This window comes from Pseudomonas iridis, from assembly GCF_017980685.1.
Lineage (GTDB): Bacteria > Pseudomonadota > Gammaproteobacteria > Pseudomonadales > Pseudomonadaceae > Aquipseudomonas > Aquipseudomonas iridis.
This window is the reverse complement of sequence record NZ_JACXXO010000004.1, coordinates 229,142-341,996: the sequence shown is the minus strand read 5'-3', so window position 1 is coordinate 341,996 and position 112,855 is coordinate 229,142. Positions and strand designations below refer to the sequence as shown.

The 112,855-nt window shown below is 59.0% G+C and carries 83 protein-coding genes, 1 tRNA gene, 2 rRNA genes and 2 pseudogenes (1 of these 88 only partly in view); 57 read left to right on the top strand and 31 right to left on the bottom strand.

From position 1 onward, the window contains the following. Window positions 1-107, top strand: a 23S ribosomal RNA gene (locus IEQ42_RS10695); the annotation flags it as partial. Window positions 108-258: 151 nt separating this feature from the next. Next, a 5S ribosomal RNA gene (rrf, locus tag IEQ42_RS10690) occupies window positions 259-374 on the top strand. 280 nt (window positions 375-654) lie between these two features. Here rrf and IEQ42_RS10685 read toward each other — a convergent pair. From IEQ42_RS10685 to IEQ42_RS10665, 5 genes are all read right to left on the bottom strand, one after another. After that, entirely contained in the window at window positions 655-3,027 is a 2,373-nt protein-coding gene (locus tag IEQ42_RS10685; protein ID WP_210703475.1) for a TOTE conflict system archaeo-eukaryotic primase domain-containing protein, read from the bottom strand. Between the two features lie 189 nt (window positions 3,028-3,216). Beyond that, window positions 3,217-3,492: a hypothetical protein gene (locus tag IEQ42_RS10680; RefSeq protein ID WP_210703474.1), complete on the bottom strand. Its 276-nt coding sequence runs from the start codon at window positions 3,490-3,492 to the stop codon at window positions 3,217-3,219. After that, window positions 3,489-4,466 carry an integrase domain-containing protein gene (locus tag IEQ42_RS10675; RefSeq protein WP_210703473.1) on the bottom strand — a complete coding sequence of 326 codons (978 nt, stop codon included), beginning with the start codon at window positions 4,464-4,466 and terminating at the stop codon, window positions 3,489-3,491. The genes IEQ42_RS10680 and IEQ42_RS10675 overlap by 4 nt, the downstream gene beginning before the upstream one ends. 908 nt (window positions 4,467-5,374) lie before the next feature. After that, a complete protein-coding gene (locus tag IEQ42_RS10670; protein ID WP_210703472.1) occupies window positions 5,375-6,694 on the bottom strand; it encodes a tyrosine-type recombinase/integrase in 1,320 nt (439 codons plus the stop codon). 163 nt (window positions 6,695-6,857) lie between these two features. Then, window positions 6,858-6,942 (bottom strand) — tRNA-Leu (locus IEQ42_RS10665). Window positions 6,943-7,050: 108 nt separating this feature from the next. Between IEQ42_RS10665 and queA the strand changes: the two genes are divergently transcribed. The 6 genes from queA (at window position 7,051) to IEQ42_RS10635 (ending at window position 13,156) form a co-directional block, all read left to right on the top strand. Then, window positions 7,051-8,115 (top strand): tRNA preQ1(34) S-adenosylmethionine ribosyltransferase-isomerase QueA, encoded by a 1,065-nt coding sequence (gene queA / locus IEQ42_RS10660; RefSeq protein WP_042560939.1) that lies wholly within the window; start codon window positions 7,051-7,053, stop codon window positions 8,113-8,115. A gap of 14 nt (window positions 8,116-8,129) precedes the next feature. Beyond that, a complete protein-coding gene (gene tgt / locus IEQ42_RS10655) occupies window positions 8,130-9,245 on the top strand; it encodes a tRNA guanosine(34) transglycosylase Tgt (protein ID WP_210703484.1) in 1,116 nt (371 codons plus the stop codon). 43 nt (window positions 9,246-9,288) lie between these two features. Then, window positions 9,289-9,627 (top strand): preprotein translocase subunit YajC, encoded by a 339-nt coding sequence (gene yajC / locus IEQ42_RS10650; protein WP_007916913.1) that lies wholly within the window; start codon window positions 9,289-9,291, stop codon window positions 9,625-9,627. A 64-nt stretch (window positions 9,628-9,691) separates the two neighbouring features. Beyond that, the gene (gene secD, locus IEQ42_RS10645) at window positions 9,692-11,560 is read left to right on the top strand and encodes a protein translocase subunit SecD (RefSeq protein ID WP_210703471.1); all 1,869 of its coding nucleotides are present in this window, start codon (window positions 9,692-9,694) and stop codon (window positions 11,558-11,560) included. Window positions 11,561-11,569: 9 nt separating this feature from the next. Then, on the top strand, window positions 11,570-12,484 hold the full coding sequence (gene secF, locus IEQ42_RS10640) for a protein translocase subunit SecF (RefSeq protein WP_210703470.1): 915 nt from the start codon (window positions 11,570-11,572) through the stop codon (window positions 12,482-12,484). A 123-nt stretch (window positions 12,485-12,607) separates the two neighbouring features. Beyond that, on the top strand, window positions 12,608-13,156 hold the full coding sequence (locus IEQ42_RS10635) for a glycine zipper 2TM domain-containing protein (protein WP_150592708.1): 549 nt from the start codon (window positions 12,608-12,610) through the stop codon (window positions 13,154-13,156). Between the two features lie 249 nt (window positions 13,157-13,405). Here the strand turns inward: IEQ42_RS10635 and suhB are convergent, their stop codons facing one another. Continuing rightward, complete coding sequence (gene suhB, locus IEQ42_RS10630) at window positions 13,406-14,224, bottom strand: type III secretion system regulator SuhB (protein ID WP_008084666.1); 819 nt, start codon at window positions 14,222-14,224, stop codon at window positions 13,406-13,408. A 145-nt stretch (window positions 14,225-14,369) separates the two neighbouring features. Between suhB and trmJ the strand changes: the two genes are divergently transcribed. The 21 genes from trmJ to IEQ42_RS10525 all read left to right on the top strand — a co-directional run bounded on the left by trmJ (window position 14,370) and on the right by IEQ42_RS10525 (window position 33,208). After that, entirely contained in the window at window positions 14,370-15,140 is a 771-nt protein-coding gene (gene trmJ, locus IEQ42_RS10625) for a tRNA (cytosine(32)/uridine(32)-2'-O)-methyltransferase TrmJ (protein WP_008084663.1), read from the top strand. 3 nt (window positions 15,141-15,143) lie between these two features. Next, complete coding sequence (gene cysE / locus IEQ42_RS10620) at window positions 15,144-15,920, top strand: serine O-acetyltransferase (protein ID WP_025109222.1); 777 nt, start codon at window positions 15,144-15,146, stop codon at window positions 15,918-15,920. A 237-nt stretch (window positions 15,921-16,157) separates the two neighbouring features. Continuing rightward, window positions 16,158-16,649, top strand: a complete 492-nt coding sequence (iscR, locus tag IEQ42_RS10615; protein WP_042560933.1) for a Fe-S cluster assembly transcriptional regulator IscR — start codon at window positions 16,158-16,160, stop codon at window positions 16,647-16,649. A gap of 47 nt (window positions 16,650-16,696) precedes the next feature. Continuing rightward, complete coding sequence (locus tag IEQ42_RS10610; protein ID WP_047303011.1) at window positions 16,697-17,911, top strand: IscS subfamily cysteine desulfurase; 1,215 nt, start codon at window positions 16,697-16,699, stop codon at window positions 17,909-17,911. Window positions 17,912-18,011: 100 nt separating this feature from the next. Next, window positions 18,012-18,398, top strand: coding sequence for a Fe-S cluster assembly scaffold IscU (iscU, locus tag IEQ42_RS10605; protein WP_042560931.1), 387 nt, complete (start codon window positions 18,012-18,014; stop codon window positions 18,396-18,398). A gap of 34 nt (window positions 18,399-18,432) precedes the next feature. Continuing rightward, a complete protein-coding gene (iscA, locus tag IEQ42_RS10600; protein WP_003227904.1) occupies window positions 18,433-18,756 on the top strand; it encodes an iron-sulfur cluster assembly protein IscA in 324 nt (107 codons plus the stop codon). 8 nt (window positions 18,757-18,764) lie between these two features. Next, entirely contained in the window at window positions 18,765-19,286 is a 522-nt protein-coding gene (gene hscB, locus IEQ42_RS10595; RefSeq protein ID WP_042560930.1) for a co-chaperone HscB, read from the top strand. Window positions 19,287-19,337: 51 nt separating this feature from the next. Next, the gene (gene hscA / locus IEQ42_RS10590) at window positions 19,338-21,203 is read left to right on the top strand and encodes a Fe-S protein assembly chaperone HscA (protein WP_210703469.1); all 1,866 of its coding nucleotides are present in this window, start codon (window positions 19,338-19,340) and stop codon (window positions 21,201-21,203) included. Further along, a complete protein-coding gene (fdx, locus tag IEQ42_RS10585) occupies window positions 21,203-21,544 on the top strand; it encodes an ISC system 2Fe-2S type ferredoxin (RefSeq protein ID WP_042560928.1) in 342 nt (113 codons plus the stop codon). Before hscA ends, fdx begins: the two co-directional genes overlap by 1 nt. A 14-nt stretch (window positions 21,545-21,558) precedes the next feature. Then, window positions 21,559-21,759 carry a Fe-S cluster assembly protein IscX gene (iscX, locus tag IEQ42_RS10580; protein WP_042560927.1) on the top strand — a complete coding sequence of 67 codons (201 nt, stop codon included), beginning with the start codon at window positions 21,559-21,561 and terminating at the stop codon, window positions 21,757-21,759. An 88-nt stretch (window positions 21,760-21,847) separates the two neighbouring features. Further along, window positions 21,848-22,273 carry a nucleoside-diphosphate kinase gene (gene ndk / locus IEQ42_RS10575; protein ID WP_042560926.1) on the top strand — a complete coding sequence of 142 codons (426 nt, stop codon included), beginning with the start codon at window positions 21,848-21,850 and terminating at the stop codon, window positions 22,271-22,273. 28 nt (window positions 22,274-22,301) lie between these two features. Continuing rightward, window positions 22,302-23,450, top strand: coding sequence for a dual-specificity RNA methyltransferase RlmN (gene rlmN / locus IEQ42_RS10570; protein ID WP_150592714.1), 1,149 nt, complete (start codon window positions 22,302-22,304; stop codon window positions 23,448-23,450). Window positions 23,451-23,462: 12 nt separating this feature from the next. Beyond that, window positions 23,463-24,221: a type IV pilus biogenesis/stability protein PilW gene (pilW, locus tag IEQ42_RS10565; protein WP_210703468.1), complete on the top strand. Its 759-nt coding sequence runs from the start codon at window positions 23,463-23,465 to the stop codon at window positions 24,219-24,221. Further along, window positions 24,221-25,255, top strand: a complete 1,035-nt coding sequence (locus IEQ42_RS10560; RefSeq protein WP_210703467.1) for a RodZ domain-containing protein — start codon at window positions 24,221-24,223, stop codon at window positions 25,253-25,255. The genes pilW and IEQ42_RS10560 overlap by 1 nt, the downstream gene beginning before the upstream one ends. Window positions 25,256-25,258: 3 nt before the next feature. Further along, window positions 25,259-26,368, top strand: coding sequence for a flavodoxin-dependent (E)-4-hydroxy-3-methylbut-2-enyl-diphosphate synthase (gene ispG / locus IEQ42_RS10555; RefSeq protein ID WP_042560922.1), 1,110 nt, complete (start codon window positions 25,259-25,261; stop codon window positions 26,366-26,368). A gap of 33 nt (window positions 26,369-26,401) precedes the next feature. Then, complete coding sequence (gene hisS / locus IEQ42_RS10550) at window positions 26,402-27,691, top strand: histidine--tRNA ligase (RefSeq protein ID WP_210703466.1); 1,290 nt, start codon at window positions 26,402-26,404, stop codon at window positions 27,689-27,691. Window positions 27,692-27,732: 41 nt separating this feature from the next. Further along, window positions 27,733-28,374: a YfgM family protein gene (locus IEQ42_RS10545; protein WP_042560920.1), complete on the top strand. Its 642-nt coding sequence runs from the start codon at window positions 27,733-27,735 to the stop codon at window positions 28,372-28,374. Then, window positions 28,367-29,518: an outer membrane protein assembly factor BamB gene (bamB, locus tag IEQ42_RS10540; protein WP_210622604.1), complete on the top strand. Its 1,152-nt coding sequence runs from the start codon at window positions 28,367-28,369 to the stop codon at window positions 29,516-29,518. Before IEQ42_RS10545 ends, bamB begins: the two co-directional genes overlap by 8 nt. 138 nt (window positions 29,519-29,656) lie before the next feature. Further along, on the top strand, window positions 29,657-31,126 hold the full coding sequence (gene der / locus IEQ42_RS10535) for a ribosome biogenesis GTPase Der (RefSeq protein ID WP_150595767.1): 1,470 nt from the start codon (window positions 29,657-29,659) through the stop codon (window positions 31,124-31,126). A gap of 154 nt (window positions 31,127-31,280) precedes the next feature. Beyond that, the gene (locus IEQ42_RS10530; protein ID WP_210703465.1) at window positions 31,281-32,429 is read left to right on the top strand and encodes a pyridoxal phosphate-dependent aminotransferase; all 1,149 of its coding nucleotides are present in this window, start codon (window positions 31,281-31,283) and stop codon (window positions 32,427-32,429) included. After that, window positions 32,417-33,208, top strand: coding sequence for an amidohydrolase (locus IEQ42_RS10525; protein ID WP_042560916.1), 792 nt, complete (start codon window positions 32,417-32,419; stop codon window positions 33,206-33,208). Before IEQ42_RS10530 ends, IEQ42_RS10525 begins: the two co-directional genes overlap by 13 nt. Window positions 33,209-33,386: 178 nt before the next feature. On the opposite strand, the gene leuA is transcribed toward IEQ42_RS10525, so the two are convergent. The 4 genes and pseudogenes from leuA to IEQ42_RS27290 form a co-directional block, all read right to left on the bottom strand. After that, a complete protein-coding gene (gene leuA, locus IEQ42_RS10520) occupies window positions 33,387-35,066 on the bottom strand; it encodes a 2-isopropylmalate synthase (RefSeq protein ID WP_150601797.1) in 1,680 nt (559 codons plus the stop codon). Window positions 35,067-35,546: 480 nt separating this feature from the next. Next, complete coding sequence (locus IEQ42_RS10515) at window positions 35,547-36,368, bottom strand: M23 family metallopeptidase (protein WP_210703464.1); 822 nt, start codon at window positions 36,366-36,368, stop codon at window positions 35,547-35,549. A 3-nt stretch (window positions 36,369-36,371) separates the two neighbouring features. Then, on the bottom strand, window positions 36,372-37,751 hold the full coding sequence (gene xseA, locus IEQ42_RS10510) for an exodeoxyribonuclease VII large subunit (protein ID WP_042560913.1): 1,380 nt from the start codon (window positions 37,749-37,751) through the stop codon (window positions 36,372-36,374). 10 nt (window positions 37,752-37,761) lie between these two features. Further along, window positions 37,762-37,887: pseudogene (locus tag IEQ42_RS27290) on the bottom strand (LysR family transcriptional regulator); the annotation flags it as partial. Between the two features lie 62 nt (window positions 37,888-37,949). On the opposite strand from IEQ42_RS27290, the pseudogene IEQ42_RS10505 reads away from it, so the two are divergent. The 4 genes and pseudogenes from IEQ42_RS10505 to guaA form a co-directional block, all read left to right on the top strand. After that, window positions 37,950-38,150: pseudogene (locus IEQ42_RS10505) on the top strand (sulfite exporter TauE/SafE family protein); the annotation flags it as partial. Window positions 38,151-38,348: 198 nt separating this feature from the next. After that, the gene (locus IEQ42_RS10500; RefSeq protein ID WP_047302993.1) at window positions 38,349-38,897 is read left to right on the top strand and encodes a sugar ABC transporter ATPase; all 549 of its coding nucleotides are present in this window, start codon (window positions 38,349-38,351) and stop codon (window positions 38,895-38,897) included. 206 nt (window positions 38,898-39,103) lie between these two features. Then, complete coding sequence (gene guaB, locus IEQ42_RS10495) at window positions 39,104-40,573, top strand: IMP dehydrogenase (RefSeq protein WP_047302990.1); 1,470 nt, start codon at window positions 39,104-39,106, stop codon at window positions 40,571-40,573. 99 nt (window positions 40,574-40,672) lie between these two features. Beyond that, the gene (gene guaA / locus IEQ42_RS10490) at window positions 40,673-42,250 is read left to right on the top strand and encodes a glutamine-hydrolyzing GMP synthase (protein ID WP_210703463.1); all 1,578 of its coding nucleotides are present in this window, start codon (window positions 40,673-40,675) and stop codon (window positions 42,248-42,250) included. An 86-nt stretch (window positions 42,251-42,336) separates the two neighbouring features. Here guaA and IEQ42_RS10485 read toward each other — a convergent pair whose 3' ends face one another. From IEQ42_RS10485 to treR, 3 genes are all read right to left on the bottom strand, one after another. Next, complete coding sequence (locus IEQ42_RS10485; RefSeq protein ID WP_210703462.1) at window positions 42,337-45,462, bottom strand: membrane-targeted effector domain-containing toxin; 3,126 nt, start codon at window positions 45,460-45,462, stop codon at window positions 42,337-42,339. 149 nt (window positions 45,463-45,611) lie between these two features. Continuing rightward, window positions 45,612-48,707, bottom strand: coding sequence for a membrane-targeted effector domain-containing toxin (locus tag IEQ42_RS10480; RefSeq protein ID WP_210703461.1), 3,096 nt, complete (start codon window positions 48,705-48,707; stop codon window positions 45,612-45,614). A gap of 102 nt (window positions 48,708-48,809) precedes the next feature. After that, the gene (gene treR, locus IEQ42_RS10475) at window positions 48,810-49,514 is read right to left on the bottom strand and encodes a trehalose operon repressor (protein ID WP_042560906.1); all 705 of its coding nucleotides are present in this window, start codon (window positions 49,512-49,514) and stop codon (window positions 48,810-48,812) included. 236 nt (window positions 49,515-49,750) lie between these two features. On the opposite strand from treR, the gene treP reads away from it, so the two are divergent. The 7 genes from treP (at window position 49,751) to tadA (ending at window position 59,112) form a co-directional block, all read left to right on the top strand. Further along, on the top strand, window positions 49,751-51,193 hold the full coding sequence (gene treP / locus IEQ42_RS10470; RefSeq protein WP_042560905.1) for a PTS system trehalose-specific EIIBC component: 1,443 nt from the start codon (window positions 49,751-49,753) through the stop codon (window positions 51,191-51,193). Between the two features lie 57 nt (window positions 51,194-51,250). Continuing rightward, complete coding sequence (treC, locus tag IEQ42_RS10465; RefSeq protein WP_210703460.1) at window positions 51,251-52,897, top strand: alpha,alpha-phosphotrehalase; 1,647 nt, start codon at window positions 51,251-51,253, stop codon at window positions 52,895-52,897. Between the two features lie 105 nt (window positions 52,898-53,002). Next, complete coding sequence (locus IEQ42_RS10460; RefSeq protein ID WP_210703459.1) at window positions 53,003-54,226, top strand: maltoporin; 1,224 nt, start codon at window positions 53,003-53,005, stop codon at window positions 54,224-54,226. A 62-nt stretch (window positions 54,227-54,288) separates the two neighbouring features. Continuing rightward, on the top strand, window positions 54,289-56,826 hold the full coding sequence (gene ptsP, locus IEQ42_RS10455; RefSeq protein ID WP_210703458.1) for a phosphoenolpyruvate--protein phosphotransferase: 2,538 nt from the start codon (window positions 54,289-54,291) through the stop codon (window positions 56,824-56,826). A gap of 1 nt (window position 56,827) precedes the next feature. Beyond that, window positions 56,828-57,118 (top strand): PTS sugar transporter subunit IIB, encoded by a 291-nt coding sequence (locus IEQ42_RS10450; RefSeq protein WP_210703457.1) that lies wholly within the window; start codon window positions 56,828-56,830, stop codon window positions 57,116-57,118. Window positions 57,119-57,235: 117 nt separating this feature from the next. After that, window positions 57,236-58,612, top strand: a complete 1,377-nt coding sequence (locus IEQ42_RS10445) for a multicopper oxidase family protein (RefSeq protein ID WP_042560900.1) — start codon at window positions 57,236-57,238, stop codon at window positions 58,610-58,612. Further along, window positions 58,612-59,112, top strand: coding sequence for a tRNA adenosine(34) deaminase TadA (gene tadA, locus IEQ42_RS10440; protein WP_210703456.1), 501 nt, complete (start codon window positions 58,612-58,614; stop codon window positions 59,110-59,112). Before IEQ42_RS10445 ends, tadA begins: the two co-directional genes overlap by 1 nt. Window positions 59,113-59,277: 165 nt before the next feature. Here the strand turns inward: tadA and cmoB are convergent, their stop codons facing one another. The 5 genes from cmoB to lon all read right to left on the bottom strand — a co-directional run bounded on the left by cmoB (window position 59,278) and on the right by lon (window position 64,818). Beyond that, window positions 59,278-60,234 carry a tRNA 5-methoxyuridine(34)/uridine 5-oxyacetic acid(34) synthase CmoB gene (gene cmoB, locus IEQ42_RS10435; RefSeq protein ID WP_210703455.1) on the bottom strand — a complete coding sequence of 319 codons (957 nt, stop codon included), beginning with the start codon at window positions 60,232-60,234 and terminating at the stop codon, window positions 59,278-59,280. After that, complete coding sequence (gene cmoA, locus IEQ42_RS10430) at window positions 60,231-60,974, bottom strand: carboxy-S-adenosyl-L-methionine synthase CmoA (protein WP_150595751.1); 744 nt, start codon at window positions 60,972-60,974, stop codon at window positions 60,231-60,233. Before cmoA ends, cmoB begins: the two co-directional genes overlap by 4 nt. A gap of 163 nt (window positions 60,975-61,137) precedes the next feature. Next, window positions 61,138-61,782 carry a lysoplasmalogenase gene (locus IEQ42_RS10425; RefSeq protein WP_210703454.1) on the bottom strand — a complete coding sequence of 215 codons (645 nt, stop codon included), beginning with the start codon at window positions 61,780-61,782 and terminating at the stop codon, window positions 61,138-61,140. A gap of 2 nt (window positions 61,783-61,784) precedes the next feature. Beyond that, entirely contained in the window at window positions 61,785-62,177 is a 393-nt protein-coding gene (locus IEQ42_RS10420; RefSeq protein ID WP_047302952.1) for a protease inhibitor I42 family protein, read from the bottom strand. Between the two features lie 217 nt (window positions 62,178-62,394). Beyond that, entirely contained in the window at window positions 62,395-64,818 is a 2,424-nt protein-coding gene (lon, locus tag IEQ42_RS10415) for an endopeptidase La (RefSeq protein WP_228731971.1), read from the bottom strand. A gap of 277 nt (window positions 64,819-65,095) precedes the next feature. Between lon and IEQ42_RS10410 the strand changes: the two genes are divergently transcribed. Next, on the top strand, window positions 65,096-66,265 hold the full coding sequence (locus IEQ42_RS10410; protein WP_210703453.1) for an ATP-binding protein: 1,170 nt from the start codon (window positions 65,096-65,098) through the stop codon (window positions 66,263-66,265). 111 nt (window positions 66,266-66,376) lie between these two features. Continuing rightward, a complete protein-coding gene (locus tag IEQ42_RS10405; RefSeq protein ID WP_210703452.1) occupies window positions 66,377-66,802 on the top strand; it encodes a hypothetical protein in 426 nt (141 codons plus the stop codon). A 78-nt stretch (window positions 66,803-66,880) separates the two neighbouring features. Here the strand turns inward: IEQ42_RS10405 and IEQ42_RS10400 are convergent, their stop codons facing one another. The 3 genes from IEQ42_RS10400 to IEQ42_RS10390 form a co-directional block, all read right to left on the bottom strand. Next, window positions 66,881-67,246: a DUF6124 family protein gene (locus IEQ42_RS10400; RefSeq protein WP_210703451.1), complete on the bottom strand. Its 366-nt coding sequence runs from the start codon at window positions 67,244-67,246 to the stop codon at window positions 66,881-66,883. 527 nt (window positions 67,247-67,773) lie between these two features. Then, on the bottom strand, window positions 67,774-70,182 hold the full coding sequence (locus IEQ42_RS10395) for a glucose/quinate/shikimate family membrane-bound PQQ-dependent dehydrogenase (protein ID WP_150592745.1): 2,409 nt from the start codon (window positions 70,180-70,182) through the stop codon (window positions 67,774-67,776). A 213-nt stretch (window positions 70,183-70,395) separates the two neighbouring features. Next, window positions 70,396-71,757, bottom strand: a complete 1,362-nt coding sequence (locus IEQ42_RS10390; RefSeq protein ID WP_210703450.1) for a carbohydrate porin — start codon at window positions 71,755-71,757, stop codon at window positions 70,396-70,398. A gap of 300 nt (window positions 71,758-72,057) precedes the next feature. On the opposite strand from IEQ42_RS10390, the gene IEQ42_RS10385 reads away from it, so the two are divergent. Together IEQ42_RS10385 and IEQ42_RS10380 are read left to right on the top strand one after the other, a co-directional pair. After that, window positions 72,058-72,288 (top strand): VF530 family protein, encoded by a 231-nt coding sequence (locus IEQ42_RS10385; RefSeq protein ID WP_042560787.1) that lies wholly within the window; start codon window positions 72,058-72,060, stop codon window positions 72,286-72,288. A gap of 1 nt (window position 72,289) precedes the next feature. Continuing rightward, window positions 72,290-72,940 (top strand): Pr6Pr family membrane protein, encoded by a 651-nt coding sequence (locus tag IEQ42_RS10380; RefSeq protein ID WP_210703449.1) that lies wholly within the window; start codon window positions 72,290-72,292, stop codon window positions 72,938-72,940. An 87-nt stretch (window positions 72,941-73,027) separates the two neighbouring features. Here the strand turns inward: IEQ42_RS10380 and IEQ42_RS10375 are convergent, their stop codons facing one another. Further along, window positions 73,028-73,810: a siderophore-interacting protein gene (locus IEQ42_RS10375; protein ID WP_210703448.1), complete on the bottom strand. Its 783-nt coding sequence runs from the start codon at window positions 73,808-73,810 to the stop codon at window positions 73,028-73,030. After that, window positions 73,807-74,382 (bottom strand): PadR family transcriptional regulator, encoded by a 576-nt coding sequence (locus tag IEQ42_RS10370; protein ID WP_042560784.1) that lies wholly within the window; start codon window positions 74,380-74,382, stop codon window positions 73,807-73,809. The genes IEQ42_RS10375 and IEQ42_RS10370 overlap by 4 nt, the downstream gene beginning before the upstream one ends. Before the next feature lie 473 nt (window positions 74,383-74,855). On the opposite strand from IEQ42_RS10370, the gene IEQ42_RS10365 reads away from it, so the two are divergent. From IEQ42_RS10365 to IEQ42_RS10340, 6 genes are all read left to right on the top strand, one after another. Continuing rightward, a complete protein-coding gene (locus IEQ42_RS10365) occupies window positions 74,856-75,341 on the top strand; it encodes a CS1 type fimbrial major subunit (protein WP_210703447.1) in 486 nt (161 codons plus the stop codon). A gap of 107 nt (window positions 75,342-75,448) precedes the next feature. Further along, window positions 75,449-77,971, top strand: coding sequence for a TcfC E-set like domain-containing protein (locus IEQ42_RS10360; protein ID WP_210703446.1), 2,523 nt, complete (start codon window positions 75,449-75,451; stop codon window positions 77,969-77,971). A gap of 20 nt (window positions 77,972-77,991) precedes the next feature. Beyond that, on the top strand, window positions 77,992-79,233 hold the full coding sequence (locus tag IEQ42_RS10355) for a hypothetical protein (protein WP_228731970.1): 1,242 nt from the start codon (window positions 77,992-77,994) through the stop codon (window positions 79,231-79,233). Between the two features lie 51 nt (window positions 79,234-79,284). Then, the gene (locus IEQ42_RS10350) at window positions 79,285-80,025 is read left to right on the top strand and encodes a molecular chaperone (RefSeq protein ID WP_210703445.1); all 741 of its coding nucleotides are present in this window, start codon (window positions 79,285-79,287) and stop codon (window positions 80,023-80,025) included. 25 nt (window positions 80,026-80,050) lie between these two features. Next, window positions 80,051-80,539: a CS1 type fimbrial major subunit gene (locus IEQ42_RS10345; protein ID WP_210703444.1), complete on the top strand. Its 489-nt coding sequence runs from the start codon at window positions 80,051-80,053 to the stop codon at window positions 80,537-80,539. Window positions 80,540-80,652: 113 nt separating this feature from the next. After that, on the top strand, window positions 80,653-81,900 hold the full coding sequence (locus IEQ42_RS10340) for a hypothetical protein (protein WP_210703443.1): 1,248 nt from the start codon (window positions 80,653-80,655) through the stop codon (window positions 81,898-81,900). A gap of 91 nt (window positions 81,901-81,991) precedes the next feature. On the opposite strand, the gene IEQ42_RS10335 is transcribed toward IEQ42_RS10340, so the two are convergent. Beyond that, window positions 81,992-87,052 carry an NEL-type E3 ubiquitin ligase domain-containing protein gene (locus IEQ42_RS10335; RefSeq protein ID WP_210703442.1) on the bottom strand — a complete coding sequence of 1,687 codons (5,061 nt, stop codon included), beginning with the start codon at window positions 87,050-87,052 and terminating at the stop codon, window positions 81,992-81,994. Between the two features lie 163 nt (window positions 87,053-87,215). Then, a complete protein-coding gene (locus tag IEQ42_RS10330) occupies window positions 87,216-90,338 on the bottom strand; it encodes a transglycosylase domain-containing protein (protein ID WP_210703441.1) in 3,123 nt (1,040 codons plus the stop codon). 289 nt (window positions 90,339-90,627) lie between these two features. Between IEQ42_RS10330 and IEQ42_RS10325 the strand changes: the two genes are divergently transcribed. Together IEQ42_RS10325 and IEQ42_RS10320 are read left to right on the top strand one after the other, a co-directional pair. After that, window positions 90,628-93,810 (top strand): dermonecrotic toxin domain-containing protein, encoded by a 3,183-nt coding sequence (locus IEQ42_RS10325; protein WP_210703440.1) that lies wholly within the window; start codon window positions 90,628-90,630, stop codon window positions 93,808-93,810. A 336-nt stretch (window positions 93,811-94,146) separates the two neighbouring features. After that, a complete protein-coding gene (locus tag IEQ42_RS10320; protein ID WP_047302939.1) occupies window positions 94,147-95,568 on the top strand; it encodes an amino acid permease in 1,422 nt (473 codons plus the stop codon). Between the two features lie 112 nt (window positions 95,569-95,680). Here the strand turns inward: IEQ42_RS10320 and IEQ42_RS10315 are convergent, their stop codons facing one another. Continuing rightward, window positions 95,681-97,300, bottom strand: a complete 1,620-nt coding sequence (locus tag IEQ42_RS10315; protein ID WP_210703439.1) for an FMN-binding glutamate synthase family protein — start codon at window positions 97,298-97,300, stop codon at window positions 95,681-95,683. A 280-nt stretch (window positions 97,301-97,580) separates the two neighbouring features. On the opposite strand from IEQ42_RS10315, the gene IEQ42_RS10310 reads away from it, so the two are divergent. From IEQ42_RS10310 to IEQ42_RS10300, 3 genes are read left to right on the top strand one after another with little or no spacing between them, the layout of a single operon-like run. Next, window positions 97,581-98,015 carry an NUDIX hydrolase gene (locus IEQ42_RS10310; RefSeq protein WP_210703438.1) on the top strand — a complete coding sequence of 145 codons (435 nt, stop codon included), beginning with the start codon at window positions 97,581-97,583 and terminating at the stop codon, window positions 98,013-98,015. Window positions 98,016-98,039: 24 nt separating this feature from the next. Next, entirely contained in the window at window positions 98,040-98,678 is a 639-nt protein-coding gene (locus IEQ42_RS10305) for a LysE family translocator (protein ID WP_210703437.1), read from the top strand. 1 nt (window position 98,679) lies between these two features. Continuing rightward, window positions 98,680-99,186 (top strand): GNAT family N-acetyltransferase, encoded by a 507-nt coding sequence (locus IEQ42_RS10300; protein WP_210703436.1) that lies wholly within the window; start codon window positions 98,680-98,682, stop codon window positions 99,184-99,186. A 19-nt stretch (window positions 99,187-99,205) separates the two neighbouring features. Here IEQ42_RS10300 and metR read toward each other — a convergent pair whose 3' ends face one another. Next, on the bottom strand, window positions 99,206-100,123 hold the full coding sequence (metR, locus tag IEQ42_RS10295; protein WP_042560760.1) for a transcriptional regulator MetR: 918 nt from the start codon (window positions 100,121-100,123) through the stop codon (window positions 99,206-99,208). Between the two features lie 112 nt (window positions 100,124-100,235). Here metR and metE point away from each other — a divergent pair, with 112 nt between their 5' ends. Next, on the top strand, window positions 100,236-102,548 hold the full coding sequence (gene metE, locus IEQ42_RS10290; RefSeq protein ID WP_210703481.1) for a 5-methyltetrahydropteroyltriglutamate--homocysteine S-methyltransferase: 2,313 nt from the start codon (window positions 100,236-100,238) through the stop codon (window positions 102,546-102,548). Between the two features lie 57 nt (window positions 102,549-102,605). Here metE and IEQ42_RS10285 read toward each other — a convergent pair whose 3' ends face one another. Beyond that, the gene (locus IEQ42_RS10285) at window positions 102,606-108,185 is read right to left on the bottom strand and encodes a dermonecrotic toxin domain-containing protein (protein ID WP_210703435.1); all 5,580 of its coding nucleotides are present in this window, start codon (window positions 108,183-108,185) and stop codon (window positions 102,606-102,608) included. 240 nt (window positions 108,186-108,425) lie between these two features. Between IEQ42_RS10285 and IEQ42_RS10280 the strand changes: the two genes are divergently transcribed. Beyond that, on the top strand, window positions 108,426-109,460 hold the full coding sequence (locus tag IEQ42_RS10280; RefSeq protein WP_395593143.1) for an alpha/beta fold hydrolase: 1,035 nt from the start codon (window positions 108,426-108,428) through the stop codon (window positions 109,458-109,460). Between the two features lie 168 nt (window positions 109,461-109,628). Here IEQ42_RS10280 and IEQ42_RS10275 read toward each other — a convergent pair whose 3' ends face one another. The 3 genes in view from IEQ42_RS10275 to aauS are tightly spaced (at most 8 nt apart) and all read right to left on the bottom strand, a layout consistent with a single transcriptional unit that may run on beyond the window. Next, on the bottom strand, window positions 109,629-109,958 hold the full coding sequence (locus tag IEQ42_RS10275; protein WP_210703480.1) for a GlpM family protein: 330 nt from the start codon (window positions 109,956-109,958) through the stop codon (window positions 109,629-109,631). Window positions 109,959-109,966: 8 nt separating this feature from the next. Then, complete coding sequence (gene aauR, locus IEQ42_RS10270) at window positions 109,967-111,295, bottom strand: two-component response regulator AauR (protein WP_200612450.1); 1,329 nt, start codon at window positions 111,293-111,295, stop codon at window positions 109,967-109,969. Next, window positions 111,292-112,855 carry the 3' portion of a two-component sensor histidine kinase AauS gene (gene aauS / locus IEQ42_RS10265; protein ID WP_210703433.1) on the bottom strand. It continues 338 nt past the right edge of the window, so the window shows 1,564 of its 1,902 coding nt (coding positions 339-1,902); its start codon lies beyond the right edge, outside the window; it ends in the stop codon at window positions 111,292-111,294. The genes aauR and aauS overlap by 4 nt, the downstream gene beginning before the upstream one ends.

The following is a 112,855-nucleotide window of genomic DNA, read 5'->3' as shown; positions in this document are numbered from 1 at the left end:
TGAGTTCCCTGAAGGGCCGTCGAAGACTACGACGTTGATAGGTTGGGTGTGTAAGCGCTGTGAGGCGTTGAGCTAACCAATACTAATTGCCCGTGAGGCTTGACCATATAACACCCAAGCAATTTGCATGCTCCTAAATAAAGAGCAAAGCCAGATTGCGGTGTGTGAAGACGCAATGAACCGAAAGTTCGCACAACACACAAACTATCGCATACCCAATTTGCCGAAGCGTCGAAAGACGGTTCGGTACCCGAATTTCTTGACGACCATAGAGCATTGGAACCACCTGATCCCATCCCGAACTCAGAAGTGAAACGATGCATCGCCGATGGTAGTGTGGGGTTTCCCCATGTGAGAGTAGGTCATCGTCAAGATTAAATTCCGAAACCCCTATCTGCGCATACAGGTAGGGGTTTTGTTTGTCCTCGAAAAAGCATCCTGAGACTGGCATGGAGTTTGAGTTGCATCTGGTTTCGTGGACATTCCGAGCGAGGGCTGCTGTTGGATCAGTCATTGTCGATCTGGAGTTCATGCAAAAGAAATCCAAGTGAGTCCGGCGCAGCGCTATGGCTTTTCTCCGAGCGATGATCATCCGAGGGCATAGAGTCGTCGGTGCAGAAATTGCCACCAACACACTCTGAACTGTCAACCACGTTAGAGTAGGTCCATGGTGGCCATGGAGTCAGCTATACGGTAGCCCATCGCTTTGTAACCTGCCTGGCGCTTATCCCACATCCTCAGCAGTGCGACATTACCTCCGTCAATGAAGTCGATCACTCGCACATCGGCCTTATCGGCATGCGATCGATGCAACCGCCCCGCATATTGTTGAAGGATTCCCTTCCATGAGATGGGCATTGCCAGCACCAGTGTGTCCAACGGAGGGTGATCGAAGCCTTCACCTACTAGTTTTCCTGTTGCCAGCAGCACCCGTGGAGCATCAGGGGGTAGGGACTCAAGTTCATGTATACGGGAAGTGCGCTGTTTCTTAGGCACTCGCCCATGAAGCGTGAAAAGGTTATGCACGCGCTGCTTCAATTCTAATTCAAGGGCATCCACATGTTCTGTCCGCTCCGTTAGCACTAGAATTTTTCTACCCTCGTTGTACGCCAGTTCAATCTCCGAGACGATTCTGGCTGTCCGCTCAGAGTCGTCGGCTAGATGCCGAAAAACGTCCTGAATCCCAAAGTCGTCGGGGACCACTATTGGTTTGGACAGCATTCGAGGCAGGACAGTTAGGTCATGGGGTGCACTCGCTGGTCGAGCGGCAGAATGTCGGATCGGTCCGCACTGCATGAAAATAATGGGCTGCTGCCCATCTCTGCGCACTGGGGTTGCTGTGAGTCCCAGTACGTACCGCGCGGTCGCGCTCCTCAATAGTGCCTCGAATGACACTGCTGATAGGTGATGGCACTCATCAACGATGATCTGGCCGTAGTTTTTTACCTGATCGCTGATCTCGCCTTTTCGTGATAACGACTGCATTACGGCAATGTCGATGATGCCTGTAAGTTTCGCTTTTCCACCCCCAAGAGTACCAACGACACCATTCCCGACTCCCAAGAACGCCTGCAAGCGCTCTTGCCACTGCCTTAACAGTTCTGTCCGATGCACAAGCACCAACGTGTTAATGCCACGTGCGGCAATCAACGCAGCAGCACTCACCGTTTTACCGAAAGCTGTCGGTGCGCAGAGGATACCGGTGTCATGACTTAGCATTGCGCTGACAGCAGCTTCTTGGTCAGAGCGCAGGGTCCCGAGAAAGCTCAAGTCGATGGGGTCGCCCGCAAAGCGTTCGTCTTTGAGAATAGGGGTGACCCCGTTTTCCTCTAAAAGGTCCAGCGCTGCATCCAAACAGCCACGTGGTAACGCAATATGTTTGGGGAAGTTTTGGGCGCAGCCGATAATCCTTGGCTTGTTCCACACTGACATGCGCATGGCCTGAGCTTTATAGAACTCTGGGTTTTGAAAGGCAGCGAGCCGGACAAGCTGGTTTGCCAATGGCTGTGGCAATTCCGACTTTTCAAAGTAAATTAAGTTAGCCTGTGTGATGTTGACAGCAGCAGGCAACGGGCATGTCAATTTACGTGATCTCGATTCACGATCTTTCCAAGGTTCTGCATCACCTTCGTCATCGACATAGGCGACCCCGAGAGGGTCCCGATTACCCATCGCCTGGATAATAACGGGCTGGATATCTTCTGGACTCATGCGCTGAATCGATGCCAGGAAGGCCCATTGATCAGGATGAGGCTCAAGCGAGTCGTCTACAAAAACGCTTTTGTTTTGGGCTCTGGCCCGCTTTTGTAAAGGGAGCGCGATGAGATTTCCAAAGCCGCCTTTGGGCATGTAGTCCTGGTTTGGAAACAGTCGATCATAGGAGCTGAGCGCCAACTGCCGGGTGCGCTCGCAGGCATGACTGATGATTGCAGCACCGAGGCGGCGCGCATCGCAGGCAGGAACATTACGCTCAAAGAAAATCCAGCCATGAGCCCCTTGGCCTGAGCGCGATATTTCCAGCGCCACCGGGACGTTCAGCTCATGGCATGACTGCACAAAAGCTTTGGAATCATCACGCCATTCAGCCTCATCGAAGTCGACCGCCAAAAAATAACAAGTGTCATCAGAGAGTAGGGGGTAGATACCTACGACCACTTCGCCCGCCAGATGGCGATAGACCACCTCATCGGTCAGCGGAAGCAGTTGGCGGTTACCGCAGTCGCTACATTTAATTCGGGGCTTCTCACAAACGCCAGGCCTCCATTCGTTTGCGCAAGCGGGTGCGTATCCTGATTTACCTGCCTTGCTTTCCCAGCGGATGGGATAAACGTCCGTCCTACCACGAAACAAGCTTCGGAATAGGGCAAGCTTCCCTTCGGTATCGAGTTGCTGTGATTGTTCTGCTTGGACAATCGCTATCTTGACTGGCTCAGCAGGCGGACGCCAATCGATGCCATGAGCATCCAGCAAGGCAACCAATCTTGCATTCTCAACCCTTAGCTTCGCCACCAGATTAGTGTCTATCACCGCCTTCAGCCTCTACGTCTCAGGTAAGCCTGTAGCCTCGAGCTACAACCCTCAGTCCAGCAGTAAAACATAGAGGTTATCAAACAACAGAGGTTTGGTTCAGGAGCTCAGTAGGTTCGCCCTAATTCCAATCAAATCGTTGGCTGGCTGCCGGTGAGGGATACAGAGTGCGCAGTTGCTGGCATTCGGCTAGCGTGGAAAATTCCAGGATTTTCCTAGGCGTAGAGTGATCAGGCTTGTGGTCAGTAGGTAGTAGTAGCACGTCGATTTCGAATTTGAGTTCATGTGCTGGCTCAAAAACCAAACGAGATGTTTTCTTTGCCAGGTCCATGGATTATCTCGGTTCCAGCGTTCAGAAATGGCTGCTTGAATAGTCTTGGCCTGGCGGATGTGACGTTCTCGAGTGGCATGTGCTCCAGTCAGCACCCCAGCCAAGAAGATCTCCATATCGAATGGTTTATTCATACCCGACCACCGATGTACGCCGATACCACGTCGATTCGACCGTGTCCCAGCTCATAGCTGATTTGTATGCGTGCCTCACGATCAAGGCCTGGATCGAGGCGCCTGCACCTGCCACCGTTGATGGGCGCTAGGTGATGGGTGATCTGCTCATAGCGTTCGCACGCATAAGCCGCTCGTAGTTCGTGGAAGCCTTTGAGGTTGTGCGTATGGAGGATATCTCGGGCGGGGCGGACGATTTCCCGTTGGAAATCGAGGTAGCTCTCGTGCGGTGCCAGCAGGTTGCGGCTACCGTCGGGAGAGACCTGTTCGGCGTACCTGAGGGCTTCGCGAATATGGTCATCCACCGTGATCCAACGAGGCGCGGTTGCGCCGCCGCGGCCACCTTTGGTGCCGTCCTGGATGTTGATCTTGTCGCAGTGTTCGGCTTCACGCTTGAGTCGCGGTAGGTCGGCCAGAATCGCTTCTCGAAGACGCATGCCGGTGGCACGTGCTAATTGTGCGATGGCGGCGGCACGCGGATGCTGTTCGCGGAGTGCGTCGACGATGCGCATCACGTGTTCGTGATCTTGGCCTTGAGGGACTGCCGTGCGAGCGGTGCTGCGCTGCGTTCCCAGCGCCTTGCTCGGACTTGGCACTTTCACATATTGATCACCGCGAAGCGCGGCCATGGTCCGGTTGACGCTGGACAATCGGTTTTGCGCGGTAGCGATGGTGAGTTCACCTTGGTCAACTTGCAGGCGCAGATGCCCGGCGTAGTCCAGCAAGGTCTGCTGATCAATTTGTCGCGCGTCGTTAAAGCCCGGCCCATTCTCCGACCGACACCACCGTACAAATGCCTGCCACCGATCACTGTGCGCTTTGACCGTGCCGTAATGCCCACCGCCAAAGAGATCGCGTAACGCCTGCGGTCCGGCATAACTCAGTTGTCGGCCATAGCCAAAATTGCGTCCATCCCGTCTACCTACGAGTGCCATGATCTAACTCCTCTCGAAGCCAAAACCCTTGAAACTTTCCCCACGTCATCCCGCCATGGATGTTGAGTGTTATCAGGGATCAAGGCCCCTGCGACCTGTGAGGGTTGTCCACTAACGTGGGACTGGCGGCTCTTTACGACCGGGAGCTTGGGCATCTCATAATCTGGCCTCCTGAGCACTTCCGCAGAAGTGGGCGGGTGGAGGCTGCACTGGCTGACGAGACCAGCGCCGCGAGATCCTGAGTCGGGTGAAGGCAGTGAGGCGACGACCGGGGCATACCTGACTGTCAGTCAGATGCAGTCCATTCCGTGGGCTGCGGCACCATCATCGGCATCGCTGTTGCTGGTGACTTCGGTGTTTGTCACGCCGATTGTCACGAGGGGGAATGCCGCAAAGCCTTGTACGAGTTAGGCTGCAGCAGCGGTTGAAGCGCCCGTCTCTTTCCGGGAGAAAGAGACGGGCGCAGGTTGGCGCAAGGAGATGGCCAAGCGGATAGGTTGCTGCAGGGCAGCTATGAAAGGGGATGAGTTGCCGCAGTGGGCACACTGGTAAAAGTAGGCATCCATCACATCGCTGTGACCGTACGAGCCGCCAGACGCTAATCGCACTTTGGGAGAACCACCACGGTGTGGCCTAGCCTTAAAGGTTCTGGCTACCTGGGTTGCTGTCAACGACAGCACTTGCACGATCTTTTCTACGCTCGCCGATAGACAGGGTCAAGACTCGATTTTTCGAGAATTCTGCGGCTGTGAATGGCATAAGCCGTCTATGGAAATCCGTGGTTTCTAGAAGACGGTTACGCTGATTTTTAGATTTTTCAAGTGAGGCCCTTCCAAGCAGGGCGGCTTTGCAGCCCTGCTTGGAAGGGCCCGCGTGGAAGGCAAAGCTGTGGAGATTTTACTGGCGGGTTAGCGCTGAAATGCGCCACGCTGATCCTCCAAGGCACTGATGCCGCCACCGATCGCGTTGACCCCGAGAAGCTCCGAAGACTTACGCGACAGAAACTGATTAACCCGCGTATCAAACTGATCCTGCAGGCTCGCAGTAATCCCAACCCTGAGCGCATCGAGATAATCGGCATACCACTGCATCATGATCCGCCGTTGCGTCAGGTACAGCGCCTGGTTGTACTCCCCTGCAATGCCACCCTCGACATGCGCCAGTTGACTTTCAACATGATCCTTCAACCACCCATGTTCGCGCAGCAGCGTGCTCGCGGTGTGGCGAACGCCATGGCTCACCATCCGCCCTTTATAGCCAATCTTGGCAAACACAAGATTGATCGTGTTCTCGCTGATGACGGGGCGTTTCTCACCACTACCCGGAAACAGGTAGCGGCTGCGCCCAGTGCATTGGTGCAGCTTGATCAGCATCGCGATCAGTTGATGGGGCAGGGGGCTGACATAGTCTCGGCGCATCTTCATGCGTTCAGCCGGTATGGTCCACGTCCCTTCTTCAAAATCGATTTCATCCCAAGTCGCATACCGAACCATGCCCGGTCGGCTCGCCGTCAGTATTGCCATCCACGAAGCAATCCTCGACGGCAACCGGCTGGTGGTCTTACTCAGTGCTTGAAGAAATTCCGGCAGCTCGCTTTCACGCAAATGCGGATAGTGCTCAGGAGGAGGCGGCGCCAACGCGATGGCATGAAGTTCTGAAGCCGGATTGTGTTCGCACAACCCGCGCGCAATCGCCTGACTGAAAATCTGCTTGAGCCAGGTCCGAGCCTTGTCTGCCACATTGAACGCCCCGCGCTTTTCGATGCTGGCCTGCAGCTTCGCGCAGTCGGCGCGAGTGATGTGCTCCAGCTGCATCTCACCGAGTGCCGGTAGCAGATCCTTGTCGAGGTAGTCGCGAATCTTCTTTAGCGTCGCATGGCTGCGGCCGGAGTCGGCCTTGAACTGATACCAGTACTCCGTAGCTCGCCTAAAGGTGTTGAGCCCAGCCTCCCGTTGCTGCTGCTTGTCATCCCGCCGCTTGGCGCCAGGGTTGATGTCGTCCTTGAGCAGCTTCCGACATTCAGCCGCCCGTTCGCGAGCCTCCTGCAAGGAAATGCTCGGATAGACGCCAAGCGACACCCGCGCCGGCCGACCAAGGTACGTATAGCGGAAATGCCAGTACTTGCGCCCGTTCGGTTGAACCAAAAGGGCAAGACCCGAACTATCACCCAATGTGTATTGCTTGTCGGTAGGCTTGGAGGCTTTGACTTGCAAGGCGGTAAGGGGCATGGCTGTACACCTCCGGTTCTCGAACTGGAAACTGTACAGAAAATGTACCAAAAAGAGGCTGGCTTGCAAGGGACGGGGATGGAACCCCAGAGACCAAAAAGCCCGCAGTTAGCGGGCTCTAGGGGTGTTGCTTAGCCGTCGTTGGACGTCTATGTACATCAAATGGTGCCCCGAGGGAGACTCGAACTCCCACTCCTTTCGAAAACGGATTTTGAATCCGCCGCGTCTACCAATTCCGCCATCAGGGCTCAATGGCGGCGAAGTATAGAGATGAGATTACCGTTGGTCAATCACGTTTCATGGTCAATTTTCGATATTTCCGCTAGACTTTCGGCCCCTGCTAGACGAACCCCATCATGCGCGTTGCTGACTTTACCTTCGAACTCCCTGATTCGCTGATCGCCCGCCACCCTTTGGCCGAGCGTCGCGGTAGTCGCCTGTTGACCCTTGATGGGGTCAGCGGCGCCCTGGCACACCGTCAATTCACTGATTTGCTTGAGCATTTGCGCTCGGGCGATTTGATGGTGTTCAACAATACCCGGGTGATTCCGGCGCGGCTGTTCGGGCAGAAAGCGTCCGGAGGCAAGCTGGAAATCCTCATCGAACGGGTACTCGATACGCATCGCGTACTGGCGCATGTGCGCTCCAGCAAGTCGCCGAAGCCGGGTTCGAAGATTCTCATCGACGGCGGTGGCGAAGCCGAGATGCTCGCGCGTCACGACGCGTTGTTCGAGTTGGGCTTTGACGAAGAAGTGTTGCCGCTGCTTGATCGCGTCGGGCACATGCCGTTGCCTCCTTATATAGACCGCCCGGATGAAGGCTCGGATCGCGAGCGTTATCAGACGGTGTACGCCGAGCGCCTGGGCGCGGTGGCGGCGCCGACGGCGGGGCTGCATTTCGATCAGGCCTTGATGGAGGCGATTGCCGCCAAAGGCGTCGAGACCACATTCGTCACGCTGCACGTTGGCGCCGGTACGTTCCAGCCAGTGCGCGTCGAAAAGCTTGAAGATCACCACATGCACACCGAGTGGCTGGAAGTCGGCCAGGACGTAGTCGATGCAGTCGCCGCGTGCCGTGCGCGCGGTGGTCGAGTGATTGCCGTGGGCACCACCAGCGTGCGTTCGCTGGAGAGTGCGGCGCGCGATGGCGTGCTCAAACCGTTCAGTGGCGACACCGATATCTTTATCTTCCCGGGCCGGCCGTTCCATGTGGTCGATGCCCTGGTGACCAATTTCCATTTGCCTGAATCCACGCTGTTGATGCTGGTTTCGGCCTTCGCCGGTTACCCCGAAACCATGGCCGCCTATAAGGCTGCCGTCGATAACGGTTACCGCTTTTTCAGCTACGGTGATGCGATGTTCATCACCCGAAATCCCGCGCCGACTGCCCCTAGTGAATCGGACCCAGAGGAAACAGTATGAGTCGCACCTGTCGTATGTCGTTCGAGCTGCTTGCCACCGATGGCAAGGCCCGTCGTGGTCGTCTGACCTTCCCGCGTGGCACCGTCGAGACCCCGGCCTTCATGCCGGTCGGTACTTACGGCACGGTCAAGGGCATGTTGCCGCGTGACATCGTCGCCACCGGCGCGGAAATGATCCTGGGTAACACCTTTCACCTGTGGCTGCGTCCTGGCACTCAAGTGATCAAGGAACACGGCGACCTGCACGATTTCATGCAGTGGAAGGGCCCGATCCTGACCGATTCCGGCGGCTTCCAGGTGTTCAGCCTCGGCGCCATGCGCAAGATCAAGGAAGAGGGCGTGACCTTTGCCTCTCCGGTCGACGGCGCCAAAGTGTTCATGGGCCCGGAAGAGTCGATGCAGGTTCAGCGCGATCTCGGTTCCGATGTCGTGATGATTTTCGACGAATGCACGCCGTACCCGGCTGACGAAGACGTCGCCCGTGTGTCGATGGAGCTGTCGTTGCGCTGGGCTCAGCGTTCGAAGAATGCTCACGGCGAGAATACCGCTGCACTGTTCGGCATCGTCCAGGGCGGCATGCACCAGAATCTGCGCATGCGCTCGCTCGAAGGTCTCGACAAGATCGGCTTTGATGGCCTGGCCATTGGCGGTCTGTCGGTGGGCGAACCGAAGCACGAGATGATCAAGGTGCTCGATTATCTGCCGGGCATGATGCCGGCTGACAAACCTCGTTACCTTATGGGCGTTGGCAAACCGGAAGATCTGGTTGAGGGTGTGCGCCGCGGTGTGGACATGTTCGATTGCGTGATGCCAACCCGTAATGCCCGCAATGGGCATCTGTTCATTGATACAGGCGTGCTGAAGATCCGTAACGCGTTCCATCGCCATGATGAATCGCCACTGGATCCGACCTGCGATTGCTATACCTGCCAGAACTTCTCCCGCGCTTATCTGCATCATCTGGACAAGTGCGGCGAAATGCTGGGAAGCATGCTCAATACCATCCATAACTTGCGCCATTATCAGGTGCTGATGGCTGGTTTGCGCGAGGCTATTCAACAGGGTACATTGGCCGCCTTTGTCGATGCCTTCTACGCCAAACGCGGGCTCCCCGTTCCGCCTTTGGACTGAGTTTTCTGACCCCAAGATTCAACATTTGCAACTGGAGTGCTAAATGAGCTTTTTTATCTCTAACGCCATGGCTGACGCTGCTGCACCGGCTGCTGCAGGCCCAATGGGCGGCGGCTTCGAGTGGATTTTCCTGGTCGGCTTCCTGGTCATCTTCTACCTGATGATCTGGCGCCCACAGGCCAAGCGCGCCAAAGAGCAGAAGAACCTGCTGAGCAGCCTGCAGAAGGGCGACGAAGTGGTCACCACCGGCGGCATCGCCGGCAAGATCACCAAAGTGGCCGATGACTTCGTGGTTCTGGAAGTTTCCGACACCGTGGAAATGAAGTTCCAGAAAGGCGCCATCGCCGCCACGCTGCCAAAAGGCACGCTGAAAGCGATCTAAGGTTCCAACTTCTACTCAATCGACGGGGCGCGCAAGGCGCCCCGCGTTCATAACGGGCGGCGTGATGCTGAACAAATACCCTCTGTGGAAATACATTCTGATCCTGGCGGTGCTGGCGGTCGGTCTGATTTATTCCGCTCCCAATCTTTATCCTGATGACCCGGCCATTCAGGTCAGCGGCGCCAGCACGGCACTGCAGGTCAATCAGGCCGATCTGGATCGCGTAAGCACCGCGCTGAAAGAATCCGGGATCAACGTCAAGGCTGCCACGCTGGCGGCGAACGGCAAGGGCGGTCTGATCCGTCTGAGCAAGGCTGAAGATCAGCTGCCGGCCAAAGACGTTGTGCGCAAGGCATTGGGTGATGACTACGTCGTCGCGCTGAACCTGGCACAGACCACCCCGCAATGGCTGCGCAACCTGGGCGCGCACCCGATGAAGCTGGGTCTGGACTTGTCCGGTGGTGTGCACTTCCTGCTGGAAGTGGACATGGATAAAGCCCTCGATGCACGCCTGAAAGTCTACGAAGGCGACGTCAAGAGCCTGCTGCGTAAAGAGAAGCTGCGTTATCGCAGTCTGCCGCAGCTCAATGGTGCCATTCAGCTGGGCTTCAGCGATGAAGACTCCCGCGAACAGGCCCGTGCACTGATCCGCAAGAACTTCAACGATTTCGACATTGTTCCGGCCGACCTCAATGGTCAACCGGTGCTGCGTCTGGCGATGACCCCGGCCAAGCTGGCGGAAATCCGTGAATACTCCATCAAGCAGAACTTGACCACGGTACGTAACCGCGTCAACGAGCTGGGTGTTGCCGAACCGATCGTCCAGCGTCAGGGCGCCAACCGCATCGTGGTTGAGCTGCCGGGCGTGCAGGACACTGCCGAAGCCAAGCGTATTCTCGGCAAGACGGCCAACCTTGAGTTCCGTCTGGCTGCAGAGCCTGGCGCTTCGAAAGCTACTTCCGAAACTTTCGAGTTCCGTGAAGGCAATCGTCCTTCGGCGCAGATCGAGCGTGGCCTGATCATTACGGGTGACCAGGTAACCGACGCCAAGGCTGGTTTCGGCGAGCACGGCACGCCTGAAGTGAACATTCGTCTGGATGGTCACGGTGGCGAGCTGATGAGTCGTGCGACCCGCAGCAACGTCGGTCGCAGCATGGCTGTGATCTTCATTGAGCAGCGTCCGGTCACCACTTACACCAAGCAAATGGTGAATGGCGTCGAAAAAGACGTCGCGGTGCAGACGTTCAAGGAAGAGAAGAAGATTATCAGCCTGGCGACCATTCAGTCGCCGCTGGGTGCTCAGTTCCGTATCACTGGCCTGAACGGTCAGGGCGAGTCGTCCGAGCTGGCGCTGCTGCTGCGTGCCGGTGGTCTGGCCGCTCCAATGTACTTCGCTGAAGAGCGCACAATCGGCCCGAGCCTGGGTGCTGACAACATCACCAAGGGTATCGATGCGTCGTTGTGGGGCATGTTGTTCGTGTCGCTGTTCATCATCGCCATCTATCGCTTCTTCGGCATCATCGCCACTGTCGCTCTGTCGGTGAACATGGTGTTGCTGCTGGCGCTGATGTCGCTGCTGGGTGCGACGCTGACCCTGCCGGGTATCGCCGGTATCGTCTTGACCATGGGTATGGCGGTCGACGCCAACGTGCTGATCTTCTCGCGGATACGTGAAGAGATCGCCGCGGGCATGTCCGTGCAGCGTGCAATCAACGAAGGCTTCGGCCGGGCATTCACCGCGATTCTCGACGCCAACCTGACCACTCTGTTGGTCGGCGGGATTCTCTTTGCGATGGGCACAGGCCCGGTCAAAGGTTTCGCAGTGACCATGTCCCTCGGGATCTTTACCTCGATGTTCACGGCCATCATGGTGACCCGCGCAATGGTCAACCTGATCTTCGGCGGACGTGACTTCAAGAAGTTGTGGATTTAAGGGGCTGCCATGTTACGTACAATCAACTTCATGGGCGTTCGCAACTTCGCGTTCGGCGTCACAGTATTCCTCACCCTGCTGGCTATGTTCAGTGTCGTCACCAAGGGCATGAACTGGGGTCTGGACTTCACCGGCGGTACGCTCATCGAGCTGACCTACGAGCGTCCGGCCGATGTCACCAAGGTGCGAGAGCAACTGGTGAGTTCGGGTTACCACGAAGCCATCGTGCAGAGCTTCGGTGCGACGACCGATTTGCTGGTGCGGATGCCGGGTGAAGACCCGCAGCTGGGCCATCAGGTCGCGGAAGCGCTGCTGAAGGTTGGCGGTGACAACCCGGCGATGGTCAAGCGCGTCGAGTACGTCGGCCCGCAGGTCGGTGAAGAGCTGCGCGACCAGGGCGGCCTCGGCATGCTGCTGGCGCTCGGCGGCATCCTGATCTACCTGGCTTTCCGCTTTCAGTGGAAGTTCGCGGTCGGCGCTATCGTTTCGCTGATTCACGACGTGATCGTGACCATCGGTATCCTGTCGTTCTTTCAGATCACTTTCGATCTGACAGTACTGGCAGCGGTGCTGGCGATCATCGGTTACTCGCTGAACGACACCATTGTGGTATTCGACCGGGTTCGTGAGAACTTCCGTGTACTGCGCAAGGCAACGCTGATCGAGAACATCAACATCTCGACCACCCAGACCCTGCTGCGCACCATGGCGACGTCGATTTCGACCTTGCTGGCGATCGCTGCGCTGCTGTTCTTTGGTGGCGACAACCTGTTCGGCTTCTCGATTGCCCTGTTCATCGGTGTTCTGGCGGGTACTTACTCGTCGATCTACATCGCTAACGTGGTGCTGATCTGGCTGAACCTGACCACCGAAGACCTGATTCCACCGGCTAACACCGAGAAGGAAATCGACGACCGTCCATAAAGCGGCCATCGTTTTTCCAGCTGTCAGCCAAAAAAGGCGCGAGTTGAACTCGCGCCTTTTTTTATGCTCCAAGGCTGGGAGAAGCGCGGGCCCCGTCCCGCATGTGATGGTCAGGAGGTTCATGTGAACAAGTCGTTGCTGGTTGGTGCGGTATTGGGTGCTGTCGGTGTGACTGCCGGGGGTGCTGTTGCCACCTACAGCCTGGTTAAAAGCGGCCCTGAGTATGCGCAAGTATTAGCCGTTGAACCGGTCAAAACACAGATCAAGACGCCACGTGAAGTGTGCAAGGACGTAGCAGTGACCCGGCAGGCGCCGGTCAAGGATCAGCATCAGATTCTCGGTACCGCCATCGGTGCGGTAGCGGGTGGTTTGCTGGGTAACCAGATCGGCGGCGGCAACGGCAAGAAGATTGCCACTGTGGCCGGCGCGGTCGGTGGCGGTTATGCCGGTAACAAGGTTCAGGAAGGTATGCAGGGTCGTGACACCTACACCACGACACAGACACGCTGTAACACCGTAAACGACATCAGTGACAAGGTTGTCGGCTATGACGTGCGTTACTCGCTGGATGGCAAGGAAGGCAAAGTGCGCATGGATCGTGATCCGGGCAACCAGATTCCGGTCGATAAGGAAGGCAAACTGGTCCTGTCGCAGAATGAGCCGGCTCAGTAACGGCCTGGTCGTTTAAAAAGAAGCACCCTTCGGGGTGCTTTTTTTGTGCCCGTATTCTTGCCTGCCGACTGATCCGTCGGTGATCACCTGATACCCAATGTAGGAGCTGCCGAAGGCTGCGATCTTTTGATCCTGTTTTTAAAAACCAGAAGTAAAAGATCGCAGCCTTCGGCAGCTCCTACAGGGGAATGTTGAATTTCAGGCATAAAAAAAGCACCCCGAAGGGTGCTTTCTCGTTTCGCCGGAAGCTTAGCGCTTCAGCGAAGCCGGCAGGTGCGGCTGAATCGCCGTCAGCACTGCCTTGAAGCATTTGGTGTTGCCGGCAACGATGTGGCCTTTTTCAAGGAAATCGTGACCGCCGGTGAAATCGCTCACCAAGCCGCCAGCTTCTTGAATCAGCAGGGCGCCTGCAGCCATGTCCCACTCGGACAGGCCCGACTCCCAGAATGCATCGAAACGACCGGCAGCCACGTAAGCCAGGTCCAGGCTTGCCGAGCCAGCACGGCGGATGCCGGCAGTCTGGCCAACCAGAGCGCGGAACATGCCCAGGTAGTTTTCGAGATTGTCCATCTGGTCGTCACGGAACGGGAAGCCAGTGCCCAGCAGGGCGCCGTCGAGGCTGGTGCGACCGCTGACGCGCAGGCGGCGACCGTTCAGTTGAGCGCCGCGACCACGGCTGGCGGTGAATTCTTCCTGGCGAACCGGGTCCAGAACAACAGCGTGTTCCAGGCGGCCGCGGTATTTGCAGGCGATGCTGACAGCGAAGTGAGGAATGCCACGCAGGAAGTTGGTGGTGCCGTCCAGCGGATCAATGATCCACAGGTATTCTTCGCCTTCGATGCCGGTACCGGCGTGCATGCCGGTCTCTTCGCCACGGATGGAGTGGTTCGGGTAAGCCTTGCGCAGTGCGTCGATGATTTTCTGCTCTGCGGCGCGGTCCACCTCGGATACATAATCCTTGGCGTCTTTTTCGTCGACCTTGATGGTATCCAGGCGCTCGATGGAGCGGAAGATCAGTTCACTGGCGCTGCGGGCGGCGCGCAGCGCGATATTCAGCATGGGCTGCATGGATGTGTCACCTAAGGTTGTTAAAGAAAGCCGCGCATTCTATCAGAACTTTTCTTCAGGAGAAGGTCGCTGTTCGCTTTCATAGCTTAACGGTAGGCTGTTCTGTAAGATTTGCACCCCTTTCCTGTGTCCGAGAGCGCCTCCCTTGCTGCAGAACATTCGTGTCGTCCTGGTCAATACCAGCCACCCCGGCAACATCGGCGGGGCCGCGCGCGCCATGAAAAACATGGGTCTGTCGCGCTTGGTGCTGGTCGAGCCGCGCCTGTTTCCGCACCACGAGGCCGATGCTCGCGCCTCCGGTGCCGGTGACATCCTTGAAAACGCCCAAGTCGTCGCCACCCTTGAAGATGCCTTGGTCGGTTGCAATCTGGTGCTTGGCACCAGTGCTCGTGACCGCCGCATCCCCTGGCCGCTGCTGGATCCGCGCGAATGCGGAACCAAAGTGGTTGAGGAGGCCGGGCAAGGCGCGGAAATCGCTTTGGTGTTCGGTCGTGAAGATTCCGGCCTGACCAATGACGAGCTGCAGCGATGTCACTTTCACGTGCATATCCCCTCCGATCCTGAGTTCAGTTCGCTGAATCTGGGTGCGGCGGTGCAGGTGTTGAGCTATGAAGTGCGTATGGCCTGGCTGGCGGCACAAGGTCAGCCGAGCAAGATCGAGAAAGAAGAAGTGGCCTCGGTGAAAAGCGCCGAGCTGGCGACCATGGATGAGCTGGAGCGATTCTATGAGCATCTGGAGCAGACGCTGGTCGCTATCGAATTCCTCGATCCGGAAAAACCGCGGCACTTGATGGCGCGCCTGCGCCGGTTGTACGGACGCAGCTCGGTCAGCCGGGCGGAAATGAATATATTGCGTGGCATCCTCACGGAAACCCAGAAAGCGGCCCGTGGCGAGCTTCTAAAGCGGAAGGACTGAATGATGTTTGAGCGTTTGCGTGAAGATATCCAGAGCGTATTCCATCGAGACCCGGCGGCGCGTAACGCTTTTGAAGTCCTGACCTGCTATCCCGGCATGCACGCCATCTGGATTCATCGATTGGCAGGCATGCTCTGGCGCAATGAGCTGAAATGGCTGGCGCGATTGGTGTCGAACTTCGGTCGCTGGTTGACCGGGATCGAAATTCATCCGGGCGCCAAGGTCGGTCGGCGTTTTTTCATCGATCACGGTATGGGGATCGTCATTGGCGAAACCGCCGAGATTGGCGATGACGTGACCATTTATCAGGGCGTTACCCTGGGTGGTACGAGCTGGAACAAGGGCAAGCGTCACCCGACACTGGGCGACGGCGTTGTCGTGGGCGCTGGCGCCAAGGTGCTCGGCCCGTTCACGGTCGGTGCCGGTGCCAAGGTCGGCTCCAACGCGGTGGTGACCAAAGAAGTACCGCCGGGCGCTACAGTCGTGGGCATTCCAGGTCGAATCATCGTCAAATCCGATGAGGAGCAGGATGCCAAGCGCAAGGCCATGGCCGAGAAGATCGGTTTCGATGCCTATGGCGTCAGCGAAGACATGCCCGACCCGGTGGCGCGCGCCATCGGTCAGTTGCTCGACCATCTGCAAGCGGTGGACGGGCGGCTGGAAGGTATGTGCGGCGCGCTGAAGGATCTGGGCAGTAATTACTGTGCGAAAGATCTGCCTGAGCTGCGCGAAGAAGACTTCGCCTGTGTGAAGGGCAAGGATCAAAGTCAGGCCAGCTAAACCGCACCGCTGCTGTCGCGAGCAGGCTCGCTCCCACGGGTGATTGCATCCCGGTGTGGGGGCGGTCCTGCTCGCGAAGAACGGTAACGCGGTACCTCTGGCTGTTAACGGCCTGCCTTTGCTATGATGCGCGCGCTCTTTCGCCGGTAAACCCGACTAAAGCACTAGGTCTTATAGTTGACTTAAATACTCGGGAATTGCATACTCGCCCCATTCTGAACTCCGTGGTAATTGTCCATGCGACTGACTACAAAAGGCCGATACGCCGTGACCGCCATGCTTGATCTGGCGTTGCACGCGCAGCACGGGCCGGTGTCCCTGGCCGATATCTCCGAGCGCCAAGGCATTTCCCTGTCCTATCTCGAACAGCTTTTTGCCAAGCTGCGCCGCAGTAACCTGGTTTCCAGTGTTCGCGGTCCGGGTGGTGGCTACCAGTTGTCCCGCGACATGCAGGGCATTCAGGTCGCCCAGGTGATCGACGCGGTGAACGAATCGGTCGATGCCACCAAGTGCGGGGGGCAGGGTGATTGCCATTCCGGCGACACTTGCCTGACACATCATCTGTGGTGCGATCTGAGCCTGCAGATTCACGAATTTCTAAGTGGTATCAGCTTGGCTGATCTTGTGACTCGCCGTGAGGTGCAAGAAGTAGCCCAGCGTCAGGACCAGCGCCGTTGCAACAGCAAGGCGCAACGCCTGGACAAGATTGAAGCGTCCGCCGTCGAATGACAGCCGTAGAGCCAGCGGCACGCCAGCCCTGATTTAGGAGATAGTCCATGAAATTGCCGATTTACCTTGATTACTCTGCGACCACACCGGTCGATCCGCGCGTTGCGCAAAAAATGAGTGAATGCCTGCTGGTCGACGGAAACTTCGGTAACCCGGCGTCCCGTTCCCATGTGTTCGGCTGGAAAGCTGAAGAGTCCGTCGAAAACGCCCGTCGTCAGGTGGCCGATCTGGTCAATGCTGACCCGCGTGAAATCGTCTGGACCTCCGGCGCCACCGAGTCCAACAACCTGGCGATCAAAGGTGCGGCACATTTCTACGCCTCCAAGGGCAAACACCTGATCACCACCAAGATTGAGCACAAGGCTGTCCTCGACACCATGCGCCAACTGGAGCGTGAAGGTTTCGAAGTGACCTACCTCGAGCCTCAGACCGATGGACTGGTGACTCCGGCAATGATCGAAGCCGCGCTGCGTGAAGACACCATTCTCGTGTCGGCGATGCATGTGAACAACGAAATCGGCACCATCAACGACATCGAAGCCATCGGCGAGATGCTTCGCGCCAAAGGCATCCTGTTCCACGTTGACGCTGCTCAGTCCACCGGCAAGGTCGACATCGACCTGTCGAAACTGAAAGTCGACATGATGTCGTTCTCTGCCCACAAGACCTACGGCCCTAAAGGCATCGGCGCGCTGTACGTGAGCCGCAAGCCGCGTGTGCGCATCGAAGCGACCATGCACGGCGGCGGTCACGAGCGCGGCATGCGTTCCGGTACTCTGGCGACCCACCAGATTGTCGGCATGGGCGAAGCGTTCCGTGTAGCCAAGGAAGACATGGCTGCTGAAAACGTGCGCATCAAAGCCTTGAGCGACCGTTTCTACAAGCAGGTCGAGCATCTGGAAGAGCTGTACGTCAACGGCAGCCTGACTGCCCGCGTTCCGCACAACCTGAACCTGAGCTTCAACTACGTTGAGGGCGAGTCGCTGATCATGGCGCTCAAGGATCTGGCGGTTTCGTCCGGTTCGGCGTGCACCTCGGCATCGCTTGAGCCTTCGTACGTACTGCGCGCCCTGGGCCGCAACGACGAACTGGCACACAGCTCGATCCGCTTCACCTTCGGCCGTTTCACCACCGAAGAAGAAATCGACTACGCCGCGCAGAAAGTCTGCGAGGCCGTTACCAAGCTGCGCACTTTGTCGCCGCTGTGGGACATGTACAAAGACGGCGTCGATATCTCGAAGATCGAGTGGGCGGCACACTAAATATAGAAGCCGCCGGATACAGACCCTGTAGCGACGCGGCGACTGACGCAGCGCAGCTACAGGGCCTCAAGAGCGGCCCTGATGAGTGAGGATTAGAACCATGGCTTACAGCGAAAAGGTCATCGACCACTACGAAAACCCGCGTAACGTCGGCAAGATGAATGCCGAAGACCCGGATGTCGGCACTGGCATGGTTGGCGCACCAGCGTGCGGCGACGTGATGCGTCTGCAGATCAAGGTCAACGATCAGGGCATCATCGAAGATGCCAAGTTCAAGACCTACGGCTGCGGTTCGGCAATCGCTTCCAGCTCCCTCGCTACCGAGTGGATGAAGGGCAAGACCCTGGACGAAGCGGAAACCATCAAGAACACCCAGCTGGCCGAAGAACTGGCTCTGCCGCCAGTGAAAATTCACTGCTCGGTACTCGCTGAAGACGCTATCAAGGCGGCTGTTCGCGATTACAAGCAGAAGAAAGGCTTGATCTGACTTTCAGGATTTGGCGACGAGTAAGGAGTCACCGATGGCTATCAGCATGACAGAAGCGGCTGCTCGACACGTGCGGCGCTCCCTCGACGGGCGCGGCAAAGGTGAAGGGATTCGTCTGGGTGTTCGCACCACAGGTTGTTCCGGCCTTGCCTACGTGCTGGAGTTTGTCGACGAGGTGGTTGCAGAGGATCAGGTGTTCGAAAGTCACGGCGAAAAAGTGATCATCGACCCTAAAAGCCTGGCCTACCTGGACGGCACCGAGCTCGATTTCGTCAAGGAAGGGTTGAACGAAGGCTTCAAGTTCAACAACCCCAACGTACGCGGTGAGTGTGGCTGCGGCGAAAGCTTCAACATCTGAGGCTTGTCGTGGGTACTCCTTGTCATTTCGCTTTATTCGAGCTGCAACCGAGCTTCCGTCTGGATCTCGAGCAGTTGGCCACGCGCTACCGTGAGTTGGCTCGTGGTGTTCATCCTGACCGTTTTGCCGATGCTTCCGAGCGCGAGCAGCGGTTGGCGCTTGAGCAATCTGCTGGCCTCAACGAGGCTTATCAGGTGCTCAAGAGTCCGCCCCAGCGTGCGCGCTACCTGCTGAAGGTCAGTGGGCATGAAGTGCCGATGGAAGTCACGGTCCACGATCCCGAGTTTCTTTTGCAGCAGATGCAATGGCGCGAAGAGCTCGAAGACCTTCAGGACAGTGCCGATCTCGACGGCGTCGCGGTATTCAAGCGTCGCTTGAAAGTGGCCCAGGAAGAACTCAACGAAAGTTTTGCAGCCTGTTGGGACGATGCAGCGCAACGTGATCAGGCCGAACGCCTGATGCGGCGCATGCAGTTCCTCGACAAGCTGACCTACGAAGTGCGCCAGTTAGAAGAGCGCCTCGACGATTAACCCAGTGCCGCTCCGGTCGCACGCCTGATATACAGATAAGTCCTGATCACGATGGCCCTACTGCAGATCGCCGAACCCGGCCAAAGTCCTCAACCGCACCAGCGTCGCCTGGCTGTGGGGATCGACTTGGGTACTACCAATTCGCTGGTCGCTGCGTTGCGCAGTGGTCTTTCCGAGCCGCTGGCCGACGCAAGCGGGCAGGTCATCCTGCCGTCTGCCGTGCGTTACCACTCCGACCGCGTCGAAGTCGGCGAGTCGGCCAAACTGGCTGCCGCTTCCGATCCTTTGAACACTGTGCTGTCGGTCAAGCGCTTGATGGGTCGTGGTCTGTCCGACGTCAAGCAATTGGGCGAGCAACTGCCGTACCGCTTTGTCGGCGGCGAATCGCACATGCCGTTCATCGATACCGTGCAGGGCCCGAAAAGCCCGGTCGAAGTCTCCGCCGAAATCCTCAAAGTGTTGCGCCAGCGTGCTGAAGCAGCCTTGGGCGGCGAACTGGTTGGCGCGGTGATCACCGTTCCGGCGTATTTCGACGATGCTCAGCGCCAAGCCACCAAGGACGCGGCCCAATTGGCCGGTCTGAACGTGCTGCGCCTGCTCAATGAGCCGACCGCGGCCGCTGTGGCTTACGGTCTGGATCAGCACGCCGAAGGCCTGGTCGCGATCTATGACCTGGGTGGCGGCACTTTCGATATATCGATTCTGCGTCTGACTGGCGGCGTGTTTGAAGTTCTGGCCACTGGCGGCGACAGCGCGCTGGGCGGCGATGATTTCGATCATGCGATTGCCAGCTGGATCATCGAGAGCGCGGGCCTGTCCGCCGATCTCGATCCTGGCGCGCAACGTAATCTGCTGCAAACCGCTTGCGCGGCCAAGGAAGCCCTGACCGATGCGGCCAGTGTTGAAGTTGTCTACGGCGACTGGAAAGCACCGCTGACCCGCGAAGCCTTCGATGCGCTGATCGAGCCGATGGTCTCGCGCAGCCTGAAAGCCTGCCGCCGCGCTGTTCGTGATTCCGGCATCGAGCTGGAAGACGTGCATGCCGTGGTCATGGTCGGCGGTTCGACTCGCGTCCCGCGCGTTCGCGAAGCGGTTGCCGAAGCCTTTGGTCGTGAGCCGTTGACCGAAATCGACCCGGATCAAGTGGTGGCCATCGGTGCCGCGATCCAGGCTGATACGTTGGCTGGCAACAAGCGCGATGGCGGCGAACTGCTGCTGCTTGACGTGATTCCGCTGTCCCTGGGGCTGGAAACCATGGGCGGCCTGATGGAGAAGGTGATTCCGCGAAACACCACCATCCCCGTCGCTCGTGCTCAGGACTTCACCACTTATAAAGATGGCCAGTCGGCAATGGCGATTCACGTGCTGCAAGGCGAGCGTGAGTTGATCAGTGACTGCCGCTCGCTGGCGCGTTTCGAATTGCGTGGCATTCCAGCGATGGTCGCGGGTGCGGCGAAGATTCGCGTGACCTTCCAGGTCGACGCTGATGGTCTGCTCAGCGTTTCCGCCCGCGAACTCGGTTCGGGCGTTGAAGCGAGCATTCAGGTCAAACCGTCCTACGGTCTGACCGACGGCGAAATCGCCAAGATGCTCAAGGACTCGTTCCAGCACGCCAATGACGACAAGGTCGCTCGCGTTCTGCGTGAACAGCAAGTCGATGCTCAGCGTCTGATCGAAGCCGTGCAGGGTGCTCTTGAGGTGGATGGCGAGCGTTTGCTCGACGCCGAAGAGCGCATGGTCATCGACCTGCAATTGCAGGAACTGGCCGAACTGATGAAAGGTACCGATGGTTACGCCATCGAGCAGCAGACCAAGCGTCTGTCGCAAGTGACCGATGCTTTTGCTGCCCGCCGCATGGATTTGACGGTGAAAGCCGCTCTGTCGGGGCGCAATCTGAATGAAATCGAGGATATCTGATGCCGCAGGTCATTTTTCTGCCCCACGACAAGTTCTGCCCTGAGGGTATGGTGGTCGAGGCTGCGCCCGGCACATCGATTCTCGAACTGGCCCACGAACACCACATCGAGATGGAAAGTGCTTGCGGCGGCGTCTGCGCCTGCACCACTTGTCACTGCATCATTCGCGAGGGTTTCGACTCGATGGAAGAGGCTGACGAGCTGGAAGAAGACTTTCTTGATCGTGCCTGGGGTCTGGAAGCGCAATCGCGACTGGCCTGTCAGGCTATCGTGGGTGAGGAAGACATCACCGTCGAGATTCCGAAATATTCGCTTAACCATGCGGCCGAAGCGCCGCACTGACTGGTAAGACTGTCATGAGCTACGGTTGGAATGATGTTCAACGTATTGCAGAAGAGCTGGCCGAGGCCCACCCCGGTATCGATCCATATTCTGTAGGTTTCGTCCGTCTGCAGCAGATGATCATGAATCTGCCTGACTTTGATGACACCTCTGGTCGGGTTGGCGAGAAAGTACTGGAAGCGGTTCAGACGCTCTGGGCCGAAGAATTGGACTGATCGTCCTCGCAGGTTAGGCAATACCCAAGAACCCGCGTATAATTCGCGGGTTTAATTTTTCACAAATTACCGTTTCTGGAGTTACACCATGGCTGTTCAACGCACTTTCTCCATCATCAAGCCTGACGCTGTTGCAAAAAACGTCATCGGCGAAATCACCACTCGTTTCGAAAAAGCCGGCCTGCGCGTTGTAGCTTCGAAACTGAAGCAACTGTCCAAAGCTGAAGCTGAAGGCTTCTACGCTGAGCACAGCGCTCGTGGTTTCTTCGGCGACCTGGTTTCCTTCATGATCTCCGGTCCTGTTGTTGTTCAGGTTCTGGAAGGCGAAAACGCTATCGCTCTGAACCGTGAGCTGATGGGCGCTACCAACCCTAAAGAAGCTGCTGCCGGTACCATCCGCGCTGATTTCGCTGATTCCATCGACGCCAATGCTGTTCACGGTTCGGACTCCGAAGCCGCAGCTGCTCGTGAAATCTCGTACTTCTTCGCAGCTACTGAAGTAACCACTCGCTAAGCATTGGCTTAAGAGTGAAGGTGAATCCATGACTACATCGACTGTTAAAACCAACCTGCTGGGTCTGACCCAGCCGGAAATGGAAAAATTCTTCGACTCAATCGGGGAGAAGCGTTTCCGTGCCGGTCAGGTAATGAAATGGATTCACCACTTTGGCGTCGATGATTTCGACGCCATGACGAACGTCAGCAAGGCCTTGCGCGACAAGCTCAAGGCTATTGCCGAGGTCCGTGGTCCCGAAGTTGTCAGCGAGGACATCTCCACCGACGGCACCCGTAAGTGGGTGGTGCGCGTGGCGTCCGGCAGCTGTGTCGAGACCGTGTACATTCCCCAGGGCAAACGCGGCACGTTATGCGTTTCGTCCCAGGCAGGCTGTGCCCTGGACTGCAGTTTCTGCTCCACCGGCAAGCAAGGCTTCAATAGCAACCTCACCGCCGCCGAAGTCATCGGTCAGGTGTGGATTGCCAACAAATCTTTCGGCAGCGTCCCGGCGACCGTCGACCGTGCCATCACCAACGTGGTGATGATGGGCATGGGTGAGCCGCTGCTGAACTTCGACAACGTCGTCGCAGCCATGCATCTGATGATGGACGACCTCGGCTACGGGATCTCCAAGCGCCGCGTGACTCTGTCCACGTCGGGTGTGGTGCCGATGATCGATGAGCTGTCCAAGCACATCGATGTATCCCTGGCGTTGTCCCTGCACGCACCGAATGACGCATTGCGTAACCAATTGGTGCCGATCAACAAGAAATATCCGCTTAAGATGCTGCTCGAGTCGTGCCAGCGCTACATGTCGTCCCTGGGCGAGAAGCGCGTGCTGACCATCGAGTACACTTTGCTCAAGGACATCAACGACAAAGTCGAACATGCCGTTGAGATGGTCGAGTTGCTGAAAGACATTCCATGCAAGATCAATCTGATTCCGTTCAACCCGTTCCCGCACTCCGGGTACGAGCGGCCTAGCAACAATGCTATCCGCCGGTTCCAGGATCAACTGCATCAGGCAGGCTTCAACGTCACTGTGCGCACCACCCGTGGTGAAGACATCGACGCGGCTTGTGGACAATTGGTAGGACAGGTGCTGGATCGCACCCGTCGCAGCGAACGTTACATTGCCGTGCGGGAATTGAACGCCGACGGTGATCTGGCGCAGAACGCCGCGAATACAAACTAAGAGAGGATCTCTATGTTCCTGCGCTTTGCGCTGCTGTTGCTGTTGGCCAGCCTGAGTGCTGGCTGTGTCCTGTCGGGTGACTACAACCCGATGAAGACCAGCAAGGGCCGCGATGAAGCGCGCGCCGCTTATGTGCAGTTGGGGCTGGGGTATTTGCAGCAGGGCATGACCGAGCGCGCCAAGGTGCCGCTGAAAAAGGCCCTGGACCTGGACAGCTCTGACCCGGACGCCAATGCTGCGCTCGGACTGGTGTTCCAGGCCGAGATGGAGCCTGCACTTGCTGACGAACACTTCCGCAAGGCCTTGTCTTCCCGTCCCGCCGATGCCTGCACCCTCAACAACTACGGCAGTTTTCTCTACGAAGAACAGCGTTACAAGGAAGCCTACGAGCGTTTTGAACAGGCCGCCGCCGATACCCTGTATCCTGAGCGCTCGCGCGTGTTCGAGAGCCTCGGCATGACGGCGGCAAAGCTCGGCCAGCGTGATCTGGCGCAGCAGCAACTGGAAAAAGCCCTGCGGTTGAATCGTCAACAACCGCGAGCGTTGCTGGAAATGGCTGAGTTGTCCTTCGAAGACAGGCATTATGTGCCCGCACGTGACTATTACGACCGTTTCAGCCTGCTAACCGAACAAAATGCACGTAGTCTATTGCTCGGCGTTCGGCTGGCGAAAGTGTTTGAAGATCGCGACAAGGCAGCCAGTTATGGCCTGCAATTAAAACGACTCTATCCCGGTACGCCGGAATATCAGCAATACCTGTCGGAGCAATGATGAAAGCGGCGCATCCCGAAGTTGTAGCAGCGAATCGCGTTAACCCCGGTGAGACCTTGCGCCAGGCCCGCGAAAGCAATGGCTGGTCGCTGGCCGAAGTGGCCCTCAAGCTCAACCTCACCGTGACTTCCCTGAGCAATCTTGAAGCCGGCGCTTTCGATAAGCTGCCGGGGCACACCTTCGCTCGCGGCTATATTCGCGCCTATGCCAAGTTGCTCGGCATGGACCAGACCGCTCTGGTTCAGCAGTTTGACCAGTCCACCGGCACCGATTCCCAGGGCAGCAACGTGCATGCGCTGGGACGTATCGAAGAGCCGGTGCGGGTCTCCCACACCATTTTGCGCATCGTCAGCCTGCTGTTGCTGATCGCGGTCATCGGCGGCGGTTTCGTCTGGTGGCAGGATCAGACTTCGCAGCGCACCAAAGACCTGACCAGCCTCGCTCCTGAGCACGTCGAAGTCGAAGGCGCCGACGGCACCACGCAGATTCACCCGATTGACGAACCGGAAGACCAGGCCGTTGCCGAAGGTCAGGCCGAAGGCCCGACTGATTTGGCGTTGCCGCAGTCGGAAACCACCGCTGAATCCACTGGCGCCGAGCCTGCTGCGCCGGCAACGGCTCCAGCAGCACCGGCCGCGACGCCAACTGCACCGGTTCAAACGCCGGCTCCGGTTGTCGCTGCACCGGCTACGCCGGCAGCGAATGTGCCGGCTACTCCTGCGCCGACCGTTGCCGCTCCGGTGGCTCCTGCGACGCCAGCGCCAACCGCGCAAGCGGCTGCGCCAGTAGCGGGTCAAGGTCAGGTTTCTGTGCAATTCGTTGCTGATTGCTGGACGCAAGTCACCGATGGCACCGGCAAGATTCTGTTCAGTGGCCTCAAGCGTAAAGGCGATAGCCTGTCTGTTGCCGGCAAACCACCGTTTGCCGTACGACTGGGCTATGCCCGTGGCGCACAGGTCAGCTACAACGGCCAGTCGGTCGATACCGCTCCGTTCACCAGTGGCGAGACTGCTCGCCTGAAGTTGGGTCAATAAGTCATGCACGGCGAATCTCCAATCAAACGTCGCGTTTCGCGCAAGATCTGGGTCGGCAACGTACCGGTAGGCGGCGATGCGCCTATCGCTGTGCAGAGCATGACCAACAGTGACACCAATGACGTAGCCGCCACCGTTGCACAAATCAATCGTCTGGAAGCGGCTGGCGTCGATATCGTTCGCGTTTCGGTGCCGGACATGGACGCTGCCGAGGCATTCGGCAAGATCAAGCAATTGGTCAAGGTGCCGCTGGTTGCCGACATTCACTTCGACTACAAGATCGCTTTGCGCGTAGCCGAACTGGGTGTGGACTGCCTGCGCATCAACCCGGGCAACATCGGTCGTGAAGATCGCGTGCGTGCAGTGGTTGATGCCGCTCGTGACCGCGGTATCCCGATTCGTATCGGCGTCAACGCCGGCTCGCTGGAAAAAGACCTGCAAAAGAAATACGGCGAGCCAACTCCGGCGGCGCTGGTTGAATCGGCCCTGCGCCACGTTGAGCACCTCGAACGCCTGAATTTCCAGGACTTCAAAGTCAGTGTGAAGGCCTCCGACGTGTTCATGGCCGTCGAAGCCTACCGCTTGCTGGCGAAAGAAATCGTCCAGCCGCTGCACCTGGGCATCACCGAAGCGGGTGGATTGCGTTCTGGCACGGTGAAATCCGCCGTTGGCCTAGGTATGCTGCTCGCCGAGGGGATTGGCGATACTATCCGCATCTCGCTGGCGGCCGACCCGGTCGAAGAAGTGAAGGTCGGTTACGACATTCTCAAGTCTTTGCATTTGCGTTCCCGTGGCATCAACTTCATCGCCTGCCCGAGTTGCTCGCGGCAGAACTTCGATGTGGTCAAGACCATGAACGAGCTGGAAGGGCGCCTTGAAGACCTGCTGGTGCCGCTGGATGTCGCGGTGATCGGTTGTGTAGTCAACGGCCCCGGCGAAGCCAAGGAAGCCCACATCGGCTTGACCGGCGGCACGCCAAACCTGATTTACATCGACGGCAAGCCGGCGCAGAAACTGACGAATGAAAATCTGGTGGATCACCTGGAAAAGCTGATCCGCCAGAAAGCGGCCGAAAAGGTCGAAGCTGACGCAGCGGTTATCGCGCGCGGCTGAGCCTACAGAGCCGAACGAATTTAAGGATTTAAAGTGAGCAAGTCATTGCAAGCCATTCGTGGCATGAACGACATCCTGCCCGAACAGACCCCGCTGTGGCGTTATTTCGAGGGCACTGTTGCGCGTCTGCTGGATAACTACGGTTACAAGCAGATCCGCATGCCGATCGTCGAGTTCACCGAGCTGTTCAAACGCTCGATCGGTGAAGTGACCGACATCGTCGAAAAAGAGATGTACACCTTCGAAGACCGCAACGGCGACTCCCTGACCCTGCGTCCGGAAGGCACCGCAGCGTGTGTACGTGCTGTACTTGAGCACGGCATCACGGGCGGTGGCCAGGTGCAGAAACTCTGGTACATCGGGCCGATGTTCCGCCACGAGCGTCCGCAGAAAGGCCGCTATCGCCAGTTCCATCAGATCGGTCTGGAGGTGTTCAACCTCGACGGTCCGGACATCGACGCCGAGCTGATCACCATGACCTGGCGCCTGTGGGGCGAGCTGGGCATCCGTGATGCGGTCAAACTCGAACTCAACAGCCTCGGCACCAGCGAGTCCCGTGGTCGCTACCGTGGAGCGCTGGTCGAGTATCTTTCGGCGCATCACGACAAGCTCGACGAAGACAGCCAGCGTCGCCTGAAAACCAACCCGCTGCGCGTGCTCGACACCAAAAATGTCGACACCCAGGCCGTGCTGGTCAATGCGCCGAAAATGGCCGACTACCTGGACGACGAGTCCCGTGCACACTTTGAAGGCTTGAAGGCCCGTCTGGATGCCGTCGGCATTCCGTACGTGCTCAACCCGAAGCTGGTACGCGGCCTCGATTACTACAGCAAAACCGTATTCGAATGGGTCACCGACAAGCTCGGTGCCCAGGGCACTGTGTGCGCGGGCGGTCGTTACGACGGGCTGGTCGAGCAGATGGGTGGCAAGCCGACCACCGGCGTTGGTTTCGCCATGGGCATCGAACGTCTGGTGCTGATGCTCGAGACCCTCGAGCAGATCCCGGAAGAAATTTCCCGTCAGGTCGACGTCTACCTCTGCGCCTTCGGTGAAGAAGCCGAGCTGGCCGGTCTGGCTCTGGCCGAGCGTGTACGTGATCAGCTTCCAAACCTGCGTCTGCAAGTCAATGCCGGCGCTGGCAGCTTCAAAAGCCAGTTCAAGAAGGCCGACAAGAGCGGTGCGCTGTACGCACTGATCCTCGGTGACGACGAAATGGCCCAGCAAGTGGTAGGTTTCAAACCCCTGCGTGGCCAGGGCGAACAACAAAGCATTGCCTGGGATGCGCTTGCCGCTCACCTGGCCACCTGCGTCGTGCAGGGTTGAAGCTGTCCTAACAGCCGATTTAGCGATTAAGGAGTATTGGGGTGTCGAGTACCGAAGACGAACAGTTGGCGGATTTGAAGGACTGGTGGACACGCAACGGCAAACCTCTGGTCACCGGCGGCCTGTTGGCGCTGGTTATCGTGTTCGGCTGGCAGGCTTATCACAAATATCAGGACAACCAGTCGCAAGGCGCCTCGGTGCTCTATCAGCAACTGCTGGAAACCACGCTGACGCCTGACGGCAAGCCTGATGCTGCCCGCGTTGCGGATCTGGCCGGCAAGCTCAAGAGCGAATTCGGCGGCACTGCCTACGCGCAGTACGGCAGCCTGTTCGTGGCCAAGGTTGCAGTCGACAGCGGCAAGCTGGACGACGCCGCGACCGAACTCAAAACCATCGTCGACAAACCGGCCAATCCGGCGCTGGGCGAAATCGCCCGTCAGCGTCTGGCGCAGGTGCTGGGCGCGCAGGACAAGGCGGATGACGCTCTGAAACTGCTCGACGGCGACGCCGACACGGCGTTCCTGGCCACTCGCGAAGAACTCAAGGGCGACCTGCTGGTGAAGCTGGGCCGTACCGACGACGCGAACAAGGCGTATCAAAAAGCCAAGGCAGCACTGTCGGATGAAGCGGCGGTCGGTGGCCTTCAAATCAAGCTCGACGACCTGGCTAAAGGGGATGCGTGACGTGATCCGTTGGAAGCATGCAGCATTGCTGGCTCTGGCCATTTTGGCCGCGGGTTGCAGCAGCAACAGCAAAAAAGAATTGCCACCGGCCGAGCTGACCGACTTCAAGGAAGAAGTGGTTCTGCAAAAGCAGTGGAGTCGTTCGATCGGTGACGGTCAGGGCGAAACCTACAACATGCTGGTACCGGCGATCGACGGTGACACCATCTACGCGGCCGATGTGACCGGCGTGGTAATGGCCATGGATCGCGGCAACGGCGACGTGAAGTGGGAACAGGATCTTGATCTGCCTGTCTCCGGCGCCGTTGGCGTCGGTTACGGTCTGGTTCTGATCGGTACGCTGCGTGGCGAAGTCGTCGCTCTGGACACCATCAACGGTGAAGAGAAGTGGCGTGCTCGCGTCAACAGCGAAGTCCTCGCGCCGCCGGCCAACAACGGCGACGTGGTCGTGGTGCAGACTCAGGACGATCGTTTGATCGGTCTGGATGCTTCCACCGGTACTCAACGCTGGGTGTATGACAGCACTCCAGCCGTGCTGACCCTGCGTGGCACCAGCGCACCGCTCGTGACCAACCGCCTCGCGGTGGCTGGCCTGTCGACCGGTAAAGTAGTCGCCCTGGATATTTCCAATGGCGTCCCGGTGTGGGAACAACGCATTGCGATTCCACAGGGTCGTTCGGAACTGGAGCGCGTGGTCGACATCGACGGCGGTCTGCTGCTGTCCGGCGGCACGCTGTACGTTGCCAGCTATCAGGGTCGCGTTGCGGCACTGGATATGGAAAGCGGTCGTCAACTGTGGCAGCGCGATGCGTCGAGCTACGCCGGTATTGCTCAAGGTTTCGGCAGCGTTTACGTGAGCCTGTCTTCGGGCACCGTTGAAGGCGTCGACGAGCGTTCTACCACGGCTTTGTGGAGCAACGATTCGCTGGCTCGCCGCCAGCTGTCGGCTCCGGAAGTGTTCTCCAGCTATGTTGCAGTAGGTGACCTGGAAGGTTATCTGCATTTGCTGAGTCAGGTTGACGGTCGTTTCGTCGGCCGTGAGCGCATCGACAGCGACGGCCTGCGTGCCCGTCCGCTGGTGGTGGGGGACACGATTTATGTGTATGGCAACAGCGGCAAACTGGAAGCCCTGACCATCAAGTAACAACTATGCTTGGGGATAACACCCCAGGCAGCTTCACTTGTGGGAGTGAACCTGTTCACCCCGCAGTGTTGCCCCGAGCACCAGCCGCTGCCTCGCAGCGGCTTTTGTATTTTCTGAAATAACGAAGTGGAGAGCCGCATGGTTCCCGTAATCGCCCTGGTGGGCCGACCGAACGTCGGCAAGTCCACCTTGTTCAACCGCCTGACCAGGACTCGCGACGCCATCGTCGGCGACTTGTCCGGTCTGACCCGTGATCGCCAGTACGGTGAGGCCAAGTGGCAAGGGCGTTCCTACATTCTGGTCGACACCGGTGGTATCTCCGGTGACGAGCACGGTATGGACGAAAAAATGGCCGAGCAGTCGCTGCTGGCCATTGAAGAAGCAGATGTTGTGCTGTTCCTGGTAGATGCCAAGGCCGGTTTCACCGCCGCCGACCAGATGATCGCCGAACACCTGCGCAAACGTAACAAGTGTTCCTACGTGGTTGCCAACAAGGTCGACAACATCGACCCGGAAATGGCCCGCGCTGAATTTGCTCCGTTGGGCATGGGCCACGCGATTCCTATCGCCGGTGCTCACGGCCGTGGCATTACTCAGATGCTGGAAATCGCCCTGGGTGAATTCCCGAGAGACGAAGAAGAGCCGGAAGACGGCGAAGAAGAAGTCGTTGCCGAAGGCGAGGAAGCCAAGCGCATTCCTGGCCCGAGCGAAAAAGACGGCATCAAGATCGCCATCATCGGTCGTCCGAACGTTGGCAAGTCGACTCTGGTTAACCGCATGCTCGGTGAAGACCGGGTCATCGTTTATGACCAGCCCGGCACCACCCGCGACAGTATCTACATCCCGTTCGAACGGAATGAAGAGAAGTACACGCTGATCGACACCGCTGGTGTGCGCAAGCGCGGCAAGATTCACGAAGAAGTCGAAAAATTCTCCGTGGTCAAAACCCTGCAGGCGATCAAAGACGCCAACGTGGTGATCTTCGTGATGGACGCCCGCGAAGGTGTGGTCGATCACGACCTCAACCTGCTGGGCTTCGCCATCGAGTCGGGTCGTGCGCTGGTGATCGCGATCAACAAGTGGGACGGCATGACGCCGAGCGAGCGCGACTTCGTGAAAGTCGAACTTCAGCGTCGCCTGTTCTTCGTTGACTATGCCGACATCCACTTCATCTCGGCACTGCACGGCACTGGCGTGGGCAACCTCTACGCTTCCGTACAGAACTCGTTCAAGTCGGCGGTCACCCGCTGGCCGACCAACCGTCTGACCCAGATTCTGGAAGACGCGGTTGGCGAACACGCACCACCGATGGTCAACAACCGCCGGATCAAGCTGCGTTACGCCCACTTGGGTGGTGCGAACCCGCCGATCATCGTGATCCACGGTAACCAGATCGAGAAAGTGCCGAAGTCGTACGTGCGCTATCTGGAAAACACTTACCGTCGTGTGCTGAAGCTGGTCGGTACGCCGATCCGCATCGAGTTCAAGGGCGGCGAGAACCCGTACGAAGGCAACAAAAACACCCTGACCGACCGCCAGGTCAACAGGAAGCGTCGGATGATGTCGCACACCAAGAAAGCCGACAAGAAACGCCGCGACAAGAAATAAAACAGCAGCTTCAAGTTTCGAGCTGCAAGCTTCAAGTAAAAGCAGTAGAAGCAAAGAGGGCTCCGTATGGAGCCCTTTTTTGTGGGCGAGGGTTTTTGCTTGCAGCTTGCAGCTTGACGCTTGAAACTTGCGTTTCACCTGCAAGGGGCTACCGATGATCACCAGTAAGCTGCCGAATGTCGGCATCACGATTTTCACGCAGATGTCTCAGCTCGCGGCGCAGACCGGCGCCATCAACCTGTCCCAGGGTTTTCCTGATTTCGACGGCCCGCAGTCTCTGCGCGATGCGGTAGGTCGGCACATTGCCAGTGGCCATAATCAGTATTCGCCGATGACCGGCCTGCCAGCACTGCGCCAGCAGATCGCGGCGAAGATCGCCCGCAGCTATGGCGTGAAGGTGGATGCCGAACATGAAGTGACCGTGACGCCCGGCGCGACACAGGCGATCTTCTGTGCGATTCAGGCAGTTATCCACAGCGGCGACGAAGTCATCGTGTTCGACCCGTGCTACGACAGTTACGACCCCGCAACGCAATTGGCTGGCGGTCGTTGCGTGCATGTGCAACTGAGCCCCGACGATTTCTCCATCGATTTCGACAAGCTTGCCGCCGCCCTGAGCCCACGCACGCGCATGATCGTCCTCAACACCCCACACAACCCAAGTGGTGCGCTGATCAGCCGCGCCGAGCTGGATCAATTGGCGGCGCTGATTCGCGATCGCGACATTTATCTGATCAGCGATGAAGTCTACGAACACCTGGTGTTTGATGGCGTGCCGCATGTCAGCGTGCTGGCTCATGAAGAGCTGTATCAGCGCGCCTTCGTGGTCAGTTCGTTCGGCAAGACGTACCACGTTACTGGCTGGAAAACCGGTTACGTCGTCGCGCCGCCGGCCCTGACGGCTGAGCTGCGTAAAGTGCACCAGTACGTCAGTTTCTGCGGCGTCACGCCGCTGCAATACGCCTTGGCCGATTACATGGCCGAGCACCCGGAGCATGTCGAAGAGCTGCCGGCGTTCTATCAGGCCAAGCGCGATCTGTTCTGTGATTTGCTGGCACCGTCGCGATTCACCTTTAACCGGGTTGCCGGCACCTATTTCCAGCTGGTCGATTACTCACAGATTCGTCCTGACCTGAATGACGTCGAGATGGCCCTGTGGATGACCCGCGAGCACGGTGTGGCGAGTATTCCGATCTCGGTTTTCTACCAGAGTCCACCTGAAGGCCAGCGCCTCGTGCGCCTGTGCTTTGCCAAACGCGAGGAGACGCTGCGCGAAGCGGCGGCAAAACTATGCGTGATCTGAGTGCATTACCTGACCTTAATCTGGCGCTGATCCAGACCAGTCTGGCGTGGCACGACCGCCAGGCCAACTTCGAACATTTCGAGGTGTTGCTGGAACAGGCGCGTGGGGCGGATCTGATTATCCTGCCGGAGATGTTCACCACTGGCTTCTCCATGGAGTCGGAAACCCTCGCCGAAGCCGAGAATGGTCCGACCAGCAAGTGGCTGCGACTTCAGGCCGCCAGACTTGATGCGGTCATTACCGGCAGCGTGATCATCCAGGCGGCCGACGGCAGCCATCGCAATCGCCTGCTGTGGGCACGGCCGGACGGTGAAGTGCTGCATTACGACAAGCGTCACCTGTTCCGCATGGCCGGCGAACACAACCACTACACGCCCGGTGAGCGGCAGGTGCAGTTCGAACTCAAGGGTTGGCGAATTCGTCCGCTGATTTGCTACGACTTGCGTTTCCCGGTGTGGAGCCGTGATGCGCAGGACACCGATCTGCTCCTGTACACCGCCAACTGGCCGGGTGCGCGGCGGCTGCACTGGAATCGGTTGTTGCCGGCGCGCGCTATCGAAAACCTCTGCTACGTGGCAGCGGTGAATCGCGTTGGCACCGACGGCAAAGGCTTTGCCTACACCGGCGACAGCCAAGTGCTGGATTTTCAGGGCGAGTCTTTGCTGGCGGCGGGGGAGGCGGACGGGGTGTTCAAGGCTGTGCTGGAAGCGGCGCCACTGGCGGCTTATCGCGAGCGTTTTCCGGCGAATCTGGATGCCGACACCTTCGAATTCACCTGAAATTCAAGCGGTGACGGGGTGGGCCCTTTCGCGAGCAGGCTCGCTCCCACATTGGAATGCGATCCTCCTGTGGGAGCGAGCCTGCTCGCGAATGGGGCTTTGAAATCTGCACAAACATGTCAGGCAAAAAAAGGCCCCGAAGCTTTCACTTCGGGGCCTTTTGCGTTTCAGCGGTGGATTAAGCCGCTTTCGCTTCCGGCTGGCTCAACGAGCGATTCAGCGCACTGAACAGCGCCTTGAAGCTGGCAGTGGTGATGTTTTCATCGATACCCACGCCGTGCACCGCTCGTTCACCGTTCACGCGCAGCTCGATGTAAGCCGCTGCCTTGGCATTGGTGCCCGCACCAATCGCGTGTTCGTTGTAGTCCATGATCTCCACCGGAATCGGCAAGCCGGCCACCAGTGCTTCCAGCGCACCGTTGCCCTTGCCGCGCCAATGCAGGTTGGTTTCGCCCTGACCCTTGCTCGCCACTTCGACTTCGACGGCGCTGTTGCCGTTTTCTTCCTGCAGGCGATGGCTGACCAGCGCATAAGGGGTGTTGGCTTGCAGGTACTCGCTGATCAACAGCGAGTGGATCTGCTTGGCTGTCATCTCAAGGCCCAGGCGATCGGTTTCACGCTGTACGACCTGGCTGAATTCGATCTGCATGCGACGCGGCAGGCTGATGCCGTATTCCTGCTCCAGCAAGTAGGCAATGCCACCCTTGCCCGACTGGCTGTTGACGCGAATCACCGCCTCGTAGCTGCGGCCAATATCGGCCGGGTCGATCGGCAAGTACGGCACTTCCCAAAGGGCATCTGGTTTCTGCTGGGAGAAGCCTTTGCGGATGGCGTCCTGGTGGGAACCGGAGAATGCGGTGTGGACCAGATCGCCAACGTACGGGTGACGTGGGTGGACCTGAATCTGGTTGCACTCTTCAACGACTTTGCGCACGCCGTCGATGTCGGAGAAGTCCAGCTGAGGATCGAGGCCCTGGGTGTACATGTTCAGTGCGACGGTAACGAGATCGACGTTGCCGGTACGCTCGCCGTTGCCGAACAGGCAGCCTTCGACGCGATCGGCGCCAGCCATCAGGCCCAACTCGGTGGCGGCCACGCCGGTGCCACGGTCGTTGTGGGTGTGCAGGCTGATGATCACGCTGTCACGACGGTTGATGTTGCGACCGAACCATTCGATCTGGTCGGCATAGATGTTCGGCGTCGCGCATTCAACAGTGGCCGGCAAGTTGAGGATCATCTTGTGCTCAGGCGACGGGTTCCAGACCTCGATCACTGCATCACAGACTTCCTTGGCGAATTCCAGTTCGGTGGCGCTGAAGGTTTCCGGCGAGTATTCGAAAGTCCACTCGGTGTCCGGCTGCATGGCGGCGTATTTGACGAACAGCTTGGCCGCGTTTACCGCGATGGCCTTGATGCCGTCCTTGTCCTGGTTGAAGACGATGCGACGGAAAGAAGGCGAGGTGGCGTTGTACAGGTGAACGATGGCTTTCTTCGCGCCGCGCAAGGATTCGAATGTGCGCTCGATCAGGTCTTCACGACCCTGGGTCAGCACCTGAATGGTGGTGTCGTCCGGGATGTGGCCTTCTTCAATAAGGGTACGCACGAAGTCGAAGTCGGTTTGCGAAGCCGCCGGGAACGAGGCTTCGATTTCCTTCACGCCCACTTGCACGAGGGTTTTCCAGAAGCGCAGCTTTTTCGCCGCGTCCATCGGTTCGATCAGCGACTGGTTGCCGTCACGCAGGTCGGAGCTGCACCAGATCGGCGCGGTATCGATGGTTTTCGACGGCCAGGTGCGATCAGGCAAGTTGATGACGGGGAACGCGCGGTATTTCGAGGACGGATCTTTGAGCATGCTCATCGGGAAATTCCTTATTGTCTGGGCCGAAAAGAGGCGGCCTGCCGGTACAACGAATGTGTTGGGAAAAGCGTAGGACGAGGCGCCGCGATTCAGCCTGGCAGTCGTGCGCTGACGAGGCACAGGCTGCGGTGCTGGCGAAGCTGAATAAGGGTGTGAGAGGTTTTCATGCCTTCAACCCTAACCGCGAGGACAGAGGTTGGCAAGTGGTCGAAAAAAATTGAGAGGAATACTCGAAAAGACGGGTTTTGCGCGATTTTATTGTTTGTAAGTTGCCAGTTCGTTTTGATGTTTGCGCGAGGTTTGGTTGGGGCGCAATTGAGAGCGATGTGTTATTCCAGAATATTTCGATGACAGTGAGTCCGTCATCGCGGGCAAGCCACGCTCCCACAGAGATTGGTGGTGTACACAACATTCATGTTCACCTCGAACTCTGTGGGAGCGGGCTTGCCCGCGATGAGGCCGGTAGCCTCATCACATAACTCAGGGCTGGAACGCACCAATGAAAATCGCCGGATCCACCCGCGCATCATTCAGGCTGATGTTCCAGTGCATATGCGGCCCGGTCGCCCGGCCAGTCGAGCCGACCTTGCCAACCACTGCGCCACGAGCCAGCTGATCGCCAACCTTCACATCGATTTTCGACATATGGCAGAACATGCTGATAAAGCCCTGGCCATGATCGACAAACACCGTATTGCCGTTGAAAAAGTAATTGCCGGTCAGGATCACCTTGCCCCCCGCCGGGGTCTTGATCGGCGTGCCGGCCGGTACGGCGAAATCGAGGCCGGCGTGAGGATTGCGTTCTTCACCGTTGAAGAACCGGCGCACGCCAAACTTGCTCGACAGCGGCCCGTTGACCGGTTTGTCCAGCAACAGATTGCTTGGAATGTTCGGGCTGAAGCTGCGATAAGCCTTGATCTGCTCGGCCAGTTCGCCCTCGATGCGCTTGAGGTTGGCCGGGTTGGGATTGACCTGCTGGGTGTTCTTCAGGGTGATGCGCTGTTCCGGGTATTTTTTGCTGCCAACGGTGAACGGCAAGGTTCGGCCGCCACTGCTGATCTGTTGTGCGCCAAGCTTGACCGTCAACGGCACACCGACAATCGCCAGCCAGTTGTTCTGTTCTTTCACCACAAGCACTGGTTTGCCCTGATATGTGGCTTTCGGCGCCTGAGCGGCAGCGCCAAGATCAACCACGGCCACACCGCCGGGCACCGGTTTGTTGAGCAGCCGGGTGATGTAACTGTCGGCGTGGGCATTGAAGGTCAGGCACAGCAAAAACAATGGAGCCAGAAAACGCGGCATGGATCAGTCCAGTAAAGAAAGGGTGACGGGCGTCAGGTGATTGTCCTCGACGCGCACTTGCAGTTCGCCTTCGCCGAGTTTGGCTTTCAGGCGCTGGCCGGTGTGGGTCTGCGCGGCGTTGCGAATCGCGTTGCCGCGCTCGTCGAGCAAAATGCTGTAACCGCGGCCCAGGGTGGCCAGCGGGCTGACCACATGCAGCGTCTGCATCTGACTTTGCAATTGCAGTCGGCGGTTTTTCAGACCTTCGCGCATGGCCCGGGGCAGACGTTCGGCGAGGCTGTCGAGGCGCTGGCGCAACATCGCCAGTTGGCGTCCCGGATGTTGTCCGGCGAGGCGGGTTTCGAGACGGATCAGGCGTTCGCGGCGGGTATTGAGCTGGCGCTCGAAAGCCCGACGCATGCGCATATCCAGATCATCCAGGCGCTGAGCCTGCTGGCGCAGACGTTCGCCGGGATGACGCAAACGACGAGCCATGCCTTCCAGGCGCAGACGATCGCGCATCAAGCGGTCACGCATACGCATTACCAAACGACGATGCAGGCTTTCGACCTGACGGATCAGATGACTGGAGTCGGGGGCGAGCAACTCGGCGGCAGCGGAAGGTGTTGGCGCACGCACGTCGGCGACAAAGTCGCTGATCGACACATCGGTTTCATGGCCGACGGCGCTGACGATTGGCGTCACGCAGGCATCGACCGCACGGGCCACGGCTTCTTCGTTGAAGCACCAGAGGTCTTCCAGCGATCCACCGCCACGAGCGAGGATCAATGCATCAAAGCCGCGCGCGTCCGCCATTTTCAAGGCGCGGACGATTTGCGCGGTGGCTTCGCGGCCCTGTACGGCGGTCGGGATCAACGTCAGCTGCACTTGTGGCGCCCGGCGGCGGAACACGCTGATGATGTCGCGGATCACCGCACCGGTCGGCGAGCTGATGATGCCGATGCGCTGTGGATGGGCCGGCAGCGGCACTTTGCGTTCGGCGCTGAACAGACCTTCGGCGCTGAGCTTTTCCTTCAGCGCGTCGAAGGCCAGGCGCAACGCGCCATCACCGGCCGGTTCCACGGTGTCGAGTATCAATTGATAGTCGCCACGGCCCTCGAACAGCGAGACCTTGCCGCGCACCTTTACCGCCAAACCGTCCTTCAACGCCTGACGCACCCGAGCGGCGTTCTGTCGAAACAGTGCGCAGCGCACCTGAGCACCGCTGTCCTTGAGGGTGAAATAGATGTGGCCGGACGCCGGACGGGCGAGGTTGGAGATTTCGCCCTCGACCCAGATATTACTGAACACGTCTTCAAGCAACACCCGCGCGCGGCCGTTGAGCTGGCTGACGGTCAGGACTTCACGGTCCAGGCCAAGTCTTGCAAAGGGATCTTTAATCATGGGGCGCAGTTTAAAGGCATTCGCCGGTGAATGTCTGGAGGAAGTGTTGGATCAAAGGTGTGGGATTTTGCCTATAGGCGAGGGCGACGGTGCTGTTGCAATCGGCATCCGAGGGAAGGAATCCTACGCCGATGGGGGGCGCTGTCCTGAATCAACAGCAAAAATCGAATGGTTGCGGCTGCTGCCATGCATGGCGGTGGGCTGTTTGCCATCGCAGGTGTATATGCCGAGCTACCCTTGTTGATGCTGGCGCTGTGTCTGTTGCCGGCCATGGCATTGGGATTGTGAACTGGTCGGCGGCTGACGATGCGTTTGTCCAGCGAGGCATTTGTGCGACTGGTGATGTGGCTGGTGCTGGCAAGCGGGATTGCGTTGATCGTGCGCTACTTCAGCACTTGACCGGATTTCGTCAGGGATTAAGCTGCCGGCCGCACTGACGCCATCGCGGGCAAGTCGAATCGGCGCACCGATGTTCCTACAGTGATTTGAGTCGATCACAATGTTTGTATTCGCCTCAGCCCCCGTGGGAGTGGGCTTGCCCGCGATGGCGGTGGAGTGAGCACCGCAGAACTTCCATTTGACGTCGCAGGCTGCATCATGAATTCGCAAAGCATCATCGTCCCGAAAATCTCCACCCTGCCGGTGCACGAGCCCCGGGCGCGGGCGATCGTGCGCTGGCTGGTGCGCAAGAACATCGTCAAGGAAGAGCTAAGCACCTGCGGGCGCACCGGCAACCGCATGGCCTACGCGATCGCTGATGGCGCCCGCGCGGTGGTGCTGCACCCCGAGGCGCTGCCATTCGGCGAGCCGATCAATGGTCTGGAGATCGTCACCAAGCGTTGCATCTTCACCCCGGCCAAAGGTTTTCTCGAAGAAGCAGGTTGCGCCGAATGTCGTCGGGAAATCGGCGAAGCGCTGTTCGATAGCCTTGAGGAATGGATGCCGGCACGCACCGACAACTTCACCTGCCCCGAATGCGGCCACGAAGACGACATCAATGGCTTTCTGTTCTTGCAGGAGTGCGCGTTCTCCAACCTCGGGTTCATCTTCAACAACTGGCTGGAAGCGGGTTTCAAACAGAGCTTTATCGACGAATTCGCCGATTGGCTCGATCAACCTGTGAGCTGGGTAAAAGTCGAACTCTAACGCCACATTCCCTGTGTAGGAGCTGCCGAAGGCTGCGATCTTTTGACGTTGTTCCTCAAAAGCAAGATCAAAAGATCGCAGCCTTCGGCAAATCCTACAAAGAGCAGGGTTTCCCGTATATCAATTAGGCTGAGTTTTACATTGAACAGCAGGGGGTGTCTGACTATAATGGCGCGCTTCCATTTTCCCGCTCGGGAGCCCCCGCGATGCTGCGTATCAGCCAAGAAGCTCTGACCTTCGACGACATTCTTTTAGTACCTGGTTATTCCGAGGTGCTTCCTAACGAAGTCAGTCTCAAGACCCGTCTTACCCGTGGCATCGAACTGAACATTCCTCTGGTTTCTGCCGCCATGGACACCGTTACTGAAGCCCGTCTGGCAATCGCCATGGCTCAGGAAGGTGGCATCGGCATTATCCACAAGAACATGACCATCGAGCAGCAAGCTGCCGAAGTGCGCAAGGTCAAGAAGTTCGAAGCCGGTGTGGTCAAGGATCCGATTACCATCGAGGCTGATGCCACGGTGCGTGACCTGTTCGAACTGACCCGCATGCACAATATCTCCGGCGTTCCGGTGCTGCACGATGGCGACCTGGTCGGCATCGTCACCTCCCGCGACGTGCGTTTCGAAAGCCGTCTGGAAGCCACCGTCCGTGAAGTGATGACGCCTAAAGAGCGTCTGGTCACGATCAAGGAAGGCGCCAGCAAGGACGAAGCACGCGAACTGCTGCACAAGCACCGCATCGAGCGCGTGTTAATCGTCGACGACAAATTCGCCCTCAAAGGCATGATGACCGTCAACGACATCGAAAAAGCCAAAGCCTACCCGCTGGCCAGCAAGGACGATCAAGGTCGTCTGCGCGTGGGTGCTGCGGTCGGTACCGGTAAAGACACCGGTGACCGCGTCGCTGCACTGGTCCATGCCGGTGTGGACGTGGTGGTGGTCGACACCGCTCACGGTCACTCCAAAGGTGTGATCGACCGTGTTCGCTGGGTCAAACAGAATTTCCCTGACGTGCAGGTGATCGGCGGCAACATCGCCACCGGCGCTGCCGCCAAGGCCCTGGCCGAAGCTGGCGCCGATGCGGTCAAGGTCGGTATCGGCCCTGGCTCGATCTGCACCACCCGCATCGTCGCAGGTGTCGGCGTTCCGCAAATCAGTGCCATCGCCAACGTCGCCGCTGCCCTTGAAGGCACAGGCGTGCCGTTGATCGCCGACGGCGGCATCCGTTTCTCCGGTGACCTGTCCAAGGCCATCGTTGCCGGTGCTTCCTGCGTGATGATGGGCTCGATGTTCGCCGGTACTGAAGAAGCGCCGGGCGAGATCGAACTGTTCCAGGGTCGTTCGTACAAGGCTTATCGCGGCATGGGTTCGCTGGGCGCCATGTCCCAGGCTCAAGGTTCCTCCGACCGTTACTTCCAGGACTCCTCGGCAGGCGCCGAGAAACTCGTTCCGGAAGGCATCGAAGGCCGAGTGCCGTACAAAGGCACCCTGAGCGCGATCATTCACCAGTTGATGGGCGGTCTGCGTTCCTCGATGGGTTACACCGGCAGCGCCGACATCGAAGAAATGCGCACCAAGCCCGAGTTCGTGCGGATCACCGGCGCCGGCATGGCCGAATCCCACGTTCACGACGTGCAGATCACCAAAGAAGCGCCAAACTACCGCGTAGGTTGAGCCTTCAAGCAAATCGTTAAGCAACCGGGGCTGTGTTATTCAGCCCCGAGTTGTTTCTGAATCACGACTGTTTCTGAATTACTTAGACGAGACTGAATCATGGCCCTCGACATTCACGCTCACCGCATCCTGATCCTCGACTTCGGTTCGCAATACACGCAACTGATCGCCCGCCGCGTGCGCGAGATCGGTGTTTACTGCGAACTGCACCCGTTCGACATGGACGAAGATGCGATCCGCGAATTCGCACCAAAAGGCGTCATCCTCGCCGGCGGCCCCGAGTCCGTGCACGAAGCCGACAGCCCGCGCTGCCCGCAAGCCGTGTTTGACCTCGGCGTGCCGGTTTTCGGTATCTGCTACGGCATGCAGACCATGGCCGAGCAACTGGGCGGCAAGGTTGAAGGTTCCGAGCTGCGTGAGTTCGGTTACGCCCGCGTTGACGTGGTCGGCAAGAGCCGTCTGCTCGACGGCATCGAAGACCACATCGACGCCGATGGCCTGTTCGGCCTCGACGTGTGGATGAGTCACGGTGACAAGGTCACCAAGATGCCGGAAGACTTCCACATTCTGGCCAGCACCCCAAGCTGCCCGATCGCTGGCATGTTCAACGACGACCGCGGCTACTACGGCGTGCAGTTCCACCCGGAAGTGACCCACACCAAACAGGGCGGCCGTATCCTGTCGCGCTTCATCCTCGACATCTGCGGCTGCGAAGCACTGTGGACGCCGTCGAAGATTGCTGAAGACGCCATTGCCAACATCCGCGCACAGGTCGGTACCGACAACGTGTTGCTGGGTCTGTCCGGCGGCGTTGACTCCTCGGTGGTTGCCGCGCTGCTGCACAAAGCCATCGGCGACCAGCTGACCTGCGTCTTCGTCGACAACGGTCTGCTGCGTCTGCACGAAGGCGAGCAAGTGATGGCCATGTTCGCCGAGAACATGGGCGTCAAGGTGATTCGCGCCAACGCTGAAGAGCAGTTCCTGAACAATCTGGCCGGCGAAGCCGACCCAGAGAAGAAGCGCAAGATCATCGGTCGTACCTTCATCGATGTCTTTGATGCCCAGTCGAACAAACTGGATAACATCAAGTACCTCGCTCAGGGCACCATCTACCCGGACGTGATCGAGTCGGCTGGCGCCAAAAGCGGCAAGGCTCACGTGATCAAGTCGCACCACAACGTGGGCGGCCTGCCGGAAGAGATGAACCTGAAACTGGTCGAGCCACTGCGCGAACTGTTCAAGGACGAAGTCCGTCGTCTGGGCCTTGAACTGGGCCTGCCGTACGACATGGTCTACCGTCACCCGTTCCCGGGCCCGGGCCTGGGCGTGCGCATCCTCGGTGAAGTGAAAAAGGAATACGCCGACCTGCTGCGTCGTGCCGACCACATCTTCATCGAAGAACTGCGCAAAGCCGACTGGTACCACAAGGTCAGCCAGGCGTTCGTGGTGTTCCAACCGGTGAAATCGGTTGGCGTGGTTGGTGATGGCCGTCGTTACGCCTGGGTCGTTGCCCTGCGTGCCGTAGAAACCATCGACTTCATGACCGCACGTTGGGCGCACCTGCCTTACGAACTGCTGGAAACTGTCAGCGGCCGCATCATCAATGAAATCGAAGGCATTTCGCGCGTTACTTACGACGTGTCGAGCAAGCCGCCGGCGACGATTGAGTGGGAATGATCCCCCTGCACTTGAATGCCTGCATCAAGTGACTGAAAACCCCTGGCCTTGGCCGGGGGTTTTTCGTTTCAGGTGCGCGAAAACGTTCAGAGGGGCAGGCGGCTTTGCAGTTTCAGCCCTATTTCCGTCAGGCGCTGGGAGAGTGCGGCGACATCAGGAAACAATACGCCACTGATCCGCGGCATGGCCTGGACCCAGACATACACCTGGCCGTCCACTGTCTGATTGACCGGGGTTCGGACAAGGTTGCCCGAGCTATTGCGGCGTATGAGGGTGTAATTGTTCTGGGTTTTTTCCAGCAGGTACATGCCATTGCGGTGCAGCAGCCGATCCAGTGTTTTCTCGGTCCAGGTCACGGGGGGCGCTTCGATTTGCAGGCGCAGGTCGGCGTAGAGATAGTCGAACGAGTCGCGTGTGCTTGCACCATTGTCGAAGGGGCCGCGAGCGACTTTGATGCCAGGGTCGATGTCCACGCCAACCTCCTCTGACGGCAAGGCCTCTTCTATCCGCAAACCGATGCCGCCCCGCAGTTCGCTGATGCCGGGCAGGTTCCTGAAGTTGTTGGTGTTCTGGGCATCGATCAGTGCGATCCATTTGCCTGGACCGTTAAGCACATCATCCCCCCACATGATTTGCGACATCAGACTGGTGTGCATCATTTGCTCTTCAATCGAGGTGAGGGACACCTTCATTTTGTAGCTCGCCGCGCAATCGATCCCTTGCACCCGGATGCCATTGGCCTGGGCCGTCCTGACCAGCTCGAGCATGTTGAACCTCTCGTTCGGATCGGTTCCGAGGCTGGTCAGGTAAAGGCGTAAATCTTCGGACATCTGCCCGCTGGTGTAGTAGTTGTTCAGATCAACCTGAGCGAAATCATTGAGCAGGCCACGCACATAGAGCGTCTTGGCATGTCGGGCAAGCGCGGGCATGTTTTCGATCATGAAGCGCATGCTGGTGATGCGATCGAGAGTTTCGCCAACGGCCAGGCCTTCGGCGTGTTCAAAGATGCCGTCAATCAGTTCGCCGGTTGGCATGGCGCGGGTGATTGCAGGCTGTTTCGGCCGTACCGGCAGGTTGTTCCAGTCCAGCTCGGCGTAAAACTCCTTGGCCTCACTCAGAAGCTGTGTGCGTCGGTGGCTGAAATGGGTGGCATACACGTGGTCGACCGTCCCATTGCTGGCGGCGCCGGCAGCTGCATCGGCTGAATCGTCGGGCAGGTTCATTGCCCATTTTCTCAGGTTGAGCATGTCCGTACCGTACACGTCGTAGAGGGTACGCACGCGGCGCAGCGGGCGGGAAATCGTCGCGGGTGACAGGACCAAAGATTCGTCTGTCGTTGGCTCCAGTGAGGGGATCGACGAGCTCTTGCCGGGGCCACAAGTGCCCAGGCATTGCCCGCCGCCTTTGAGACGCAGCGCCGGCATGCGCTCCCAGGTGCCGCCGGCACTCAAGCGAACCGGCAGGGAATAGGCGAACTGGCTGGGCCGCTCCGGGTCGACGATCGCCCAGTTGCCACTGTCCTCGGAGGCGGTGAAGTAACGCACGTAATACGGTTTGCCATCGAGGCTGATGGCATACGCCGGCTCTGTGTCGAGGCGGTAAATGCCCTGGAACCTACCCGGTTCGGTTTCGGCGTGAAGGTGTTCAAGCACGGCATCACACTGATACCGGACAGGGATCCTCAGTGCCGAAGACGTTGGCGGTGCAGCGGGGGCGAGCACTTCGCGAGTGGGCGAAGGGGTTGTGGCCTCATCCGACAGCCCGGTTGCCGTCTCGCCCGCCTCGGCTTCGGCTTCGGCTACGGCCTGCGGCGCATCGAGCGCTGGCAAAAACGGCTGGTTCGCCGCAGTGAACTCGATCAACCCGGCCATTTCCTCGGCCTCGGCAAATTCAACCTGCGGGCCCACCTCCAGCAGCGCGCCGGAGCCGCTGAGGAACGGAACGTTGAGCAGCGCCTCGATACCGTCGAGCACCGCGCCCAGGGTGCCGACCCTGCGCTCGGCGGGAGTCCTGCCGTTGACTGCCAGGTCGATGTTCAGGCTCATGTTGGCGATGCCAGCGCCAATCACCGGTAGTGCCAGCGGCCAACCCACGGCGGCCATCGGGCCGAAGACCTTCAGACCGGCGCTCAAATAACCCATCCACAGCTTTTTGCGCAGATCGCTGTTGGAGGTCAGCGCCAGACGGGCCTCGGCAAACATGGCGTTGCGTGTCGAATCGGTTAGCCAGGTGAACGGGTCAGCGTTGATGGCGACGCTGCTGCCATTGACCAGCCGATGATCGCTGCGACCCCAAGTGCTCACCAGACGGTTCATCAGATCGGTCAGCTTTTCGTTCATCGCGTTGCGATCGGCCAGCGGGAACCGGTTTAGAAAGGCTTTGCGCTTGCCCTCGGTGTTCATCTGTTCGAGCACCCACCAGTGCAGATCCGCGTCGTCCTCCATGACCCGCAAAGCTCGGGCTTCGCCGGGCAGATAGAGGATCTGCCGGCCACTGTCCTGCACCAGGCGCAGGGCATTGATGGCGACATGTCCGTCAATTTCCAATGCACGTACTTCGCCGCTGGCCGCGTGGCTTGCCTGCAGCATTTGCAGGGTGACGGGCCAGGTGATGGGCCCAGTCACCGCGTCGATCACGCGCTGGAAATCTGTCCCGTTAAGGTGGCCGTGCTTGAGTGCCTGCACCGCCAGGGCGAGAAAATTGCACTTGGCCAACGTGCGGAAGTCGTCCGCCGAGGCCTGCCAGAACGTCGTCAGCTCCCCGGTGTAGCGCGTGCTGAAATCGATGTTCCAGAATTGATTCAACACATCACTGCCCAGCAATCGCACTTCATTGCTCTGATCGAAGCTTTCGGCCTCCGGCCCGTCGGAGTAGAAACCGCAGTAGAGCGCCAGCAGGTCTGCGTTGTCCTGATCGGTGGCGCGAAAACGCTGGATCACCAGTTGCGTGAGGGTCAACGACTCGTACGGTTTCTCCTGCGGGTGTTCCCAACCGGTGAACGTCAGGGCGCTGCTCTGCGCGGTCCTGAATCGATGGAAGTAAATCCGGTCCGGATTGGCGCCCGACAGACCTTTATCAGTCAGTAACTGAGTGGCGACGGCTCGGGCCGCGTCCTCAAGGCCTGGACATACCAGCACGAGGGTTGTTGCGATTGCCTTGAGGCTGGCCTTGTCTGCCGCGTTGGGCAGCTGGCGGCGTTCGGGTGCGTTCATGCACTTGTCCATCCATGGGGAAAACGAAGATCGAGCATGAACGATTGGCTACGGGTGCAGGCACTAACTATGTATCGCCCATGGAGGCTGGCGTGGAAACACCAAAACCCCTGGCTCGCGTCAGGGGTTTTGTCTGTCTGGAGCGGGTGTCAGGCGGGCAGGCGGCTCTGCAGCGACAGGCCCATTGCGGTCAGGCGTTGGGACAGTTCCTCGATGTTGGCGAAGCGGATGTCATTGACCTTTGGCCAGCCAGGGCGATGCAGGGAAACGCCGCCATCAGGCAGTTGCGTCACGGGTGTGCGCATCAGCATGCCTCGCTTGCTGCGGTGCAGCACGGTCCAGCTGTCGTTGTTCCTGATGAACATGAACATGCCGCGTCGATGCAGCAGGTTGTCCAGCGTCTCCTCATTCCAGTTCATCGGTTCTGCCGGCATTCTCAGGCGCAGGTCAGTGCGAATCACGTCATGATTGACCGACGCTCCGGCTTCAGCGGAAAACGTCTCGCGACGCACTTCCAGGCCCGGATCGACATCGACCACCATGGGTTGGCCCATTGCCGCTTCTTCGATGCGCAAACCGATGCCGCCCTTGATTTCGGCGAGACCGTCCAGGCCTCTGAAGGAGTTGGTGTTCTGCGCGCCGGTCAGCACCATCCATTTTCGCGGACTGTTGATGTAGGTGTCGCCGGTCATGATGTCACTGGCCAGATACGTGCCGATCATTTGCTCGTCGTAGGGCGCGGCCGGCGAACTCATCTTGTAGCTCGCCGCGCAATCGATGCCCTGTACCCGCACACCGTTTTCCCTGGCGACCCTGACCAGTTCCAGTGCATTGAAGCGTCCCGCCGGGTCGGTGCCCAGACTGGTCAGATAAGTGCGCAGGTCCGCCGACATGGCGCCGCTGGTGAAGTAGCGGTTCAGGTCCACCTGTGCGAAGTCACTGAGCACGCCGCGCATATAAAGGGTTTTGGCATGGCGGGCGAGCGCCGGCATGTTTTCGATCATGAAGCGCATGCTGGTGATGCGGTCCAGAGTCTCGCCCACGACCAGCCCGGGCGCTGACTCAAAGATACGGTCGAGCAGTTCGGCTATGGATGTCTGCTCATCAAAGGCAATGGGCGGGCGCGGCGGCGGCGTGATCCACGGCAGATCGTTGAAGAATTTTCTCGCGGCGACTTGCAGCGACTGCCGCTTGGCCAAGGCATGGAGCTCGAAGGGATCCTCCATGCCGAAAGTGCCGTCGGCGGTGGGCGTCAGTTCGACATGGGGTTCGTTGAGGTTCAGCGCCCAGGCCTTGATCGAGCGGCGCACCGTCGGATCGATATCGTAAGCCGAGGGCACGATGCGCACCGCGCGCGGTATCGGCGACTGTGGTTCTGTCGGCGGTAGCGTTTCGGCCTCGGTGGATTCAGTCGACTCAAGGGTGTTGAGTTCGATAGACGGCGTGCACTGTTTGCCCGCGCACTGGCCGCCGCCGCGAAGACCCAGCGCCTGCATCCGCTCCCACTCGCCTTGGGGGTTCAGGCGCACTGGTAACGAATGCACGAACTGGTTGGGGCGATCCGGATCGACAATCGCCCAATAGCCGCCCTCGCTGGCATCGCCGAAAAAGCGCACGTAGTACGGATTGTTGTTGAGCAGAATGGCGAACGGTGGATCACGATCAAGGCGAAAGATCCCTTGAAACTGACCGGGCTCACTTTGCGCGGTCATCCCTTCGAGCAGTTCGTTGCACACGTATCTCTGCGCAATCGGTGGCGGGGTCGCACGATCAACCGGGCCCGGCCAAGTTAACTCGGCGACCGGATTTGGCGTTTCGGCGTCCTCGGCCGCTTCGCTGAGTGCTTCAGGCGCAAGCGGATCCGCCGGCGTCCGGGCCGCAGTTGCTTCGCTGAGCTCGGCCATCTGTTCGGCTTCTGCTGCGTCCACCTCAACGCCGACCTCCAGCGTTGAGCCTGAGCCTTTGAGAAACGCGACGTTGAATAGCGCGTCAATGCCACTGAGCACCGCACCGAGCACCCCGGCCTTGCGTTCACTGGCGCTTTTGCCATTGACCGCCTGATCGATATTCAGGCCCATGCTGGCGAGGCTGGCGCCAATCACCGGCAAGGCAATCGGCCAGCCGACCGCAGCCATGGGGCCGAATACCTTGAGGCCCGCGCTCAGGTAACCGATCCAGAGTTTCTTGCTCAGTTCGCTGTTGGAGGTCAGGGACAGGCTTGCCTCGGCGAGCATCGCGGCGCGGGTCGCTTCACCGAGCCAGCGCATCGCATCACCGCTGATCGCGCGATTTTGCTGGTTGATCAGGTGATGGTCGGCGCGGCCCCAGGTGCCGACCAGCTGGTTCATCAACTCGGTGAGACCCTCGGTGATCTGCTGCCGATCTGCCAGTGCAAAGTGGCTGAGCAGCGCCTGTCGCCGGGTTGCCTCGTTCATCTGTTCGAGCACCCACCAGTGCATGTCCGCCGGGGTCTGCATGACCACAAAAGCCTGCGCTGCGCTTGGCAGATACAGGATCTGCCGGCCGTCGGCAGCCACGATGCGCAGCAGATTGACGGCGACATGCCCGGCGATATCAAACGCGCGCACATCACTGGTCGTCGCGTGGCTCGATTGCAACATGGCCAGCGTCACCGGCCAGGTAACGGGGCCGATGACCGCATCGACGATCCATTGGAAATCGCTGCCGGTCAGTTGCTCGAGTTCAAGTGCCTGCACCGCCTGACTGAGAAAGTTGCACTTGGCCAACGTGCGGAAATCTTCCGCGTGGGCGCTCCAGAAGCTGTTCAGCTTTTGCTGGTAGCGCGAGCTCAGATCAATGGCCCAGAAGTCGTTGAGCACTTCGTTGCCATGCAGGCGCACTTCATTGGTGTGGTCGAACGTCTCGGCCTGCGGCCCGTCCGTGTAGAAGCCGCCGTAGAGGTCCAGCAAGTCGGCATTGTCCTGATCGGTGGCGCGAAAGCGATGCACCACCAATTGGGTGAGGGTCAGCGATTCGTAGGGCTTTTCGCCGGTGTGCTCCCAGCCGGTAAACGACTGCGTGCTGCTTTGCGCCAGGTTGAAACGATGGAAATAAACCTGATCCGGGTCGATCTCGGTAGCGCCCTTGCGCACCAGCAACTCGCTGGCGACTTGATGGGCCTCGTCGTACAGGCTGGGGCAAAGCTGCACGACGGTGGTGGCGATGGCCTTGAGTGACGCTTTGTCCGCCGCATTCGGCAGACGACGCTGTGGGGGCGATTTCATGTGCTCTCGATCCTTGAGAAATGAAGGTCGAGCATGGCCGAATCGCTACGGCGGCGTGCATTAGATACCTACCGCACAGGATGTCTGCAAACGTGTCGAGGGTCAGCGCCGCGCCACATCGGAGAAGTAGAACTTGTCCAGGGTGTGCCGGGATTCGGTGTATTCGAACTGGCGGCCGTCCTGAAGGAATGTCTGGTTGCTGACGACGATCACGTGGCTCTGGCCGTCGAGGTCCAGGTGCGACAGGTCATCCTTGCTGCACGGGCGCGCTTCGATGGTGCGCTGCGCGTAGGCGATCTGAAGCTGCAGGGTCTGTTCGATGTAGGCGTAGATTGATTGCTCGGCGATATCGAGGGACAGGCCGGGAATGACCTCGGTGACAAAATGGTTGATGTCGAGGATCACCCGTTTGCCATCAATGCGCCGCACCCGTTTGACCCGGGTAATCAGGCTGCCGGGCTGCGCATCGATGTGTTCGAGCAATGCGCCTTCGAGGGGAATCTGCGCCAGCTCGACCACTGCGGTACTGACGTCGTCGCCCAGGCGTGGGTAGGTCTCCTGAAAACTGACGATGCCACCGAGCTGAAATTCGATCGGGTTGGTCGACAGGACGAAGGTGCCCTTGCCATGGACTTTCTGCGCGAAACCGCGCTCCTGAAGTTGCTCGATGGCCTTGCGCACTGTGCCGCGGCTGGCCTGATAGCTGTCCATCAGCTCGGTTTCGGAGGGCAGGCGAGCGCCGCGTTGCAGACGTTCAGTGGTGATACTCGCCAGCAGATCGCTGTAGATCTGGTTGTATTTGCTCATGAGAGGGGCTCGATGCCGGCTGTGCTCAAAGCTTCGAACCATAAGGGCAGGGTAGGGCTTTGTCCATGTGGGGATTGGAAATCACCTTAGGCTGCGGTAGGAAAATTCTCTGCTGGTCTGGCAAAAACATACAAAAACAAACTCGTCTGTACGAGTTGTTGCAATAACTCGTACAGACGAGTACTTTCCGTTTCCACGTGCTGCCAATAACAACAATCCACAGCGGAAGAACTAGCATGAGCCACGACTATCCGAACATCGCCCGAGCGCTGCTGCAAAGCCTTGGCGGTCGCGAGAACATCGAACAGGCCGCGCACTGCGTCACGCGCCTGCGCCTGGCCTTGAAGAATCCAGCCCTGGTCAACAGCGCCACGCTCAACCAGATCGATCTGGTCAAAGGCTCGTTCTTCACCGGCGGTCTGTATCAGGTGGTGATCGGCCCGGGCGAAGTGGAAAAGGTCTACGCCGAATTGCGCCGCCAGACCGGCCTCGCCGCGTCGACCATCGCCGACGTCAAACAGAAAAGCGCCGAGAAGATCAACGCCATGCAGCGTCTGGTGCGGGTGTTTTCCGACGTGTTCATGCCGATCCTGCCGGCGCTGATCGTTGCCGGTTTGCTGATGGGCATCAACAACCTGATCGGCGCCAAAGGCATGTTTATCGAAGGTCAGACCCTGCTGGATGCTTACCCCAAACTCGAGGGACTGTGGAGTCTGATCAACCTGATGGCCAACACCGCGTTCGTGTTCTTGCCGGCATTGGTGGGATGGTCGGCGGCCAAGCGCTTTGGCGGCAGTGAGATTCTCGGTATCGTACTCGGCCTGATGCTGGTTCATCCGGATCTGCTCAACGCCTGGAACTATGGCAAGGCGGTGGCCGGTCTGGACGGTCAGCAGATGCCGTACTTCGACATCCTCGGATTGTTCCAGGTAGAGAAAGTCGGCTATCAGGGGCAGATCCTGCCGATACTGCTGGCCGCTTACGTGATGAGCGTCATCGAAAAATGGTTGCGGGCACGCGTGCCCAACGCAGTGCAATTGCTGGTGGTGCCCATCACCACGATTGTCGTCACCGGAGTTCTGGCGCTGGCGGTGATCGGGCCTGTAACCCGTCACATCGGTATCTACATCACCGAGGGCGTGGTCATGCTGTTCGACCTGGCGCCGATGGTCGGTGGGGCGATTTTCGGACTGCTCTATGCGCCACTGGTGATCACCGGAATGCACCACATGTTCCTCGCAGTCGATCTGCAACTGATCTCGACCCAGGGCGGCACGTTCATCTGGCCGATGATCGTCATGTCCAACCTCGCTCAAGGCAGCGCGGCGTTGGCGGTGTTCTACATGACGCGCAATGCGCGCGACAAAAGCATGGCGTCGACCTCAGCGATTTCCGCGTATTTCGGTATCACTGAACCCGCCATGTTCGGCGTCAATCTGCGTTACAAATTTCCGTTTTACGCCGCGCTGACCGGCTCGGCGCTGGGCTGCATCTTCCTGTCGATTAACAAGATTCAAGCCTCGGCCATCGGCGTCGGCGGCTTGCCCGGGTTTATCTCGATCATTCCGCAGTTCATTCCGATGTTCGTGATCGGGATGATCATCGCCATGGTTGTGCCGTTTGTTTTGACCTGTGCGCTGAGCATGAAGATTGTCCGCCCCGGTTATCGGGTTGCCTGATATCGGCAGGAGCTGTCGCAGGGTTTGCCGGTTTTAAAATCAAGAGGGAAATGTGCCATGCAAGACTGGCAGCGTTCGGTTATCTACCAGATCTACCCGAAGAGTTTTCACAGCCATGCCGGCAACCCGACAGGTGATTTGCTCGGCGTCGTGGCCAAGCTCGATTACCTGCAATGGCTGGGCGTCGATTGCTTGTGGATCACGCCATTCCTGCGCTCGCCGCAACGTGACAACGGCTATGACATCAGCGACTACTACGCGATTGATCCCAGTTACGGCAGCATGGCCGACTGCGAGTTGCTGATCGCCGAGGCGGGCAAGCGCGGGATCAAGTTGATGCTCGACATTGTGGTCAACCACACCTCGATCGAGCATGTGTGGTTTCAGCAGGCGCGCAGCAGCCTCGATAATCCCTACCGTGACTTTTATATATGGCGCGATCAGCCGAACAATTGGCAATCCAAGTTCGGCGGTTCGGCCTGGGAGTACGAGGCCCAGACCGGTCAGTACTATCTGCACCTGTTCGACCACACCCAGGCGGACCTGAACTGGGACAACCCCAGGGTACGCGCCGAAGTCTTCAAAATGATGCGCTTCTGGCGGGACAAGGGCGTGGGTGGTTTCCGGCTGGACGTGATCAATCTGATCTCCAAGCCTGCGGATTTTGCCGAGGACAACAGCGACGGCCGACGCTTTTACACCGACGGGCCGAACGTCCATGAGTACTTGCAGCAGATGCACCGTGAGGTCTTCGCCGGCCACGACCTGATCAACGTCGGGGAGATGTCATCCACCAGCCTCGAACACTGCATTCGTTATTCCAATCCACAGTCGCAAGAGTTGTCGATGACCTTCAACTTTCATCATCTGAAAGTCGATTATCCGAACCTGGAAAAGTGGGTTCGCGCTGATTTCGATTTCCTCCAGCTCAAGCAGATTCTGTCCGACTGGCAGACCGGCATGCAGGCCGGTGGTGGCTGGAATGCGCTGTTCTGGTGTAACCACGATCAACCTCGGGTGGTCTCGCGGTTCGGCCATGACGGCGAATATCGTGAGCTCTCGGCGAAAATGCTCGGTACGGCGCTGCACTTTTTGCAGGGTACGCCGTTTGTGTACCAGGGCGAAGAACTGGGCATGACCAATCCGGGTTTCGAGCGTATCGATCAGTACCGGGATGTCGAAACGCTGAACATCTTTCGGCTCAAGCGTGAAGCAGGCACCAGCGACATCGACAACATGGCGGCGATCATGCAGAAGTCCCGTGACAACGGGCGTACGCCGATGCACTGGAACGCGGAACAGCATGCGGGTTTCAGCCGCGTCGAACCGTGGATCGGGGTGCCGGCAAACGCATCGCAAATCAACGTTGCCCATCAGCTCGATGACGCACAATCCGTCCTGCATCATTACCGTCGTTTGATCACGTTGAGGCGTACAGAGGCGCTAATCACCGAGGGCGTCTATCGACAGCTGTTGCCCGAGCACCAGCAAGTCTGGGCTTACCTGCGTGAAGGCGTGGGCGAGCGTCTGCTGATCGTGAACAACTTCTATGCCACACCGTGTGAAATCGAACTGCCGTTAGAGATCGATGCGACGTTGAACCAGCGGTTGCTTGTCAGTAATTATCCGGACTGCCCGCCACGTAATCGACAGGTGAGTTTGCGCCCGTATGAATCGTTCGTCCTGCACCTGATTGATCCCTGATTCCTAACTAAAAAACAAGCTTTCAAAAAGCACGCAGAGCACTGCGCGGGGGAGTTTTGCGCGCCGAATTCATGGAAACACACAATAAAAATAATGGGGTGGCTTATGAAAACAACAATTAATCGCAGCCTTGCAGTCGCAGGTTTATGCCTCGCGTTACCACAGACATCATCGGCGCTGGAGTTCGGTGGTTACTTGCGCAGTGGCGTTGGCAACGCGACCAAGGGCGGTAGCCAATCGTGTTTCCAGTTGCCGGGGGCGCAGACCAAATACCGCTTGGGCAACGAATGCGAGCAGTACGGCGAGCTTGAGTTGCGCCAGGATTTGTACACCCTCGACGATGGCTCGGTACTCAGCGTCGATGGCATGGTCTCGCTGTACAACCGCTACAACCAAAGCCTCACGTTCAATGAAGACAACGGCTCGGTGCGTCTGCCGCAGGCCTATGCACAGTGGTCGAACATGCCCGCGCTCAATGGCGGTTCGCTCTGGGCCGGTCGCCGCTACTACAAACGTAATGACATCCACATTTCCGATTTCTACTACTGGAACCAGAGCGCTACCGGTGGCGGGATCGAAGACGTGCTGATCGGCGATCTGAAATACAGCTACGCCTTTTCGCGCAAGGACAACCTCTATCAAAAGGACTACATCAACCGGCACGACTTCAACGTCGCCGGGTTCGCTACCAACCCCGGCGGCGAGCTTGAGTTTGGCTTGAGCTATATCGACAAGCCCGACAGCCGCGACGCGCACCGGGGCTGGGCGATCACCACGCAGCATGTGCAGAAGGACTTTCTCGGTGGCAAAAACAAACTGGCCTTGCAGTACGGCGAAGGGCCCGGCACCGGGCTGGGCTATACCGGTAACGTCAAACTGGACGACAGCAATAAAAGCTATCGGATTGTCGAGTTTTTCGACTGGCAACTGACGCCGCGTTTTGGCGGGCAAATCGAGGCGGTGTATCAAAAAGACATTCGCCCGGACGGCGCTGACCAGAACTGGCTGTCGCTGGGCGTGCGTCCGACCTATGCGCTTACCGAACAATTCAAACTGGTCACCGAACTGGGTCATGATCAAGTCGATGCACCGGGCGGCACGCGCAAATTGAGCAAGTTCACCGTTGCGCCGACATGGTCACCCAAGGGCCCGGAATTCTGGGCGCGCCCCGAGGTGCGTTTGTACTACACCTATGCCAGTTGGAACGAGGCAGCCAAACGCGCGGCCAACGAACTGGCCCAAGGGTCGGCGCTGTCCGATACCGGCGCTTTCGGTACCGCTCGCCACGGAGCGAACGTTGGATTGCAGGTCGAATACTGGTGGAAATAAGCGATGCTGGTGGGGCGGTGCGCTCCACGGGTACTTCCAAGAACAAAACCGCAGGTGACATCATGGCCACACCCCAACAATTGCAACTGCTGGCGCCTTTGTCCGGCGTGCTGATCCCAATGGATCAAGTGCCCGACCCGGTGTTTGCCAATCGCGTGATCGGCGACGGCCTGTGCATCGACCCGACTTCATCAGCCTTGTGCGCTCCGCTGGCCGGGGTGGTCAGCAACGTGCAGGCAAGCGGGCATGCCGTGAGCATCACCGGTGACCATGGCGTTCAGGTGTTGCTGCACATCGGTCTGGATACGGTGAATCTGGGCGGCCAGGGCTTCACCCGCCTGGTTGAAGAGGGTCAGCGGGTGGCGGCTGGCGAAACGCTGATCGAGTTCGATGCCGATTACATCGCCCTGCACGCGCGCAGCCTGATGACCCTGATGCTGGTGGTCAGCGGTGAGCCATTCACCTGGACGGCCGCGCAGACGGGGCTGGTCGAAACGGGCCAACCGCTGCTGAGTCTCACCGTTGCGCATGCCATCCGCGAAGAACAGGCCGCACCAACTGGCGAAGTGATTTTCTCGGATGTGCTGAAACTGCCCAATCCCAACGGTCTGCATGCGCGTCCGGCGGCGGTGTTCGCGCAAGCGGCGAAGGTTTTTTCGGCAAAGATCTATCTGCATAAACAGCAGGCCGAAGCCAACGCCAAGTCACTGGTGGCAATCATGGCGTTGCAGACCGCTTTGGGTGACAGCGTGCAAGTGAGCGCCGTGGGCGAAGACGCGCAAGCAGCAATCAGCACACTCTCGCGGTTGCTCGCCGAAGGGTGCGGGGAATCGGTCACGGCGTTGCCTGTGACGGAGCCTTGCGAGAGCGTCGAACCTGAGGTGCTGACGGTTCTGCGTGGAGTCTGTGCATCGCCCGGCTCGGCTTTGGGCCAGGTCATGCAGATCACTGAGCCGAGCCTCGACATAAAAGAGTCCGGCGCCGGGGTGAAAACGGAACAGGAGGTGCTGACGGACGCGTTGATCGAGGCGGGAATGGCCTTGCAGCACTTGCGCGACACGGCGGGAGGCAGCGCTCAGGAGGAAATCTTCAAGGCTCATCAGGAACTGCTCGATGACCCGAGCCTGCTCGATCAGGCCCAAGCGTTGATTGCCGAGGGCAAAAGCGCGGCGTTTGCCTGGCGTACCGCAACCGAGTCGACCGCGACGCTGTTTCGGCAGTCGGCCAGTCCGTTGCTGGTTGAACGTGCGGCAGACCTGGCGGACGTGTGCTTGCGAGTCCTCAAGTTGATTCTCGGCGTGCACGACCCGGTCCTGACATTGCCGCACGGGACGATCCTGATCGCCGATCAACTGACGCCGTCACAGACGGCGGGGCTCGATGTGACAAAGGTGCTTGGCATCGTCACGGTCGGTGGTGGCGCCACCAGTCATGTCGCCATTCTTGCGCGGGCCTTTGCCCTGCCGGCGATTTGCGGGGTGCCGGCGCAGGTGCTGGCGTTGGCGAACGGCAGCACGGTGCTGCTCGATGCCGACAAGGGCGAGCTGCAACTCAATCCCGATCCGCTCGCCATCGAGCAATTGCGAGCCCGACGCGAACTACAGCGTCTGCGCCATCAACACGACCACGCACAGGCGACGCTGGCCGCCTGCACCCGCGACGGGCACTACATCGAGGTGACAGCCAACGTCTCCTCCCTGAGTGAAACCGAGCAGGCAATGGGCCTGGGCGGTGCAGGCGTCGGGCTGTTGCGCTCGGAGTTTCTTTATCTGGATCGCAACCATGCGCCCACTTTCGACGAACAAGTGTCGACCTACAGCGCCATCGCCCAGGCCGTGGGGCCGTCGCACAATCTGGTGGTACGCACCCTCGATGTCGGCGGCGACAAGCCATTGGCCTACGTGCCGATGGACAGCGAAACCAACCCGTTCCTCGGACTGCGCGGGATTCGTCTGTGTCTGGAGCGCCCGCAACTGTTGCGCGAGCAATTTCGGGCGATCCTTGGCAGTGTCGGTCTGACGCGCCTGCACATCATGTTGCCGATGGTCACGCAAATCTCGGAGCTGCATCTGGCCCGGCAAATGCTGGAGGAGGAAGCGCAGGCACTGAACCTGGTCGAACGGCCGAAACTGGGGATCATGATCGAAGTGCCGGCGGCGGCACTGATGGCCGATGTGTTTGCGCCCTACGTGGATTTCTTCTCGATCGGCACCAACGATCTGACTCAATACACCTTGGCGATGGATCGCGATCATCCTCGCCTGGCCAGTCAGGCCGATAGCTTTCATCCCTCGGTGTTGCGCCTGATTGCCATGACCGTCAAAGGCGCGCACGCCCATGGCAAATGGGTCGGCGTCTGTGGCGCGATGGCCTCGGAACGCCTGGCCGTGCCGCTGTTGCTGGGGCTCGGCGTGGATGAGTTGTCGGTCAGCGTGCCGCAGATTCCGGCGATCAAAGCGGCAGTGCGGGAGGTGGATCTGCTCGACTGCAAGGCCATCGCCGAACAGGTACAGAGTCTGGAAAGCGCTGAGGAAGTGCGCGAAGCACTGCGCCTGTATCACGAGGCAACGGTCGATATTTCACCGGTTCTGGAGAACTGACATGTTCGATAAATTGCAGCAGGCGTTCTGGAAAGCCCTGACCCCGGACCTGGTGCCGGACGAGCCGACAATACCGGCCGAACCTGCCGAGGGGTTAAGCGCAGATATCGTTGCGGCGTTGGGTGGTGGGGATAACCTCAAATTGCAGCAACCGGTGGCGCTGACCCGGGTGCGAGTGGTGTTGCGTGATGTTTCACGCATGGACCGTCAGGCATTGAACGAGGCCGGTGTCGCGGGCGTCATGCCCCTTGAGGATGGGGTGGTGCACCTGATTACCGGCCTGCGGCCATAAGTCCGTAGGGGTGTGCGGCCTCAGGTCACCCTTACTGTTTCTCAACCGCAGGTGTATCGTATTCGCCTTTTACGGGCCTTCAGGGGTCTGTCGCTGATACGTGAGGTAGTTGAGTTCATGTCCTTTACCCGTCGCCAAATCCTCGGTGGCCTGGCCGGTCTTGTTGTCGTAGGCGTTGGAGCGGGGGGCGCGTCGCGTTACTGGCTGGGCAAGATGGCTGACGCCGAGGCGGGCCACGACTACGAGTTGATCGCCGCGCCCCTGGATGTGGAACTGGTGCCGGGGCACAAGACCGAGGCCTGGGCGTTCGGCCCGTCGGCACCGGGCACCGAGTTGCGCGTGCGTCAGGGCGAGTGGCTGCGGGTGCGGTTCATCAACCATCTGCCGGTGGCGACCACCATTCACTGGCACGGCATTCGCCTGCCGCTGGAAATGGACGGCGTGCCATACGTGTCGCAATTGCCGGTGCTGCCGGGCGAATACTTCGACTACAAATTCCGCGTGCCGGACGCCGGCAGCTACTGGTATCACCCGCATGTCAGCAGCAGCGAAGAACTGGGGCGCGGATTGGTCGGGCCGCTGATCATCGAAGAGCGCGAGCCGACCGGTTTCAACTACGAAAAGACCCTGAGCCTGAAGAACTGGCACATCGACGAAGAAGGCAATTTCGTCGAATTCAGCATCCCCCGTGAAGCCGCGCGCGGTGGTACGGCGGGGCGTTTGTCGACCATCAATGGCGTGCCGTTGCCGGTGATCGACCTGCCGGCCGGGCAGATCACCCGCGTGCGTTTGCTCAATCTGGATAACACCCTGACTTACCGCATCAACATTCCTGGTGTTGAGGCAAAAATCTACGCGCTGGACGGCAACCCGGTTGAGCCGCGCCCATTGGGCAAAGAATACTGGCTCGGCCCCGGCATGCGTATTTGCCTGGCGATCAAGGCACCGGCGGCAGGCGAAGAATTGTCGCTGCGCAATGGCCCGGTGCGTCTGGGCACTCTGCGCTCGGTGGCCAACACGGACGCGCCGACCGAGTGGCCGCCGGCGCTGCCCGCCAACCCGGTGGCCGAACCGGACCTGGCCAATGCCGAGAAACTCAACTTCAATTTCGAATGGGTCGGTTCGGTGTCGGTCAACGTCGACAACGGCAAGCCGCCAAGTCTGTGGCAGATTAACGGCAAGGCGTGGGACATCACCGACAAGACGTGCGCCGATCGTCCGATTGCCAGTCTCAAACTGGGCCAGAGCTATATTTTCGAATTGAAGAACATGACCCAGTATCAGCACCCGATTCACCTGCACGGCATGAGCTTCAAGGTGATTGCGTCGAACCGGCACAAGGTCATCCCGTACTTCACCGACACCTATCTGCTGGGCAAGAACGAGCGCGCGCAAGTGGCGCTGGTTGCGGATAACCCGGGAGTATGGATGTTCCATTGCCACGTGATCGACCACATGGAAACCGGCCTGATGGCCGCCATCGAGGTGAAGTGATGCGCCAGATTCGCCCCGCAGCGATCATCGACCGCAGCCGTGACCGCGACTTCATGCGCGAAGCGCTTGCCCTTGCGGCGCAAGGCGCAGCCCTCGGCGAAGTGCCGGTGGGCGCGGTGCTGGTGCAGGAAGGCGAGATCATCGGTCGTGGCTTCAACTGCCCGATCAGCGCCAGCGACCCGAGCGCTCACGCCGAAATGGTCGCGATCCGCGCCGCGGCGCAGGCGGTGGATAACTATCGACTGCCCGGCAGCACGCTGTACGTGACGCTGGAGCCGTGCAGCATGTGCGCCGGTTTGATCGTGCATTCAAGGGTGGCGCGGGTGGTGTATGGCGCGCTGGAGCCAAAAGCCGGGATCGTGCAAAGCCAGGGGCAGTTTTTCACCCAGGGCTTTTTGAATCACCGGGTGTTGTATGAGGGCGGGGTGTTGGCAGAGGAGTGTGGGACGGTGTTGACCGAGTTCTTCAGAGCCCGCCGAGCCAAAAGCCCCTCACCCTAACCCTCTCCCAGAGGGAGAGGGGACTGACCGAGGTGATTGGCAGAGGTGCGGCGACCGGGATATCGAGTTGAACTCAGATCCTGAACCCCCAAAAAACTGGCTCCCTCTCCCTGGGGAGAGGGCTGGGGTGAGGGGTGGGCTCACCGCGGTGTCAGGGAGTTTTAGTCACTTGCGGGCGACGATGACCGCTCGCATCGGCGCTGGCAGCCCTTCGATCGTCTTGCTGTGATCATCCGGATCAAGGAAGTCACTCAACGACTGATACTTCATCCACTCGGTGCCGCGCTGTTCCTCAATCGTCGTCGTACTGACATCCACGCAACGAATATCGGTAAACCCGGCACGCCGTAACCACAACTCCAGCGCCGGCACCGACGGCAGGAACCACACGTTACGCATTTGCGCGTAACGGTCTTCAGGCACCAGCACCTGATGCTTGTCGCCTTCAACCACCAGCGTTTCCAGTACCAGTTCACCGCCCTTGACCAGGCAATCCTTCAGCGCCAGCAAGTGCTCGATCGGCGAGCGGCGGTGGTAGAACACGCCCATGGAAAACACCGTGTCGAAACCTTCCAGATTCGGCGGCAAATCCTCGAACGGGAAGGGCAGGTGCCACGCGTTTGGCTCAGACAGATAGCGCTGCACAGCCTGAAACTGGCAGAAGAACAACCAGTTCGGGTCAACCCCGATCACGCTGTCCGCACCGGCGCCAAGCATGCGCCACATGTAGTAGCCGTTGCCGCAACCGACATCGAGGATGCGTTTTCCCTTTAGATCCAGATGCGGGGCGACCCGTGACCACTTCCAGTCCGAGCGCCATTCCGTGTCGACGTGCACACCAAACAGATCGAACGGCCCCTTGCGCCACGGCGACAGGCCCATCAGGGCGGTGCGCATTTGCGCGCGGGTTTCGTCGTCGCAATCGGTGTCGAGTTTCAAGCCGTTGAGCAGGTCGACTTCGCTCGGCTGGATCTTCGGCAAGGCGTCCAGCGCACTTTGCCAGCGCTCCAGATCGCCGTGGCCCTTCTCCATTTTCTTGTCGAGTTGACGCTGCAGGGTGGTGGCCCATTCGGCCAGCGGTGTACCGGCCAGACGGCGGGCGAGGGGGGACAGATCAATCATGGCAAGGCAATCAACGAGGCAAAGTTAAGACACTGGAACCAAGGCACGACTTTCGAGAACCCGGCGGCCAACAGGCGTTCGCGGTGTTCTTCGAGGCTGTCGGGCTTCATGACGTTTTCGATGGCGCTGCGTTTCTGGGCGATTTCCAGTTCGCTGTAGCCGTTGGCGCGTTTGAACGCGACGTGCAGATCGGTCAGCAATGCATGTTCTTCGGCGTCATTGAAGCGCAGTTTTTCCGACAGAATCAGTGCGCCGCCGGGCAGCAATGACTGGCGGATGCGCGACAACAACGCGGTGCGCTGATCCGGGGCGATGAATTGCAGGGTGAAGTTCAGTGCCACCACCGAGGCGGGTTGAAAGTCGAGGGCGAGGATGTCGCCTTCGATCACTTCGACCGGCAGCAACTCCTGAAACATCGAGTCCTGCCCATTGAGGTATTCGCGGCAACGCTCGACCATCGCCGCCGAGTTATCCACAGCGATCACCCGGCAACCGTCGGTGCGTACATGGCGGCGCAGCGCCTGAGTCACCGCACCGAGGGAGGCGCCGAGGTCGTAGAGCACGCTGTTCGGCTGAGCGAATTGAGCGGCGAGCACGCCGAGGTTTTCGACGATGGTCGGGTAACCCGGCACCGAACGCTTGATCATGTCCGGGAACACGCGCACCACGTCCTCGTTGAAGGCGAAGTCAGGCACCTTGTCCAGGGGCTGGGCGAAAATGCGATCGGGTTCTTTGCTCACGGCGGTTTCCGGCGGTGTCGGTGGAAAAGGCCGGCATTTTAGCCAAAGTGGCGCGGGGATGCTTGGGTTGTCTGATAAAGCGGCAAATCAAAAGATCGCAGCCTGCGGCAGCTCCTACATGGGAATGCGGTTTTCTGTAGGAACTGCCGAAGGCTGCGATCTTTTAAAGGCTAGCGCGTTTGTTTTGGGAGAACGCGGAGGCCGCGATACCCCACTGCCCGAGCCAGTAACTGAGGATGATGACGTAAGGCGCGGCATGGAAGGGCGCGACAAAGCGATCGATGCCGATCACGCTGTCGGAGAACACGAACGCCAAGGCACCGCCGGCGGCCAGCAGCGCCGAGCGCTTGGGCACATCGCTGCCGAGGCGGGCGAGGGCGCGCCAGAGCATGGCGCTGATGGCGGCGCCGTAAACGATCACGGGAATCAGCAACGGCCCCAGCCCGCTGGAAATCAGAACCCCCAGCAGCACCGCACCGACAGCGACGGCGAACACCAGCGGCAACAGCGCCAGACGTTTGCAGTCACTGAGATAAGCCTTGAGATACGCCAGATGCGCAACAAGAAATGCGCCAAGGCCGAACACGAACAGATCCCCTGGCCACGCCAGCAACACATCGCCCAGCAGGGAAAAAATCAGGCCGAGGCTGATCCAGCGGCGATAGTCGCTGGGCGGTGCGTCGTGCAGCCAGCCGAGCAATGCCAACACCGGCAACGGTTTGACCAGCAGACAAAGCAGCGCCGCGTGGGTGCTCAAGCCGTAGAGAAAGGTCACCGCGCCCATCAGCGCCAGAATCAGCCAGCCCACGATCAGTTCACCGAAATGGCGCAGTCAAAGGTTTCTACCGGCAACACTTCCGGCGCCCAGGGTTGTTGCGAGGTCAGACGCAGACGCCCGGTGCCCGCGGCAAATGCTTGAAAACGCCAGGTGGAAAGCCCGGCAGCACCGACCACGCCAGCATCTTCCGGGTTGCTGTAGACCTCGGGGCTGAGGGCGCGCAAGACGCCGCCGGCGGAATCCTGAATCGCCCAGCGATAACCCGTGGTCGGGTTGCTTGGCAGCATGACGATCAGGTTTTGCCCGGTGGTGAGTCGCACTGGGCATTCGCTTTGTTTTTCCACGGTCACGTTCTGTTTCGGCTGCGTGGCGCAAGCGGCCAGTAAAGAAAGGGCGATAGGGACAAACAGGCGAATGGGGGACATAAGGTCAGCGGCTCCGGCGTTGGCGACGAACGGCGAGCATAACCGAAGATGAGACAAAGTGTGACCGTCGGGCGGTTTGGCGGTGTCGTCAAGGACGCCATCGCTGGCAAGCCAGCTCCCACAGGTTTCTCGGTAGAGCACAAGATTTGTGAGCACCAATGAACATTGTGGGAGCTGGCTTGCCAGCGATAGCGGTAGTGCAGTCGCTACTTCATGTTCAGAAGAGCACCTTCGCCACATCCGCAAACCGCTTGGCGAAGTGCACGGTAATGCCTTCTTTCAAGTAGTCCGGCAGTTCGTCGAAGTTGCCCCGGTTCGGTTCTGGCAGGATCAACTCGAAAATCTTCTGCCGCCGGGCCGCGATCACCTTTTCACGTACCCCGCCAATCGGCAGTACATGTCCGGTCAGTGTCAGCTCGCCGGTCATCGCCACGCCTTTTTTCGGCGCTTGATTGCGTGCGAGAGAGAGCAAAGCGCTGGCCATGGTCACGCCGGCGCTCGGGCCATCCTTCGGTGTCGCGCCTTCCGGTACGTGCAGGTGGACGAAGGCTTCGTCGAAGAACTTCGCATCGCCGCCGAATTGCTTCAGGTTCGAGCTGACGTAGCTGTAGGCGATCTCCGCCGATTCCTTCATCACGTCACCCAACTGCCCGGTGAGTTTGAAACCGCGATTGAGTGTGTGGATCCGCGTCGCTTCGATCGGCAACGTGGCGCCGCCCATGCTGGTCCAGGCCAGTCCCGTGATGACACCTGTGCCGGACAGCACTTGCTCGTTGCGGAACACCGGATGGCCCAGCGAGGCTTCCAGATCTTTCGGCCCGAGTTTGATCATCGCTTTTGGCTCGTCGATCAGTTTCATCACCGCTTTGCGCACCAGTTTGCCCAGTTGTTTCTCCAACTGACGCACCCCGGCTTCACGGGCGTAACCGTCGATCAAGGTTTTCAGGGCGCTGTCGCTGATGCTCAGGCTACCCTTGGACACGCCGGCCTTTTCCAACAGTTTTGGCCACAAGTGACGCTTGGCGATGGCGACTTTTTCTTCGGTGATGTAGCCCGACAGACGAATCACTTCCATACGGTCGAGCAACGGGCCGGGGATCGAATCAAGCGTGTTGGCGGTGCAGACGAACAGGACTTTCGACAAGTCCATGCGCAGATCGAGGTAGTGGTCGAGGAATTCGACGTTCTGTTCCGGGTCGAGGGTTTCCAGCAGTGCCGAGGCCGGGTCGCCCTGGTAGCTCTGACCCATCTTGTCGATCTCGTCGAGCATGATCACCGGGTTCATCACCTCGACGTCTTTCAACGCCTGCACGAGTTTGCCTGGCTGTGCGCCGATGTAAGTGCGGCGGTGGCCCTTGATCTCGGCTTCGTCGCGCATGCCGCCGACGCTGAAGCGGTAGAACGGGCGGCCGAGGGATTCAGCGATGGATTTGCCGACACTGGTTTTACCAACGCCTGGCGGGCCGACCAGCAGCACGATAGAACCGCTGATCTCGCCTTTATAGGCACCGACCGCGAGGAATTCGAGGATGCGGTCCTTGATGTCGTCGAGGCCGGCGTGGTGTTTGTCCAGCACCTTGCGCGCGTGCTTGAGGTCGAGTTTGTCCGCGCCATAAACGCCCCACGGCACCGACGTCGCCCAGTCGAGGTAGTTGCGGGTGACCGCGTACTCCGGCGAGCCGGTCTCGAGGATCGACAGTTTGTGCGTTTCTTCGTCGAGGCGTTTCTGCACCTGCGCCGGCAGGACTTTACCTTCCAGACGCTGCTGGAACTGTTCGAGGTCAGCGCTGCGGTCGTCCTTGGTCAGGCCGAGTTCCTGCTGGATGACTTTGAGTTGTTCCTTGAGGAAGAACTCGCGCTGATGCTCGCCGATCTTGCGGTTGACCTCAGCGGAGATTTCTTTTTGCAGGCGCGCGACTTCGACTTCCTTGCGCAGCATCGGCAGGACTTTTTCCATGCGCTTGAGCATTGGCACGCAGTCGAGCACGGCTTGCAACTCGGCTCCAGTGGCCGAGGTCAGGGCGGCGGCGAAGTCGGTCAGTGGCGACGGGTCGTTGGGGCTGAAGCGGTTGAGGTAGTTCTTCAGCTCTTCGCTGTACAGCGGGTTGAGCGGCAGCAGTTCCTTGATCGCGTTGATCAGCGCCATGCCGTAGGCCTTGACCTCGTCGGTCGGCTCGGTCGGCTGATGCGGGTATTCGACTTCCACCAGATACGGCGGGCGGTGGTGCTTGAGCCAGGTCTTGATGCGGACGCGGCTCAGGCCTTGGGCGACGAACTGGAGTTTGCCGTTTTCGCGGCTGGCGTGGTGCACCTTGACCAGTGTCCCGTACTCGGGGAGGGCGTCGGTGTTGAAGTGGCGCGGGTCTTCCTGGGGCGTGTCCATGAAGAACAGGGCCAGGGAGTGGTGTTCGGATTTGCTGACCAGTTCGAGGGTTTCGGCCCACGGTTCTTCGTTGACGATGACCGGCAGCACTTGCGCCGGGAAGAACGGGCGGTTGTGGATCGGGATGATGTAGACCTTGTCCGGCAGGTTCTGGCCGGGCAGTGCCAGGCCTTTGCCGGAGGTGGTGTGTTCGATGTGGTCTTCGCTGGCTTCGGTGTAGTCGTCGGAGTTATCGGGGAATTCTTGCTGGTCGCTCATGGGGCACCTGCGCAATTGGGTATGGGTGTTAGATGGGGCAGGGCTTGAGTGGTTTCAATGGTGGGGGTGTGTTTCTGTTTGTGTGTTCAGGGTTTTGACAGGGGTCATGCTTTGGACTTGGCGGCCTTGGAGCCGACCAAGCTTGTAGCCCGATAACGCCAGCTCCTCTTCAGGACGGTACTTGTGCCCTTTGATTGGACTGTACCGATATCTATGTAAAGATAGTAAAAAACGCTATCTATGGTTATTTAACGCTAATTTCCGAATGAGGTTCTAAATGGATCCCTACCGTAATCCCTTCGCCCCCGGGGCTGGTTTTCCACCACCGGAGCTCGCTGGCCGAGACCCCATCCTGGAGATGGCTCGTATTTCCTGCGGGCGAGCAGTGAGAGGGAAACCTGCGCGGTCGCTGATGCTTCTGGGCCTTCGTGGCGTTGGCAAGACGGTTTTATTGAACGAAATCGGAAATATTGCGAGACAGCAGGAGATGCTCGTTTCTCAGCTTGAGGCTCCGGAGAAAAACACACTCTCTACTCTGCTTTACCCAGAACTACGGCGCGTGATGCGTTCACTTTCGGGATTTGAAGCGGCTAAGCAGATTGCCAGTCGGGGGATGGGCGCCCTGCGCAACTTTGCCTCGATTTTTAAAATTGACATCGGTGGCGTTGAGGTCGGTGTGGAAGGTGCAGAGCCTGGGCTCGCGGATAGTGGCGATCTGCAGCACGACCTCCCAGACCTGTTCACCGTTATTGGCGAAGGCGCAAAAGCCGCTGGCAAGGGGTGGATTCTGCTCATCGATGAAGTTCAGTACCTCTGCGAAGACGATTTATCCGCACTCATTGTTGCGATGCATCGAATGGCTCAGCGCGGGTTGCCTGTGGTTATGGTTGGAGCGGGACTGCCGCAGGTAGCTAAATTGGCTGGCGAGGCAAAGTCGTATGCGGAGCGGCTGTTCCTGTACCCACCTGTAGGCGCGCTTGATGAAGAAGCGGCAAAACTTGCAGTACGAAAACCCGTCGAGGAGGAGGAGCAAACCATTGAAGATGCTGCTCTCGACGCTATTTTTGCGCGAACCAAGGGTTATCCGTTTTTCTTGCAGGAATGGGGATCAACCTCATGGGATGTTGCATCTGGCCCTGCGATCACGCTCGGTGATGTCGAACGCGCCTATCCAGAGACTCTCTCGGGTCTTGATGCAGGCTTCTTCAAGGTTCGGTATGACCGGCTTACCAAGGCCGAGATCCAGTTTGTAATGGCGATGGCTGCTCTTGGTGACGGCCCTTATCCAATGGCAGGTATCGCCAGGGAGATGGCGCGCGATCAGTCATCGCTAGGCCCGGCTAGGGCCAATATCATTTCCAAAGGTATGATCTACAGCACCGACCATGGTTACCTTGATTTCACCGTTCCTCTTTTCGCGGAATACCTTCGCCGTCGTGGCGAATGAAAACACCCGTTCAATGAAATCGATCTAAAAACCTGTCAAACCTGACAGTTACATTACTTTCAGGCCCCCCACACTATTGCCACTCCACTTAGCGATTCAATGGAGTTGAATATGACTGGCAAGCGCATTGTCTTACCCGGTGTGACGGGAGAATTTACCGCGAAGATTGAGGAGCGTCCCGATCTTGAAGTGAATGATTGCGGTGTTCATTATGATGGCGAGTTTATTCACGTCTACGGCGCACAGGAAGAGAGCGCTCGAAAGTTTAGAAGCCTCTACTTTCTCTTCAAAAATAACGGGGCAACCAAGGCTCCGACTTTTTATCAGCTGATCTATCGATCGCTATCTGAGTTCACTCTGGAAAAGGCTGAAGCAAGGGAAGCGATATCGGTCGATATCAATTTCGATATTGAGAAAGGACTCTACCAAGCGTCTTTCAATGGAATCGTCAAGGGAGTGGGAGTCGGCCCTATGGATATTCTGTGTAGATTTGATTTGGTTAAGGCAGGGAATGCCAAAACCGCGCCTGCTCTCTGATAAAGAGCAAAGCCGTGCGCGGGAGGGTGTGATGCAGTGTCATCGCGTCCACCCTCGTGCGCACGGCACACCGGGCCATCAACCTTTTGCAGGGATCTCAAGGTTATCCAGCACCCGATTCACCGCCAGTTCCGCGAGCATGATGATTTGCTGGATCGCCAGGATCGTGCGCCGCTGGGGCAGGTCGATGTAGGCGGCGATGTCGCTGCTCATGAGGCTGGCTTGTGCCAGGGATTCGCAGGCGTGGACCAGCAGGCTTTCGCTGTCCTGGTCTGGCGCGACCTGAAACATGGTGCTGGGTTTGTGGAACCGCAGGGTGAGTGCGTTGGGTTTGAGGTAGTGGTCGAGGGCGCGTTCGGCGGCTTCGTGGAATTTCTTCGAATCGGGGGATTGGTAGGGCGAGGTGTCGTTGGTTTCTGGTGGATTGGGTGTGGGCTTTTTCATGGTGAATACTCAGTTGGTGAAAGTGGAGCTACCCACGATTGCCGCGAAGCAATCTGAGGTGGCAGCTGTACGCGGGTTCGCGGACCGATAACTGAGAAATCGGCATACCTCCAAGAAGGTATCCCGCGCACAGCCGCCATGACTCAAACAACAGGCACCGAGGCACCTTGAGGTTGGCGATTATGCATCAGTTATCGGGCCGCGACGCCCGGTCGCTGAATTTGCAGCGACCCCTTGAGCCTATCCACCCCATTTCCGACGCACAACCGACGCGACTTGTCGGAAATCTCCGCGCAATTCCCGGCGTCTGTAGGACGAGCAAAATTCCTACATCCAACGCTGATCAAACTGTGGGAGCTGGCTTGCCAGCGATGGCGATCTGTCAGCCGGCCTATTTGCTGCCTGATCCACCGCTATCGCTGGCAAGCCAGCTCCCACAGGTTTCTCCAGAGGATTCAAAATTGGCGTGCACAAAAAAGGCGATGCCCCTCGCGGGACATCGCCTTTTCCTTAACTGCCGTTAACGCTTATTCAGACAGTTTGTACGCAATCACATAGTCACCTTGCTTGGTGCCCAGCGAACCGTGGCCGCCGGCAACGACGAGCACGTATTGCTTGCCGTCCTTGCCGGTGTAGGTCATCGGTGTGGTTTGCGCGCCTGCTGGCAGGCGGCCTTCCCACAGTTGCTTGCCGTTTTTCACGTCGTAGGCACGCAGGTACTGGTCGAGAGTACCGCTCAGGAATGCAACGCCACCGGCAGTGGTGAACGTGCCGCCCAGGCTAGGTACGCCCATGCTCAGCGGGATCGGAACCGGCGAGCTGTCGCGCACGGTGCCGTTTTTGTGCATCCAGATGGTTTTGTTGTTGGTCAGGTCGACCGCGGCAACATAACCCCACGCTGGCGCCTGGCACGGCAGGCCCATTGGCGACAGCAGCGCTTCGAGGATCACACCGTACGGCGCGCCTTTGTTTGGCTGTACGCCTTCGGTTTCGCTGACACGTGGACCTTGCTTGGCAATATCGGCGGCCGGGATCAGTTTCGAACGGAACGCCATGTAGCTCGGGTTCACGAACGCGATCTGGCGAACCGGATCGACCGAGATGCCGCCCCAGTCGAACACGCCGAAGTTGCCTGGATAAACGATCGAACCTTGCAGCGACGGCGGGGTGAATGGGCCGTCATAACGCAGGGATTTGAAGTCGATCCGGCACAGCATCTGGTCGAACGGCGTAACGCCCCACATGTCGCGTTCTTTCAACGGCGGCGGCATGAAGTTCAGGTCGGATTTAGGTTGGGTTGGCGACGTGTGGTCGCCTTCCACCGCGCCTTGCGGTACCGGGATCTCGTTGATCGGCACAATGGCTTTGCCAGTGTTGCGATCCAGCACGTAGATGCTGCCTTGCTTGGTCGACGCCAGCACCGCAGGCTTCACGCCGTCTGCAGTTTTGATGTCCATCACGGTTGGCTGGCCGCCGACGTCCATGTCCCACAGGTCATGGTGGGTGAACTGGAAGTTCCAGCGCACTTTGCCAGTGGCGATGTCCAGCGCGGTCAGGCCGGCTGCGTGCAGTTCCGATTCAGGGGTGCGCGCGCCACCGAACTGGTCCGGGGTCTGGTTGCCCATCGGCAGGTAGAGCATGCCGAGTTTTTCATCCACCGCGAACATCGACCACATGTTGGGCGAGTTGCGGGTGTAGGTCTTGCCTTCGGCAATCGGCGTGGTGTCGTCCGGGTTGCCGCTGTCCCAGTTCCACACCAGTTTGCCGGTGTGCACGTCGAACGCGCGGATCACGCCGCTTGGTTCGTCGGTGGAAACGTTGTCGGTGACGTGACCGCCGATCACCACCAGGTCTTTGGTGACCGCTGGAGGCGAGGTGGAGTAGTAACCACCGGCATTGAAGCCGCCGATGTTGGCAGACAGGTCAACCTGGCCTTTGTCGCCGAAGTCTTCGCACATTTTGCCGGTGTCGGCGTTCAGGGCGATCAGACGGGTGTCGGCGGTCGGCAGGAAAATGCGACGTGGGCAAGCGCTGGCCGGGGCCGGGCTGGCCGAACCGGTCGGGCTCTGCTCGGACGCGTAGACCGCGTCGTCGTGGTAAGTCACGCCACGGCAGGTCATGTGCGCCCAGCCTTTGAAGTTGGCCGCGTTCTGCGTGCTCAGCTTCGGATCGAAACGCCAGATTTCCTTGCCCGAATCCGGATCAAGGGCAATCACCTGGCTGTGCGGCGTGCACACGTAGAGCATGCCGTTGACTTTGAGCGGGGTGTTTTCGGCAGTGGTTTCACCCGGATCGTTCGGCCCGGGGATGTCGCCAGTGCGGTAGGTCCACGCCGGGACCAGTTTGCTCACGTTGGCCGGAGTGATCTGGGCCAGTGGCGAATAACGGTCACCGTGGGCGCTGCGGCCGTAGGAGTTCCAGTCACCGTCGGGCATGGCCGGGGCGGTGTTGGTCATGCCTTCGACGCTGTCGCGATCCAGTTGGCCTTTGATTTCACCCGGGTTGGTGAATTGGCTGGCCAGAGCCGTCAGACCGGCCAGTACCACGGCCACGCTCAAGGCGCCGGTGCCCATCGGGGCAGGGCCGTTGAGCAGCAGCGGACGACGGAACCATGGCAGCAACATGACCAGGCCCAGCGCGAACAGCATCGCCAGACGTGGCACCAGTTGCCACCAGTCCAGACCGACTTCCCACAGCGCCCAAACGGTGCTGGCAAACAGCACGATGGCGTACAGGCCCAGCGCGGCGCGGCGGCGCAGCAGCAACAGAATGCCGGTCAGCGCGATGCCGATACCGGCCAGCAGGTAATACAGCGAGCCGCCGAGCATGCTCAGCTTGACCCCTCCGGCCAGCATGGCCAGGCCCATCAGTAGAAGCAGAATGCCGAGCAGGCTCGGTAGCAGACGGCCCCGACTCGAAGCACTTTCGGTGCTCATAGTGTGATTCTCCGTGACGTTTATGTAGTCCCGCGCTGTAGTCACTGTAGATGACGATTTGGCGTGGGCATGGTTCAGATAAAACTTGTCTAGCTAACGAATTTTCTTTGGGAGCTGGCTTGCCAGCGATTGCGGTCTATCTGCCGGCATGTCTGCTGTCTGATCCACCGCTATCGCTGGCAAGCCAGCTCCCACAGGTTTTTTCGGTGTTTTTTAGAACGAAGACTGGATCTTGATCCCGCCGATCAGTGCGTCATCCACCTTGTCCACACCGCCCGGATGGCGGATGTATTGCAGGTTCGGGCGTACGGTCAGCCAGTTCGTTACATGCACGCCGTAATACAGTTCGGCGCTGTATTCGGTGTCTTGCGGCGGCAGGAACGATGGATCGTCGTAGTCGTAGACCGCGCGCGTCTGATTGCTCTTCTCGGCGTTTTTGCGATAGGCCGGGTTGACGTGGACGCGGGCCATGGCGAAACCGATGTCGTCTTTGGCGCGCGCATCGAACGGACCTTTGTAGGTGATGCCGGCCTGCACGTAGTTGTCGATGGCGTTGGTTTTCTTGTCGTGCATCGTGCCGTTGGCGAACACGCTCAGGCCCCGGGAGTTGTCGCTGGCCTTGCTGGTGATTTGCTGCTGCATGCCGAGCCACACACCGTGTTTGCTGGAGGCGCTGCGGTAGGCTTCGCCACTCAGGGCGGCGGGTTGACCGTTGTTGTCCTTATAGACATCGCTGGCCTTGGCGTTACTGTAGTAATAACCGGCACGATACTCGCCCGGCAGGCCGTTGAATTTTGGCGTCCACACCAGTTCAACCGGCAGGATCGCGCCTTGGGTGCCGCTGCCGCTCAACTTGAAGCCGTTGCCGCGATCGAGGTTCGACGGGTTTTGCTCGTAAGCGCCGACCTGCGCGTACAACTCAGGCGTCAGGTGATATTTGACGCGCATCGCCCACTGGCTGACGGGCCAGTTGTACCAGATGCCGCCCACCCAGTTGCCGACCTGCGAGCCACAGAACGCCAGGTTCTGGAAGTCGCACGGGAAGCTGTTGAAGTCTTCGCCTTCGCCGAAACGGCCGATCTTGATGTCGAGTTTCTGGTCGAAGAATTTCTGCTGGTACCACATCTGTGTCAGGCGCGTGGTCTGGCCACGGCCCCAGACTTCCTGGGCCGACGTGAAGCCACCGACGCGCGGATCGTTGATGCGGTCGTTGCTGATGTTGTTGCCGCTGCGCTTGGTGATGGTCAGTTGAAACTCGGCGTCGTCCCAGCCAAGGATCTTTTGCAGGTCCAGGTGCGTGCCGAGGCCGAACTGGTCGCTGTAGCGCGCCGTGCGATCGTGGTTGTAGCCGCCGTGCAGGTTGCTGCCCATTTCGCCGGTGTAATCGAGCTTGAAGTCGTAGCCTTTTTCCGAGAGTTCTGTACGCGTGCCGTTCCAGTCACCGAGCATGTACGGCGATTCACTGTCGAACGCGGGAGCGGCTTGGGCGCAGGTGGCGAGGCCGAGGGCGGTGCAGCCGCCAATCAGGCGCAGGGTTGAGATAGCGCTATCTCGAAACAACGGAAAATCGGGCATAAATGGGTCTTTCTGGGTCTTTTTCTGGGGATAAGCTGGCCGCTACGATTTGTCGCAGGCAGTGAAGCGATTCAGCGGAAGGGCGGCAGGATAATGATCTGTAACAAAAAGACAAAGTGCTTTTGTCGACATGCAGCGTTTCGTATTCGGTAACAGTGCGGCAAACGGGCGCATTGTCGGGCGTCTGCGAGGCTGCGATCTTCGCGGGTTGACCTACATTTGAAGGAAGCACTTCCACCCGGTCTGCCCCTCGGCTAAGGTGCGCGGCTTCTGCATTTTCACTTCGCCCAAAGGCCAGGCATGAACGAACAAACCCCCGATCCGCTGCACGGCGTAACCCTCGAACAGATCCTCACCGCGCTGGTGGCCCACTACGAATGGTCGGGGCTGGCCGAGCGTATCGACATTCGTTGCTTCAAGAGCGATCCGAGCATCAAGTCGAGCCTGACGTTCCTGCGTAAAACCCCGTGGGCGCGGGAGAAAGTCGAGCGTCTGTACGTGAAGTTGATGCGCACCAAGCGACCACTCTGAGATGGACGCGGTGTGGCGCCATCGCTTGATCACCCTCGCAGCCGCCCTTGGCTGGGCAGGGTTGGGCATTCAGCTGTACCTGATTTTTATCGCGCGTTTGAGCGTCGATGCCAGTCTGCTGGGCGGGTTGGTGAGTTTCTTCAGCTATTTCACGGTGTTGACCAATACCTTGGTGGCCACCGTGCTGACCTGCGCCGTGACCTCGCGCGAATCCGCCGCACGGCGCTGGTTATTGCAACCATGGGTCAGTAGCGGTGTGACAGTGAGCATCGTTGTGGTCGGCCTCGCCTACAGTCTTTTGCTGCGGCATTTATGGCATCCCGAGGGTTGGCAATTCATCGCCGACGAATTGCTTCACGACGTGATGCCGCTGGCGTTTCTGGGCTACTGGTGGTTTTGCGTGCCGAAAGGCACGTTGCGCCTGTGGCATCTGCCGGTGTGGCTGATTTATCCGCTGGTGTATTTCGCTTACGCATTGCTGCGCGGGAATTTGCTCGGGGCGTATGCGTATCCGTTCATTGATGTGGCGGTGTTGGGTTATCCACAGGTGTTCATCAATGCCGGGGGAATATTGGCGGGGTTTGTGGGGATTGGCCTGGCGGTGATTGGCCTTGACCATTGGCGCTCCCGCACGAAGTTAAAGTACCTGTAGGAGTTGCCGCAGGCTGCGATCTTTTGACTTTGGCTTAAAAAGACAAGATCAAAAGATCGCAGCCAGCGGCAGTTCCTACAGGGGGTATCACTCTTCTTCAGAGCCCTCGGCACGCCAGTAGCCGACGGCTTTGACCAACTTTTCGTCCAGCCCGTGCTCATCCAGCAGCACCCGGCGAATCTGCCGCGAGACTTTGGTCTCGGTCGCCACCCACGCATACAGATTGCCCTTGGGCACCTGCAGTTGCTTGACGGTGGTCAGCAAGTTATCCGTGCCGCCCTCGCGCAGTACCCAGATCACACTGACCTGCGCGGCGCTTTCCAGCGTTTGCTGCTCGGCACCGTTTGCCACTTCGATCACCACCAGCGCCTTGCGATTGGCGGCCAGGCCTTCGAGGCGGCGGGCGATGGCGGGCAGGGCGGTTTCGTCGCCGATCAGCAGATAGCTGTCGAATATATCCGGCACGATCATCGAACCGCGCGGCCCGCCGATGTGCAGAAATTGGCCCGGCGTGGCCTGTTCGGCCCAGGTCGAGGCGGGGCCGTCGCCGTGCAGGACGAAATCGATGTCCAGCTCAAGTGTGTCGAGGTCATAGCGACGCGGCGTGTAGTCGCGCATCTCGGGCATCGGGCCTTCGTTTTTGCCGCCGAGCACCATTGTCTCGAGTGCGGCGGTTTCTTCGGCGTTCTGCGGGAACAGCAGTTTGACGTGATCGTCAGTGCCCAGGCTGATAAAACCGGCCAATTCGGGCCCGCCCAGGGTGATGCGGCGCATGCGCGGGGTCAGGTCGACCACACGCAGCACTTGCAGGCGACGGCGTTTGATTTCGTGCATCACGCGGTGAATGGTTTGGGTATCGACTGCAGTCATTCGGCTTTCTCCGGGGCAGGTTGAACGGCGGGGCCGTCGACAATCGCTTTGGCGGTGTTGTTGAGCAGATCCCGTACGCGCAGGATTTCTTCGGGGCTCCAGCGCCCGTGGTGCAACTGCAAAGCGTGGCGCAGGTTGTGCACCGCTTCATGGATTTCCGGCGGCCGGTCATGGCCGCGCAGCGAGCGCTTGCTGACGTCGATGCGCATGCGCACACCATCGAGGGCCACTGTTTGCTCGCTCAGGGACAGGCGCCCGGCGTCGGTCACGCTGTAGCGTTTCTTGCCACCTTCGGCGTCACCGCTGATCAGTTCGCTTTCTTCCAGAAAGGTCAGGGTCGGGTAGATCACGCCGGGGCTCGGGCTGTAGGCGCCGTCGAACATGCCTTCGATCTGACGGATCAGGTCGTACCCGTGGCAGGGCTGTTCGGCGACCAGTGCCAGCAGCAGCAATTTCAGGTCGCCCGGGGCAAACACTCGCGGGCCGCGCCCACCGCGTTCACGACCGGGGCGTTTTTCGAAGCCGTCACGGCCGTCGCCGTGCTCGCGGTGGGGGGAATGATGGTCTCTCATTTCTGTCTTCTCTCGTCGTGTTTAGATACAACTTAAGATATATCTTATGGCCGATGCAAGACATTCGGATCAGTGGTCGCCACGGCGCTGCAACGAAAATGACCGCTCTCGTTGATGCGGGATGGATTTTGTTTTTTTCTAGAGTAATTGTGCTAATTACAACAGTGTGAAATCGAATATTAGTTTCGTTATTAGCGCGTGGATCAGTAATAACAAGCGTTCTGGGTCGTTTTAAATCTGTATGTTTTTTTGCTGAAAACTGTATGTAGTATAGTTCTGAGAGTCACTGTTCTCTTAATTGCCAAAAACAGTTTTTTTCCTCTTTTACATGGGTATCAGTAACTACGGCTAGTGGTGAAATTTCCTACTTACTTTGTGGTTGAATTACTTGATCATGCCTCCGCGTTGAAAGTTAAGTCGGCAACCGACAAAAGTTTCCACGCGCCAATCCTTATCAAAAGCAGGTACTGATCATGTTCAAGAAGTTTGCAATTTCCGCCCCGATGGCCATCCTGGCACTGAGTTCTTCCGTGGCGTTTGCCGCAGACCCGATTAGCCAGACGATCAATATCAAGGCATTCGTGCCGACTTCGCTGTTCAATGTGGCCCCGCAGACGCCTGGCTTCGGTGTTGATGAAACCATGACCCAACTGGGCAGCGGCGAACTGAGCACCATCACTGAAATCTTCAACATGAAGCATACCGATAACAAGGGCGCGATCAATGCCGTGCTCGACGGTACCGCGGCGTTGTACAACGGCCGCGACAGCATCCCGTTGAGCGTCAAGATCGGTGGCGTGGAAGTGACCAGCGTCTCCACCGAAATCGTGAACGAAACTGACTCTGTACCTGGCGTGCAGCGTGAAATGATTATCAAGGCTGCCCCGCCAGCGGCTACTCAATCGGGTAACTACTCGGGTAGTTTCGCTGTGGTATTCGAGCCTGTGTTGAAGCCGTGAAACAACTTTTTGAATAACGCACTGCTTATTCAATAGTCTTGGCCCACTGGTCATCTTTCGATGATCAGTGGACGCCAGCTCATCAAGTAACTCGAGTATTAAAGACCATGTTCCCGATGACGCCCATCGCGGCAGCGCTCGCACTTTTTTTATGTGCCAGTGCCTTGGCCGCGCCCACTAATAACGCTAACACGCCGCGCAGTCTGCTCGCTCAGGCCAAGGGGTTGCCGGCGGAATTCGAAGAACATTTCTTCGATGTGCCATTAGCTGTTCGGGTTGAGCGTGATCAACAATTTCTCGGTGAGGCGATGGTCGTGTTAAGCAAGGATGATCGTGTCACTCTGCTGGAATTTACCGACACCGGCGATAGCCAGATCCCTGCCAGTGAACGGGATTTATTGGGCAGTTTTTTGAAGCAGGGGGTAGGCCTGGGCGCCTGTCAGGGCAGTTGCCCCGACCAGGTGCTGGCGGTGCATTACAACCTGCAGAATTCGCTGGTATCGATCGCTACCGAAAATGCTGAGCGCGGCAGTGACGCTCTACGCTATTACGCTCTCCCCGAAAAGGGCAGCACCGGGTTGATCCTGCGTAATCAACTGAACCTCAACGGCGGTCAGGAGCAAGACCTCGGCGGTCGCTATGGCCTTGAGGCGAGCAGCAGCCTCGGCAACTGGACGCAACGCGTCAACCTGCAAGTGGCGCGCCTGGGCGGACCTGACGACAAGCTCTATCACGCAGTGCACGAGCTGTACGGCCAGCGTGAGTTGCAGGGCAATTTTCTGCGCCTGGGTTATTTCACCCCCAGCTCCGAAGGCCTGACGCGGCAGTTGCGTTCATTTGGCGCCAGCCCCGATACGGCGGCGGGCGTGATGTTTGGCAGCTCCGACAGTCTGGCGGTCAACAATCCTACGCCCAGCGTTTACCCGATTTACGTCACGGCCAACCGCCAGGCATCGGTGGAAATCTATCGCAATGGTCTGTTGATCAACACCCAAGCGGTCAGTGCCGGCCTGCAAACCCTCGACACCCGGACGCTGCCTGGGGGCATTTACGAAGTCGAAGTGCGGCTGATCGAAGACGGCCAGATCACCTCAACCACGCAGGATCTGGTGTACAAACCCAGCAACTGGCGCAATCACGATGAGCGTTGGCGCTACAGCGTGTTCGCCGGCCAGGAAAGCAAATTGTTGAGTAACTGGGACGAACAGTCTCGTGGGGACATGACGGCCGGTGCAGCGCTGAATTATCTGCTGCACCCGCGGGTGATCGTCGGCCTCTCGGCGCGGCAACTGCAAGGCAAGCAGCAAGTGGCTTCGTCGATTGACTGGACGTTGGCCAATAACACCAGCCTGTACGCCAACGTTTACCAGACCGAAGACCACGGCACCGGGATGGATCTGCAAGGCATCTACAACTATGGCTCGGGCAACCTGTTCGCCACGCATAACCGCAGCTGGCTGGACACCACCAATATTTATGAGACCTTGCCGGACGGTACGCGGGTCCGCCAACGCAACGTGTTTATCGGCCAGACCGCCAACACGTCGCTGGCGATCAACCATCGACTCAACAGCAAGCAATCGCTCAATGGCCGGATTTCCCATAGCGAGGGCAATGTCGAGGGCGTCGGTATCGACCTGGGCTGGACGCAACGCAGCCTGCTGCTTGGCAGTGATGCCAGTTGGCGTTTCTCGGTGTTCGATCGCCCCGCCAGTTTCAGCAGCGGGCAGGCACGCAATCGCGGAGTCGATTTGAGTGTCAGCCTGGCCCTCGGCGCAAAGGGCGAACAGTGGTCGGGCAGCATCGGTACGCGCACGGCCCGGGAGGGTGGCCGCGACAACAACGCGTCGCTGACCTACAACAAGACTCTGGAAAACCACGTACTGCAAAACGTCTCGGTCACGGCGCTCGCTGACACCTATGGCGTCGGCGTATCAGGCCTTGGCAGTTTCCGCACCGATGCATTCAATGGCGATGCGTTCATTCAGCGCTCGTCCTATAACGGCAATTACACCGGCGGTCTCAACCTCGACAGCACCGTGGCCGTGGGCGCAGACAAGATCGTCATGACCAGCCAGCACGCCAGCGGCGGTGCCGGGATGATCATCGACGTCGAAAGCGACCTCGACGACATCGCCCTGCGCGCCGACGACCTCAGTGGCGGCAGCACAACCCTGCGCCCGGGGCGCAATTACGTGTCACTGACCGCCTATAAAAACAGCTCGGTGAGCTTTGATTTCGAAGGCAACCACGTGCCGTCCGCCAGCATTCAACCGCAGCGCGCCCGCTACCACATGAACAAGGGCGGAGTGGGGTATCGCAAGATCACCGTGAGCAGAACCCTGACCGTGCTCGGGCGTTTGCTCGATCCGCAAGGCAAGCCGCTCAAGGGCCATCACATCATCAACCACGCCAGTCGCGGTGTCAGCGAGGTGGACGGCTTCTTCTCGATGGAGATGAACGCCGGTTCACCGACCCTCGAAGTGCGCTCCGGTGAACAGTTGCTGTGCCAGTTCCGCCTCGACACGGCCAATGCGCGCAGTGAAAACGATGTGCTGATGATCGGGGATCTGCGTTGCACGCCGGATACGTTGGCCGATGCCACGCCTGCCCCGACTACGGCAGGTTGAACCCTTTCAGGAAGCGACTGATGCACATGAAAAATCAATCGAGCAGAGTGATGGGCGGGCTCTTTTCAGCCGCCGTATCGCTATGGCTTGTCGCACTACCCGCTGCTGCGGCTACGCAGGAAATAACGGCCGTGTTCAAGCCTGATCCGAATAATCCGCTGGTGAACAAATTTGTTAATACCACCCCGCAAAGCGGCGTCTGTCCGGGGCATATGCCGGCGCGCTGCGAAGCGCTGGGCATTTTCAGCATTCGAACGTGGGATATCAACTTTCGCTCAAATGGCCCGATGCCGGTGCTGCCGGTCCCAGATATACGCAAAGGCGCGATGTTCAAAGTGCCTTCGCAGTGGCGAAGCTTTGAGGTGATTTCAGACAAGGGCGAGCCCGCAACCGTCGAAATGCGCATTTCAGGGATCGGTAACCGCTTTGATATTCCCGATCCCCCAAGTGTTAATGCGTGGGGCCCCAGTGCGCCTAACTGGACGTTTCCACCTGAGCCTTGCGGGCACACCGGAATGTATGCGGCGGGTTCAACGCTTCGCCTGTGGTTCTGGATCGTGCCTGAAGGGGCGGGGGTCTGCGCCTTGACCGCACCGGTTGAGATTCCCAGCCTTAACTATGCGAACTTCGAGTACGCCTATGAACTGAGAACCCCCAATCCCTTGCGCATGGCTACAGGGCAGTACACCGGATCGCTCAGCTACACGTTGGGGCCGGGTCAGGACTTCGACTTTGGCGACATCATGATTCCCAACGATAACCTGTTGACCTTTAACTTCAATCTGGATGTGCAACACGCCCTTAAAGTCGAAGTTCCGCCAGGCGGCAATCGTGTGGAACTGTTGCCGCAGGGCGGCTGGCAGGCCTGGCTGCAGCGCAATCGCCGCCCTGAACGTCTGTTCCGCGACCAGACATTCAGTATCTCGAATTCCAGCCGTTTCAAGATGCAACTCGAATGCCAGTACAGCGACGGGAGCAATACGTGCCTGATCCGCGATCCGGTTTCCGGAGATGCCGTGCCGCTGAACATTGCCGTCACCCTGCCGGCCGGAATGATCGATGCCGGCGGGCAGCCAGTCAATCGACGTCCATTATTGCGCGACGGTACAGGCACCGAGCTTTTTGAGCCGGCCTATTACGTTGATCGCAAACCGGCAACGCTGCATTTCGAAGTCGGCCGTGAAGCGGTCGAGCAAATGCTTACCGGTGAGGGGAAAACCTACACCGGCGATGTCACCGTGATCTGGGATTCGCAAGTCTGAGCACCCTGTGTGCGTGTTTCGTTCATCGTTCTACATCCAGAGGCTGAAACCATGAATTATCGACTGGCATTGCTCCTCGCAGGCTGGCTACCGCTTATCTCTCACGCTGGACCCGCGATCAACGTCGGCGTGGTCTACGACTACCTCGACGGTGACAAGAGCACCTACCTGAAGCGGGTTTTCAACAGCGGCGACGCCACGGCGTTCGTCAAGATCAACATCCTCGAAATTGTTTACGACGCCGACGGCACCGCGCGGGAAATTGCGCTGGTGAATCAGACCGAAGCCAATGCCCGTGATGGCTTGATGGCCAGCCCCGCGCGACTGATCGTCCCCGCCAACGGCATGCAGGGCAGTCGTCTGGTGTTCATGGGCGAACGGGAACAGGAACGTTATTTCCGCGTGCGATTCGTTCCGGTGGTGCCGGAAAAAGAAGATGAATTTGCGGTGGCCGAAGAGGAGCGCGATGAATACAAAAAAGGCCTGTCGGCAGGCGTCAACGTGTTGGCCGGCTACGGCACGGTGTTCTTTGTGCGCCCCAGGGAGACTCGGTTCAACAGCGTGATCAGCAACGAAGCGACCCGTTATGAAGTGCACAACAGTGGCAACAGTACGGTGGTGGTCGACGAGTTCAGAAACTGTTCGGCCAAAAATGAACGCGACTGCCAACCGACCACGAAACATCACGTATTGCCAGGCCGGTCCTTCAAGTTCGATAAACAAAGCGGCCGTGAATACAACTTCATGTTGATCGAGGGCAAGTCGAGCAAACCGATCGAGGTCAAGGGTTGATGCCCGGACGTAAAAGGTGATGAAGATGTCAAACACCACACGCGCCGCCATGTCACTGGCGCTGCTGTTACCCATGAGCGGCATTGTGAATGCGATCACCGAACGTGAAACGTTCGAAGTCTCGGTGAGTATCCCCAGCGCGGAGTTTTATGTAATCCCCTCCGAGCCCGACTGGATTCATCAAGAGCAGGCGCTGCCGTTCAATCCGGTATCGGGGAAGTTCACCCCGCTGCGCAAGAACTTCGATGTGAAAAACGTCAATGGCGGCATTACGGCGCGCATGAGTACCGAGCCCTATCTGAGTAATGGCAGGGACACGGACAACATCCCGTTGATCGTAACGTTCAACCGCAAACGCCTGAGCCTCGTTGCCGAGCCCGTAATCACTGAACTCGATGGCCAGGCAGGCCAGCGAGTGGGTCTGGAAATAGCCGCGGCTTTACCGGTGGACGCTTATCAGCCAGGCAGTTACTACGGCAGTGTGCACATGATTTTTGAAGCGCTGGCGCCTTGATCATTCATGCGCGAGGACATCGCTGCGCTTACCGGCTTTGCGGCCGCTGGTTGAGTAATTTTCAGCGGTGCGGGTGTCGCTCGGCGCTGATCTCGCCACAAGGATCTTTCAGAATGAACAGCAGTCGATTCAACAATGTTTTAAAGCGTCTGGTTGCGGGCATTGTGCTGTCTGCGTCTCTGAGCCTGACGGCGCAAGCGCTGATGAAAAATATTGACGCGTCGTTTCGACCCGATGCGGCAAACCCGCAAATGAACAAGTTTCGTAACGACACACCGGTAACAGGAGTGTGTGCGGGGCACATGCCGGCTCGATGTGAGGCGATGAATATTTTCTCGATCAGGGACGATATGTTCAAAGCGAATTCCAATGGTCCGTTATTGGCCGACGTCGCTGATCCCAGGCAGGGCGCGATGTTCAAGATGCCGTCCGACTGGCGTCGTTTTCAAGTGACCCACACAGAGACGGGGGAAGTCGAAACCGTTGAAATGCGAATTGCCGGGGTGGGTGTCAGGTCTGATCTGCCTACTGATATGTCGCATCACAAGGTGTGGGTCGGTGGGCAAGGGTCCTGGTCACACCCCAAACCACCCAATCCTTGCCAGAGTACGGGTTACGTGATCGGTACACCTTGGTACATTCTTTGGCACTGGATCGTTCCGGAACGGGCAGGAGTCTGTGCCGTAGCTGCACAGGTAGAAATTCCTGAATTGACGTATCAACTACTCGAATACTCCTATGAGCTCAGGACCCCCAATCCTCTAACCATGTCCACCGGCAACTACACAGGTTCCGTAACCTACACCATGGGGCCGGGGCAAGATTTCGACTTCGGCGACATCATGATCCCCAATGACACCCTGTACACCTTCAACTTCAATTTGGCGGTGCAACACACCCTTAAAGTTGAAGTCCCGCCAGGCGGGCACCGGGTCGAGTTGCTGCCTCAGGGCGGCTGGCAAGCCTGGCTGAATCAGGGGCGCAAACCCACGCGATTATTCCGCGACCAGACCTTTAACCTGTCGGCTTCTTCGCGCTTCAAGATGAACCTGGAATGCCAGTACGCCAGCGGTAACAACTGCGCACTCTGGGAGCCAAATGCCGGCCATGCTGTGCCGCTCGAAGTCAGCGTCACGTTGCCCAGCGGATTGACCGACGCGTCGAACCAGCCGGTAAATCGTCGTCCATTGCGTCGCGATGGTGTCGGTACGCAGCTGTTTCAGCCTGGTATTTACGTCGACCGCAAACCGGGCACGTTGCATTTCGAAGTGCCGCGTGACGACGTTGAAGAGATGATCAAGCAGGGGACCGCCCGCCAATACTCAGGCAACGTCACCGTCATTTGGGATTCACAGGTCTGAGCCTTGTCCCGACATCGCAGGTTGCAGTCGGGCGAGACGCGGGTATGACGACAATCGTCGCCATACCCGAAGGGCTGCTGCGGATGCTGTTTCAGATCCCGGCGTTGGCCATCGCTGTACAGGTCAATCGTCTGCCCAGCGCCTGTTCTTCATTGCCGATGTCGGAGTACAGCCGTTCGTACACCGCGTCGGTCATGGCTTTACCGGTGAACACCGTAGAGTCGGGCACCGATAGCTGTCGGGCCAGATTTCGCAATGCTTGCTTCAGCGCTGCTTGTTGCGCTTCGGGCAAATCTTTGCCATCGGCCCAGGCTTGTTGCGCTGAACGCAATGCGTCCAGTTGCTCGGCTTTGCTTTCGTAGATCCGTGCATTGTTTGCGAATTGGCCCGGGTAAGTGTCGCGCAAGTATTCCATCCAGAAAATCTGCTCGAGCATGTTGTTGACCAGACCGTCGCCCTCTTCCAGCGCAATAACCGTGTCATACGCTTGATCAATGGCCTTCTGATCGACGCCGGCGACCTGTGACCAGCGCCTGCCTTGAGACTGCCAAGGCAGCTCCAGGCGCTCGGCCAGTCCGGTTTCATAGGCTAAATGCACTTCCACTTCATCCGGTCGGCCTGCGCGGCTGGCCATATCGGCACGGGCGACTTCGTTGACTTGCTCAAGGCGCGCCGCGCCTCTTGCCAGTGTCACCAGCTTGCCTTCCAGTTCTGCCTGAGATGTCGAATACGAATACGCCTCTGAGGCCAGTACCTTGATCCCCATGTTGTTGAACATCTGCGCGCCGGCATTGGCGCAGGTCGTCGGCGCCGTAGATTCGGTGAACAGTTCATTGCGTGTTTTGGGATCCAGATAAGCGGCGTCGATCATGCGCCAGACGCGATCGGTGAGTTGCGTGCGAGCGTCACCACTGCTTCGGTAGTCGGCAGAATCCAGCTGTTTTTCGATGACCTGAAAGAACCCCAGGGAATCGGGTTCTGTTGCCAGGTCGTGCCAGGCTTCGAGCCTGAAGGTCCCGCGCCCGGACTCGCTCGTGCCCCAGAATGTCATGCCAGACAGACGCCAGAGCGCCAGATCCTGCTCGGCCAGATTGCTGTAGTAGTGCTGGGGGTCGATGCCGACCGATTTTCGATACTCGTAATAAGCCAGGCGATTGGCTTCAGACAGATCCTCGCCATCAAGGCGTGTACGGGCAATGAGCAGCGCGTGATCGGAACCTGCGGTCACCTCCGGGATTCGCCTGATGGGGTTTCCCTGCATGTCCAGAAAGAAACCTCTGGGCCGGCGTTTTTTGAAAATCCCCTCCGGCCAGCCATCGATGCCGGTGTTGTTCAGGCTCAATACTTTCAAGCGTGGCATGCGCTCGACATTTACCGCGCGACCCAACGGATTACCGTCGAGCCGCAAGCTTTCCAGGCGCGTCAGGTTGCGCAGGCGCTCGACGTCGGCGGCGGTCAGTTCAATCAGGTTGTCACTCAGGCGCAGCGTCTCGAGCATATGCATATCGCCAATCCCTTCGGGCAATCGAGTCAACTGACAGTGTCTGGCACTCAGATGGCGCAACTGTCGAAAGTCTTTGAGCAGGCCTTTGGTGTCGACGTTGAAGCGGCAGTTATCAATATTCAGCGCGGTGATCTGTTCAAGGTACTTGCCCAGATCCGGCAGTTTTTTCCACCACCGTACAAGATCGCTCGGTAACAGGTCGGTCGACAGGTCCAGCGTATATCCCTCGTCCAGGTGGGCGCTGCGTTTGTCGAGGAACTTTGCTTTGCGTTTGAAACATTCGATCAGTTGGTCAGCGATGTGTTGCCCGCCACCGCCGACGAAATTGCGTGGGTCTGATATCGGGTAATCCGGTTGGTCCCATTGCCACCTGCGAAGGCGTACACGCAGGTCGTCGAGCTCTGTTTCCAAGTGCATGAGTGTGGCAATCGGATCGTCCCGGGTACTCAGCGACTGGACAAACTGCCTGACTTCTCGCTGATTGAAATGGGGATACAGATCCTCTACTCGCGAGGTGAGGTTCGCGCCATGTCTGGACTGCTTGGGCCCTCGGAGCAACAGTAAATCCTCTCGTGGGCATTCAGGCACACGTCCTCGATCATCAAGGATGACCCGCCGTTCGGCCGGTGTTGCGGTCCGCGCGATGACCCACTGTTTGAACCGGTTCCCTTCGCTGCGGCGCACCCCCAGCGTTTTCAATTGCTCGTCAGGCAGCGCCTGCAAAACGCTTTGATACAGATCAGTCGGCCCATACAACGGCGTGCCTTGGGCGTCGTGAACTTCATAAAGGCCGTTGCTGCCCTTGACCAGAATCCGCACGGTGGCGGCATCCTCCGGGCCCACCTGGCAAGTCAGCTCGCCATCGAAACGGGCGTTACGCAGCTCGATGCGTACGCTTTCCAGTGTATTGCTGTAAAGGCGCAACGCATTAAGCGTCAAGCGTTCGGTATCGACGCTGGTCAGCGATTTTCTGTAAAAACCTTCATGCGCCCGTGCGGTTCGCGTTTCCAGTTGCAGCTCGCGGGCGATGCGTTTGAGGCGCAAGGGGAGGCGACTTTCGGCGAGCATGATCGCCCGTTCGGCGCGGCTGGCGGTGGCCAGGAGATTGTCGATGCCTTGGGCCGGAATGTCGGGAAATGCAGCGCGGATCAGTGGCGCCAGTTCTTTATTCTCGAATACTTCACGGCTGGCGTAATCTTCGTTGAACAATTTGCCGCGGCCGTTCTCAGTCACGGCGACGATGCGTTTGCGCAAAGCGCGAACGCGCGCGTCCAGCGATGCCGGAAGGACATCTGCCGGGACATCGAGAATGATCGCCGTACCGTTTTCATCGAGTGTCTGCATCACGATCTTCAACAGTTCGCCATTGAACAATTGCCGGTCCTGGAGTTGAACAATCAGCTTTTGACCTGCCGAAGCCTCTTTGCCTGTGTGCTCCCAGATCGTTTCGTGGGTAACGTCAATAATCCGCATCGAGGCTTTTTCGGGCCACATGCCATGAGCTGTGAGTATCTGAAGTTGCGTCACAGGGTCGGCTTTTGCATAGACCAGCGGGTCATCGCTGCTCAGGTAGTCGATGAACGACCGGATGTCCGAGTCAATATCAAGGCGCTTTATCGTATCGGTCAGCAGCGTGGGAGGGCGCAGGTTCTCGACATACATGCCGCGCAATTCAGCGGGGTCGGTGCCGCTGATCCTGCGCGCGGTCTCGAGCTGGACATCGCTCAGATCCGCCACGGCAGGGCCAATGCGACGCAATAAAGTGGCGTCGTCCCAGGTTCGCGGTTGCTCGCCTTCGAGCACGTAGGCACCGGCGCCATTGAGCGTGACTTGCGGTTGATAGGCTTCAGTGCGATCAGGGTGTTTCAAGCGAATCGTGCCGCTTTGTGCGTCGCGCGCGAGTTCGTAGTGTTTGTCCTGAGTGCGCAGAATCTCCTTGCCTTCGTACGCGTGCACGCCTGTTGCGTCGGGCTTGGCGTCCTTCGGCAGATCGATTGTTCGCTGTTCATAGGGGGCGTGGTCCGGGTGCCAGAGGGTGTCACGACCATCGGGCAGCTGCACGGGCTTCATGCCCTCGATCAGTGGCGATAGCTTGAACTTGAACGCGCCCGCAATCTCGGCCCCGGCTGCAAATGCTGCCAGTTGAATGACATCCGTCACCACGCTGACGACGTGCTCGGCCGCCTTAAGGCCCAGGCCTTCAGCAAGATCGACAATGCCTTCGATCACGTCATAGGTCAGTTGATAAACCGTGTAAGCCATCATCAATTCGCCCAGGCCCGGTACGAAGGGTGTCGCTATCAGCAAGGCTACGTTGAAAATGTCCGAGACGATTTTCTTGAAATTGTCCCACCAGGCCCAGCGTGCCCTGGTGTCCGTGTCGGCGGTGGACACGGCGATTTCCTTGGCGTCGTTGAGAATCTTGTTGAGTTTTTGCTGATAGGCATGTGTCCAGTAATCGTGGGGCAGTGGCAGGTGCTCGAACTTCAGGTGCGCATTGGGCGCGTCTTCTGTACGCCATACCGGGCGCGAGTCCGTCGGATCAACCTTTTCGTGCCAGACCACGTGGCTGAGGCGTTGTTCGAGGTCGGCGAAGAAGTGCCCGCGCTGTTGATGGTCTACAAACTGGCTGAAGAACTGGCGATAACTGAGCTGCGAGGCAGCGCCGGTTTTGTTTTCGCGCAGTTGCCGCGTCAGCTCAGTCATGAAGGCATCGGGTGATGTGTACTCCTTCAGCGGATGCTCCGGATCATGGGGGACATAGGCAATAAGCTGGCGGATGCCTCGGCTGTCTCTCACGGCAGGAATCAGCAGCAGAACACCGGTCAGGCGTGTCTCCATTATGGAAAGATCACGGCACTGCATGCGCTGGCCATTGAGCAGCGGCAGAGGGGTACCTTTTGCCAGCGCGTTGATCAGCCTGTAGGCATCGAGCTGGATATCACCGGTGGTCAATGCCAATTCGGCGGCGGCGCTTAATGCATCCTTCAGACTTTGCGTCACCTTGTACTTCATGGCGGCGACGGCCACCGGTTCGCTGGGCAGCAGGTAGCTTTGCAGGTGTTGGTTGTAGAGTTTGCCGATGTCCAGTTCCCTGCACAGGGTCTGGAACTGGCTGATGGTCATCTTTGCCTTGATCGGCAATATATCGAAGTGCCCGCGCTCGTCGGGCTGGCTGATGTATTGCGAATCGGCAAGCACCGTTTCGTTGGCGGCGAAGTTGTGCAACGCGGCGTCCAGCAGGGATACGGTTCGAGTCGTGACACCACCCAGGGTATCGATCGTGTACCAAGGTCCTTCCTTGGGGATGTACAGGTGCAGGAAGGTTGTCTTTACGTCATGGGTGACGGCGTATTGTTCCTTGAGCTTCGCCTGGAGCAGAGGCGCGGCGAATGTGCGCACGTCCTGAAGTTTTTCGAACAGCCTGTCGACCTTGTTCTGAGAGCCCCAGGCCTTGAGGTTGGCGGTTTTCAATTGAGCGTGTCGGGCGGCGGGCGCGGTGTTGTACCAGGGCTCGATTTTCAGTGCAGTGCTCGCCAGTGCCTTGCCCCGGCCGAGGCTCGCGGTTTTGATATTTTCGTGCAGGGTGGAGCGTATGAAATCGTAGTGCCGACCTTTGTCTGGGTCAGGCCTGGAAGTATCAGACATGGCAATCATCCTTGATTGTTTGAGGATGACCAGCCTATCCGTTGGAGGGCAAAACAATAGTCTAAAAGTTGCCGCACCAGCGGCTGTTTTACCCGTTTATCCGCGGAGTATTTGAATCTGAAAAATAACTGGCTACCACCTGCCGGCGCGCCAATCAGTGTTGCTACAGGCGTGCAACGCTTGAACCTTCAACCGGGCGGCACTGCGAGTCGCTACCCGGTTGCAGATACGCCGTGAGAATCGGCGCCATGCCCTTGAGCACTTGCGTCGGCAAGGCCGAGGTGAATTTGAAGTTCTCCGCCGAACGCCCCGGAACGTATGCGGTGAGGGTGCCGAAATGGTGATCGCCGATGTAGAACACGAAGGTCGCGGTGCGGTTGATCGACTTCGAACTGAGGATGCGTCCACCCGAGCCGATGGCTTCGATACGGTTGTCACCGGTACCGGTCTTGCCACCCATGGCCAGTGGGGTGCCATCCGCGAGTTTGAAACTGCCGGAAACACGTTTGGCTGTACCGGCGTCTACCACTTGCGAAAGCGCTTCGCGCATGGCGTTGGCGACTTCGGACGGCATGACTCGTTTGCCGACGTGCGGGTCGTTGACCAGTCGGGTTTCGTAAGGGGTGTCGGCGGCAAAATGCAGGCTGTCGATACGCAGGGTCGGCATGCGCACGCCGTCATTGAGGATGGTGCCGATCAGTTCGGCCAGCGCTGCCGGTCGATCGCCGGAGCTGCCGATGGCGGTGGCCAGCGACGGCACCAGGTGATCGAACGGGTAGCCGACTTGCTTCCAGCGTTGATGAATCTCAAGAAACGCCTCGATCTCGAGCATGGTGCGGATGCGAGTGTCGCGCGCGCCCTTGTGTTTGCTCTTGAACAGCCAGCTGTAGACTTCCTGGCGTTCGAATTGACTGGCCTTGACGATCTGGGTGAAGGTCGCGTCCGGGTGATTCAGCAGATAGCCGATCAGCCACAGATCGAGCGGGTGAACCTTGGCGATGAAGCCTTGATCGGGCAAATCGAAGCTGCCCGGGCCGTAGGCGTCGTAAAGGCGGATAAGGCGGTCGTCGGTCAGTTTCTTGTCGAGCTTGGCGCCTTTGAGGTGTGAACGCACGAACGTGTTGAAGTCTTCCTGACTGGCGTTCGGCAACAGATAACGGTGCACGGCGGCCATGCGGATCGGGGTCGGGCGCATGCTGTCGAGGAAGGTTTCGAGCCGCGCCTGGGTGTCTTTGTTGCGGTATTTCTTCCAGAACTTGAGAAGGAACGAAGTGCCTTCGCGATCGGCGAAACTCGCCAGGTATTCCTGGCGCCGTGGGTCACGATCATCCTTGAGCAACTCCGCGCTGCTATTGGGGCCGGAGTAAGTGGTGTAGCGCACGATATCGCGCATCAGCCGAATGAACGGCAGGTTGATCGACTCGCGCAGGGAATCGCGCAGGGTCGGCAGGCGACCGTTGTCCTCTTTGCGAAAGTTGTTGAACCTGTGCAGGCCGCCACCGGTGAAAAACGCTTCACCGGGGCTGGCCGAGTATTTGCGATCCAGCGCTGCACTGAGCAGCGTCGACAGATCGTGATCCTTGTTCTGGATCAGGTAATCGACAACCCAGCGGCTGAGGCGATCCTGCTCCGGCACCTCGACCTTTTTCAGTTCCGGCACGCCCATGGCGCCGTACTTGTCGTGCAACTCGGCGATGATTTGCAGGTAGGTAGTGAGCACGCGCATCTTCGCCGTCGAGCCCAGTTCGAGCTTGCTGCCTTCGTTGATGTCGAACGGCTGGTCGGTGCTGTCGGTCTGCACCCGCACACGTGATCCGTCCGGGGTCAGCTCGAACAGGGTGAAGCTGTAGCGCACCTGAGTGGTGCTGGTCGGCGTCAGCAAACGCTCTCCCAGCAAACCGATTTCTGCGGCGTAGGCCGGGTCGGCGAGCTTCTTCAGGTAGGCGGTGGCCTGGGATTGCAGCTCGCCTTGCAAGGTGCTGGTGGCCGACAGATCGAGCCGGTCGAGGTCATACAGGGGCCGGTTGAGCATGCTCGCTAGACGACTGCGGGCAGCGCTGATGCCTTTGTTGGTTTCGATTGGCTGAATCGTCGGTTGGGTCTGCCAGTCGCGATAGCTGACGGTGCTGGCCAGTGCAGCATCGGCCAGCGCGCTGTCGATCACGCCGCTCTGCTTGAGCAGGCGCAAATGGCTGTCGGTGAGGTTGGCGAGTTCTTCACGGCCCCTGGTCAGGTAATACGATGGGCGGCGCTGGGCGATCATCAGCGAGAGCATTTCGCGCAGGGCCAGGCCTTTGTCGGCCATGGTTTTCGGGTCGGTCTGCGGGCTGTTGAGCTGCTCGTTGGCCCTGACGAAATCAGTGCCGTACCAGACCCGCAAACCTTCAGCCATGCCGTGGACTTCACCGTGGCCCGGTACGGCGGACAACGGCACGCTATTCAGATAATCGCGAATGATGTTTTGCCGTGCACCCAGGGTTTGCGGGCCGTCCTGATACGCACGCACGCTGGCGGAAATCATCTGACGGATCTTCTCGGCGCCGGACGCCGTCAGGCCTTCAGGAGAGTGCCGATATTTTTCCAGTTGCGTCGCCAGCGTACTGCCACCCGCCGATTGCCCGGGCAGGTGAAGCACCTTCGCCACTTGTGACCAGGCGGCCATGCCGAACCGTGGCCAATCCACTGCCGGGTTGGCCAGCGGTTGTTTGGGGTCGAGCAGAAAGCGGTTTTCGATAAACAGCAGGCTGCTGACCACCACCGGCGGAATCGCTGCAAAGTTCGAATACAGTTGTTGCGGATAGTTGTACTTGTACAGCGGCGCGGCGCGGCAATCGGTGATCGACAACCCGGCCTGGATCTTCTCGGAAAAAGGCACAAACAGGCCTTTGTCGGTGTAGCTGAGCAGGGCGGGTGAAAAACGTGCCTGCTCGGTGATCACGTAATTGCGCTTGATCAGGCGCGGCAGGAATTCATCCAGTGAGCTGTAACCCAGGCGCAAATCGAACGGGCCATTGCCCGGATAGCGAATCGCTTCACTGGGGCCGGGTTCCAGCTTGTAGGTCAGCGAGGCGGCATATTGGCTCAGTTCACGGGATTGAAAGCGCGAGGTGCGCATCTCTTTGGACGCACCCAGCCCTACCACCACCGCAATAATCAGCAGCAACAACCAGAAAGCCTTCCACCCGTGCCGGCTGCGGCGGGGTTTTTCAGGGACAGGCGCTTGATCATCCACACGTTCAGTCGGAACCACGGCTTTACTCGAATCGGTTTGCCACAAAGCGCCCATAGTCGATTGATCCATTCACGCAGATTGATCGGACTTGTCTGAAGCTTAGACGGTGGTTGGCGCTGGTGAAAAAATTGTGAGGTTCACAACAGTCGCGAACGAGGCTCAGTCTCATCGCCGACAGCGGTGAGCCTGTAACGATCTGATACGGGGGATGGAAAGTTATGGCAAGTGTAACTTGTTAAGTTGTTTCTTGTCGTTTGGTTAGCTCTGGTTACATGCGCGTGCTATGTGCTTGGAAAGTTTCGTTGTTCACTCGCTACTCAATTCGATGAACAAGGAATGTTGTATGTTTGTAACTCGCTATTCTCCGGTGGCAGGTGTTGGTGTTGCCAAAGGTGATCACGTATCTGCGCTCGCTGAAAACTATGAAGTTGTGAGGTCGGTCACGCCTTTATCGATAAAACAAATGTCGAAAGATAATCGGCGCATGTTGAAAAAGGTCCCGGTCGAACAACCTGACTGGTTAGCCAGCCTGCCGGCCAGACAACGCACTGATGCGCAACACCTCATCGAAAATGCTGTTATCGCGCACACCGCATTCAACGAGCGCATGGACGCCGTCAATGCGGCGCATGAATTTGCAGCGCCTCTGCTGAGAAAGGCTATCAAAGACAAAGTGGGGCTGGACGTCGATGTAAATAAAGTTCGAGTAAATCTGTCTGTCAGCCAGTTGGGGGATAACAGGAACTTGTCGAGTGTCACACTTCTGGAAGCGGCGTTACATAATTTTCCGGAAACAGATATGCGGGTGTACTTTCTATTTCCCAACTGTTTTACCGTCAATTCGGACGGCAAGATAATGGATATTAAACTGGATGTTAATGTATTCGTCGGTCTATGCCGGCAGCTCGATTTGGGTAAAAAGTACCAGGCACATATAAGGGGGGCATTGAATTGGGATGAGCCCCGTGCGCGAGAAAACCTGAATGATCTGTTCGTGGTTTATCAGAAATCGGCTTTGAAGGCCGCGAGTTACGTTGCTCTGTGCAAAAAGGATATCGAACAAAAGCACTATGACGCGCTGGTGGCGATCGTCGAAGGTGATAAAAACGTCAGGATCGATGGAAAACCTGTCTGGTATCGCAGCCTGAGTTTCACGGGCATGCCTGTACACAGTTGCATCATGTTCGAAATCGCCGACCCTGATGACGAAGGGGTCTGGGACGCTTTGTTACCAACGGTCGACGGCTACGCCAAAAACGATTTCATTGCCTACATCCCTGATGATCCCGATCATCCGGTCAAGCATTACAAAACGCTAACGGAACTCAAGACCCGGTTGATCGAGCAGTTTTTACGACGCGCTGAAAGTGATCCCGCCAAGGCGCCGTCGGCTTACCAGCAATTCTTCAGTCGGTTCATGCGCCATAAGGATCGAGCGAAGTTTTACTACAGTTTTACCGAAGATGTTCCAACTCCGAGTGGCGCCGTGCCGCTTTACGGTCACCGTATTCGCCAGCAAAAAAAGGAGGTCGACTTCCTGTTGCAGTTCAGGGTACTGGACCCTTCCGGAGATGAATGGGCGCAACACTACGACCTGTGGACAACGCTGCGCAGGGAGTTCGACGAACGGATTTTTCAGGATGCTGCCGACGCGATCGTGTCCACTGAAGATGCCGATGGGCGTGATGCTCACTCGCTGCTCGAAACACTTCTGGACGTTGGCCTGGTCGCACTGAATTTGTTGTCCTTCGCCGTCCCGCCGCTGGGTGTGGTGATGCTGAGTATCTCGGCCGTGCAGTTGATGTACGAATTGCTCGAGGGTTTCGAGGAGTTGAGCAAGGGCGATAAGGAGGCAGGGTGGGAGCACATCACCGACCTGCTGGAAAACATCGGCGTCAGCGTGGCAACGCTGCCTTTGTTTGTCGGCCTGCATACGGAGTTCACGGCCATTGAAGCCGCCGCCGGGCGAAAGCGCTTGTGGAAGCCAGACCTTGCGCCTTACCGCAGCCATGTGTCGCTGGAGGGTTTGCAGCCTGATGCGCAGGGGCAATATCGGGTTGATGGCAAGCATTACATTCGGCTGGATGATGCTGTTTTCGAGAAAGTCGTCGATCCGCTCAGCGGGCAGTCGCGGATCGCTCATCCGAGCAATCCAGAGGCCTACCAGCCATTCCTTGAGCAGGATGAGGCGGGTCAATGGCACCATTCGCTGACCCGCTCGCCGGCACCGGATGCATTGAAGCCCGTGGGCTTTGGCAATGACGAGTTTCGTCGGTATGCCATCAAACCGTCCGACATTGGCGATCTGACCCCGAGCGGCAAAGGCATCAGTAGAAGTCCCGACGGGCGCTTTTTCATTCGCAATGTCGATGCCAGAGGCAAGGTGGCCGTGTACTGGGTCAGGTCCGACTTCCTGATAAACAGCGACATTGTCGACGTGGTGATCGTCGATCCCGATACCAACCGGGCTCAAGGATCACGGCTCATACAAGTCGCTGCGGACCAATGGCAGCCACTGTCTCTGGGCGGCGGCAGCCGCCCAGAGGCTGACGTTGAGGGCGAGGTAATCGGCGACACCGTGAGAGAGGATTTTGTCGATGAGATCACTGACGAAGTACTGGCGACGGCCAGCCCGTCATTGACCCGTGAACGACTGCCGAACGGTCTTTGGGAGCCGGTTATCGCGACCGGGGTACAGCGTGGCGCGGAAGGTATCCCGCTTGATTGGGGGCCCCGCCATGACGTGCGATTCATTGCCGAACGTACTCAGATCAACAGTGCGTTGTCGGTCTCGGAGTTTTCACGATTACCGATCAATACGGATTTGTTTTCTCCTGTGAGAATTCCCTACTCGAAGGCCATCGGCACTCGGTTGGCAAATCGTCAGGGAGGCGCAAACTTTGTTTTCGAGATGCAGCGTGTCAAATACTCCGCAGCGGTGAAAGGCGAGTTCAACGCGATCAAAATTGTCGACATTGATGCCGGTGAAATACCTGAACAATCCAATGCGGTGTCAGGTTTCTGGGCTCCTCAGGGAGGGTATGTCGACATACCGGCCAATCCAGGGTGGGGTGAACCCGATCACGTATTCACCCCAGGCTTCGGGGGTTGCTCACTGGTGGTTGATCAACTTGAGGAAAATCTGCTGCGCGTCAGGCATGTTGAAGGCGGCAAAGAAGATGCGCAGTACAACAAGCTGGCGATCCATGAGCATGGCTGGGGTCAAAGTGCAGCCATGGAGTATCGGGATTACGGGATCGTTGCGGATCAAAACAGTAACTTCGACACCCTGTTGGGTGGTTTTGCCTTTATGAAATATGACCGCGAGAGCGGCGTATGGAATATCCACTATCAGGCCATTTTGGGCACGCCAACTATCTCCCGCTACTCCACTACCAGGCCGGGCCTGTTCGGGCAGTCGGCATCCCGCGCCACGGTATTTGAGCGAGTAATGGTCCGAAAATCCATGAGCAAACCAGTGGTCACGGCGCGCTCTTCTGAACGCCTCACTTCCACAAAAGCGTAACCGTTTCGCCGTTGTTCCATGACGTGTGTGGCAATGACGCTGCACCATTGTTGTGCAATACTCGCCGCCGTTTTGGCGGCGAGCTTTCCCACAGGTCTCAGGTGATGTTTGTCATCATCTGCTGTTAACGCGAGACCTTGCGCTGAATCTTGTGATTTATAGAGTGAAAAGCCCTGCCATAAGCTTTTTATACTGCACGCCCCGCTGATCTCGCAGGTTGTCCTGCGAGACGCGTCCGCCCACGAAGCAGGCGCGGTTTCATTCAAGCCAAGGCCTATCGACCGACGCTTCGACTCTCGGTGGTCATATCCAATAACAAGACGAGGTTGTATCCCTATGCCAGTTGGCAATCACCTGCCTCACGGCGAAACCGCTAATGGCGGTCCGCTCAAACGCGAACTCGGCGAACGGCATATTCGCCTGATGGCGCTCGGTGCCTGTATCGGCGTCGGTCTGTTTCTCGGTTCGGCCAAAGCCATCGAAATGGCCGGCCCTGCGATCATGATTTCCTACATTCTTGGCGGTCTGGCGATCCTGGTCATCATGCGCGCCCTCGGCGAGATGGCCGTGCACAACCCGGTGGCCGGGTCGTTCAGTCGCTATGCGCAAGATTATCTCGGCCCGTTGGCGGGTTTTCTCACTGGCTGGAACTACTGGTTCCTGTGGCTGGTGACCTGCGTCGCGGAAATCACCGCCGTCGCGGTGTACATGGGCATCTGGTTTCCCGATGTGCCGCGCTGGATCTGGGCCCTCGCGGCGCTGGTCAGCATGGGCTCGATCAACCTGATCGCGGTGAAGGCTTTCGGTGAATTCGAATTCTGGTTCGCCCTGATCAAAATCGTCACGATCATTGCCATGGTGATCGGCGGCATCGGCATCATCGCTTTCGGTTTCGGCAATGACGGCGTGGCACTGGGGATTTCCAACCTGTGGGCCCACGGCGGCTTCATGCCCAACGGCGTGACCGGTGTGTTGATGTCCCTGCAAATGGTGATGTTCGCCTACCTCGGCGTCGAAATGATCGGCCTGACCGCCGGTGAAGCGAAGAACCCACAGAAGACCATCCCCAGCGCCATCGGCTCGGTGTTCTGGCGGATTCTGTTGTTCTACGTAGGCGCACTGTTCGTGATTCTGTCGATCTACCCGTGGAACGAGATCGGCACACAGGGCAGCCCGTTCGTGATGACTTTCGAGCGTCTCGGCATCAAGACTGCCGCCGGCATCATCAACTTCGTGGTGATTACCGCTGCGCTGTCGTCGTGCAACGGCGGCATCTTCAGCACCGGGCGCATGCTCTACAGCCTGGCGCAGAATGGCCAGGCGCCGGCCGGTTTCGCCAAGACCGCAAGCAATGGCGTGCCGCGTCGTGCACTGTTGCTGTCGATCGGTGCATTGCTGCTGGGCGTGCTGCTCAACTATCTGGTGCCGGAAAAAGTCTTCGTCTGGGTAACCTCGATCGCGACATTCGGCGCGATCTGGACCTGGGTGATGATCCTGCTGGCGCAGCTGAAATTCCGCAAAGGCCTGAGCGCCAGCGAACGCGCCGCACTTAAATACAAAATGTGGCTGTACCCGATCAGTTCGTACTTTGCGCTGGCCTTCCTGGTGCTGGTAGTCGGCCTGATGGCGTACTTCCCGGACACTCGTGTGGCGCTTTATGTGGGCCCGGCGTTTTTGCTGCTACTGACCGTATTGTTCTACGTGTTCAAGCTACAACCGACCAATGTGTCGCAAGGTGCGGTGCGTTCGGCTTCGTAAGTTGTAAGAGCTGAAACACAAAAGCCCCGGTCGAGAGATCGGGGCTTTTTTTGTGGATCAAACAATTGGGAAAAATGCGCCGGCCGGTGCGTCAGGCTGGCGCTTTCTGTACTCAGGCCGCCGCCACTTCCTGCGGCTCAAAACTGTCCGCCCGCGCCATCTGCCACATCCGCGAATAGAACTCGCCATTCACTTCTCCGGTCAGCAACTCCCCCGGTTTCAGGAATACATGCAACTGCGAGAACAGCTTGATCTCGGTCGCCGACATGCGTCGTACCAGGTGCTTGGCCGACAGTTGCGAGGGGTGATCGAGGCCGGCGGCGGCGAGCATTTCTGCCAGCGCCTTGAGCGTGTTGCGATGGAAGTTGTAGACCCGCTGCGCCTTGTCCGGCACGACCAGCGCGCGTTGGCGCAGAGCGTCCTGGGTGGCGACGCCGGTCGGGCATTTGTTGGTGTGGCAGCTCTGCGACTGGATGCAGCCGATGGCGAACATGAAGCCGCGTGACGAGTTGGCCCAATCGGCGCCGATGGCCAGCACGCTGGCGATGTCGAAGGCGCTGACGATTTTGCCGCTGGCGCCAAGTTTGATCTTGTCGCGCAGATTCAAACCGACCAGCGTGTTGTGCACGAACAGCAGCCCTTCGCGCATCGGCACGCCAATGTGGTCGGTGAATTCCACCGGTGCGGCACCGGTGCCGCCTTCCTTGCCGTCGACGACGATGAAGTCAGGAAGGATGCCGGTTTCCAGCATGGCTTTGGCGATGCCCATGAACTCCCATGGATGGCCGAGGCAGAACTTGAAACCCACCGGTTTGCCGCCGGACAGTTCACGCAGTTGCTGGATGAAATGCATCAGTTCAATCGGCGTGGAAAACGCGCTGTGACGTGACGGCGACACACAGTCTTCGCCCATCATGATGCCGCGGGTTTCAGCGATTTCCTTGGTGACTTTGTGCTTGGGCAGGATCCCGCCGTGGCCCGGTTTGGCGCCCTGGCTCATCTTGATTTCGATCATGCGTACTTGTGGGTTCTGCGCCTGGGTGGCGAAGCGCTCCGGGTCGAATCGACCGTCGCTGGTGCGGCACCCGAAATAGCCGCTGCCCAGCTCCCAGGTCAGGTCGCCGCCGTGTTCACGATGATACGGGCTGATGCTGCCTTCGCCGGTGTCGTGGGCAAAGTTGCCAAGCTTCGCTCCCTGGTTCAGTGCGCGGATGGCGTTGGCGCTGAGTGAACCGAAGCTCATCGCCGAGATGTTGAACACCGACGCCGAATAAGGCTGCGTGCACTGCGGACCACCGACGGTGACGCGAAAACTGCTCGGGTCGCTCAGCGGCGCCGGACGCATCGAATGGCCGATGAATTCGAAACCGGATTGGTACACATCGATCAGCGTGCCGAACGGTTTGTCGGCGCTTTCATTTTTTGCCCGCGAGTAGACCAGCGAACGCTGGGCGCGCGAGAAGGGCAGGGCGTCGCTGTCGGACTCCAGCAAATACTGGCGAATCTCCGGGCGAATGCCTTCGACCAGATAACGGATGTTGCCCAAAATCGGGTAGTTGCGGCGTACCGCGTGTGGGCTTTGCAGCAGGTCGAACAGACCGAGCAGGCTTAGCACGCCAGTGACGGCAGTGATCGGCCACAGCCAGTCATGTTCGAGAAAAGGCAGGCTGGCGAGGGTGAAAATCACGCAGACGGCAAAGAAGGCGTAGCGGCTCAGGAGGGACAGGCTCATACGGTTTCCTTGGTTCGGACCTTGAGGGCAGCTGGGATTCTGCGCCAACGAAGAAACCGTGAACAGGGAGACTTTCTGACTATTTCGGCGTCAGGCAGCAGACTGACGCAGCGGCAACAGCACGCGGAACGTGGTGCCAGCCCCGAGTTCGCTGCGCACTGAAATATCCCCGTGGAGGAAGTAGAAGGGGCGCTACAGAAACAAGGGTGATGGCGTGTGAGGTGACGTTGGCGGGGCAGGCATGGGATCCTTGCGGTTTTTCCGAGCCCGTGGCTGCCTCATGACGTGTCCATCCGCCGTTTCACCTCGCATCATCCACATTGCCGCCGCGCTGTTGCTCAACGCCGACGGCCAGACCTTGCTGGTACGCAAACGCGCCACCACGGCGTTCATGCAACCGGGCGGCAAGATCGAAGCCGATGAATTGCCGGTGCAGGCACTGGCCCGTGAGCTGGAAGAAGAGTTGGGATTGGTCATCGACCCCACACAGGCAACGTTCCTTGGCCAGTTTTCAGCTCCCGCCGCCAATGAACCGGGATTTGTCGTACAGGCAGAAATTTTTCAACTGACCATCGATGCCGAAGTCTCCCCGGCGGCTGAAATCGAAGAGGTCATCTGGGTCGATCCGGCCACTGATCCGGCGCTCGAACTGGCGCCATTGACACGCGACCTGATCCTGCCGTTTTATCGAGCCTCGCTGTCCAGAATCGCCTGATCATTAACGCAAGGGACGCCCGCCATGATCCCGCTTCAAGACCTGCTGATTTTCGCTGCTGCCGCGTTGCTGATGGTCCTCACGCCGGGGCCGAACATGATCTATCTGATCTCGCGTTCGATCTGTCAGGGGCGCAAGGCGGGCGTCACGTCGTTGCTGGGTGTGGTCGCGGGTTTCTTTGTGCATATGTTTGCCGCTGCTGCCGGTCTTAGCGCTGTGTTTCTCGCGGTGCCGATGGCTTATGAAGTATTGAAGTGGGCCGGTGCGCTGTACCTGCTGTGGCTGGCCTGGCAGGCGCTGAAACCCGGCGCGCGTTCGCCGTTCGAAGCGCAGCAGTTGCCGCCGGATTCGTCGCGCAAACTGATCACCATGGGTTTTCTCACCAGTGCCCTGAACCCGAAAATTGCGGTGTTCTATCTCTCGGTGTTTCCGCAATTCATCAGCCCTGAACACGGCTCGGTGTTCGTCCAAAGCCTCATCCTCGGCCTGACCCAGATCAGCGTCAGTTTCACCGTCAATCTGCTGATTGCGCTGTTTGCGGCGGGCATTGCTTCGTGGTTCGTGCGCAACCCGACGTGGCTTGCGGTGCAGCGTTATTTCATGGGCCTGGTGCTGGGCGGTCTGGCCATTCGCTTGATGCTTGAACAACGGCGAGCCGCCTGAGATGTGGATCGAAAAGCTGGACGCCAGCCATGCCCTGGCCTATCGGGAACTGATGCTCGAAGCCTACGACCGGCATCCGCAGGCATTCACCTCCAGCGTGCGTGAACGCGCAGTGATGCCGCTGAGCTGGTGGGAAGCGCGCCTGACCAGCAAGCTCGATGTAGTGCTCGGCGCATTCGAGGGTGGCACGCTGGCTGGTATTGTCGGTTTGGCATTCGAGCCACGCGAGAAGGCCCGACACAAGGCCACGCTGTTCGGCATGTATGTGTCGGCAGATTTTCGTCAGCACGGTGTGGGGTTTGAGCTGGTGCAAGCGGCACTGACCGAGGCGCACAATCATCCTGAGTTGAAGCTTGTCCAGCTCACGGTGACTGCTGGCAACGACGCAGCGTTCACGTTGTATCAGCGCTGCGGCTTTATCCAGTTTGGACTTGAGCCGCTGGCGGTGCGGGTAGGCGAAGACTACTTCGACAAGATCCACATGTGGTGTGAACTCTCCAGAAAATAAGATCTTTTGATTCAGCGTTTCAGCGCACGGCGCTCACCCCATCCAGTGTCGAGAACGACGTGTCCTTGGCCGTCAGCAAAAAGTCGCGCATGTACGGCGCATCGAGCATGTCGGCGCGTATCCCTGCGTACAGCGTGGCAAACAAGCCTTTCTCGCCCAGCCGCTTGCCTTTCACGTATCCGCGCGAGCTGTACTCATGCAGCGCCCAGTGCGGCATGCCGCAGACGCCACGGCCGCTGGCGACCAGTTGCATCATCATCACCGTCAGTTCCGAGGTGCGCACTTGCGCCGGTTCGATGTCGGCCGGTTCGAGGAAGCGCGTGAAGATATCCAGTCGGTCGCGTTCTACCGGGTAGGTGATCAGCGTTTCAGTCAGCAAGTCTTCGGGCACGATGTACGGTTTGCTCGCCAGCGCATGCTGATTGGCCACCGCGAGCATGGCTTCGTAGGTGAACAGCGGCACGTAGGTGATGCCGGCGATTTCCTGCGGATCGGAGGTCACCACCAGATCCAGATCACCACGCGCCAAGGCCGGCAGCGGCGCGAAGGAGAAGCCTGAAGCGAGGTCGAGTTCTACTTCCGGCCACGCATCGCGGAACTGGTCGATGGTCGGCATCAGCCACTGGAAGCAACTGTGGCATTCGATCGCCATGTGCAAACGCCCGGCCGTGCCGCCGGCCAAGCGGCTGATGTCGCGCTCGGCGGCGCGCAGCAGTGGCAGGGTCGCGTCGGCCAGTTGCAGCAGGCGCAGGCCGGCGCTGGTGAAGCGCACCGGTTTGGTCTTGCGTACGAACAACTGCATGCCCAGGCGTTCTTCAAGCTCCTTGAACTGGTGCGAGAGTGCCGATTGGGTCAGGTGCAGACGGTCGGCGGCATCGACCAGGCTGTCGGCTTCGCGCAGGGCGTGCAGGGTTTTCAGGTGACGGATTTCAAGCACCGGCTGGCTCCATGAGAAAAACTTGTGATCAACACGAAAAGGTTGAGTTTGTCTCATGTTGGTTTGGCTGTCGACAATGGCGCCATCTTTTATGCAATGGAGCACACTCGACATGGCCGTGGCCCACACCCTTGGTTTCCCGCGCATCGGCGCCGACCGCGAACTGAAAAAAGCCCTCGAAGCCTATTGGCAGGGAGATCTCGATCAGACCGCCCTGAATCAGGTCGGTCGTGAACTGCGCGCCCGCCACTGGCAATTGCAGAAAGATGCCGGCATCGATCTGCTGCCGGTCGGCGACTTCGCCTGGTACGACCAGGTGCTGACTCACTCGCTGATGTTTGGCGTGATCCCCGAGCGTTTCGACAACGCGCGCGACGAGCGCGGCCTGCCAACCCTCGACACCCTGTTCGCCATGGCCCGTGGTGCGACCAGCCATTGCTGCGGCGGTGAGCACAGCAAGACTCAATACGCGCAAGAACTGACCAAGTGGTTCGACACCAACTACCACTACCTCGTCCCGGAATTCAGCGCTGATCAAGCATTCAAACTGAGCTGGAACCAGTTGTTCGATGAAGTCGAAGAAGCGAAAGCGTTGGGCCACAACGTCAAACCGGTGATCATCGGCCCGCTGACCTACCTGTGGCTGGGCAAGGCGAAAGGTGACGAGTTCGACAAACTCGAGCTGCTCGAGCGCCTGCTGCCGGTGTACAACCAAATCCTCGTGCGCCTCGCCGAGCAAGGCGTGGAATGGGTGCAGATCGACGAACCGATCCTCACCCTCGACCTGCCGCAAGCCTGGAAAAGCGCCTTCGAACGCGCTTATCACATCCTCCAGTATTCACCGCTGAAGAAACTGGTGGCGACGTATTTCAGTGGCCTGGAAGACAACCTGGGTCTGGCCGTGGGTCTGCCGGTGCAGGGGCTGCACATCGACGCGGTGCGCGCGCCGGAGCAACTTGGCCAGGTGCTCGATCGCCTGCCGACCTACAAGATTCTCTCGGTGGGGCTGGTCAACGGTCGCAACGTCTGGCGCTGCGAACTGGAGCAGGCGCTGGCGCAATTGCAACCGGCGCAGGAGCGTTTCGGTGACAACCTGTGGGTCAGCAGTTCCTGTTCGTTGCTGCACAGTCCGGTGGATGTCGAGCGTGAAGACAAACTCGATCCGGAACTCAAAAGCTGGCTGGCGTTTGCCGTGCAGAAGTGCAGCGAAATCTCCGTGTTGCGTGATGCGCTGAACGATCCGCAGGCGCCCAAGGTGCAAACTGCGCTGGCCGAGAGCCGGGCTGTTCACGCCAGCCGTGCGCAGTCGCCACGCATTCACAAGGCTGACGTGCAGGCGCGGATCAAGGCGATCAATGCCAGCGACAGTCAGCGTCATTCGCCGTTTGCCAAACGCATCGCCAGGCAACAGGCGCGTCTGCAGCTGCCGACGTTCCCGACGACCACCATCGGCTCGTTCCCGCAGACCGCTGCGATCCGTCTGGCGCGTCAGGCGTTCAAGCAGGGCAAGCTGTCGCCCAACGATTACCACGATGCCATGCGCAGTGAAATCCGCCACGCTGTGTTGATTCAGGAGCGCCTCGGGCTGGACGTGCTGGTACACGGTGAAGCCGAGCGCAACGACATGGTCGAGTACTTCGCCGAGCAACTCGACGGTTACCTGTTCACGCGGTTCGGCTGGGTCCAGAGCTACGGTTCGCGCTGTGTGAAACCGGCAGTGATTTACGGTGACCTGAGCCGGCCGCACGCCATGACGGTCGACTGGATTACTTACGCTCAAGGCCTGACCGACAAGGTCATGAAAGGCATGTTGACCGGCCCCGTGACGATGCTGATGTGGTCGTTCCCGCGTGAGGACGTGTCGCGCAAAATTCAGGCGCAGCAACTGGCGCTGGCCCTGCGCGATGAAGTGGTCGATCTGGAAAACGCCGGCATCAAGATCGTGCAGATCGACGAAGCGGCGTTTCGCGAAGGCCTGCCCTTGCGGCGTGCGCAATGGCAGGAATATCTGGAATGGGCGGTCGAGGCGTTCCGTCTGACGGCGTCCGGAGTTAAGGATGAAACGCAGATTCACACGCACATGTGCTACAGCGAATTCAACGACGTGATCAAGGCCATCGCCGACATGGACGCCGACGTCATCACCCTCGAAACCTCGCGTTCGGACATGGAGTTGCTCGAGGCCTTTGAAGCGTTCGACTACCCGAACGACATCGGCCCCGGCGTCTATGACATCCACTCGCCACGGGTGCCGGACACCGCCGAGATGGTCAAGTTGATGAGTAAAGCGGTGCAGCGTATTCCCGCCGAACGTCTGTGGGTCAACCCTGATTGCGGTCTGAAAACCCGCGCCTGGCCGGAGACGGAAGCGGCACTGGTGAACATGGTGGCGGCGGCGCGGCAGTTGCGCGGTCAACTGGCCTGACACCTGCAACGCAGAGGCTGCACCCGACCCGCATTTTTGCGGGCCGGGCGCACTCACTCAAAGCGCCTGGAAGTTGGGCAGGACCGCCGACGTTTGACCGATGTCCGCGTAGGGCAAAGCGGCGTCATCCGCATGGGTCAGGAACCGGTGCTGCGGCATTTTCAAGTGTGCCTTCTCGAATTGCCCGAACACCGGCGTCGGATTGCGGTAGTGGAAATGTGCGTACCACAGCAATTGTGGCGACGGTGGCGTCATGTTCCACACCTCGTATTCCTGCAGGTAATCGTTGCGACCACGATATTTGCCCAGGTGTTTGATCGCGGCGGTCTTGCGAATCTCGACCACCTGCTGGGCAAGCAGATCCTCAAGCATGCCGTCGGTGGGTTTCTGGCTGGCCAGCGCTTGCCGTGTTCGCAGTGCGCGGCCGCTGCTGGTCAGGTCACTGGCCTTGTCGCGCAGAGTCGTGATGATCGGGTTCTGCGCATCGAGGTTCGCGATGCGGTCGGCGCGTCGATTGAGTTCGGCTGCTTCGCTGACCATCATGTGCTCCAGATCGACCGGGAGCATATTCTGCTCAGCGTATGACTGGACCTTGGTGCGATAACCGGGGAGGGTGTCGAGGCGCTGCTGTGCATCAGTCAACAGTGCCGCAAGCGTCAGGTGGGTGGAAATGTTCGGTTCGACGGGGCGCGGGTTCAACAAGCGGAATTGACCATCGTTGCCCTGTTCCCAGATTTCTTTTTGGCCGCCCCGGCCCGTCGACACATATTGGCGTTTTTGCGTCGTTGGCTCCCAACGCTCGACGCCATACATCAGCTGATTGTCGGCGGTGGTGAAAACGCGCTGGGCAGATTCGCCAGCCGGTGCCACCACCGCCGGATCGATAATGCCCTTGCGTGCACGTTCGCCCAGTTTCTCGATACCGCTGAGCAGCGGTTCTACCTGATCAAGGTGAAAGTGCTGTGGGTAACGATGGGTCCAGATGTTCATCTCGCGCCGAAAACGGGTGTACAGGTCAAGGCAGTTTTGCAGAATCTGGCTGCGTTGGGCCGCGGTCGCGGTGAGGGTCGGCAAGATGTATTGCGTGTACAGAGCGCGATCGACATCAATGCGGATCTTGCTCGCCCGGCCCGTCAGATAAAACCACGACACATCATTGATCTGGCCGTAGTGCTTGACGGTTTCCAGCCGCTGACTGGTGCGCAGGTACAGCAGATTGGCGTCACTGTGTTTGGTGTTGATATCGTTGACTTCGTTGGCGACCTGCAGCTTGTCTGCCTTGACTTGAATGCGATCGTTCCACAGGTTGAGCTCGATCTTCAGGCTCTCCATCCGATCCAGCTTGCTGAGAAATTGCAAACGCAGCAGGCGGACCTCCTCAAGCAGAGTTATCCGGCGGGCGATGTTGTCGATTGGCAGATTGTCCAGGGCCAGCGCCAACTCGTCGATTTTATGGGTGATGGGCAGGACACTGTGTGACGTGAAGTAGGCCAGGCGACGATAGCGGTCGGTCAACAGCCAGGCGGTCTTGCTGCGGAACAGCCTGGCCTCCTGTTTTTTGTTGCCGCTGGCCAGGGGGATCAATTCATCCAGTGTCTGAAAAGCGCGTTTGGCCAGTTCGATATCACCCAGACACGCTGTTTCAGCAGCCGCGACCAGTGCTGGACGATCTTCGACTGCGGCATTGCCATACCGGTTGATCGCCGCATCGCTCACCCGGCCTCTGGCTTGAATCTGATCCGCCAGGTCATCGGCAGCCTCGGTCAAACGATGATGACGGCGAAACGCATGGTCGGCCCACCAACGCGGCAATTGCTGACGAATCGCCTGCGGCCAGAGCGGATCCAGCGCGTCGGCCAGGTGGCCGAGCACTTGCCCGCCACCGAGTCCGCCGCCTTCGAATGCAGTGCCGTATACACCGAACCAGGTATCCCACTCACCGTTTTCGTCCAGGGCAATGGGCTGTTTGTAGGTTTTTCGACTATTGCCCAGCAAGCGCCAGTTACGCGAATCCTGACTGCGCTGTACCGCGTAGATTCGCCCCTGACGGACGATGAAGTCGCCGTCGGCATGCCGGTAGATCCCGCGGTAAATGCCGTTGGTGGCCGGGTGCAGACCCGAAAGGGAAAGCGGTTGTTCGTATTCGTAGCCCATGAAGCGTTGCACCACATGCCGAGCCTGCCGCTGCGATGTGCCATGGAAGGCGGCGGCGTTGCGCGCCAGTCGGCGCAACTGGCGCGTACGGGTGAGTTGGCGGGCCGTGCGCGACAACAACGAGCTCGGCATCTCGCCCGGCAGCAGGTCCATGGCCGCGTCGATCAGACACGTCAGCACCGATCTGAGCTCGCTCAAACCGTCGCCGATCTCCCCGCGCAAAAACGCCGCCACCGCCTGATTGGCCGCCGTCCACGCATCGTAGATGGACAGTGCCGTGCCCACAAACGGCACCAGCCCCAGGGCCATTTTCAGGTAGTTGAAGGCACGCGGGCCCTTGAGCGCATGTCGCTCCAGGTACAGCGCATCGTTTGAACGAGACGTGCCGCGATGAGCTTCGATCAGCCGCCCCATATGCGCGTTGAGCAAATGCTCGCTCAGCGAGGTGGTGGATGGCCAGGGCAGACCGACGCCGATCATCGCGTCGAAATGTCTGTCCCAGGCCTGGTTGAGCCGGCTCTCATGCGCGCGCACGTTGCCCTGCAGGGCCCGGCCTGCGAGGTATTTGACCCATTTGTCGAACAGCGACAGGTTGAACAGACCCGTGCGCGCCGCTTCAAGGTTGTCGTAGCGGCGCAGGAATTGCCCGTCGGGGCTGTCGGGCAGGTACAGCAAGGTCACGCCGCTGACCTGTTCTTCAATAAAGGTCACGCCTGAGAGTGTCACCGGGCCTTCATAGGGTGTGTCCTTGCCCCCGGCACTCAGATAGGCCGGGAGCAACACCACGCGTTTGCCAGTGGGCCGCCACGCTTGAGTGGTGTTGGCGTCGATGGCGATGTTCAGCGTGTGCAGGTCGGTGCTGTGGATATGCCGTTGCATGAGGGCGCATTCACCCTGCATCCGGAGCATCAGCCGCCAGGGCTCGGTCAGGCATTCGCGTCGATGTGCGCGGGCAAATGCCGACTCGCTCTGCTTGCCGTTAAAGGTGTCGCGGATCAGTTGTTCATACGATTGCGGCAGGTTCAGTTCAGGTAGCACGCGGGTCAGGTATTCGCGCGTGATGCCAGACGTCAGGCGCAACCGCTGCGAATCGTCGAGTCCGCTGACCGTCACCTTCAAAAAGCGCAACCGTAGCGCCAGCGGTTCGAGGTTCATCGATGGCGTGTTGTCGATGTTCATCTGCGCGAGGTCTTCGAGGCTCATTTTGCTACGTGCCGCACTGGGCAGCAGGACCAGTCTCTCCGGCGTTGAAGGCGCACCGGGCGCGGCAAAGAAGTGGGTTTCCCATTTCGTCGAATCGGGTAGATCCAGCTGTATCTGGAAGCTGCCCTCGAGTGCAAAGTCTTTGCTCAACCGGGCATGCAGGTGTTTGCAGGTGAAGTCATCGCGTGGTTCCAGCAGCAGCGTCATGATTGCGTGACTGCGCTGCATCGCCGCCAGATACGCCTTGATCAGATCCTTGAGCGTTACGCGGTCGGCCTGCGTCATGGTTTTCAGCCAGTCGGGCAGGTGGGAAACCAGCGCGGCACTTCGGTCCTGTTCCAGCACCTGAGTGAATGCCAGGCTTCTGGCGGCGTGCACCGGTACCTGCAATCGGGCAAGGGTCTGGTTGCGCAGCACTTGCAGTTCTTCGCCGAGTCGCTCGGTGTCGGCCGGTGCGGCATGGCGCTGGCGTAGCGTGGCGGCCTGTTCTTCGAATTCGCTGGTCAGTTGATTGAGTCCATGGCGCAACGCATCGCCGCGAATCTGCTTGAGCTGCAGCGTCAGTGTGCGGTCTGCCGGATCGATCCTGAACAGCTTGCGTTCCAGTTCGCGACGATGGGCGAAGCGCTGTAAGCCACCGCCTGCACCGGGCCAGTAGAGCACCAGGCTGTGGGGGGAAGCCGGGTCGACGAGGGCGCAAGGCTGGGTGACGACCCAGACGCCGGCGAGTGCTTGCGTGGTGAGCGTGGTCTGGCCAGCGGTCTGTGTAGTCATCGACAGGCTCACGCTGGCTGCCACCGCGGCGGCGCCGGTTGTCTGCGCTGCATCCAGCACGGTGCGAAACGCGTTGCCTTCGTTTTCGCTAAGTTGCCCCAGCGCTTGTTGCAAGGCGCATTCGGCGTGCAGCCCGGCCTTGTGCGCGGCGTGCAGCGCGGTGAACTCGTGCTGGAAGGTGCGCAGATCCGATTGCCGTTCACGATAGAGCAGCGCGGTAGCAGCCTTTTCGGCGGCCTTTTCTGCCACTTCCAGTGCCTCCAGCGATTCCTTTATTGCCTGCATTCCCTCGCCTGCGTGCCGTTCTTCGAACGCACGGCGCTGGCTGTCGAGGGCAGCCTGGCGCAAGGACCGGGGAATATCAGCGAACAAGCTGCCGAACAATGCCTGCTCATCTGCAAGGGCATCGTCATCGACACGGGGCGGCGGTGGCTCCGGTCTGGGTGGTGGCGCAATGAGCTCGTCGTGGCTGCGTTGTTGATCAGTCAGATCAACCGTGGACAGGGATTGTCCGGCATCTGCAGCCAAGGTCGCGTCGCGACGGCTGGGGGTGGTCAGCAGGGTGATCTGCGATTGCTGGCGGTGCGCAAGCAGATCGTGGCTGCCCAGCGCCATGGCGTCGGTCTTGAGACTGTATTCGAAGCGGATATCGTCGGTCGGCAGGTCGGCCGGAACGAGGGCCTGATCGAGCAGCCACGCTTGCATCTCGCTGCGCCGCGCAAACGCCTGGATCGCAACGGCGCGGCAGGGCAGGTAGAGCAAGAGGTTGACGTCGGCATCGGCCCCGGCGCGAATTACCCACGCGCCGCTGAGCCGGACCTTGTGCTGGTTTTTGAGCACCAGCGTCAGTTGCTCGGTGTAGACCGGCTGCATGTTCAGCAGTAACGCGCCGGCCGGAGGATCAAGGACCAGCCGCAACAGTTGGAGCTGCTCGGCGCTCAGGGATTTGCGGGCTTGTGCCAGGTGCACGGTGGCTTCGAAATGCAGTTGATACAGCTGCTTGACCTGTTCGCGCCGGGAATGCGCGGTGCCAAGCGCGCGACTGTCCCAGAACGTTCGCCAGCGCTGCGCATGTGCCTGTTGAATGCCAAGCATCTTCAGGCGCTCAAGCCATTGCTGCGGTTGCAGCGACCGCAGCGGGTGCGCCTGATCGATACCGGACACGCGACACTGCTGGTTCAGATCCGCGTCCAGCTGCGGATATTGCAAGGTGAAGGCGCAGGCTTGGGTGAAACTGATAAAGCGTTCAGGCTGTTGATCCGTGGCAGGAAACAGCAACCCGGTGTTCTCGCCGTCCACATCGAGTTTTTCGCGCAGCTGTCGGTTGAGCGTGTCGCGCATGCCCGGAGTGGCCTTCAACATTTCGCGCAAGCCGTCGGTGCTTTGTCGCCATTGACTGATGGCGCTGAGCGCCAGACTTTCATCGGGCAGGGGGGCATTGAGTTTGAAGGTAGGCCAGACAACGGAGGTGGGTTCAGGCCGGGTCAATAGCAGAGCAGCGTCCATGGGCAGAAAACTCGGTGCCGGGGCGGCGAATCCGCCCCTCAGTGGCGGATATTCAAAGGCAGTCGACGGGGCTGATGGCGGTACATAGTTATCGCACCTTGCCCATGGCGTGCGGTTATCCTCAAGCGCCGGATGACCGCCCGGCACTCTTCATCAAACTGTCACGTAACTGTGGCAGCGCGCTTGTACAAACTTCATCAGACTCGCGCTCTACTGGGGTTCTGTGTTTCGGTGTTTTTGATGATGAAGGGATGGTTTTCGATCGCGGCTGTTCTGGCCGCGATTTTTTTCGGCGTGCCGGCGTCTGCGGCGTCGCGATGCGATGTGAATGTGCCCACCGAGCGTGTCGATCTGGCGCAGGTCAGCCTGGCGTACCAGAGCATTGGCCGTGCTTCGGATCCGGCATTGCTGTTGGTGATGGGGCTGGGCGGGCAATTGATCCACTGGCCGGACGAAGTGGTCGAGGCGCTGTGTCAGCAGGGTTTTCGAGTGATTCGCTATGACAACCGTGATGTGGGTCTGTCGACCTGGCGTCAGGCACCGGCGGAGGCCAACCTGACCTTTGAGGTGCTGCGATACAAGCTCGGTCTGCCGGTGGCGGCGCCTTACAGTTTGACCGACATGGCCGACGATGCGCTGGGGCTGATGACGGCTCTGCATGTCGAGCAATTCCATGTGCTGGGCGCCAGCATGGGCGGGATGATTGCTCAGCACATGGCGGCCATGGCGCCGAAGCGGGTTGAGAGTCTGACGCTGATCATGACCAGTTCCGGCGCTGAAGGTTTGCCGGCGCCCAGCGCGGCGCTGGTGCAGTTGCTGGCGCGACGCGGTGCGCCGAACCGGGAAATGGCGCTGGAGCAGCAGGCGGATTTACTCGCGGCACTCGGCAGCCCGGCGGTCAGCGATGATCGCCAGGCATTGCTGCAGCAAGCGGCGGCTTCTTACGATCGCGCGTTCAACCCGGAAGGTGTCAAGCGCCAGATCATGGCGATACTGGCCGAGCCGAGTCGGGTGGCGCTGCTCAACCAGTTGCGCGTGCCGGCGCTGGTGGTGCACGGCACGGCCGATCCGCTGCTGCCGGTCATGCATGGCGTGCATTTGGCCGCGCACATTCGCGGCAGTCGGTTGAAGCTGATTCCGGGGCTGGCCCACCGGTTTCAGGAAGCGTTCAAGGAACCGTTGCTGGCGGCGGTATTGCCGTATTTGCAGGCGCATCGTGAAGACAATTCGCATTGGGCGCAGATTGAGCCGGTGGTGGGTGCCAAACTCTTGTAACAACAACGAAAAGCCAAGAGCCCCTCACCCTAACCCTCTCCCGGAGGGAGAGGGGACTGATCGGGGGATATTTGAAAACTACACCGACGTGAACGTTCTCCGGGGAATCCACAATCGAACTGCATGTGCCAGACCGAACTCTTGATCGACCTGCATGTACCTGCGATGTCAGGCGTGGACCCGTACCCACACACTCACCAACACCGTCGCCGCCATCAACCAAGCCACGGCGGCGACGGCCAGCGAAGCCTCCAGCCGCATCCGGTCGACCATCACATACAACGTCGCCAGATACACAAAGTACGGAATGATCGACCACATCCCGAAGACGATGGTGGTCTTCAGATCATCAATCGAGCGACCCTTGCCGACGATGTAATGAGCAATCAGCGCAAACGTCGGGAACAGCGGCACCAACCCCGCGATGTAATAGTTTTTCGTCTTGGCCAGCGCCGCGAGAATCAACACAACCGCGGCACCGAGTGCCGCTTTCAGCAACAGATCCATCAGTGGCTCAGCCCGTATTTTTTCACTTTGTCGAACAGTGTGGTCTTGGCCATGCCCAGTTCCAGGCTGGCCTGGGTCAGGTTGCCGCCGCTGCGTTGCAGCGCGTCGCTGAGCAGGTTGCGTTCGAAGGCTTCCACCGCTTCGGCAAACGCCAAACCCTGGCCCGCGCTGCCGGCACCGGTTTTCTTGAAGGCCGGCAAACCGAGGGCAAAACGCTCGGCGACGTTGCGCAGTTCACGCACGTTGCCCGGCCAGTCGTGGCTCATCAGGTGCGACAGGGTCTGGTTATCCATTTCCGGTAGTGCGCGGTCGAAGCGCAGGGCCGATTGCTGGGTGAAGTGTTCGAACAGTTGCAGGATGTCTTCGCGGCGTTCGCGCAATGGCGGCAATTCCAGCGTCACCACGTTGAGGCGGTAGTACAAGTCACTGCGGAATTCGCCGGCCTTGCTCGATTCGTCGAGGTCGGATTTGGTCGCTGCAATCACCCGGCAGTCCACCGCGACGCTCTGGTTGGAACCGAGGCGTTCGAGGGTGCGTTCCTGCAACACGCGCAGCAGCTTGATCTGCAGCGGCAGCGGCATGCTTTCCACTTCATCGAGGAACAGCGTACCGCCGTCGGCGTGTTCGATCTTGCCGATGCGGCGCTTGCCGGCGCCGGTGAACGCGTTGGCCTCGTGACCGAAGATCTCGCTTTCGAAAAGGTTCTCCGGCAAGCCGCCGCAGTTCAGTGCAACGAACTGCTTGCTGTGTCGCCGACTGAAGTCGTGCAGGCAGCGGGCAACCAGTTCTTTACCGGTGCCGGTTTCGCCTTCGATCAGGACGTTGGCCGAGGTGTCGGCGACGTTGGCGATCAATTCGCGCAGGTTCTGCATGGCCGGCGAGCGCCCGATGATCCGGCCTTCAAGCGAATCCCGCTCGGCCAGTTGCCTGCGCAGCGACGAGACCTCGCGGGCGAGGCTGCGTTGCTCCAGCGCACGGCGTGCAACATCGACCAGGCGCTCCGGCGAGAATGGTTTCTCCATGAAGTCGTAGGCGCCTTTCTGCATTGCGCCAACGGCCATGGAGATGTCGCCGTGCCCGGTGATCAACACCACCGGCAAGCTGCGGTCGCGTTGCTTGAGCCGGGTCAGCAGTTCGAGGCCATCGATGCCGGGCAGGCGAATGTCGCTGATGACGATACCGGCAAAGTTGTCGCCGACGTGCTCCAGCGCTTCTTCGGCACTGCCGACGCCGATGCTGGGAATGTCTTCAAGCGTCAGCGCTTGCTGGCAGCCGAGCAACACATGGGGGTCGTCTTCGACGATCAATACGCTGAGGTCTTGGTTCATATTGGCTCGGCAGGAGTAGGGCTTACCAACGGTAAACTGAGAACGAAAGTGGTACCGCCGCCGCCAGGGTGTTCGACACCCAAATGTCCGCCGGTGGCGGCGGCAAGGCTGGCGGAAAGCGTCAGGCCCAGGCCCAGGCCTTGTTCACCGGGCTTGGTGGTAAAGAACGGTTCGAACAGATGCTTGCGCGCTTCGACGTCGACACCGTGGCCATTGTCGCGCACCCGCAGGCGATATTTGCCATTGAACTCTTCACCTTCCAGCCACAGTTGCGGCAGCGGTTGCGCCTGCATGGCGTCGAGGGCGTTGCCGATCAGGTTGACCAGAATCTGTTCGAGGCGGGTCTGGTCGATGTGCAACTGCACATCAATGAATTGCCGGTGCAGTTGCAGCGCCGGATTTTCCAGGCGCGCTCCGAGCAATTGCAGCGCCGCGTCCACGGCTTTGCCGAGGCTGGCCTGGCCCTGATTGTCACCACGCCGGGCAAACGACCGCAGGCTGGCGGTGATCCGGCCCATGCGGTCGATCAGGTCGTTGATGGTTTTCAGATTGGTGCTGGCGACATCGAGTTGGCCGCGCTCGAGAAAACGCACGGTATTGCCTGAGAGCGTGCGCATGGCTGCCAGCGGCTGGTTCAATTCGTGGGCGATGCTTGTGGACATCTGGCCGATGGCGGCGAGTTTGCCGGCCTGCACCAGTTCATCCTGGGCACGACGCAGCGTCTCTTCAGCCTGCCGACGTTCGCGGATCTGACTCTTGAGTCGGTCGTTGCTGGCACGCAGGTCGGCGGTGCGTTCGGTAATCCGACGCTCCAGTTGATTGTTGGCTTCCTGCAAGGCTTCGCGGGCGGCGAGGCGGGTGGCGATGACCTTGCGCCGCTCATTCCAGGCAATCAGCAGGAACGCCACCAGGGCAAACGCGACGGCGACCAGAATGCCTTGGTTGATCGCTTCGCGGCGCAAATCCTGAAGCGGCGTCAGCAGGGTGAAATTCCACGGCGTGTCGCTAAGAAGCCGGGTCTGCGCCAGATAACGGATGTCGTCTTCGTCGGAGTCGATTTCACTGTTGGCCGGAAAAGTGAGTTTTTCTACGCCTTCGGACAAGGTTTCCCGGGCCAGCGGTTGCAGTTCGGTGAGCGGGAACCAGTAGTACTGCAGGCTGCGGGCGAGTTTCTCTTTGACTTCGTCACTCAGCGGGATGACCGATTTGAGGCGTCTGGCCGGATCGCTGGACAGAATGATGATGCCGTTTTCATCGCTGACAAACGCTTCGAGGCGCGCCCGTTGCCAGCGTTCTTCCATGGCTTCGAGGCGCACTTTGACCACGGCGACACCGATGATCTTGCCGTGTTCTTCCAGTCCATGGGCCAGGTAGTAGCCGGGTTCGCCGTTGGTGCTGCCGATCCCGTAGAAGCGGCCGGGTTCACCGCGTATGGCTTTTTGAAAATAGGCACGGAAGGACAGGTCTTCGCCCAGATAACTGTCGACATCGCGCCAGTTGCTGGTGGCCATCACGCGGCCGGTGGTGTCCATCACGTAGATGGCCCGACTGCGGCTGCGC

Excerpts from the sequence above, each read along its gene's own strand:
- ptsP (WP_210703458.1), top strand. The coding sequence starts at position 54,289 with ATGGCCACACCCCAACAATTGCAACTGCTGGCGCCTTTGTCCGGCGTG.
- tadA (WP_210703456.1), top strand. The coding sequence starts at position 58,612 with ATGCGCCAGATTCGCCCCGCAGCGATCATCGACCGCAGCCGTGACCGC.
- ndk (WP_042560926.1), top strand. The coding sequence starts at position 21,848 with ATGGCTGTTCAACGCACTTTCTCCATCATCAAGCCTGACGCTGTTGCA.
- yajC (WP_007916913.1), top strand. The coding sequence starts at position 9,289 with ATGAGCTTTTTTATCTCTAACGCCATGGCTGACGCTGCTGCACCGGCT.
- IEQ42_RS10480 (WP_210703461.1), bottom strand. The coding sequence starts at position 48,707 with ATGAAATCGCCCCCACAGCGTCGTCTGCCGAATGCGGCGGACAAAGCG.
- iscA (WP_003227904.1), top strand. The coding sequence starts at position 18,433 with ATGGCTATCAGCATGACAGAAGCGGCTGCTCGACACGTGCGGCGCTCC.
- metE (WP_210703481.1), top strand. The coding sequence starts at position 100,236 with ATGGCCGTGGCCCACACCCTTGGTTTCCCGCGCATCGGCGCCGACCGC.
- bamB (WP_210622604.1), top strand. The coding sequence starts at position 28,367 with ATGCGTGACGTGATCCGTTGGAAGCATGCAGCATTGCTGGCTCTGGCC.
- IEQ42_RS10370 (WP_042560784.1), bottom strand. The coding sequence starts at position 74,382 with ATGAGAGACCATCATTCCCCCCACCGCGAGCACGGCGACGGCCGTGAC.
- der (WP_150595767.1), top strand. The coding sequence starts at position 29,657 with ATGGTTCCCGTAATCGCCCTGGTGGGCCGACCGAACGTCGGCAAGTCC.
- IEQ42_RS10485 (WP_210703462.1), bottom strand. The coding sequence starts at position 45,462 with ATGAACGCACCCGAACGCCGCCAGCTGCCCAACGCGGCAGACAAGGCC.
- IEQ42_RS10285 (WP_210703435.1), bottom strand. The coding sequence starts at position 108,185 with ATGGACGCTGCTCTGCTATTGACCCGGCCTGAACCCACCTCCGTTGTC.
- IEQ42_RS10355 (WP_228731970.1), top strand. The coding sequence starts at position 77,992 with ATGCACATGAAAAATCAATCGAGCAGAGTGATGGGCGGGCTCTTTTCA.
- IEQ42_RS10610 (WP_047303011.1), top strand. The coding sequence starts at position 16,697 with ATGAAATTGCCGATTTACCTTGATTACTCTGCGACCACACCGGTCGAT.
- ispG (WP_042560922.1), top strand. The coding sequence starts at position 25,259 with ATGCACGGCGAATCTCCAATCAAACGTCGCGTTTCGCGCAAGATCTGG.
- IEQ42_RS10325 (WP_210703440.1), top strand. The coding sequence starts at position 90,628 with ATGTTTGTAACTCGCTATTCTCCGGTGGCAGGTGTTGGTGTTGCCAAA.
- IEQ42_RS10350 (WP_210703445.1), top strand. The coding sequence starts at position 79,285 with ATGAATTATCGACTGGCATTGCTCCTCGCAGGCTGGCTACCGCTTATC.
- iscX (WP_042560927.1), top strand. The coding sequence starts at position 21,559 with ATGAGCTACGGTTGGAATGATGTTCAACGTATTGCAGAAGAGCTGGCC.
- cmoB (WP_210703455.1), bottom strand. The coding sequence starts at position 60,234 with ATGATTGATCTGTCCCCCCTCGCCCGCCGTCTGGCCGGTACACCGCTG.
- IEQ42_RS10305 (WP_210703437.1), top strand. The coding sequence starts at position 98,040 with ATGATCCCGCTTCAAGACCTGCTGATTTTCGCTGCTGCCGCGTTGCTG.
- treC (WP_210703460.1), top strand. The coding sequence starts at position 51,251 with ATGCAAGACTGGCAGCGTTCGGTTATCTACCAGATCTACCCGAAGAGT.
- treR (WP_042560906.1), bottom strand. The coding sequence starts at position 49,514 with ATGAGCAAATACAACCAGATCTACAGCGATCTGCTGGCGAGTATCACC.
- tgt (WP_210703484.1), top strand. The coding sequence starts at position 8,130 with ATGTCGTTCGAGCTGCTTGCCACCGATGGCAAGGCCCGTCGTGGTCGT.
- IEQ42_RS10670 (WP_210703472.1), bottom strand. The coding sequence starts at position 6,694 with ATGCCCCTTACCGCCTTGCAAGTCAAAGCCTCCAAGCCTACCGACAAG.
- queA (WP_042560939.1), top strand. The coding sequence starts at position 7,051 with ATGCGCGTTGCTGACTTTACCTTCGAACTCCCTGATTCGCTGATCGCC.
- IEQ42_RS10525 (WP_042560916.1), top strand. The coding sequence starts at position 32,417 with ATGCGTGATCTGAGTGCATTACCTGACCTTAATCTGGCGCTGATCCAG.
- IEQ42_RS10310 (WP_210703438.1), top strand. The coding sequence starts at position 97,581 with ATGACGTGTCCATCCGCCGTTTCACCTCGCATCATCCACATTGCCGCC.
- iscU (WP_042560931.1), top strand. The coding sequence starts at position 18,012 with ATGGCTTACAGCGAAAAGGTCATCGACCACTACGAAAACCCGCGTAAC.
- IEQ42_RS10420 (WP_047302952.1), bottom strand. The coding sequence starts at position 62,177 with ATGTCCCCCATTCGCCTGTTTGTCCCTATCGCCCTTTCTTTACTGGCC.
- cysE (WP_025109222.1), top strand. The coding sequence starts at position 15,144 with ATGTTTGAGCGTTTGCGTGAAGATATCCAGAGCGTATTCCATCGAGAC.
- iscR (WP_042560933.1), top strand. The coding sequence starts at position 16,158 with ATGCGACTGACTACAAAAGGCCGATACGCCGTGACCGCCATGCTTGAT.
- IEQ42_RS10395 (WP_150592745.1), bottom strand. The coding sequence starts at position 70,182 with ATGAGCACCGAAAGTGCTTCGAGTCGGGGCCGTCTGCTACCGAGCCTG.
- IEQ42_RS10345 (WP_210703444.1), top strand. The coding sequence starts at position 80,051 with ATGTCAAACACCACACGCGCCGCCATGTCACTGGCGCTGCTGTTACCC.
- IEQ42_RS10380 (WP_210703449.1), top strand. The coding sequence starts at position 72,290 with ATGGACGCGGTGTGGCGCCATCGCTTGATCACCCTCGCAGCCGCCCTT.
- IEQ42_RS10365 (WP_210703447.1), top strand. The coding sequence starts at position 74,856 with ATGTTCAAGAAGTTTGCAATTTCCGCCCCGATGGCCATCCTGGCACTG.
- IEQ42_RS10320 (WP_047302939.1), top strand. The coding sequence starts at position 94,147 with ATGCCAGTTGGCAATCACCTGCCTCACGGCGAAACCGCTAATGGCGGT.
- IEQ42_RS10300 (WP_210703436.1), top strand. The coding sequence starts at position 98,680 with ATGTGGATCGAAAAGCTGGACGCCAGCCATGCCCTGGCCTATCGGGAA.
- IEQ42_RS10450 (WP_210703457.1), top strand. The coding sequence starts at position 56,828 with ATGTTCGATAAATTGCAGCAGGCGTTCTGGAAAGCCCTGACCCCGGAC.
- aauR (WP_200612450.1), bottom strand. The coding sequence starts at position 111,295 with ATGAACCAAGACCTCAGCGTATTGATCGTCGAAGACGACCCCCATGTG.
- IEQ42_RS10330 (WP_210703441.1), bottom strand. The coding sequence starts at position 90,338 with ATGGGCGCTTTGTGGCAAACCGATTCGAGTAAAGCCGTGGTTCCGACT.
- fdx (WP_042560928.1), top strand. The coding sequence starts at position 21,203 with ATGCCGCAGGTCATTTTTCTGCCCCACGACAAGTTCTGCCCTGAGGGT.
- rlmN (WP_150592714.1), top strand. The coding sequence starts at position 22,302 with ATGACTACATCGACTGTTAAAACCAACCTGCTGGGTCTGACCCAGCCG.
- IEQ42_RS10680 (WP_210703474.1), bottom strand. The coding sequence starts at position 3,492 with ATGAATAAACCATTCGATATGGAGATCTTCTTGGCTGGGGTGCTGACT.
- IEQ42_RS10500 (WP_047302993.1), top strand. The coding sequence starts at position 38,349 with ATGAATTCGCAAAGCATCATCGTCCCGAAAATCTCCACCCTGCCGGTG.
- IEQ42_RS10315 (WP_210703439.1), bottom strand. The coding sequence starts at position 97,300 with ATGAGCCTGTCCCTCCTGAGCCGCTACGCCTTCTTTGCCGTCTGCGTG.
- IEQ42_RS10385 (WP_042560787.1), top strand. The coding sequence starts at position 72,058 with ATGAACGAACAAACCCCCGATCCGCTGCACGGCGTAACCCTCGAACAG.
- IEQ42_RS10400 (WP_210703451.1), bottom strand. The coding sequence starts at position 67,246 with ATGAAAAAGCCCACACCCAATCCACCAGAAACCAACGACACCTCGCCC.
- xseA (WP_042560913.1), bottom strand. The coding sequence starts at position 37,751 with ATGATTAAAGATCCCTTTGCAAGACTTGGCCTGGACCGTGAAGTCCTG.
- pilW (WP_210703468.1), top strand. The coding sequence starts at position 23,463 with ATGTTCCTGCGCTTTGCGCTGCTGTTGCTGTTGGCCAGCCTGAGTGCT.
- IEQ42_RS10390 (WP_210703450.1), bottom strand. The coding sequence starts at position 71,757 with ATGCCCGATTTTCCGTTGTTTCGAGATAGCGCTATCTCAACCCTGCGC.
- IEQ42_RS10515 (WP_210703464.1), bottom strand. The coding sequence starts at position 36,368 with ATGCCGCGTTTTCTGGCTCCATTGTTTTTGCTGTGCCTGACCTTCAAT.
- IEQ42_RS10335 (WP_210703442.1), bottom strand. The coding sequence starts at position 87,052 with ATGTCTGATACTTCCAGGCCTGACCCAGACAAAGGTCGGCACTACGAT.
- IEQ42_RS10405 (WP_210703452.1), top strand. The coding sequence starts at position 66,377 with ATGACTGGCAAGCGCATTGTCTTACCCGGTGTGACGGGAGAATTTACC.
- IEQ42_RS10530 (WP_210703465.1), top strand. The coding sequence starts at position 31,281 with ATGATCACCAGTAAGCTGCCGAATGTCGGCATCACGATTTTCACGCAG.
- treP (WP_042560905.1), top strand. The coding sequence starts at position 49,751 with ATGAGCCACGACTATCCGAACATCGCCCGAGCGCTGCTGCAAAGCCTT.
- guaB (WP_047302990.1), top strand. The coding sequence starts at position 39,104 with ATGCTGCGTATCAGCCAAGAAGCTCTGACCTTCGACGACATTCTTTTA.
- guaA (WP_210703463.1), top strand. The coding sequence starts at position 40,673 with ATGGCCCTCGACATTCACGCTCACCGCATCCTGATCCTCGACTTCGGT.
- leuA (WP_150601797.1), bottom strand. The coding sequence starts at position 35,066 with ATGAGCATGCTCAAAGATCCGTCCTCGAAATACCGCGCGTTCCCCGTC.
- IEQ42_RS10410 (WP_210703453.1), top strand. The coding sequence starts at position 65,096 with ATGGATCCCTACCGTAATCCCTTCGCCCCCGGGGCTGGTTTTCCACCA.
- IEQ42_RS10280 (WP_395593143.1), top strand. The coding sequence starts at position 108,426 with ATGATGAAGGGATGGTTTTCGATCGCGGCTGTTCTGGCCGCGATTTTT.
- IEQ42_RS10360 (WP_210703446.1), top strand. The coding sequence starts at position 75,449 with ATGTTCCCGATGACGCCCATCGCGGCAGCGCTCGCACTTTTTTTATGT.
- IEQ42_RS10560 (WP_210703467.1), top strand. The coding sequence starts at position 24,221 with ATGAAAGCGGCGCATCCCGAAGTTGTAGCAGCGAATCGCGTTAACCCC.
- lon (WP_228731971.1), bottom strand. The coding sequence starts at position 64,818 with ATGAGCGACCAGCAAGAATTCCCCGATAACTCCGACGACTACACCGAA.
- hscA (WP_210703469.1), top strand. The coding sequence starts at position 19,338 with ATGGCCCTACTGCAGATCGCCGAACCCGGCCAAAGTCCTCAACCGCAC.
- secD (WP_210703471.1), top strand. The coding sequence starts at position 9,692 with ATGCTGAACAAATACCCTCTGTGGAAATACATTCTGATCCTGGCGGTG.
- secF (WP_210703470.1), top strand. The coding sequence starts at position 11,570 with ATGTTACGTACAATCAACTTCATGGGCGTTCGCAACTTCGCGTTCGGC.
- IEQ42_RS10445 (WP_042560900.1), top strand. The coding sequence starts at position 57,236 with ATGTCCTTTACCCGTCGCCAAATCCTCGGTGGCCTGGCCGGTCTTGTT.
- IEQ42_RS10375 (WP_210703448.1), bottom strand. The coding sequence starts at position 73,810 with ATGACTGCAGTCGATACCCAAACCATTCACCGCGTGATGCACGAAATC.
- IEQ42_RS10675 (WP_210703473.1), bottom strand. The coding sequence starts at position 4,466 with ATGGCACTCGTAGGTAGACGGGATGGACGCAATTTTGGCTATGGCCGA.
- IEQ42_RS10340 (WP_210703443.1), top strand. The coding sequence starts at position 80,653 with ATGAACAGCAGTCGATTCAACAATGTTTTAAAGCGTCTGGTTGCGGGC.
- suhB (WP_008084666.1), bottom strand. The coding sequence starts at position 14,224 with ATGCAGCCCATGCTGAATATCGCGCTGCGCGCCGCCCGCAGCGCCAGT.
- IEQ42_RS10460 (WP_210703459.1), top strand. The coding sequence starts at position 53,003 with ATGAAAACAACAATTAATCGCAGCCTTGCAGTCGCAGGTTTATGCCTC.